This window comes from Sphingobacterium paucimobilis HER1398, from assembly GCF_000416985.1.
GTDB lineage: Bacteria > Bacteroidota > Bacteroidia > Sphingobacteriales > Sphingobacteriaceae > Sphingobacterium > Sphingobacterium paucimobilis.
The window spans coordinates 461,373-555,338 of record NZ_ATDL01000004.1; the positions used below are offsets into that span (position 1 = coordinate 461,373).

70 protein-coding genes, 1 rRNA gene and 1 pseudogene (1 of these 72 cut by a window edge) are annotated in these 93,966 nt (G+C 39.4%); 47 read left to right on the top strand and 25 right to left on the bottom strand.

Annotated elements, in window-relative coordinates; translation table 11 throughout:
* Positions 1 to 268, bottom strand: the start of a protein-coding gene (locus tag M472_RS27485) for an RNA polymerase sigma factor (RefSeq protein WP_021069054.1). It extends 329 nt beyond the left edge of the window; only the first 268 of its 597 coding nucleotides appear in the window; the start codon lies at positions 266 to 268; its stop codon lies off the left edge, out of view.
* A 170-nt stretch (positions 269 to 438) separates the two neighbouring features.
* Here M472_RS27485 and M472_RS27490 point away from each other — a divergent pair, with 170 nt between their 5' ends.
* The 12 genes and pseudogenes from M472_RS27490 (at position 439) to argH (ending at position 20,448) form a co-directional block, all read left to right on the top strand.
* Positions 439 to 1,578, top strand: a complete 1,140-nt coding sequence (locus M472_RS27490; protein ID WP_021069055.1) for a FecR family protein — start codon at positions 439 to 441, stop codon at positions 1,576 to 1,578.
* A gap of 193 nt (positions 1,579 to 1,771) precedes the next feature.
* Positions 1,772 to 5,152 (top strand): TonB-dependent receptor, encoded by a 3,381-nt coding sequence (locus tag M472_RS27495; protein ID WP_021069056.1) that lies wholly within the window; start codon positions 1,772 to 1,774, stop codon positions 5,150 to 5,152.
* A gap of 12 nt (positions 5,153 to 5,164) precedes the next feature.
* Complete coding sequence (locus M472_RS27500; protein WP_021069057.1) at positions 5,165 to 6,997, top strand: RagB/SusD family nutrient uptake outer membrane protein; 1,833 nt, start codon at positions 5,165 to 5,167, stop codon at positions 6,995 to 6,997.
* A 12-nt stretch (positions 6,998 to 7,009) separates the two neighbouring features.
* Complete coding sequence (locus M472_RS27505; protein WP_081643086.1) at positions 7,010 to 7,969, top strand: DUF5017 domain-containing protein; 960 nt, start codon at positions 7,010 to 7,012, stop codon at positions 7,967 to 7,969.
* Positions 7,970 to 7,976: 7 nt separating this feature from the next.
* The gene (locus M472_RS27510) at positions 7,977 to 9,419 is read left to right on the top strand and encodes a sialate O-acetylesterase (protein ID WP_021069059.1); all 1,443 of its coding nucleotides are present in this window, start codon (positions 7,977 to 7,979) and stop codon (positions 9,417 to 9,419) included.
* A 2-nt stretch (positions 9,420 to 9,421) separates the two neighbouring features.
* Positions 9,422 to 11,422, top strand: coding sequence for an SUMF1/EgtB/PvdO family nonheme iron enzyme (locus M472_RS27515; RefSeq protein WP_021069060.1), 2,001 nt, complete (start codon positions 9,422 to 9,424; stop codon positions 11,420 to 11,422).
* Between the two features lie 25 nt (positions 11,423 to 11,447).
* Positions 11,448 to 12,536 carry a hypothetical protein gene (locus M472_RS27520; RefSeq protein WP_021069061.1) on the top strand — a complete coding sequence of 363 codons (1,089 nt, stop codon included), beginning with the start codon at positions 11,448 to 11,450 and terminating at the stop codon, positions 12,534 to 12,536.
* Between the two features lie 12 nt (positions 12,537 to 12,548).
* Complete coding sequence (locus M472_RS27525; protein ID WP_021069062.1) at positions 12,549 to 14,921, top strand: alpha-glucuronidase family glycosyl hydrolase; 2,373 nt, start codon at positions 12,549 to 12,551, stop codon at positions 14,919 to 14,921.
* 172 nt (positions 14,922 to 15,093) lie between these two features.
* Positions 15,094 to 16,482 (top strand): FISUMP domain-containing protein, encoded by a 1,389-nt coding sequence (locus M472_RS27530; protein WP_021069063.1) that lies wholly within the window; start codon positions 15,094 to 15,096, stop codon positions 16,480 to 16,482.
* Positions 16,483 to 16,545: 63 nt separating this feature from the next.
* A pseudogene (locus M472_RS27535) lies at positions 16,546 to 17,654 on the top strand (SGNH/GDSL hydrolase family protein).
* Positions 17,655 to 17,667: 13 nt separating this feature from the next.
* A complete protein-coding gene (locus M472_RS27540) occupies positions 17,668 to 18,951 on the top strand; it encodes an exo-alpha-sialidase (protein WP_021069066.1) in 1,284 nt (427 codons plus the stop codon).
* Between the two features lie 165 nt (positions 18,952 to 19,116).
* Positions 19,117 to 20,448, top strand: a complete 1,332-nt coding sequence (gene argH / locus M472_RS27545; protein WP_021069067.1) for an argininosuccinate lyase — start codon at positions 19,117 to 19,119, stop codon at positions 20,446 to 20,448.
* A 781-nt stretch (positions 20,449 to 21,229) separates the two neighbouring features.
* Here argH and M472_RS27555 read toward each other — a convergent pair.
* Both M472_RS27555 and M472_RS27560 read right to left on the bottom strand, forming a co-directional pair.
* Positions 21,230 to 21,721 carry a dihydrofolate reductase gene (locus tag M472_RS27555; protein ID WP_021069069.1) on the bottom strand — a complete coding sequence of 164 codons (492 nt, stop codon included), beginning with the start codon at positions 21,719 to 21,721 and terminating at the stop codon, positions 21,230 to 21,232.
* 53 nt (positions 21,722 to 21,774) lie between these two features.
* A complete protein-coding gene (locus M472_RS27560) occupies positions 21,775 to 22,596 on the bottom strand; it encodes a thymidylate synthase (protein WP_021069070.1) in 822 nt (273 codons plus the stop codon).
* A 197-nt stretch (positions 22,597 to 22,793) separates the two neighbouring features.
* Between M472_RS27560 and mtaB the strand changes: the two genes are divergently transcribed.
* The gene (gene mtaB, locus M472_RS27565) at positions 22,794 to 24,113 is read left to right on the top strand and encodes a tRNA (N(6)-L-threonylcarbamoyladenosine(37)-C(2))-methylthiotransferase MtaB (RefSeq protein ID WP_021069071.1); all 1,320 of its coding nucleotides are present in this window, start codon (positions 22,794 to 22,796) and stop codon (positions 24,111 to 24,113) included.
* Between the two features lie 44 nt (positions 24,114 to 24,157).
* Here mtaB and M472_RS27570 read toward each other — a convergent pair whose 3' ends face one another.
* The 4 genes from M472_RS27570 to tyrS form a co-directional block, all read right to left on the bottom strand.
* Positions 24,158 to 26,419, bottom strand: a complete 2,262-nt coding sequence (locus M472_RS27570; protein WP_021069072.1) for an inorganic phosphate transporter — start codon at positions 26,417 to 26,419, stop codon at positions 24,158 to 24,160.
* Positions 26,420 to 26,506: 87 nt separating this feature from the next.
* The gene (locus M472_RS27575; RefSeq protein ID WP_021069073.1) at positions 26,507 to 27,253 is read right to left on the bottom strand and encodes a GDSL-type esterase/lipase family protein; all 747 of its coding nucleotides are present in this window, start codon (positions 27,251 to 27,253) and stop codon (positions 26,507 to 26,509) included.
* A gap of 165 nt (positions 27,254 to 27,418) precedes the next feature.
* Positions 27,419 to 28,606, bottom strand: coding sequence for an aspartate aminotransferase family protein (locus tag M472_RS27580; RefSeq protein ID WP_021069074.1), 1,188 nt, complete (start codon positions 28,604 to 28,606; stop codon positions 27,419 to 27,421).
* A 114-nt stretch (positions 28,607 to 28,720) separates the two neighbouring features.
* On the bottom strand, positions 28,721 to 30,004 hold the full coding sequence (gene tyrS, locus M472_RS27585) for a tyrosine--tRNA ligase (RefSeq protein WP_021069075.1): 1,284 nt from the start codon (positions 30,002 to 30,004) through the stop codon (positions 28,721 to 28,723).
* An 86-nt stretch (positions 30,005 to 30,090) separates the two neighbouring features.
* Between tyrS and M472_RS27590 the strand changes: the two genes are divergently transcribed.
* Positions 30,091 to 30,765, top strand: coding sequence for a hypothetical protein (locus M472_RS27590; protein WP_021069076.1), 675 nt, complete (start codon positions 30,091 to 30,093; stop codon positions 30,763 to 30,765).
* A 46-nt stretch (positions 30,766 to 30,811) separates the two neighbouring features.
* A complete protein-coding gene (locus M472_RS27595) occupies positions 30,812 to 32,512 on the top strand; it encodes an amino acid permease (RefSeq protein ID WP_021069077.1) in 1,701 nt (566 codons plus the stop codon).
* Between the two features lie 47 nt (positions 32,513 to 32,559).
* On the opposite strand, the gene M472_RS27600 is transcribed toward M472_RS27595, so the two are convergent.
* Positions 32,560 to 34,503 (bottom strand): KUP/HAK/KT family potassium transporter, encoded by a 1,944-nt coding sequence (locus tag M472_RS27600; RefSeq protein ID WP_021069078.1) that lies wholly within the window; start codon positions 34,501 to 34,503, stop codon positions 32,560 to 32,562.
* Between the two features lie 217 nt (positions 34,504 to 34,720).
* On the opposite strand from M472_RS27600, the gene M472_RS0122400 reads away from it, so the two are divergent.
* Positions 34,721 to 35,137, top strand: coding sequence for a T9SS type A sorting domain-containing protein (locus M472_RS0122400; protein ID WP_081643089.1), 417 nt, complete (start codon positions 34,721 to 34,723; stop codon positions 35,135 to 35,137).
* A 37-nt stretch (positions 35,138 to 35,174) separates the two neighbouring features.
* On the opposite strand, the gene M472_RS27605 is transcribed toward M472_RS0122400, so the two are convergent.
* The 4 genes from M472_RS27605 to M472_RS27620 all read right to left on the bottom strand — a co-directional run bounded on the left by M472_RS27605 (position 35,175) and on the right by M472_RS27620 (position 44,332).
* Positions 35,175 to 35,666 (bottom strand): retropepsin-like aspartic protease, encoded by a 492-nt coding sequence (locus M472_RS27605; protein ID WP_021069080.1) that lies wholly within the window; start codon positions 35,664 to 35,666, stop codon positions 35,175 to 35,177.
* 30 nt (positions 35,667 to 35,696) lie between these two features.
* Complete coding sequence (locus M472_RS27610) at positions 35,697 to 36,635, bottom strand: malate dehydrogenase (protein ID WP_021069081.1); 939 nt, start codon at positions 36,633 to 36,635, stop codon at positions 35,697 to 35,699.
* Between the two features lie 106 nt (positions 36,636 to 36,741).
* Positions 36,742 to 39,078 (bottom strand): translocation and assembly module lipoprotein TamL, encoded by a 2,337-nt coding sequence (tamL, locus tag M472_RS27615; protein ID WP_021069082.1) that lies wholly within the window; start codon positions 39,076 to 39,078, stop codon positions 36,742 to 36,744.
* Positions 39,044 to 44,332 (bottom strand): translocation/assembly module TamB, encoded by a 5,289-nt coding sequence (locus M472_RS27620; RefSeq protein ID WP_022829271.1) that lies wholly within the window; start codon positions 44,330 to 44,332, stop codon positions 39,044 to 39,046. Before M472_RS27620 ends, tamL begins: the two co-directional genes overlap by 35 nt.
* Positions 44,333 to 44,562: 230 nt before the next feature.
* On the opposite strand from M472_RS27620, the gene M472_RS27625 reads away from it, so the two are divergent.
* The 4 genes from M472_RS27625 (at position 44,563) to M472_RS27640 (ending at position 47,543) form a co-directional block, all read left to right on the top strand.
* On the top strand, positions 44,563 to 45,234 hold the full coding sequence (locus M472_RS27625) for a response regulator transcription factor (protein ID WP_021069084.1): 672 nt from the start codon (positions 44,563 to 44,565) through the stop codon (positions 45,232 to 45,234).
* The gene (locus tag M472_RS27630; protein ID WP_021069085.1) at positions 45,234 to 46,526 is read left to right on the top strand and encodes a sensor histidine kinase; all 1,293 of its coding nucleotides are present in this window, start codon (positions 45,234 to 45,236) and stop codon (positions 46,524 to 46,526) included. The genes M472_RS27625 and M472_RS27630 overlap by 1 nt, the downstream gene beginning before the upstream one ends.
* Positions 46,527 to 46,621: 95 nt before the next feature.
* The gene (locus M472_RS27635; protein ID WP_158499873.1) at positions 46,622 to 47,056 is read left to right on the top strand and encodes a PepSY-like domain-containing protein; all 435 of its coding nucleotides are present in this window, start codon (positions 46,622 to 46,624) and stop codon (positions 47,054 to 47,056) included.
* Between the two features lie 34 nt (positions 47,057 to 47,090).
* Positions 47,091 to 47,543, top strand: a complete 453-nt coding sequence (locus M472_RS27640; protein WP_021069087.1) for a PepSY-like domain-containing protein — start codon at positions 47,091 to 47,093, stop codon at positions 47,541 to 47,543.
* 38 nt (positions 47,544 to 47,581) lie between these two features.
* Here M472_RS27640 and M472_RS44365 read toward each other — a convergent pair whose 3' ends face one another.
* Positions 47,582 to 49,075 (bottom strand): TlpA disulfide reductase family protein, encoded by a 1,494-nt coding sequence (locus M472_RS44365; protein WP_021069088.1) that lies wholly within the window; start codon positions 49,073 to 49,075, stop codon positions 47,582 to 47,584.
* Positions 49,076 to 49,144: 69 nt separating this feature from the next.
* A complete protein-coding gene (locus M472_RS27645; protein WP_021069089.1) occupies positions 49,145 to 50,203 on the bottom strand; it encodes an aldose epimerase family protein in 1,059 nt (352 codons plus the stop codon).
* 200 nt (positions 50,204 to 50,403) lie between these two features.
* Between M472_RS27645 and M472_RS27650 the strand changes: the two genes are divergently transcribed.
* The 9 genes from M472_RS27650 (at position 50,404) to M472_RS27695 (ending at position 61,639) form a co-directional block, all read left to right on the top strand.
* Positions 50,404 to 51,750: a deoxyguanosinetriphosphate triphosphohydrolase gene (locus M472_RS27650; protein ID WP_021069090.1), complete on the top strand. Its 1,347-nt coding sequence runs from the start codon at positions 50,404 to 50,406 to the stop codon at positions 51,748 to 51,750.
* 29 nt (positions 51,751 to 51,779) lie between these two features.
* Positions 51,780 to 53,891, top strand: coding sequence for a type IA DNA topoisomerase (locus tag M472_RS27655; RefSeq protein WP_021069091.1), 2,112 nt, complete (start codon positions 51,780 to 51,782; stop codon positions 53,889 to 53,891).
* Between the two features lie 125 nt (positions 53,892 to 54,016).
* Entirely contained in the window at positions 54,017 to 55,000 is a 984-nt protein-coding gene (locus M472_RS27660) for a hypothetical protein (protein ID WP_021069092.1), read from the top strand.
* 87 nt (positions 55,001 to 55,087) lie between these two features.
* A complete protein-coding gene (locus M472_RS27665; protein WP_021069093.1) occupies positions 55,088 to 55,522 on the top strand; it encodes an energy transducer TonB in 435 nt (144 codons plus the stop codon).
* Between the two features lie 6 nt (positions 55,523 to 55,528).
* Positions 55,529 to 56,323: a suppressor of fused domain protein gene (locus M472_RS27670; RefSeq protein ID WP_021069094.1), complete on the top strand. Its 795-nt coding sequence runs from the start codon at positions 55,529 to 55,531 to the stop codon at positions 56,321 to 56,323.
* 401 nt (positions 56,324 to 56,724) lie between these two features.
* The gene (locus tag M472_RS27680) at positions 56,725 to 57,540 is read left to right on the top strand and encodes a hypothetical protein (protein WP_021069096.1); all 816 of its coding nucleotides are present in this window, start codon (positions 56,725 to 56,727) and stop codon (positions 57,538 to 57,540) included.
* A gap of 7 nt (positions 57,541 to 57,547) precedes the next feature.
* Positions 57,548 to 58,318, top strand: coding sequence for a methyltransferase domain-containing protein (locus M472_RS27685; RefSeq protein WP_021069097.1), 771 nt, complete (start codon positions 57,548 to 57,550; stop codon positions 58,316 to 58,318).
* A 4-nt stretch (positions 58,319 to 58,322) separates the two neighbouring features.
* The gene (locus M472_RS27690; protein WP_021069098.1) at positions 58,323 to 60,470 is read left to right on the top strand and encodes a sensor histidine kinase; all 2,148 of its coding nucleotides are present in this window, start codon (positions 58,323 to 58,325) and stop codon (positions 60,468 to 60,470) included.
* Positions 60,471 to 60,553: 83 nt separating this feature from the next.
* Positions 60,554 to 61,639, top strand: coding sequence for a sensor histidine kinase (locus M472_RS27695; protein ID WP_021069099.1), 1,086 nt, complete (start codon positions 60,554 to 60,556; stop codon positions 61,637 to 61,639).
* Between the two features lie 42 nt (positions 61,640 to 61,681).
* Here the strand turns inward: M472_RS27695 and M472_RS27700 are convergent, their stop codons facing one another.
* From M472_RS27700 to M472_RS27720, 5 genes are all read right to left on the bottom strand, one after another.
* Positions 61,682 to 62,149: a response regulator gene (locus M472_RS27700; RefSeq protein WP_021069100.1), complete on the bottom strand. Its 468-nt coding sequence runs from the start codon at positions 62,147 to 62,149 to the stop codon at positions 61,682 to 61,684.
* A 215-nt stretch (positions 62,150 to 62,364) separates the two neighbouring features.
* Complete coding sequence (locus M472_RS27705) at positions 62,365 to 63,138, bottom strand: succinate dehydrogenase/fumarate reductase iron-sulfur subunit (RefSeq protein ID WP_031301390.1); 774 nt, start codon at positions 63,136 to 63,138, stop codon at positions 62,365 to 62,367.
* Between the two features lie 72 nt (positions 63,139 to 63,210).
* On the bottom strand, positions 63,211 to 65,145 hold the full coding sequence (locus M472_RS27710) for a fumarate reductase/succinate dehydrogenase flavoprotein subunit (protein WP_021069102.1): 1,935 nt from the start codon (positions 65,143 to 65,145) through the stop codon (positions 63,211 to 63,213).
* Between the two features lie 30 nt (positions 65,146 to 65,175).
* Positions 65,176 to 65,955 carry a succinate dehydrogenase cytochrome b subunit gene (locus M472_RS27715; protein WP_021069103.1) on the bottom strand — a complete coding sequence of 260 codons (780 nt, stop codon included), beginning with the start codon at positions 65,953 to 65,955 and terminating at the stop codon, positions 65,176 to 65,178.
* Between the two features lie 300 nt (positions 65,956 to 66,255).
* Positions 66,256 to 66,843, bottom strand: coding sequence for a porin family protein (locus tag M472_RS27720; RefSeq protein ID WP_022829272.1), 588 nt, complete (start codon positions 66,841 to 66,843; stop codon positions 66,256 to 66,258).
* 101 nt (positions 66,844 to 66,944) lie between these two features.
* On the opposite strand from M472_RS27720, the gene M472_RS27725 reads away from it, so the two are divergent.
* The 6 genes from M472_RS27725 to pruA all read left to right on the top strand — a co-directional run bounded on the left by M472_RS27725 (position 66,945) and on the right by pruA (position 71,494).
* The gene (locus tag M472_RS27725) at positions 66,945 to 67,160 is read left to right on the top strand and encodes a hypothetical protein (protein ID WP_021069106.1); all 216 of its coding nucleotides are present in this window, start codon (positions 66,945 to 66,947) and stop codon (positions 67,158 to 67,160) included.
* Entirely contained in the window at positions 67,161 to 67,508 is a 348-nt protein-coding gene (locus M472_RS27730) for a tRNA-binding protein (protein ID WP_021069107.1), read from the top strand. It begins immediately after the preceding gene.
* Position 67,509: 1 nt separating this feature from the next.
* Positions 67,510 to 67,980 (top strand): nucleoside deaminase, encoded by a 471-nt coding sequence (locus M472_RS27735; RefSeq protein WP_021069108.1) that lies wholly within the window; start codon positions 67,510 to 67,512, stop codon positions 67,978 to 67,980.
* Between the two features lie 90 nt (positions 67,981 to 68,070).
* The gene (locus M472_RS27740; protein WP_021069109.1) at positions 68,071 to 68,679 is read left to right on the top strand and encodes a superoxide dismutase; all 609 of its coding nucleotides are present in this window, start codon (positions 68,071 to 68,073) and stop codon (positions 68,677 to 68,679) included.
* A 100-nt stretch (positions 68,680 to 68,779) separates the two neighbouring features.
* Complete coding sequence (locus M472_RS27745) at positions 68,780 to 69,649, top strand: helix-turn-helix domain-containing protein (protein WP_022829273.1); 870 nt, start codon at positions 68,780 to 68,782, stop codon at positions 69,647 to 69,649.
* A 207-nt stretch (positions 69,650 to 69,856) separates the two neighbouring features.
* Complete coding sequence (pruA, locus tag M472_RS27750) at positions 69,857 to 71,494, top strand: L-glutamate gamma-semialdehyde dehydrogenase (protein WP_021069111.1); 1,638 nt, start codon at positions 69,857 to 69,859, stop codon at positions 71,492 to 71,494.
* 162 nt (positions 71,495 to 71,656) lie between these two features.
* Here the strand turns inward: pruA and recA are convergent, their stop codons facing one another.
* The 4 genes from recA to M472_RS27770 all read right to left on the bottom strand — a co-directional run bounded on the left by recA (position 71,657) and on the right by M472_RS27770 (position 75,411).
* Positions 71,657 to 72,679 carry a recombinase RecA gene (gene recA / locus M472_RS27755; RefSeq protein WP_021069112.1) on the bottom strand — a complete coding sequence of 341 codons (1,023 nt, stop codon included), beginning with the start codon at positions 72,677 to 72,679 and terminating at the stop codon, positions 71,657 to 71,659.
* Between the two features lie 105 nt (positions 72,680 to 72,784).
* The gene (nth, locus tag M472_RS27760) at positions 72,785 to 73,456 is read right to left on the bottom strand and encodes an endonuclease III (RefSeq protein WP_021069113.1); all 672 of its coding nucleotides are present in this window, start codon (positions 73,454 to 73,456) and stop codon (positions 72,785 to 72,787) included.
* 69 nt (positions 73,457 to 73,525) lie between these two features.
* Entirely contained in the window at positions 73,526 to 73,711 is a 186-nt protein-coding gene (locus tag M472_RS27765) for a hypothetical protein (RefSeq protein ID WP_021069114.1), read from the bottom strand.
* A gap of 74 nt (positions 73,712 to 73,785) precedes the next feature.
* The gene (locus M472_RS27770) at positions 73,786 to 75,411 is read right to left on the bottom strand and encodes a S8 family peptidase (protein WP_021069115.1); all 1,626 of its coding nucleotides are present in this window, start codon (positions 75,409 to 75,411) and stop codon (positions 73,786 to 73,788) included.
* Between the two features lie 141 nt (positions 75,412 to 75,552).
* Here M472_RS27770 and M472_RS27775 point away from each other — a divergent pair, with 141 nt between their 5' ends.
* The gene (locus M472_RS27775; protein ID WP_031301394.1) at positions 75,553 to 77,709 is read left to right on the top strand and encodes a S9 family peptidase; all 2,157 of its coding nucleotides are present in this window, start codon (positions 75,553 to 75,555) and stop codon (positions 77,707 to 77,709) included.
* Positions 77,710 to 77,782: 73 nt separating this feature from the next.
* Here M472_RS27775 and M472_RS27780 read toward each other — a convergent pair whose 3' ends face one another.
* A complete protein-coding gene (locus tag M472_RS27780; protein WP_021069117.1) occupies positions 77,783 to 78,031 on the bottom strand; it encodes a hypothetical protein in 249 nt (82 codons plus the stop codon).
* 525 nt (positions 78,032 to 78,556) lie between these two features.
* Here M472_RS27780 and M472_RS27785 point away from each other — a divergent pair.
* The 3 genes from M472_RS27785 (at position 78,557) to argC (ending at position 81,646) form a co-directional block, all read left to right on the top strand.
* Entirely contained in the window at positions 78,557 to 79,273 is a 717-nt protein-coding gene (locus M472_RS27785; RefSeq protein ID WP_021069118.1) for a GNAT family N-acetyltransferase, read from the top strand.
* A gap of 79 nt (positions 79,274 to 79,352) precedes the next feature.
* Positions 79,353 to 80,540 carry an argininosuccinate synthase gene (gene argG, locus M472_RS27790; protein WP_021069119.1) on the top strand — a complete coding sequence of 396 codons (1,188 nt, stop codon included), beginning with the start codon at positions 79,353 to 79,355 and terminating at the stop codon, positions 80,538 to 80,540.
* 86 nt (positions 80,541 to 80,626) lie between these two features.
* On the top strand, positions 80,627 to 81,646 hold the full coding sequence (argC, locus tag M472_RS27795; protein ID WP_021069120.1) for an N-acetyl-gamma-glutamyl-phosphate reductase: 1,020 nt from the start codon (positions 80,627 to 80,629) through the stop codon (positions 81,644 to 81,646).
* A gap of 128 nt (positions 81,647 to 81,774) precedes the next feature.
* Here the strand turns inward: argC and M472_RS27800 are convergent, their stop codons facing one another.
* The gene (locus tag M472_RS27800; RefSeq protein WP_021069121.1) at positions 81,775 to 84,318 is read right to left on the bottom strand and encodes an ATP-dependent Clp protease ATP-binding subunit; all 2,544 of its coding nucleotides are present in this window, start codon (positions 84,316 to 84,318) and stop codon (positions 81,775 to 81,777) included.
* A 257-nt stretch (positions 84,319 to 84,575) separates the two neighbouring features.
* On the opposite strand from M472_RS27800, the gene ettA reads away from it, so the two are divergent.
* From ettA to M472_RS27835, 8 genes are all read left to right on the top strand, one after another.
* Positions 84,576 to 86,258 (top strand): energy-dependent translational throttle protein EttA, encoded by a 1,683-nt coding sequence (gene ettA / locus M472_RS27805; RefSeq protein ID WP_022829274.1) that lies wholly within the window; start codon positions 84,576 to 84,578, stop codon positions 86,256 to 86,258.
* A gap of 1 nt (position 86,259) precedes the next feature.
* The gene (locus tag M472_RS27810; protein WP_021069123.1) at positions 86,260 to 87,450 is read left to right on the top strand and encodes a PAS domain-containing sensor histidine kinase; all 1,191 of its coding nucleotides are present in this window, start codon (positions 86,260 to 86,262) and stop codon (positions 87,448 to 87,450) included.
* A 15-nt stretch (positions 87,451 to 87,465) separates the two neighbouring features.
* Complete coding sequence (locus tag M472_RS27815; protein WP_021069124.1) at positions 87,466 to 88,527, top strand: response regulator; 1,062 nt, start codon at positions 87,466 to 87,468, stop codon at positions 88,525 to 88,527.
* Positions 88,528 to 88,677: 150 nt separating this feature from the next.
* Positions 88,678 to 89,106 carry a Rossmann-fold NAD(P)-binding domain-containing protein gene (locus tag M472_RS27820; RefSeq protein ID WP_031301396.1) on the top strand — a complete coding sequence of 143 codons (429 nt, stop codon included), beginning with the start codon at positions 88,678 to 88,680 and terminating at the stop codon, positions 89,104 to 89,106.
* 2 nt (positions 89,107 to 89,108) lie between these two features.
* Positions 89,109 to 90,467 carry an oxygen-independent coproporphyrinogen III oxidase gene (gene hemN / locus M472_RS27825; RefSeq protein ID WP_021069126.1) on the top strand — a complete coding sequence of 453 codons (1,359 nt, stop codon included), beginning with the start codon at positions 89,109 to 89,111 and terminating at the stop codon, positions 90,465 to 90,467.
* Between the two features lie 6 nt (positions 90,468 to 90,473).
* The gene (locus M472_RS27830; protein ID WP_021069127.1) at positions 90,474 to 92,867 is read left to right on the top strand and encodes a heavy metal translocating P-type ATPase; all 2,394 of its coding nucleotides are present in this window, start codon (positions 90,474 to 90,476) and stop codon (positions 92,865 to 92,867) included.
* A gap of 10 nt (positions 92,868 to 92,877) precedes the next feature.
* Entirely contained in the window at positions 92,878 to 93,051 is a 174-nt protein-coding gene (gene ccoS / locus M472_RS0122410; RefSeq protein WP_037458011.1) for a cbb3-type cytochrome oxidase assembly protein CcoS, read from the top strand.
* Between the two features lie 839 nt (positions 93,052 to 93,890).
* Positions 93,891 to 93,966: ribosomal RNA gene (locus M472_RS27835) — 16S ribosomal RNA — on the top strand; the annotation flags it as partial.

Below are 93,966 nucleotides of genomic sequence, written 5' to 3' on the forward strand. Positions count from 1 at the left end.
GAGCTTTAAGAACTTTGAAGATATGATATCGCGCAGTGACGTGGATATAATCTGCAAAGCTTTCTATCTTAAGGTGTTTTCTCCTTCGCCATAATACGACAAAAACATCATGAACGATTGTTTCAGCCGAATCAGCATGCTTTAAATAATATTCAGCCGTTTTAAAAAGCTTATGCCAGTATCGGTTGTAGAGTACAGCAAAAGCTTTCGAATCATCCTGCTCTACAGCATGCCATAATTCTTGATCGGTTACTTTGCTTTTGTACATGGGGCTACGGTGTCATTGGCTCGGTTGCTAAATTAATAAAAATCTGTCGATTTACTATTCAAATAAGTCACGGTAACGATTTTTCGATTTTTTTTAAAAAAATAATATTTCTATGTGTGTTGACGGCTGGAGATACCCTCTTTAATATTATAGACGTAACCTAAATTATAATGACACCTGAAGAATACATAGATCTGTATCAAAAATATATCGCTGGAGAATCTACCGAGGATGAAAGGAACGCGCTCTTTGCCTATAAAGATAGCTTTCAGATGCAAGATTCTACCTCGTTGGCGGATCAAAAGAAACTAAGGGGAAAGATTTATAAAAATATCCTTCATACGCTGTCCAGTACACGGACAGTAACACGGATACCTTGGTGGGGTAGATATGCGGCCACTGTAGCTTTAATACTATCAATAGGAATATACTTCTACGTACGTGATACAGACAAAGGACAACCTGTAGCTGTCTTACAAGGCAAATCCGAATCGATGACACCAGGTTTAATCGATTCGAGCACAGTGACCCTCACGTTGTCCAATGGTGCGGCGGTAGCGTTGGATGGTGCTGACAATGGACTCCTTTCTGCAAATGGGGTTACGGGGATAAAAAAACTAAATCAGAATGAGATCCAATATGATGAATCTAAAAATATTGCATTTGGGGTCCCTGCTACGAATAAGCTTTATGTCCCTAAAGGAGGGCAATATAGACTGACACTTGCGGATGGGACCAAAGTGTGGCTGAATGCCAATTCAACACTTAGCTATCCCTTAGCATTCAAAGGGTTGAATAGAACCGTAGAACTTTCTGGCGAGGCTTATTTTGAAGTAGCTAAAAATGAGAAAATGCCTTTTGTGGTCACAACGAAATCTGCAACAGTACAAGTGTTAGGAACACATTTCAATATTTCGGCTTATAGTGATGATAATGTTGAAAAGACAACGCTTATTGAAGGCCTTGTAAAAGTACTTCGTAATGATAAAGAGCTGATACTAAGTCCAGGCGAACAGAGTGTCGTACGTCATGGGCAATCTGATATTCTCCTCAAAAAGGTAGACATTCGTCAGGCTTTAGCCTGGAAAGATGGTCTTTTTGTTTTCAAGGATAATACATTGGACGAGGTTATGAAGCAGATAGCACGATGGTATGATATGGAGGTGGAATATAGGGGAACCCCAAAAGAGAATCTGATCGGCGGACTTTATTCAAAATCAAAGGGGCTTGATGAATTGCTAAAAGGTCTTGAACTGACCGGCGTCTATAAATTTAAGATAGAGGGAAGGAGGATAATTGTTATGGACTAAGTATGGACATAATAGTTTCCTGAAAAGAAGTCCCGAAAACGTTTGCACCGTCTTCGGGAATAAAAATCAGGACTAATTAAAGATCATCTTGTATAATCAGTTATAAATTAAACCTAACATTCAAATGTATAAAAAAAGTACTGCATTTCGCTGCAGGAGGTATACACATTTTCATATTAAAATATTTCGTTTTATGAGATTACTGACCATTATGGTGATGGCGGCTGTTATGCATGTTAATGCAGGCATTATGGCTCAAGGTATTGATCTTCAATACAAAAATGTGAGCTTAGAAGAAGCCTTCATCCAATTGCAAAAGCGTAGTGGCTATGACTTTCTTTATAGTGCACAATTGCTTAAAAAGGCAAACCCAGTCACTATCGCTGTCAAGAATGCCAGCATCACTGATATAATGGACCAGTTGATGGCCAACCAGCCCTTGACATACGTCATTAATCGAAAAACGATATCGATCAAGTCGAAGCCTCAGCAGTCTACCATAGCTATAACCGGTAAAGTGACTGATGAGAAAAACGAGCCGTTGACTGGAGTCACTGTTCAGATAAAGGGGAAATCAAACAGTGTGGTTACCAATAGTCGAGGGCTTTATGAGGTTAAAGTGGAAGGACAGAATGCCGTTCTGGTCTTTAGTTATTTGGGCTATACATTGCAAGAGAAACCTGTGGGAGCCAATAAAATAATCAACGTACAGCTTGTTCAGGAGCCTTCTAAGCTCAACGAGGTGGTGGTCATCGGTTATGGCGAACAAAGCCGCCGCGATCTGACAGGGGCAGTAGGCGAAGTGCCTCCTGAAGCTATGTTGCAAGCTCCTGTAATCTCTTTTACAGAAGCACTGGCAGGGCGAGTTGCCGGTGTCTCTGTATCAGCTATTGATGGGCAACCGGGAGGAGATCCTAATATTGTCATTAGGGGAACCAACTCCATAACACAAAGTAATGCTCCACTGTATGTTATCGATGGCTTTCCAATTGAAGATTTCAATGCGGCATCCCTTAACATGGAAGATATCAAAACCTTCAACGTGTTGAAAGATGCGTCGGCAACAGCCATTTATGGATCAAGAGGTGCCAACGGTGTTATTGTTATAGAGACAAAGAAAGGCTTGGAAGGGAAACCTGTCATTGAGTTTGGTACTTCAATAGGTATGGCAAATGTGACTAAGAAAATGGAAATGATGGATTCCTATGACTTTGTTAAATATCAGTTGGACCTTAATCCCACTGCAGCGGCAAGTTCCTATTTAAGGGAGAAAACACTAGAAAACTATCGTAGTATCAAAGGCGTCGACTGGCAAGATCAGATTTTTAAGAGGTCTCTTATCCAAAGTTATAGCCTTGCTGTCCGAGGAGGAAACAAGGATACAAAATACGCAATCTCGGGATCTGTTTTTAAGCAACCAGGTGTAGTCCTGAGCACAGGTGCCGATAGATACCAATTACGCGTTAATATCGATCAGAATTTAAGTAAGAAGATACAGCTTACACTAAACAGTAACCTGGCTTATAACCGTAATTATGGTTCGCTAATAGCAGCAGGCGATGGAGGTACTACCTCTTCCTTTCTTCTCTTCCGTACCTGGGGCTTCAGACCCATAACAGGCAACGGGCTAAATCTGTTAGATGAGGTGAGCGATCCTGAAAATATTTCAGGGGCGGATGTCCGTCTTAATCCATACATAACAAGTAAGAATGATTATACGCGCCGTAATACACCTTCAGTGATTACTAATCTAGGCTTAAAGTATAACCTCATGCGTGGGTTACAATTGAAAGCAATGGGAACCGTAAAATATACCCAGGAGAAGCAACATATTTTCTTTAATTCGATGACAACACAGGGATCTCCTTTGAATCCAAATAACAGTTATGGAGTCAATGGTTCTGTTCGTAATTCAGACTCTTTTACATGGGATGGGCAGATAACGTTAAATTATAACCGTAATCTAAGTGGGGGACATAAGTTAGGATTTATGGGAGGAGGCTCTTTGCAGCAACGTATGTTTGAGCAGTATGGCTATACTGGTTTTAATCTTTTGTATGAACAATTGGTTATGTCAGGATTGGATACAGGCGATTTGAACAATGCATTAGCATTACAGACTGATCATAGTTTAGCATCCTTTTTTGGCCGTTTCAACTACGGTTACAAATCAAAATATCTTGCCACTGTAACCTTCCGCGCGGATGGCTCTTCGAAGTTTCCCAACCATAGGTGGGGATATTTTCCATCGGCAGCACTCGCATGGAATATACATGAAGAAGACTTTTTAAAGGATGTGGATGCGATTACTTCTTTCAAATTGAGAGGAAGCTATGGAGCCACAGGTAATAACAGAGTAGATGATTTTGCTGCCTATTCTCAGATGTCTGTTGCCGTGCCACGCGAAAATCCTTCTTATTCCTTTAATAATGGTGCACCTGGTCGGGGATTAGTGTCCACAGTATTAGGTAATAACTTTTTGAAATGGGAAACAACATGGCAGACAGATATTGGGTTTGATATTTCGGCTTTTAATGACCGAGTAGGTTTAACGGTAGATTATTACAAAAAAGATACCCGCGATCTGTTATTGCAAGCAGAGGCTCCCAGAACTATGGGATTCCCGTCCATTATGAAAAACGTAGGTCGGGTGCAAAATAGTGGTATTGAAGTCACGCTTAATACGATCAATATAAAAAAGAAAGACTTCGATTGGAATACCAGCTTTAATATCACATTCAATAAAAATAAAGTTGTTGAATTAGTCGATGGGACCAAAAACATGTTTACCAATGTTAGTTTTTTTGCAGACTACAATGCGACCAACCTATACGTAGCTACCATTGGTAAACCGATCGGCTTATTTTATGGGTATGTATTCGATGGGGTATACCAATACAGTGATTTCGAAAATACAGCACCCGGCGTATATGTGTTAAAGGCAGATGTGCCGAGTAACGCATCACAGGCGGACCGGATCAATATTCAACCAGGGGACATTAAATATAGAGACCTAAATGGCGATGGGGTTGTCAATGACAACGACGTAACAATTATTGGTAATGGTACCCCTATACATGTGGGCGGTATCAACAATAGTTTTAGGTACAAGAACATTGATCTTAGTTTTTTGATGCAATGGTCTTATGGTGGCGATGTGTATAACGCAAATAGACTTTTGTTTGATGGCAACGCGATTGGCGGGAAGGATTTGAACCAGTATGCGAGTTATAGCCAACGATGGACTCCAGAAAACAACTCCAATACCTATTATCGGGCAGGAGGTCAGGGACCGGGAGGCCGGTACTCGTCGCGCGTCATCGAAGATGGCTCCTATATCCGTCTTAAAACAGTTTCATTGGGGTATAATCTGTCCAAAAATCTGACCGATAAGTTAGGAATAAGCAGTTTACGTCTTAATGTTTCTGCCCAGAATCTACTGACGTGGACCAAATATTCCGGGATGGATCCAGAGGTTTCAACAAGAGGGAAGAATCCGCTTACACCAGGCTTTGATTATTCAGCTTATCCAATAGCAAGAACCATTGTTTTTGGATTGAATCTTAATCTTTAATAGTTGCAAAAAATGAGAAAAAAGATAGTATTATACAGTTTAATGTTGTTCACGACGCTGACAGGTTGCGATAAATTCCTGAGTACCGAACCTAAGGATTTTGTAGCACCAGAGACGGCTTTCAATACAAAGGAAGCAATACAGCAAGGTCTTAACGGAGTCTATTCTGTGCTCGGGCAGGACAAGTTGTACGGCATGAATATGATTATTTACCTTGGATTAGATGCAGATGATGGCCATCAGGCCCAAGTTTCTCAATTGACACGTTCAGGGCCACATATCTATAATTTTTCAGCTACAGATACCTACGTTTTTTATTTCTGGGAATGGCTTTATAAAGGAATTACAAGAGCAAATGTATTGTTAAAATACGTGAACAGTAACACCGAAATTGAAGAGTCTTTTAGAAACTCCATTAGAGGAGAGGCTTTAACTTTACGCGCTTATTATTACTTCCTTTTGACAACCTACTTTGGCGATGTGCCTTTGATGACAGAACCATCAGAGGACCCCATTATGACTTCTATTGATAGGACAGATTCCAGAAAAGTATATGAGCAGATTATAGCCGATTTGACAGCCGCTGAAAGCTTAGTCCTTGATATCCGTGATATAGGATTTGGAGGCCGTATTAGTAAATCCGCTGTACGTGCACTTGCTTCACGGGTGTGTTTGCATTGGGCGGGTTTTCCGTTGAAAGATGAGAGCAAGTATGTCGATGCTAGGAATTGGGCATTAAAGGTAATTAATGATGCAGAAGCTGGGCATGCGCTGAATCCATCTTATTCTGATGTATTTATCAAATTGGCAAAAGACCAATACGATATTAAGGAGAATATCTGGGAGGTCGAATTTTACGGTACTTCGGCATCAACCTTTGATGAAACTGGATATTTGGGAAGATATATTGGCCCTAACTCTGCGGTAGGATCATCTATTGGAAGATGTCAGGGCTTGATATTGACTAGTGGTGTGTTGCGGGATAAATACCCCATAGATGATGCCGAGGACTCGCGCAAGTCTTGGAACATAGCCAATTTTACTTATAATAATGATGGAACCAAAAATATGCTCACTAGTGTAGGTTATCTAAATTGGTTCCAGCGGCATGTAGGAAAATATAGACGTGAATATTGGCCGCACCCTGAATCCAATGCTACTTCCATAAATTATCCACTCATTCGTTACTCTGATGTGCTTCTTATGTTTGCTGAAGCTGAAAACGCAATTAATGGACCAAGTGAAGATGCGGTGGAAGCAGTTAATAAGGTTAGACAAAGGGCACAAAGTTCAGGTGTGAAAGCGTTTCAGATTACCAATCCGGGGACAGGTTATACTTCGGCTCCCACAGTGACTTTTACAGGTGGAGGTGGAAGCGGTGTGTCAGTCAAGGCGACGGTTAATGGAGGTTCTGTGACTGGGTTTACATTTACTGCAGATCCTGTTTTAGGCTTAACGAATGGCACAGGATACACCTCTGCACCAGCGGTTTCTATACAAGGTGGTGGTGGAACAGGGGCGCAGGTGCAGGCCATATTGTATAACAAATCAGAAGCTAATGTTCCTAATACCGCAATCGCGTCCAAAGAAACATTTTTAGCATTTATTCAGGATGAACGGTCCCGTGAGCTTTGCTTCGAGGGGCTTCGGCGCAATGATTTGCTACGTTGGGGAATATTCTACGAAAAGATGCATGGCGTATACAACTTGCTTTTACAGAATGCACCTACAGCTTGGTTTTTACCAAACTATGGAAATGTTGTTGATGAAAAGCATGATATATGGCCTATTCCAAGCTCGGAGATTGCAAGAAACCCACAGTTAACTCAAAACAAACATTGGTAAAACGTAGATAACATGAATATAAATAAATATATCTTTTTCGGATTAAGCGTGTGTCTTAGCGTGTTTTCTTCGTGTAAGAGATTAGAAATGGAGATTGAAAAACCTTCTTTTGAAGTTGAGGTTATTCAGGATGAGTATAATGCAGGTGAACCAGTATTGTTTAAAATAGCTTCTACAGCAGATTATATTAATTTTTACTCGGGGGAGTTATTCTCTGATTATGCACATAAAGAAGGGAGAGTTGCTGAACCTGGCTGGGAAAATATAGTGTCTTTCGATAGTCAGATTACGGCAGGAAGTCAAAAAGACCAGCTTTCTGTCCTCGTATCAAGCGATTTTAATGGGGATTATAATTTTGATAATATCAAGAGTACAGCTTGGACTGACGTTACGGACTGGTTTGCATTAGCAACTGGAAATAGTATTATTTCTTCAGGAGCGCAGAGCCTATATCCCTTATCGAAGGATGGTAGGCCTCTGTATTTTGCTTTTCGCTATGTTACAAAATTTCAAAGTATCAATGGTAATGCTAGCAGGTGGGTTGTTTCCAACTTTAAAGTTCAGAACAAGAGTGTCGATGCCGGTGATTTAGAAATCATCAATACAAACAATGCCGGCTTTAGACTAGTAGACCCCTTTGCGCTGACTCATGTACCTTCGCGGACTACCGTTTCCAAAAGCCAGATTTCTATGCAGGGTAATTTCTATGGACCGGATGATAATGGCGTGAAACAGGTTGAAGATATCGAGACAGAACATTGGGTGGTATCCAAGCCCTTTACTTTAGGAGAACCTTTTCAATTAGGACCTGATAAACCAATATCGATCAAGAACTATGCAACGGCTCCTGTAAAAGAATACAGCTATACTTTTGAGAATCCTGGAACATATTATGTGACTTTCGTGGCATCCAACCAAAGCCAGGATAACAAGCAGGAAATTGTACGGACATTGAAAGTTGTGGTAAAATAGATAACATATGAAGAAACTATTATTATTTAATCTTTTGTTGGTTATAGTAACAGCAAATATTTCTATTGGTTATTCTAAAGTCAAGCTCCCTCGCCTAGTGGGAGATGGAATGGTGTTGCAGCGTAATGTTAAGATTCCTATATGGGGATGGGCTGATTCTCTGGAGATTGTTGAAGTGAGTTTTAAGGGTAAAAAGTATAAAACCCAGGCTGATCAGAGCAAACGTTGGTCGATTCAATTGGAGTCTGCAGAAGCAGGAGGCCCTTATCAGATGACTGTAAAGGGGATTGACAGTGAGTATACTATTAGCGATATCTACATCGGTGACGTTTGGTTGTGCTCAGGACAGTCTAATATGAATTGGAGGATGAAGCAAATCGAGCCAGCATATTCTCTGCAACCAGAAGATAACTTTACTGCGATCAGACATATAGAAGTAGGGCGTAAAGGAACTAATACCCCTGAAGACGACATCTTATCTATAGGCTGGCGCAAAGCAACGCCCGAACAGTTGCCCGCTTATTCGGCTGTAGCTTATTTTTTCGCAAAGGAACTGCACCAAAAGCTCAATGTTCCCATCGGTTTGATCTCAGCTAGTTGGGGAGGTGCCACAGCAGAGTCCTGGGCGAGTCAGGAGGCATTAACCGAATTTCCCCATTATTTAGCGCGCTTTGACAGTATACAGGATCCGGAGAAAGTAAAAGTGCTTACAGCGAAGAAAGAACTCCAGGTACACCATGAACCCATTATGTTATATAATGGAATGATAGCTCCCGTTGTCAATTATGGGATGAAGGGCGTAATCTGGTACCAAGGTGAGTCAAATGTCAGTAAAGCAGAAGAATATAAACACCTTATGCCTGCATTGGTAGAAAATTGGCGCAAAAAAATCGGACAGGGAAATATCCCCTTTTTGTTTGTCCAATTGGCCAATTATAAGGCATACAATCCAAAAATGGTAAAAAGTGAGTGGGCCGAATTGAGAGATGCACAATTGAACAATTGGAAGACTATTCCCAACTCAGGAATGGCCGTTGCTATAGATGTTGGTGAAGCTAAAGATATACATCCCAAAAACAAATGGACTGTGGGACAAAGGTTAGCATTATCAGCACAATATATCGCCTACGGCAATAAGCAAGTAGTTTACTCAGGGCCGATTTATAAGGAGCTAAAAATTGTTGGAAATAAGGCTAGATTATCTTTTGATCATTTAGGATCAGGCCTTTCGACGCGTAATAATGAGGCTTTATCTGGATTTTATATCGCTGGAGCCGATGGCAACTTTGTACCAGCGACTGCCGTAATTGTAAAGGATAAAGTAGAAGTCTCAAGCACAGAGGTCTCAAGTCCTGTTAGCGTAAGATATGCTTGGCAGGACAATCCGGAAACGAGTAATCTTATTAATAAGGAGGGACTACCGGCTTCACCGTTTAAAACAGATCGTTAGTTATGGGAAAGAATAAATTAATGAAGCTGTTATTTGGTATTGTTTTAATTTTCCATTCGGGGCAATTTGTATATGCACAGCATGTCAATTCCATCGGTTTGGAAATGGTCGATATCAGCCCAGGATATTTTTTGATGGGGAGTGCCGGTTACGGTAAGGACTATGACGAATCGCCTGCCCATAAGGTACAACTGACGGGGGCGTTTCGTATAGCAGCTACCGAAATCACGAACAAGCAGTACGAGACCTTTCAAGCTTCGCATCGGGCTTTACGGGGTAAAAATGGTTTTTCTAATGAGGATGATGAAGCTGTTATCTATGTGAGTTACCACGATGCGGTTGCTTTTTGCGAGTGGCTGTCTAAGAAAGAAGGTAAGAACTACCGCCTTCCGACAGAGGCGGAATGGGAGTATGTATGCAGAGCTGGTACCATGAGCCCTTATGCAATAGGCGATCGGGTACTGCCGAAAGCAATGGAAAAAAATCAAGTGGTAAGTTGGGACCCGAAGGTTGTTTCTCTCCGTGTTAAGCAATCTGCACCCAATCAGTGGGGGATATACGATATGCATGGCAATGTAGAAGAATGGTGTCTAGATCATTATGGCGCTTATAGTGATAATGTGGCATTAGATCCCGGGGGCTATAAAGAGGGCATATATCGTGTCACACGGGGGGGAAGTCATAATACACCTGTTGAATTTCTTCGTTCAGCAAATAGGAGTGCACTTATACCTGAAGATAGAACGATGTTTACGGGATTCCGAGTGGTAGAAGTGAGGACAGATACTAAGCTTACCTTTCAAGAAAGTCAGAGCGTGAATACGCCGAGCAATGCTCCAAAGAAGAATTGGAGTATAATGCAGAAGCCGGTCTTTGAGGAGCCTATCTCTTTTGTGAAAACAGATTCATTAGGTATACAAAAAGGACTGTTTTATCATAACCACTGCCCAGCGGTCACCTGGACACCAAATGGTGATCTATTAGTTGTTTGGTTTTCTACAGATGATGAAAAGGGACGCGAAATGACAGTCCTGTCAAGCAGATTGAAGGAAGGTACTACTAGTTGGACCTCACCGTCTCTATTTTTTAATGTGCCGGATAGGAACATGACAGGCTCTTCCCTTTTTTATGACCAGGAAGCAGACGTGATTTATCATACGAATGGTGTCGAAGCCGCAGGGACATGGAAGAATTTAGCTCTTGTACTTCGGGAGAGCAGGGATAACGGTTTTACATGGACAAGTCCCGTTTTTGTAAATCCTGAGCATGAGGTCGGCAATCAGGTTATCGCTGGAATGTTTAAGACAGCCAAAGGTTATCTAGTACAGGTCTGTGACGCGACGCCAACGGTACGGGGAGGGTCTATTTTACATATCTCCAAAGACAAGGGTAAGACCTGGTCTTCATCGGATAAAAATCGAGATCTAATTCCTCAATACAGCGAGCATGGAACAGGGAATAAAATCGCTGGTATCCATGCAGGAGTTGTTGAGTTGAAAGATGGGAGACTACTGGCATTAGGACGCGATGACAATATCAAGAAGGACGGTAAGAACTATATGCCGATGAGTATCTCGGATGATCTTGGCGGGACTTGGAGATATGCCGCGAGCGAGTTTCCTCCTATATCAAGCGGACAACGCTTAATTCTTAAAAGGTTGAATGAAGGAGCACTATTGCTGATTTCATTTACAGATGGCAGAATTGACGTAGAACATCGACAGGGAATGCCGTTTATGGGGCCGGAAGGAAGCTATATCGGTTACGGAATGTATGCGGCAGTATCCTACGATGAAGGGAAGACATGGCCTATCAAGAAGCTCATAACCGATGGTAAAGAACGTTACCTCTATGGTGGAGCATTTACGGGACATTTTAAGATGGATCAATATCATGCAGAACCTAAGGGCTACCTCGCGTTGACACAGACACCGGATAATATTATCCATCTCTTTAGTAGTGCGTTGCACTACCGTTTTAACTTACAATGGCTAACAAAATAATTAAATCTAATAAACCCAAATTATCATGAAAAAATGTTTTTTAACGACTCTAGGAATCGCTTCAGCGATACTTGTTTCAACTAATATAGTTTTAGCACAAGCAAAGAAAATCACCCAGGGCAACTTGGTAATATATAGGATTGGAGATGCCAATTCCAGTGGTGATATCAATAGTGATAAAGCCTGTCCGATTTACCTGGACGAATATAAGCTTTCAGTTGATAAAGCTGATCTGGTACAATCTATCGCATTACCTTCAGACAAAAGCGGTGCAAATAGACGAATTACAGCTATCGGAAGAGACATCCTTTCGGGATGGATCAGTCTTTCTGATAACGGAAAGTATATCGTGGTGCCGGGTTATGATGCCCCACTAGGGGAGACTGTTGTCAATAAGTCATCGGCAGTAGTGAATAGAGTTGTTGCTCTTGTCGATATTGATGGCAAAGTGAATTCTGAAACTACGGCAAACAATCCATTTAGCGAAAATGCATACCGTAGCGCGGCTTCTATAGATGGGACAGATGTATGGATGTCCGGGGGAGGTGTCGCAGGAAATGGAGGCCTTTTCCATTTGACTAAGGGAACTAATCAAGGTACACACATAGGAGGAATGAGTATTCGGCAGATTCGATTTTATGCAGGCGATTTGTTCATGGGGGACGGGGCACGTCTCTACCGTGTCAGTGCGAAAAATAGTACAACTCCGGGAACTAAGTTTGCGAATATAACAGGAGATCCCCGCTTTAAAAATGGGACGGGTTTCATAATCGTTAACCTGGCCGGGAAAGACCAGCCGGCAAAGAATGTCGCTTATGTAATGACATTTCAGGAAGGGATATTTAAGTATTCGCAGGTAGGTAATAAGTGGGTTTTCAATGGTGAGTATACTGACTTGAAAAATCTGACCGGTGTCGAGGCTAAAGAAGAAAATGGCAAAGCTAAGCTATTTATAATCTCAAGCGCCAATACGCGAGGTGGAGATGGTGTTTTGTATGAGATAGCGGACATGTCTGGTCATAATGAAGATATTAATATGGGAGCATCCAAGGTGTTGGCAAAGTCCAATACAGGACAGACGTTTAGAAGTCTCGTATGGGCACCTAGTAATTAACCAAAGGTGCATATGAAAAATTGGAGAAAGATAGTTGTGCTCTTTCTAGGAATTTTAGGCACAATTGTTCGTAGCCATGGACAAGAGCCCTCCTATACGGGAATAGACATTGTTGTTCTTGATAATCAGGATGCCTTAATTCAGCAAAGTGCAACAGTACTTTCTGAAGAGATTGCAAAAAGGTCCACTGTAGCTATTCGGATGGTGTCGAAGCCTGAGTCATTCAAGAAGGGAGTGCTAACGATTTTTGTCGGTACAGAAAAATCGGCAAAAGCAAGAGTAGAAGGAAGCAACCACGAATTAGATGCTTTACCAAAGATCGGTAAAGACGGCTTTAAGGTAAAAAAAAACGACAAGCGAAATACATTACTTATTATCGGACATGATAGTAGAGGCTGTCTATATGGTGTGGGGCATGTACTTCGTAAGATACAGATGAAGGATAAGAATGTCGATTTAGCTTTGTTAAAGGCGATTTCGTCTACTCCCAGCAAACCGATACGTTCTCAAGGGCTGCACATCCATAAAAAAGGAGTAAACGAACCTTGGGGGATAGCTTACTTTGAGCAGTATGTTCGTGATCTGGCTTTATTTGGTATGAATGTCGTGCAGCTTTCTACAGATATCACAGCATCACAGATAGCGGCAAGCAAAAAATACGGTATGGAAGTCTGGCTGTACGATCCATGCGATAACAACAACAAAGCAAATGGTTACTATACGACAGAGGAGGGATTGAAATTGCAACTGGAACGTAGAAGAGAACGTTTGCGTAAACTGCCTCATGTTGATGCGATATTTGTTCCTGGGGGAGATCCCGGGACCCTGAAGCCAGCGGAGTATTTTGGCTACCTTGACGTTCTGAAAGGATTGTTGAATGAAATACAGCCTAAAGCAAAAATCTGGGTGTCGATGCAATCTTTTCATATGACACAGGAATGGGTAGATACTTTTGTCCATAAAACCAATGAGAGAAAGGAATGGCTGGGTGGTTTTATTTTTGCGCCTTGGGGCAAGGTACCGATGTCCGAAATGCGTTCATATCTGCATCCTTCAGTCCAGATGGTAACTCTACCGGATATTTGTCATCCGATGAACTCACAGTATCCAGTTCTTAATCTGGATATGGCTTTTGCTATGACTTATGGAAGATCCAGTATTAATCCGTTGCCCGCCATGCAAAAGCACATCCATAATCTGTACAGCGATTTAAACGCAGGAAGTATCACTTATTCCGAAGCAAATTATGATGATTTGAATAAGTTTATTTGGAGCGACCAGGAATGGGATGCCTCTACAGATGTACGGGTGACATTACAAGATTACGCACGGTTATTCCTAGGTATACAAGATGTAGATCTATTTGTAAGGGGGGTAGAAGGCTTAGAAAAGAACTTTGATGGTCCACTTATAACTAATTCGTCGACTATTAGTCAGACCCTGAAGCTTTGGCAGGATCTGGAGAAAACAGTAGGTAAAGGAACGTTGGATAATCCAAGATTTCAAATGCTCTTGTTCAAGGCATATTATGATATGTATCAGAGTGTAAGGCTGGTCTATGAAACAGAGTCGGAAGCCCTGGCCCTGGGCGAACTAACTAAAAATAAAGCGCTTGGAATCGAGACCGTAATCAGTAATGCAAAGCGTTTTCTCCATAGACGTAATGTGGATGAATTATTTAACAGTTATAAAAATAAGTGTCATCAAATCTATAGCGCCAATGCTAAAACAGGAACGTTGAATATTGGAGATAATTATCGGTGGCTTATGGAAATTCAGCCCATGTCGAGTTCTCGAAATATTGATTTTCCATTAAATAATAAGGAATGGCTACTGGATCAATTCAGTAAAATTGAAAGTATGTCGTCCGAAATAGAGCAAAGGGAGGCATTGGGTAAAATTGTAAACCGTACCTCCGTCGGCAGTCAGGAGTATTATGATAATCTAGGCTCTCCGGAATCATTAATGCGAATTCAGGGTTTAGAAAATTGGGCTACCGATCCGGGCACTCTTAAAACGCCGCGTGTTTACTTTGGAAGTACGGAAGCTAAAATACCATTGGCCCAAAGACGCCAAATTTCGGGTTTATACGACACACCGGTCACTGTTAGGTACGATAACCTGGACAAAGGTAGTTCCTATATTATTCGTATAGCTTATGGAGGTGTGTTCAAGAACCAGAAAATCCAATTGGTAGTGGATGGACACACGTTGCACGACTACCAGGTCCCAGACAAATCACGTATATACGAGTTTGAAATTCCGAAAAAGCTAACATTAGATGGGGGGATCAACCTCACATGGAAAGCAGAGGAAGGACAGACGATATCTCAGATAGCCGAAGTTTGGATTCTGAAAAAAAAGGATACAGTACTACAAGTATGAAATAAGATAAACTCACAAATAGCGTATCCATGAAATAGTAACCGATTCGCCGGCTGGCGGATCACCAAGTAATTATTTACATATGAAATATCCATGTAGTACAGGCTGCACAAAGACGAGTGAAAATACTTTGGATATTCCATATGGCCGTTAAAAGACAAATTATTTACATATGAATATGAGAGTAAAAACAAGAATATGTAGTTATGCTATTTTAGGTGTACTGCTCTGCTTTTTTTATGCGTGTAAAAAAGACAAGGATGTCGATTTAGTCGCTAAAGAAGGACAATCGCTAGAACAAATAGTCTATGCTGATGATATACAAGGGACAGATGAAGTGTTCTTTGCAACAACGGGGGAATGGACCTCTAGTATTGCGCAGACTTCTGATTCGAATGAGCCAAATTGGATTTCTACCTCTTCAGACCATGGTATTGAAGGAAGCCATATCGTGCGGATAGATTTGAAACGCAATCGTACCGGGCAACGTCGGTCCGCAGTTATTACATTCTCGAGTGGTAATTCTAAGTTGCTTGTGCGTGTCACTCAAGAAGCGACTTTGGAAAATGGAGAATTTCCTCAGGATGGGCCTGATATCGTTGTGGATGATGAAACATTACTGAGTCAAACCATTGAAGGTAATATAGAAAATGCCCTTCCTGTTACTTTTACCACGAGCGATTCGTGGAATGCGAGAGTGGAGGATGCTGATTTTACAGGTGTTCCGAGTTGGATCCGTCTTTCTCGTTACGAGGCAGGGAAGGGAACGCATACCTTGCAGTTTATGTTGCAGCAAAATATTTCTGAGGAAGAACGTTTGGCATTAGTGACTATACAGAGTGGTGATTCTGAAATTCGGATTGTGATTACACAGAAAGGAGCAGAACCAACAACAGGTACCGTCACCGACGTGGAAGGGAATAGCTATCCAACTAAGCGTTTTGGGAATCGATGGTGGATGTTAAAAAACTTACAGACGACCAGATATAAAGATAATATCGCTATTGCGAATGCAAGTACTAATGCGGGATGGAATGCCATCACCTTTGAGGCTATTGGTGGATATAGCACACGGATCAACACACCGTTTATATACTACACATTTGGTGTGGTCAATACAGGGAGGTTATGTCCTGAAGGGTGGCGTGTTCCAACAGAAAGTGATTTAATAGAGCTGTTCGACTATGTGAAGACTACGTATGGAGGTGGTACGAGCTTTCTAAAAGAACTGGCTGATAATAACAGTGGAATCGCAGATAATTGGACGGGCAGTAGTACTGTTGGCGCTATCGGTAATAACGCCGTTGCAACAAATAATGCGAGTGGGTTTAGTATGGCAGCAGTACGGCATCGTAATGCAGGTACCGCAGGCGGAGGTGACGGTGCATTTTCCGGTAGTGGTCAATATGCAGGTCTATGGACAGCAACATCTAGTTCTGCTAATAATGCCCGGGTTTTTATCCTGCATTATTCCTACCATAAAGGTACTACTAATTATTTACAGGGAGCTTCTAAATCGACAGGGTATTCGTGTCGTTGCGTTAGGGATTCTTCGAAGTAGATAAGTCATTTTATCCCTATACTATTTATGATGTAGTATAGGGATAGCAAAACATAGAATATGATGAATAAACAGTTTTTTATTTTACTTTATAGTTTTTCTTGTTGGGTTTCCCTACTGAATGCGCAGGAATATCCAAACTTTCGATGGATTGATTTTCAGGCTGACAAAACTGTCGTTGTACAAGGGCAGGGGTGGGGAAATGACGTAGTAAATAGGTTCGATCGGTTTCCCGGAATTTATAAGGATTCCGTAAGGCAGGACGTATGGAGGCTTTCCAGAAACTCTTCCGGGATTTATGTTGATTTTACAACCAATAGTGATAGCCTTGTGCTGGAGTATAAATACGGAGGCAAAGAATCCTTGAAGAATATGTCTTCGATAGGCGTGTCAGGAATGGATATGTATGCCAAGATGGGCTCGGGTAGATGGATTTGGGTGAAAGGAAAATATGTTTCCTTTGAAAAGGATAAGATGCAGTTGCTATTTGATGGTTTAGGTAATGATAAGGTGTTGTTTTATCGTTTGTACTTCCCTTTGTATAATACTATCTCTGATTTCCAATTTGGAATTAGGCGTAATGCGAATATCATATGGAAGTCTAATCCCGAAGCGCCGATTATTATTTATGGAACTTCAATCGCCCAAGGGGCCTCTGCATCCCGGGCTGGACTGTCGTGGAGCGCTATTCTGGGCCGAGAGACTCGTAGTCCCATTATTAATCTTGGATTCTCCGGAAATGGAAGGCTGGAGAAAGAGTTGGTTGATCTGATTGCGAAAAAAAAGCTTCAATCTATATTATTGATTGTTTACCAAATCTTGTCGCATTTAAAGATGAAGATGTTTATCAACGACTGGTATATGCATTGAATAGGCTAAGAATGGAAAATCCCACCACTCCAATAATCTTTACCGAGCATGCTATCGCAACAATTGAATTGGTCAATGATGCATCGCAAACAGATTATGTGCGGGTAAACCGTAATTTTAACAGATTTATAAAGGACCAGGTAGAAGGTAAAGATAGTAATGTCTACGTTTTGAAAGCAGAAGAGATTAATTTAGGCGTTAATAGTACTATCGATGGGGTTCATCCTTCCGATCTAGGTATGACACAATATGCAGAGGCCTATCTGCGATTAATAAACAGGATTACTGCACTAAAAAAATAACCAACCTATAAACATGAATATACTAAAAAGCTTAATAGACGGTAAACATAGAGAAGGAAGGCGGAAATTTATCCGGCAGATTGTTCTTTCCTCATTTGCACTGACATCTGGCCGTGCCTTAATGTCGTGTACTAAAGGAGGCAATGAGGATGAAGAGACCTTTATACCTGAACCAACACCTGTTGAAACGGATCCTCAGGTGAGTATCAGCAATGGGTTATTTAACCAAAGTAAAAAGGATAATTTAGGGTTGCAGTATTTGGATGGCACAGAGCAGATTATGGTGTTCCGTCCTGATCAGCCGTTGGATATGAAGTTTAATAACCATCCGCAGCTTGTGGAGTTCAAGGGTAAGTTGTACGCGACATGGGTGGGGCATCCCTTACATGAAACGAGCGAAATCTCTTATGTGTACTACAGTTACTCGTCCAACGGGACGACCTGGGAAAAACCGATACAGGTTGGACCTGCGAATAGAGCAAGTGGAGGCTGGCTTACAGACGGGAATCAGTTGCACTGTCTATTGATTGCTGGAGATAAAGCTAATAAAACATCAATTACAGAGTATTGCTCTTCTACTGACGGGATAGCTTGGACAGAGCCAAAAGTATTGATCCGGAACGCTGCCCCTAGTGAGAGCGCGAGAAGACTGCCTAATGGGCGTTATATTATGATATGCCATGGTTTGGGTACAGATGCTTTTAAAGAGGTTCGGGGAACGCGGATTATGTATTCTGATTCGAAGGATGGACTTTCTGATTGGAAGCAAGCTCTATTACCAGACTTGCGTGATTATAATGTCAATAGCAATGAAAAAGTTGCACGCGCTGTCGAGGCTAGTTTTTTTGGACGATTGGAAGGAGAGCTGGTTATACTTTTTCGGGATTTGTATTTTGATGCGGCACCACGTACATGGAAATTGTTGGCCGCGGTAAGTCAGGATAATGGGGCGACATGGTCGAAACCGACGTTGACTAATATCCCTGATTCAGATTCCATGCAATGTGCTGGAAATCTCAGTGCTTCTGTCTCCTATTTTGTCAATAACCCAGTCCCTACGAGAAGACGTGTTCCCTTGACGGTTACATTAAGTAAAAACGGTAAGCTATTTAACAAGTCATTTTTGCTACGCGATGTTCCGCAACCAAGACGCTATGATGGAATAAGTAAAACTGAGGGCTATAGCTATCCAGGAAGCTTCGTCTGGAAAGGCTATTTGTATGTCGCCTACGCTACAAATAAAGAAGACGTTGAGATTACACGGATTGCAGTAGATAAACTGATTGCTCAAGTTTAGGTGCTGAGATTGTGCTTATTGGCGTCGTAAAGAGACACTGTTCTGAATGTAAAGGAATATCGCTAGGTTTGTAGTCTGGCTAAATGATAAGAAGAATAGCTGTTTTTTACTACTTACTTGCGAAAATGTGTTATTTTTACGACACTTTAAGATAACTTGAATTGAATGAAAATTTGGCAAAAAAATATAGATGTAGATTCCTTTGTCGAATCTTTTACTGTAGGTAACGATCGCGAAATGGATCTGCAACTTGCAGAAGCTGATGTTTTGGGATCTTTGGCGCATACGCGTATGCTACATAGTATCGATCTGATGACTATGGAAGACCTTAACGCAGTGCAGCAAGAGCTTAAACATATTTATAAAGAGATACAGAATGGTGCCTTTGTGATAGAAGAGTGTGTAGAGGATGTCCATTCACAAGTCGAAATGATATTGACACAGCGAGTGGGGGAGGCAGGGAAAAAGATACATTCGGGACGCTCCCGTAATGACCAGGTATTGGTCGATCTCAAGCTTTATTTTCGCTCTGAGATACAACGTGTATTCAGTAATACAGAGCTTCTTTTTAAGCAACTTTTACACTTAAGCGAGCAACATAAAAATGTCTTGATGCCGGGGTATACGCATTTGCAAATAGCGATGCCATCTTCTTTTGGGCTTTGGTTTGGAGCTTATGCAGAGAGTTTGGTCGATGATCTGCATCTGTTGAAGGCTGCCTGGACTGTGAGTAATAAGAACCCTTTAGGTTCAGCCGCAGGCTATGGTTCTTCTTTTCCGCTGAATCGAACGATGACAACGGAGCTATTGGGGTTTGAAGACCTTAATTATAATGTCGTATATGCACAGATGGGAAGAGGTAAGACTGAGCGTATCGTCGCACAGGCGATGAGTTCTATAGCCGCTACGCTGGCCAAATTTGCCATGGATGTGACGTTGTACATTAATCAAAATTTTGGGTTTATTTCTTTTCCTGCGCATTTGACTACAGGGTCTAGTATTATGCCACACAAAAAAAACCCCGATGTATTCGAACTCATTCGGTCTCGATGTAATAAGATACAAGCTTTGCCCAACGAGATCGCTATGATGACTACGAACCTGCCAATGGGATATCATCGGGATCTACAGCTGTTAAAGGAAAATTTGTTCCCAGCTTTTCAATCCTTGAATGATTGCTTGGAAATAGCAACCTTTATGTTGGAACATATCTCGATAAAGGAAAATATACTGGACGATCCAAAATATGACTACTTATTCAGTGTAGAAGTTGTTAATAACGAAGTGCTACAAGGTGTACCATTCCGTGAAGCGTATAAGAATATTGGGCTCGCTATTGAAGAGGGGACATTCAAGCCTGAAAAAAAGGTACAGCATACACACGAAGGCAGTATTGGTAATCCGTGCAACGATCATATTAAGCGGATGTTTGAAGAGGTCAAAGCGCAGTTTGGTTTTGAAAAGGTCGAAAAGGCACTGAATGATTTACTGAAATAGAATTTTGAACTAAATATAACAATCCCTGTCTGAGCAATCGGATGGGGATTTTTTGTGTCACAGAAGAGTTTTGTTTATTTTAATATATGTTAAAATGTTTTATGTTCAGCGCTTTGTGTTTTTTGGTATTTGCGTTGTGATATCATCAGTAATGTATTTATTACCTAAAAAAGTGCTAAAAAGTGATTGGTTCTTCGGAATCAGTGATCTCTTCTTCCAAAAATGTGACTATTGTTTAGCTCTTAGTGATTTGTTGCTGATGAAGAGTATTCACTTTATTGCATCGATTGATCACATGTTGATGAGTTGTACCTACCCTTTGGTGGAAAGTAAACACATAGTCTGATAAAGTTATCACTATTGTGTGCCAAGGGGCTCATGTTTGTTATTAATTGATTTCTTTTTGCTAAAGACTAGTTCCTTATAGCAGAATGGTGGTCACCAGTTGGTAGAATGCAAGTCCTCAACACTAGGGAGTGACTACATTTTCCTAAAAAGTATTTATCTGTTATTATCAAGTGACTGCTATTCCATAACAAGTAGTAATTGTGTCCTAAGAAGTGTTCACTTTTTTTGAAAATGTGAACACATGTTAGCTTATTGTGGTTACTCTTCATAAACGTACATACAGATCGTACGAAATTGTGTTCACCTATAGTCAATAGGTGAACACTCGTCGCTGAAAGGTAATCACTAGTCAGTGAGGAGTCTTCTCCAATCAGCGGGAAGTGATCACTGAAAGTGCGGGACTGTTCACTTTTTTCGACAGATATTTGTCGTTTTATTTCCTTTGCCATACCTCAAAGGTATAGTCGTAAACATGCTTTTCATCCTTATTATGTTTTTCCTGACTAATGAGTTCCCATTCAGTGGAAGGAAGCTCTGGAAAAAATGCATCTCCATCAATAGTCGCATGAACCCGGGTCAGTAATACACGTTGGGCAAGAGGAAGTACCTGTTGATAGATATTTGCTCCACCGATAATGAATATTTCTCGTTCATCACGGCAGTAGGTGAGGACATCTTGTAGGCTATTTGCAACGTCTATCTCTGGATTGTTGTATTGCTGATCTCTAGTCAATACAATATTTCGACGTTCGGGTAGTGGCTTTCCAATGGATTCAAATGTCTTACGTCCCATTATTACAGAATGGCCAAGAGTTGTCTTTTTGAAGTATTTAAAATCGTTGGGTAGGTGCCAAGGCATTTGATTGTTTTTACCTATAGCATTATTTTCTGCAGCGGCAACGATTAGTGTTATTTTGGTACTCACGAAGTAAAAATTAAAAAGTAAAAATTAAAAAAGTCTACACTTCGAAATATTCACTATACCGCTACTGGAGCTTTGATATGTGGATGGAACTCATAGTCCACTAATTCGAAGTCTTCGAATTTGAAATCAAAAATGTCTTTAACTTCGGGATTGATCTTCATTTGTGGTAGTGCTTTTGGTTCTCTCGACAATTGTAATTCGGTCTGCTCGAAGTGATTGCTGTAGATATGTGCGTCACCCAAGGTGTGGACGAAGTCTGCCACCTCCATATCACAGACCTGTGCAACCATCATGGTTAACAGGGCATAAGAAGCGATATTGAAAGGTACACCTAGGAAAATATCAGCACTCCTTTGGTACAGTTGACAGGAGAGTTGCGGTTTTAATAGTCCTTTCTCTGGTTGTGCTGGTGCTACGTTAAACTGGAAGAAGGCATGACATGGCGGAAGAGCCATACTGCCGATTTCAGCCACATTCCAAGCTGATACAATGATGCGGCGGGAGTCAGGTGTATTTTTAAGTTGTTGGATGATTTGCGCAATCTGGTCGATATGCCCACCGTCTGGAGTAGGCCAAGAACGCCATTGGGAACCGTACACTGGGCCTAAATTGCCATTTTCATCAGCCCATTCATCCCATATGCTTACGCCATTCTCTTTGAGGTACTGGATATTGGTCTCGCCTTTCAAGAACCAGATCAGTTCGTGGATGATAGAGCGAAGGTGTAGTTTTTTCGTCGTTACTAAAGGGAAGCCTTCTTTTAAATTGAAACGCATCTGATAGCCAAAAACACCACGTGTACCTGTCCCTGTTCTGTCTGTTTTGTCGACGCCCTCTGTATATACGTGTTGGAGTAAATCTAGATATTGTTTCATTTTTTTATCTTTTTTTGAACTGCCCTAAGGCAGATAATAATGATTTTTAGGAATATCCAAAGCTAAGGAAATTACAGCTAATGTTGAAATCCTTTAATTTATTACTGTCATTGCCATCTCATTTCTGCAATCTATTAATCGAAATATAAAATCTGAAATATCATATCTATAAAAATGTGTATTTTTGCAAAATTATCATGAATAAGAAAGTCGCTTTTTACACACTGGGATGTAAGCTGAATTTTTCAGAAACTTCCTCTATAGGTCGTATTTTTAAGAATGCGGGTTATGAAACTACACCTTTTAACTCACAGGCAGATGTGTATGTCATCAATACTTGCTCTGTGACGGATCATGCAGATAAGAAGTGTCGTAAGGTGGTGAAGGAAGCGCTTAAACATTCACCTAATGCTTATATTACGATCGTAGGTTGCTATGCACAATTGAAACCCAAGGAAATTTCGGAAATCCCTGGTGTGGATATGGTATTAGGTGCGGCGGAGAAATTTAATATTATTGAACATATTAATGATTTGACCAAGCAGGAAAAAGCTATTATTCATAACGCTCCTATAGACGAGACGAATCAGTTTGTATCTGCCTTCTCTATTGGCGATCGTACACGTACTTTCTTGAAAGTACAGGATGGCTGTGACTATTCCTGCACTTTTTGTACGATACCATTGGCCCGTGGCGCTTCCCGTTCTGGTAAAATAGAAGATATCGTGAAGCAGGCGGAAGAAATAGCATCTTCAGGAGTGAAGGAAATCGTATTGACGGGGGTGAATATAGGGGATTTTGGAATCCGTGATGGTAAGCGTCAAGATAAGTTTTTGGATCTGGTAAAAGCACTGGATGAAGTGGAAGGAATTGACCGTATACGTATTTCGTCTATAGAGCCGAATCTATTGGCCAATGAGGTGATTGAGTTTGTCGCTCAGTCGAAGCGTTTTGTGCCTCATTTTCACATGCCCCTGCAATCTGGTAGCAATAAGATATTAGCGAAGATGCGTAGACGTTATAAACGTGAATTATATGCGGAGCGGGTCGCGAAGATCAAAGCATTGATGCCCAATTGCTGTATTGGGGTAGATGTCATTGTGGGATTTCCGGGGGAGACAAGAGAAGATTTTATAGATACTTATAATTTCTTGAACGAGATGGATGTTTCTTATTTACATGTCTTCACCTATTCGGAGCGGGAAAATACCATAGCTGCGCAAATGGAAGGTGCGGTACCTGGGGCACAGCGTTCAGATCGTAGCAAGATGCTCCATATCCTATCAGAAAAGAAACGTCGTGCTTTTTATGAGGAAAACCTTACGGCAATGGGAGAGGTGCTATTTGAATCTGATATTAAAGATGGTTATATGCATGGTTTTTCTAAGAATTATGTAAAGGTACGTACGGAATATGACCCACTTTTAGTGAATGAAATCGTGCCGGTAAGGTTTGTTTCTATTTCGGAGAATGGAGAAGTTGATATTGAAGAGTTGCCCGAAATACTGACACATTAAATAAGAAAAGAAAAAAGCCCGCTAATGCGGGCTTTTTTCTTTTCTTATTTGATTTTCTTGTTATCTATTTTAAACTCTTCAAATTCCTTGTTCAGTCGAAGTAGTTTGAAGGTCGAACTAATAAGCTCATTGGTCTCCAATAATATCGAGAAATACAGTTTTGCATTTTTTGGACTGTTTTCAGTCGTACGGATATGATCAATCTGTTTGTCTACAAGATTGTTAATCACTTTTTGAAGTTGATCCCGCTGCTTCATTGTATTGTCAATTTTTAAGAATTCACGTCTCTTGTACATATTGTATACTTCGGCATACCAATTGCCCAATTCGTCAGCTACCAAGCGAAGGTCATTGCCTTGATAGTCTTTCAGTGACTTATGGTTGTTATCGACATGGTTATGTGCATTCGTGGCAATGACATAAAGGTTTTCGACAATATCTTGCAGATATCCTAAAGACATAATATAGAAGCGGCTACCCTTGGCCGAAGAATCATCTAAATTACGTATAAAACTATATAGGTTATCATTGGTAGAATCTAAATCTCTTAAGAACTTTTTTATAAGCTTTTTGTTCATAGATAGAGATGTTAGGTCATTTTTAATCAGACTGTCGACTATCTCTTTGTAGAAAATATTGGATTTTGCGAATACTTCACTTATTTGGTTTGAGCTAGCTTCTGTTACTTGTTGTAAGGTATGTATGTCTTCTTTGGCTAGTTTTAATTTCTTTTTGGCTTGTTCAGCAACTTTTTTCTTGTGGCTTTTCGCATTGAAAACCAATAGGATTGCCAAAAAGACAAGAGCACCTACAAACGTAATTATACCCCCTATCTTTAAAAGGTACGCTATTACAAATGCTCCAGCAAAGGCGCAGGCTGCAGTAAAGAACCAGCCTCCAATAACATGAAAAACTCCTGATACACGATAGACTGCACTCTCGCGATCCCAAGCACGGTCAGCAAAAGCAGTACCCATGGCAACCATAAAGGTTACGTAGGTAGTGGACAATGGAAGTTTCATAGAAGTTCCCAGCGCAATAAGACTACTGGCAACCATAAGGTTGACCGAAGCGCGTACCATATCAAACATAGGCTCGTCTGGCGTTTTCTTTTTTGTCGTCCGCTCATTTTCAAAAGAACGGTCTAAGCGTGCTTGGAGAGCCCTCGGCATTAAGAAACCTATGGCGTTCCCGATGCTGAGAAAACCACGTACGATCCATCTGGATAGCGTATTGGGTTGGAATTTTTCGGTGCTGGCATCTTGGCTAGTAAGACTCATTTCGGTTTCGATAACTGTTTTAGCCTTTTTGGATGTCCATAGTGTAATGATCATAATGGCTCCAGAGATAAATAATATCCAGACTGGAGCTACGATATCAGCCGAACCGAGTTCGTCCATCATATAGGTCTCAGGATTGCCGCCGGATGCTTGGAAAAAGCCAATAGCCTGTATCGCTGCGACCGGAACACCAATAAAGTTAACCAGGTCATTGCCTGCAAAAGAAAGTGCTAGTGCAAATGTACCTATACCAATAATGACTTTAAGGATGTTTATCTTTAGATGGGTCAATATGAAGCTGAAGGCGGTAAATAGGACAAAACTGCCTAATATCAGTAACAGCTCATGTGTATTGATCCAATCCTTGGTGGCTTTATCAATGAATGTAACACTTTTTAGTCCCTTAATGATAATAAAATAACTAATGGCTGCAAGAGCTACCCCGCCAAAGAATACACCAAAGGATTTCATTTTTCGTTCGAATTGAAATGTAAATATCAAACGAGAAACATATTGAACTGCCATACCAACGGTAAAGGATAATATAACAGACAATAATATACTAATGACAATTTCTGAAGCCTTTTCAGTATTGATATATTGAGATAGGCTAGACCAATCTCCTGTGGTCGTGGCTATTTTATATAGGCCAAGGCATACTGCACCCCCGAGTAGTTCGAATACGATGGATACTGTTGTGGAGGTGGGTAAACCAAAATAATTGAAGATATCCAATAAGATGATATCTGTAATCATCACAGCTAGGAATATGATCAACACATCATTGAAACTGAACATACTGGGGATGTAAATCCCGCTTCGTGCAATTTCCATCATACCACTGGAGAATACAGCTCCACATAGTATACCAGCACTTGCTAGGATCATGATCAGCCGAAAGGGAATGGCCTTTGATCCTATAGCTGAATTTAAGAAGTTAACAGCATCATTGCTCACTCCAACCATCAGGTCGATAATACCCAAGGTAATAAGTGTGATAATAACTAAATATAAATAATTGTCCATAGTTTTATTTTTGCAAAACTATGAACAAAAAGTCAAGTATATATTAAGTTAATGTTAAGTGTTGTATTTTATTTCTTTAATTGCTTTTTACTTAAAACAATTTACCCAATTCGTGGCCATTAGGTCGGCCCCTGCAGGTGTGGTGTGTATACCGTCTGTTGTCCAGTGATTTCCGGAAGCACGCTGGCAGGCTTTGTCAAAAATATTCTGATAGGGCAACAGTATAGCTTTGTATTCTTTAGCTATATCACGGGCTGCCTGTTGATACATAGCAAAATCTGGAAACCAGCTGTCGTCTACGTATTTTACATTTTTTACAGCAAAGGGTTCTGCGAGGATTAACTTGACTTGGGGCAGCTTCTCCAAGGTGGAATCCAATAGCTTTTGGTACTGCTGTTTATACAATTGGACCGATCCCGTATATTTACCATCTCGTTTGTGCCAATAATCGTTAACGCCAATAAGGATACTCAAGATAGAGGGGGCTATGTCGATACAGTCTGCCTGCCAGCGATCTTGCAATTGGGGGACTTTATGACCGCTGATGCCTCTATTGTATATCTTGATGTTTTTTTCTGCATATTTATTCAGCATTGCACTTGCAGCAAGCATAGCATAGCCTCTTCCCAAAGCTTGGGTATTGTTGGGTAAATGATTATCTCTGTTGCGGCCATTATCAGTAATAGAGTCGCCTTGAAATAGAATAATGTCATTTTGCTTGATCTCAAGCTTTTTCTTGACAATAAGCGTTTCCGCCTTTGAATCGTAAGTTCCGAGTGCAGTCGCTCCTAAAGCTAATATAGAGCTTTTTATAAATGTTCTTCTGTTGTTCATGTATTGTATAGGTTTAAGTAATATGAAGTTACAAAAAAGTATACAATTAACAGTGTGCACACGGCAAAAAATCACTGTTTTGAAAAACTCCCTATGAGCTGCAGCGTCTTCTCAACCTTAGCGGAGAGAACTATGATTAAATAGGAGATATGTCGTGCACTTTTTTTAACAGAACTTGTCGAGTGCCTGACGAATAATAGCACATGCTTCACATATTTCTTCTGTGGAGATAGTGAGTGGAGGAGCTATACGCAATGCTGTTTCACAATGAAGGTACCAATCGATCATTACTCCGTTTTCAGCACAGTATTTACTGATATTGTAGACTTGATCAAAATTGTCAATCTGTAGGCACATCATAAGGCCAAGTCCTCGTATTTCCTTTACTTGGGGATGGTTTAGTTTTTCTCGGAATAGAGCTGCCTTTTCAGCTACTCCGTCGATTAGTTTTTCTTCCAAGATAGTTTCGAGAGATGCTAAGGCTGCAGCACAGCTAACGGGATGACCTCCAAAAGTAGTGATATGGCCGAGCATAGGGTTAGACTTGATAACGTCCATTATTTCTTTAGAAGCGACAAATGCACCTAATGGCATACCACCACCTATACCCTTGGCGAGCATCAATATATCGGGAATGATACCGAAATGTTCGAAGGCAAATAGTGAGCCTGTGCGACCAAAGCCTGTCTGTATTTCGTCGAAAATCAATAATGTCCCAGTGTCGGTGCATTTTTGACGTAACGCCTGCATGTAGGCTACGTCCGGGACGCGTACACCGGCTTCGCCTTGTATGGCTTCGACAATTACTGCTGCTGTAGCAGTCGTAATATGAGACAGGTCTTTTTGATCATTGAACGTGATGAAGTCAATCTCCGGCAATAATGGAGCGTATGCTTCCTGATAGGCGGGATTGCCAATCAAACTCAGTGCACCTTGGGTACTGCCATGGTAGGCTTTTTTTGCGGCAATGATCTGTCTACGACCTGTGAATTTTTTGGCTATCTTCATGGAGCCTTCTACAGCTTCGGCTCCTGAATTGGTCAGGTAGACAGATTGAAAGAAAGGAGGAAGTTGTTCGAGTAGTTTGGTTGCAAATTGAACTTGGGGCGCCTGCACAAACTCGCCATATACAGTTACATGCATGTATTTTTCTAATTGTTCTTTTATGGCGGCGATAACCCTGGGGTGGCGGTGTCCGATATTGCTTACGTTAAATCCTGAAACCAGGTCTAGGTATTTTTGCCCTTGTGGACCGTATAAATAAGAACCTTCAGCTCTCTCGACCTCTATCAGGCGAGGACTTTCTGATGTTTGAGCCGTGTTTTTTAAGAATAACTCTCTATTACTGATCATAGTCAAAAGTAAGAAGTAAAATTTAAGAAGTCAAACGAAGATGTGGGGGAGCAGGGCAAAAAAGCAGGCCACCTTGGTGAGAAGTGGCCTGTTTGACTTTTATTGCTTATGATATTACTCGGCAGTAATCAAAAAGTAGTTCTTTTTACCTTTCTGGACTACCAGGTATTTGCCATTTATTAACTGTTCTGCGGTTATCGTTTGTTCGATATCATTAAGCTTTTCCTTATTTAAGGATACACCACCACCAGTCAGCATCTTTTTGGCCTCGCCTTTGGAAGCGAATACCGAAGCTTTAACTGCTAGAATATCTAAAATATTAACTCCTTCTGCAAGTTCAGCTTTGCTAATGGTGAATTGTGGTACTCCATCGAATACATCTAATACAGCATCATGGTCTAGATTGGCTAAAAATTCTAATGAACCATTGCCAAATAAGAAGTCCGAAGTTTTTACTGCTGTCTCGTAGGCCTCAAGAGAGTGTGTACGGATTGTAATATCTTTCGCCAAAGCTTTCTGTACAGTACGTAGGTGTGGAGCAACATCATGCTCTGCAATGATAGCATCCAATTCTTCCTTACTTTTAAGGGTAAAGATCTTGATCCAGCTTTTTGCATCGTCGTCTGTCGCATTTAACCAGAACTGATAATATTTGAACGGAGATGTTTTCTTCGGATCCAACCATACTGCTCCGGATTCCGTTTTACCAAACTTCTGTCCATCTGCTTTTTTAATCAACTGTGTGGTTACAGCAAATGCGGTTCCTTGGTCTTGACGTCTGATCATTTCTGATCCTGTAACGATATTTCCCCATTGGTCAGAACCGCCCATTTGTACTTTACAATTGTGATGTTTCCAAAGATAATAGAAATCATACCCTTGAATTAATTGATAAGTAAACTCGGTGAATGATAAACCGTTATCACCTTCTAAGCGTTTCTTTACCGAATCTTTGGACATCATGTAGTTGACCGTAATCAACTTACCCACATCACGAATAAAATCCAAAAACTTGAAATCTTTAAACCAGTCGTAGTTGTTGACCATCTTGGCGTCGGTTTCTCCATCGCCAAAATTTAAAAACTTAGCTAACTGATTTTTTAGTGAAGCAACATTATGATTCAGTGTGGCTTCATCTAAAAGATTTCGTTCTGCCGACTTAAAAGAAGGATCTCCAATCATCCCTGTAGCACCTCCGACGAGAGCCACTGGTTTGTGTCCGGCATTTTGAAAATGGATCAATGTCATGATTTGGGTTAAATGACCAACATGTAAAGAATCGCCAGTCGGATCAAAGCCGATATACCCAGATACTTTCTCTCTGGCAAGTAAATCTTCGGTACCAGGCATGATATCTTGAAGCATGCCTCTCCAACGTAATTCTTCTACAAAATTCATAACGATATGATTGTTTTTTTAATTATAAGATTGCAAAGATAAGATATTAAGCTGTATATTACGATAATTTAAGAGATACTCCTGCTGTGAATTTTTTATCGCACTACTATTTTGAACGTTATGCCATAGAGCCTGAGCAGGTTTTGGGTGGGCTTTTGCCAGACTTGCTTAAGAATGTAGATAAAAAATACTCTTTTCAAATTCATAAATATGATGATATCCTAAACACTACCCCGAAGGCACACGCCATAACGGAGGGATGGAGGCGTCATGTAGAAGTAGATCGTTTGTTCCATAATTCTGAGTTTTTTTATAAACATACGCATCAGTTGAGGCTAGCTATAGAAAAGGATATAGTTGATTTACCAATTAGGGCCTCTTTTCTTGCTCATATTGGATTGGAATTGCTTTTGGATCATGAGCTTATAGCGCATGATCTGCTCAATGTAGGCCGGCTGTACGACCATCTGGCTCACGTGGACAGAAAGGATGTATCATCTTACCTCCAACATTTGGGGAGGATAGATACTACACTTTTTTTTGATTTCTATGATCGCTTTCTAGCCTCAAGATATATCTTTGACTATGCGAAAGTGGAGAATCTGCCACACGCTCTGTTCAATATATGTAGACGGATCTGGAAGTTTGAAGTGACCGAATGGCATGTCCGAAGATTAGGAGAAAGCTTGGAAGAATACAGAGAGACGCAACTACAGGGATTTTTTGATATATATAGTTACCTTAGTCAACAATTAGAATAAAAAAGAACTTTCTCAGTTCCTCGATTTAACTTTTAAACTTAAAAATATGAAAAACCAACTTTTCAGAAAGAAAAGTGTTGATCAAATACTAATCGACTCGCATACACATGGCTCTGGTCTAGCTAAGATTTTAGGTGTCCGTGATTTAGTTTCTTTAGGTATCGCAGCCATAGTAGGTGCTGGTATCTTCAGCACGATTGGTCTTGCAGCGTATAATGGCGGGCCTGCTGTATCTCTTTTATTTGTTTTTGTTGCTTTTGCTTGTGTCTTTACTGCATTGTCCTATGCGCAGTTTGCAAGTACGGTTCCTGTATCGGGTTCTGCGTATACCTATGCTTATGTCGCTTTTGGAGAGTTGTTCGCATGGATCATTGGTTGGGCCTTGGTCTTGGAGTATGCGGTGTCGAATATGGTGGTTGCCATTTCTTGGTCACAGTATTTTGTTTCGATGTGTGAAGGATTTGGAATCTATATCCCCAAATGGTTGACCATGGCACCTGGTTACGCTATCGAAGCACACGAAAAGATGTTACAGGTTGGAGCAGACAAGTTGACGGGAATAGATAGAATAGCTTTAGAAGCCTATAATACAGCACCTAAGCTTGGAGATCTGCCGATCGTTTTCGATTTGCCTGCAGGGTTAATTACCGTTTTGGTGACATGGCTGGTCTATATCGGTATTAAGGAATCTCAACGGGCTAGTAATATTATGGTAATGATCAAGATAGGGATAATTATTGCAGTGATATTAGGGGGAGCTTTTTTTATAAAGCCTGAGAACTGGACGCCATTTGCTCCCAATGGAATGGGAGGGGTATTAAGTGGTATCGCTGCGGTATTCTTTGCATTTATTGGATTTGACTCTATTTCTACTACGGCAGAAGAGTGTAAAAACCCGCAAAGGGACTTGCCCAAAGCAATGATCTATTGTTTAATAATATGTGCGGTGTTATATGTTCTTATCACTTTGGTGCTTACAGGTATGGTCAATTATACGGATCTAAATGTTAAGGATCCTTTGGCGTATGTATTCCAGTATGTGGGATTTGATCATATGGCAGGAATTATATCAGTGACTTCTGTCATTGCTATAACGAGTGCATTACTTGTTTTTCAATTGGCGCAACCCCGTATATGGATGACCATGAGTAGAGATGGGTTGTTATGGAAGAAGTTTGCGACTATCCATCCAAAGTATAAAACTCCCTCTTTTGCGACTTTGGTGACCGGCGTGGTTGTCGCGGTGCCAGCTCTATTTTTCAAAATGGACTTTTTTGTTGATCTTACTTCTGTAGGGACATTTTTTGCCTTTATCTTAGTCTGTGGTGGTGTGCTCTATATGGATAAGACGGGGCTTTCTAAAAAATCTAAATTTAAAGTGCCCTATATCAACGGAAAATATCTGGTTGGTATTGGGTTTATTGTTGCTGTCGCGTTGATGTTTGTCTACGGGCAGGACAGTCTTCGGGAGTGGCAAACATTGGGAACGAAAGATGTAATCATACACAAGTCGTTAGTAGTGGTGTTTTGGGGAACGTGGTTGGTTTTAAGTATTTTGAGCTTTAAACAGAGTTTTTCCTTGTTGCCTGTTACTGGTATTTTGGTTAATCTCTATCTGATGAGTGAATTAGGAGCTAGCAATTGGATTATCTTTGTTATTTGGCTAGCGATAGGGTTGTTAATTTACTTTATGTACGGCTATAAGCATTCGAAGTTGAATAAGGATTCTGTTAGTAAAGAATTATAAAGTAAATAGGCCACGTAGCAATCGCTACATGGCCTATCTACTTCATACTATTTTAATCTTCTTAACTTTATATTTTCGGTATTGGGTATGTTAAGAGGTACGCGCTCTAATGTTACAAAACTGCTGTCTAGACCAAACCCCTTTTCTTCGCTCAAACTAAAGTGCTTGAGGATTTTGTAGATCTCCATGATAATGCGGTCTCCCCAGCTCAGATCGCTAGTTCTAGAAAAGACTTTCTCGAGTACGACGAAATTAAAATCACCAGTTATTTTGTGTTCTTTTAGCGTTTCATATTGACTTGTGATATCGATTTCACCTTTATTGACCATGTCTTCAACAACTTTTCTGAAAAGTAAACTTATTTTTTGTTCTTCTCTGAAACCAAGTTTGAAATCGATCCGGATCAGTTTGCCTGGAATGAGCTGCTTCACGGTATAGTCTCTAGCGTGTGGAGTGTCCATTACATCCACATGGACTAACCAATACACGTCTGCTCTTTTTGGCTTTTTATTGATGAGAGAGTAGATTATTTTTGTTTCTATTTCTTCCACATTGTTAGCACTGGTAAGATATACTAATTGAGAGGCAAAAGTGGGGACAGATTTGTCTTCACTAAGTTTAGATAGGATCGGATAATATTTTTTGATGTCGTCAAATCTTACAAATCTATTTTTTATTTTCCGAGCATTGTACCAAGCAAACATGACCGTGAATATACTACAGGCCAAAATAAGCGTTAACCATCCACCATGAGCTATTTTGACACCATTACCCATCAAAAAACCAATCTCAATGGTGAAATATACAGAGGCAAATAGTATAATCCATATTTTATTAATACGTTTTCTCATCATAAAAAAGATGACCAATATCGTTGTAGATAGGAAAGTAAGATTGATTGCTAATCCATAAGCAGCCTCCATATTGCTTGATTTTTGAAAAATGGCGATGACCAACATACAGCCCATAAACAAGATGAGGTTGATGGATGGAACATAGAGCTGTCCCTTTTGATCACTGGGATATCTAATGGTCACTTTGGGCCAGATGTTAAGCCTTACAGCTTCAGAAATCAACGTATAAGACCCTGAAATCATAGCCTGGCTAGCAATGACTGCGGCTATGGTCGCAATAGTGATACCGTAGATTAAAAACCAATCTGGCATAATCGAATAAAAAGGATTCCGTTCCCCTAAGACAGATCCCTCATGCATAATAAGCCAGGCTCCTTGTCCAAAATAATTAAGTATTAGACTGAGCTTGACAAAAATCCAACTAACTCGAATATTTGATTTGCCACAATGCCCCATATCCGAATATAATGCCTCTGCCCCTGTGGTACAGAGAAAGATCGCTCCGAGGATGAATAGCGCATCTGGGTAGTGTATGATGGTCTCAAGTGCGTAGTAAGGGTTTAGTGCCATGATGACTTCGGGTGCATAGTGTATATAGGATAGCCCCAGCACACCAATTGTACTAAACCAAACTAACATGAGTGGACCGAATACGCGACCAACAATTGAGGTTCCGAATCGTTGGATAAGGAAGAGAAGAGAAATAATTAGCACCACTACTGGCACTGTTGGAAAGGAGGGGTTGTGGATTGCTAATCCCTCTATTGCTGTAGATATAGTGATTGCAGGGGTAATCATACCGTCGGCCAATAACGTCGAGGCCCCAATAATAGCAGGTATGATGAGCCATTTTGCTTTTCTACGGACGAGCGAGTATAGGGATAATATTCCCCCCTCTCCTTTATTGTCTGCATTTAATGTGATTAAGACATACTTGATCGTGGTCTGTAGTGTCAGCGTCCAAAAAACACAGGAAATACTCCCGATAACTAGATTCTTGTCAATGGTCCCTTGATTAAAAATAGCCTTAAAGACGTAGAGTGGGGATGTGCCGATATCGCCAAATATAATGCCTAAGGAGATGAGTAGGCCGCCCATACTAAGGCGATTCAGTGTGTGTTTATGGTCTGAGCCCATAGGTGTTTTTACAGTGTTACTTTTAAAATATGGTGCCAATATAGAGCAAAATACTGATGTAACGAATTTTCTTGTTAAAAATTGTTAAAAGCCAGAAAAAAAAGTAAAAATGATGCCTAGCTAGGTCTAAAAAAACTAACTTTGTATTAGGAAGTGTGATTCAGATTATTTAGATTTGACTAAACCATTTCCAATTACTCATTGTCTAAATTAAATAATGCAAATAAAGATTCATACATACGTTAAAATAATATGCACAGGTTTACTGATGTTGGCCTCGGTGTATGTTGCCCATGCATATGGGAGCAACGTAAGACATGGAGCTTATAATAATGTGTTTTCTATAGAATCTAAGGATCAAGGCAGTGAAAAGGTAATTACGAACGTAAAAGTGATGTACAACCCGGTTGCTGAGCAGATAAGTACATCGTTTAAGTTGACAAAGCAAAACAATGTTTCCATTAAACTGATGGATGCTTTGGGAAATGAAGTGCTTAATTTATCCAATTCTCCTCTTGATGCAGGAACTCATAATCTTTCTTTCGAGACTGGGGGCAAAGTGTCTGCTGGTTTTTATTTTGTAAGAGTTAGTTCTGGTACAGAAACCGTTGTAAAACGGGTGTCAATCCGCTAAAACATTAGTGTTCCGTATATATACCTTTAATCTGATTTTAGGGTTTGATAAAATTGGATTTAGGAGATGTTTTTTTGCGGTTTAGAGTAAGTGTCTTTTTTTTGTAGTTTATTATTCCCCCATAGTTTAATAGAATATCTCCCCCTAACACGCCTACTATAGGAGGTAATTGCATCTGACTATAAGCATAATTGATAGTTGATAAGTCTAAAATGGCGACTTCTAGCGGTTTTGAGATCCAATCTTGGATGTTGAATTGGAGAATAGTTGTTTCACTTCTCATTTCATTCGTACCCAAACCCGTTGATAAAAGGTCTGAAGTGATGAAGGAGGTTTCCGGAATTCCGGATTCTAACAACATGCTCTTGTCGAAGACCGTTTTGCTAGCCCCCGTGTCTACAACCATTTTGTGAACTGCACCAGATATATTTACTTCTATAAGTATGTGAAAGCCTTCTTCCTCCAATTGGAGGAGCTCTAAAGGAATAATATGCATGTATATGTTTTCTGCCAGCAACGTTATATACATTGCTGACGTTAATAGAGAGTGAAAATGAGCTTAAATAATGTTATTGTCTTTGAGTACGGTATTCATATTACGTACGGCCTCGCTGCTAGCTTTAAAAGAAACTTGTTCTTCTTCTGAAAGTATTAACGGTACGATTCTATCCCAGCCATTTTTGTTGATGATAACAGGTACTCCTATATTAATATCCTTTTCCCCCATTTCTCCTTCAAGATATACAGATGCGGTGAAGAGTTTATTTTCATTCAGCACAATACTTTTGACCATAGCTGCGGTCGCTGCTCCTGGAGCATACCAAGCCGAAGTACCTATCAGTGCCGTTAATGTGGCTCCACCGACCATAGTTTTCTTGACGATGTCTGCTTGTTCTTCTTCTGACAAGAATTGTGTTACAGGGATGCTGTTCCAGGTTGCTTTTTGTATCAATGGAATCATGGTGGTATCGCCATGCCCACCTATGACAATAGCATTTAAATCAGAAGGAGAGGCATTCAGTTTGGTTGCTAACTGAAATTTAAAACGGGCTGAGTCTAATGCTCCTCCCATACCGATTATTCTATTTTTAGGAAGACCACTTGATTTTAAGGCTAGATAGGTCATTGTATCCATCGGGTTTGAAACCACAAGGATAATGATTTCAGGAGAATGTTTTACTAGGTTTTCTACAACAGACTTTACAATGTTAGCATTTGTTCCAATTAGTTCTTCTCGAGTCATACCTGGTTTACGGGGGATACCTGAAGTGATGACAGCGACACTGCTCCCTGCTGTTTGTAGATAATCATTGGTAACACCTTTTATTTTTGTATCAAAGCCAAGTAGTGCTGCTGTCTGCATCATGTCTTGTGCTTTGCCTTCGGCGACGCCTTCTTTTATATCTAATAGTACAACCTCTTCCGCAAAATTGGCTCTTGCAATATTATCAGCTGTAGTGGCTCCTACGGCTCCGGCTCCTATGATCGTTATCTTCATTGGTTTTCAAGTTTAGCGTATGTGTAATAATTAAATTTACTTAATATTACTTGTTTAAAAAAGAATTTGATTCAAAAAATGCATTATGAAGGGTAATGACAATAACTTAAAAAGGATATCCAATTGCTAGGTTGAAGATCAGGTTATCTCTTCTCCATTTGGAACTTTTTAGATCGATGTCTTTAAATACCCAACGATCTCCCTTGGGAAGATAGGGAATTCTAAATGGCATAGCAAAATCTGTACGTATGATCAAAAAGTCAAAATCAAAACGAAGACCAGCACCGCCACCAACAGCAAGTTCAGTTATGAAATCCTTGGATAGCTGTCCGCCCGGCTTATTACTATCTGGCCTTTGTAGCCAAACATTCCCAGCATCTACGAAAGCAGCCCAGTGGACAAAACCAGCAAGCTTGGAACGGTATTCTGTATTCAATTCCAACTTGTAATCTCCTGTTTGGTCGGCAAAAAAGTTATTGGCTCCTATGTTTTCAGGGGCGGATGAACCTGGACCAACAGCTCTAGCCCGGAAGGCTCGTAATCCATTTGGACCACCGCTATAATATTGCTTGAGGTAAGGGAGAGAATAAGAGTTGCCATAGGAATAACTGGTCCCTATCATCAGTCGGGATGCCAATTGGGCATCTTTGCCCAATTTCATATAATGTCTGAAATCACCTTCAATACGTACAAATTGGCTATAGACTGTACCAAACAGGGTACGGGTTTCATCTTTTTTATAGCTTGCTCCTTGAATCAATCCGAGCACGTTCCCAGAAAGATTAACTCCTCCTTTAAAATAAAAAGTATGCTTCAAGTTTTGATCCATGGAGTTGGTAAATGTATAGGTATAGTTAGGGCCAAAGGAAAATTGGGGGTCTACAATACGTTTTAAAGTAGGTACTGTATCCATTTGAGCTTGATAATCATCCGATATATTCCGCGGTTGTACATATATGATTTCTGCTAATGTAAGATCATGTTGTTTTTGATCATTTTCTTTCCACATGTAACCATAACTCAGAGTAGAAGAGTTAAGGACATATGCTGTCCGCCTATTCAAAAATTCGTATCCTAGTTTTAGGTAGGTTTTGGGAATGAATCGTTTTGAAGGTGCCCATTTGTAGGGGGATAACAAACGAGGCCATGTGATGGCCATTTCAGCTCCATATCTATAGTACGCCGAATTTAAATTGACTTTTCCTCCTGTCTGAGTTTCATATCCACCGAAGACGTTAAGAGTAACTGTTTCGGCTCCTTTAAATGCGTTGCGTAGGGTCCATGTGACATTAGCTTCGGATCCATTGTATACCGTAGCTGTCTTTCCTAAAATTTCGAATCTCAACGATTTTTTAGGAAGCGGCGTAAGGTAGTAGTAGACATCCAAGGTATTGGCAGAATCAGGGCTGTTTTCAAAATTGTTTTTAACGAATTTAAAGGTATTCAGATTGACCAAATGATTGATGGTCTGATTGTGATCATGCCTGTTGTATAGTTCGCCTTTTTCAAAGAAAATATGATTGGCCAAAACTTTCTTTCGAAAAGTATTCTGTGGGTCTATAAAATAGATACCATTATTAAAAGCCTCCATATTCCTAGAACTTCTACGTGTATACCCTTGTGAGCCTAGTGTATAGTTGGGATAGACGTAGATGTTGCCTATATGTTGTGGCTCTTTGGCTTGTTTTGTAGTTTCGGGCTTTATTGTTACATACATGTCTACCTTATGGTTTCCAATCGTGCTGTCTACCTCAACTAAGATGTTGTCCGGATTGAAATAATAGTAACCTTTATTTTTAAGAAGATTGTCAATTCGTTCGCGTTCACTGATAATGACATCAAGATTATAATTCGCTCCTTTCTTTAGTAAAGAACCTTCTTTGACGGAAAGTATATCGTGGCCGATATGAGAGAGGGAGTCTATACTATAACGAAGCGAATTGATTCGATATATCTTACGTGGTATCGCCGTGTAGAGCACGCTGGCATACCTTCCTTTTATAATAGTATCCGAGCTGACAGATGCATTAAAGAAACCTATATTTTCCATACGGTTGCGTAGCAAATTTTCATTGTATTCGCGATTAACGTCACTTAGTAAAACTGGAGCTTCACCTTGCTTTTTTAAAAAATTTCGGATAAGGTTTTTGCTAGTATCATAACCACCTCCCATATTCCAGAATAATAGTTTCCATGGTACACCTAAAGCTTTCTTATTGGGTTTTGGTAAAAGAAGAGCCTCTAAGCGTTCTTCAAAGGCTAGTTTTCGTTGCGGGTTAATGGCTGTGTCTAGTTTTAAATCGACTTTACCACCGGTATATAGTTTTTCGCCTTCGGCAATGTACTTGGTAGAATTACAAGAAAACAATAGGGTAATAAATAATATCGATAAGATTGCTAATGTGATTTTACTGCGCATATTGTTTCCTTTCCTCTTCTTCATTACGGATTGCAGATAATGATTTTGAGCTTTCTGCATCTTTGTTGGTGGTGTCTTTCTTGTTTTGCAGAGAATCTTGGGTTCTCTGCAGCTGTTCTTTTTCTTCCCGTTCTTGCATACGCCTGCGGAATTCAGGACTATGTAGCATTAGACTGTCTTTGATGACTGCGCGTACACTATCGCGATATATAGAATCGGTTTCCATTCTATCTACATTAAACCTTTTTCTAAAACTATTGTTGTCGGAATTATAATATTGCTCAAGTGCTTTTGAACTCATAAAGAGTTCCCTGAATCGGTTATAGCTCATATTGATAATAAAGCCGATACCTGTTTCTACGAATTGACCTTGAAGCGTAGCTTGGTATTGGTTTTTGCGATATACCCTAGCAAAATAGCGCCCATCTTTCGATAACTGGTAGTCTATAGAGATATCTCCCGCTATATTATTCGGTTTTTCGCCCGGACGGGTATTACCTTCCACCTCAAAGTTTGATCCGACAGTGATTTTTAATCTGTCGTCAAAGAGCATTTTGGATATTCCTACCGCAAGGTCCGTACGGTTTTGACCGGAACCGGTGAGGTAATCCTGCTCAGACTGTAGATTGAAATCCAGTTCGACGCCTTTTATCAAATCAGAAGCAAGGTTATTCAGTTGGCCAGATAGGAATGAACTCACGGAGCTACGGGCTATACCTTCTACGCCGCCACCACCTGAGAGACTTTCGAATGGATTGGATGACATAAAACGTCCCATAATAATTAAAGAGAATACTTGTTTGTTTAATTCGGCAGGGTCATCACGTAAAGAAGCAAGACCGATGTTTACTTTGGAAACAACATCCTGAGACACGATCGCATTGTTTTCATCCAAATCAATATCAAATCGGATATCTGGTTTGAAGAGTTCGCCCGATAAAATCAGCTTGACATTGAAAGGTACCCGTTGTTTGTACAGATTCTGGCTCTCTGTACCAATTTGGTTGCTGACAAGCTCTAGTGTAGGGAAGCGCCCCTTGTAAACTGCGGTAATGTCCATCCGCGCATCTAAAGGGTCTCCATTCCAAGTGATGGTACTTCCTTTTTCAAAATCGAACTCTTTCTTAATAGGTCCAAAGTTGAAGGAATAGTTTCCTTTCTCAACGGTAAATGTGCCAGACATGGTTATCTTTTCACTGGCGTCGATGGCGGTATTCAATTCGGCAATCCCTTGGATGTTTAAGGCATCTTGGGAACCTTCGTCTATGATGACTTTAAATTTAGCCTCCCGATCTGTACTAAGATTGAGGGCGAGATCCATACCAGACAATTTAGTAGCAGTAGTCATGGAATCTAGTCTCGCAAATATGTTGGCTTTTGCCGTGTCACTTTTATCTACAAATTTGACTACCCCGTCACGCTCTGCAATTCCAGGATTCTCATTTGGAACGATAAAAACAAAGTCTGTGTTCTCATTTGCTTTTACATCACCATCGATAACAGGTTTATTCAAGTCACCAGATATGCGAATATTTGAGGTAATGTTCAATTTACCATAGAACAGGTCATTGTCCTCCCTTGTGGAGTTGACCGCTGCAAAGTTTTTGGTGGTTAGATTAAGGTTGAAATCAAAATCCGCATAGTTCTTTGTTAATATGCTACCGTTTAACTTGGCTTGGTTGCCACGGAGATCGTTTAATGCGAACTGTTTGAAGACGATTCCCTGATTGTTGAAGGTGATTTTTTGGTTGTCCATCAACAAATCTGCATTTAGCATGGATACATTCATGCGTGCCTTGTTAAAGGTCAGGTCACCCGATATCTTTGGTGCGTCAAAATTGCCCCCGATCTGAAGAAGACCATTAAGGTCACCCTCGCTATTTTTTAGATAGCCCATACTGAAGGCTTCTATTGTTTTTATTTTTAAGGGTTTCAATTCCAGGGAAGCATTAAAGCTAGCTTCTCCGGTTGGAGGTGCTAGATATTCCCCTAGTAGCTGTACATCGTTTCCGTTTTCTGTGATCTTAACATCAGCAGAATAGGTGTTTTCTTTGAGGTTATCTACTTTCACCAAGATATTACCAACTGTATCTTGTCCAAAATAGAATTTTTTAATTTCCAGATCGGATACAAATACTGGGTTGCTGGATAAACGGGAGACTGTAGCCGCACCATTGATGCCCCCTCCAAAGTTAAGTATGTCAGATTCGAGCATACTAGAGAAAGTCTCTATCCTAAAATTGTTGAAGGTGAGGTCTATAGGGGAGTTGAATGTGCTGTCTTGGGATTGTATGCTGAAATCTTGTCCTTTGTAACTGAGTTTAAAATCTTGGGCACGGATACCGTCTTTACCAAAGCTAAGCTGATTGCTTGGGTTGATATTCCACTTGTCGTAATTTAGCATGAGGCCATCTTCGAATAGACTAAGCATATAATTACTCTCATCTACACTCATTTTTGCGCCAAGGTGGTAACGGTCTTTTTGTGCTTTATCTTTTATCCAGAGTCCGAAATCCAAATTGTTCTCAATGATTTTACCACTGAGGACGGTATTGTTCAATTCAATATTATTAACTTTGATTTTGTTGATTAATGTAGAGTAGTACATCGTACTATCTACCGTGATGATGTCTAAGCCCACGTCTTTGACTTCAATACCATCGTATATGAGGGTAGGGGCTATCAACTTAGCCATTATACTCTTTTGTTGGCTATTGAAGGTACCATCGAGAGAAATGTCATCCATTCTTTCGAGACCAGGTAAAAAGTCCCTTAGGAATCTGGAGTTATTCAATGTAGCTGAAAATTCGAAATTCTGATTCTCATACTTAAAAGGAGTAGGAGGCTCGTTTTTTGGATTGTAGTATATTCTTGCAACATCCTGTAGCGAGGCCGCTAGCTCAGTCAGTTTGTATTTTCCAACCAAGTGGGCATTTAGAAATTCGGACTTGAGGACTAATGCGTTTCGGTTGGTATCGGCAAGAGCGGTCACCGATATGGTATCTAGCGCATAGCGAGAGTCATTATAGGCAATAGAAGAATGGGAGACAATTAAATCTCCGTTTAAGTGGTTGATATCAGCTGTCGTTAAATCTAGGTTTACCTTGCCATGATAACGGAAGTCATCCTTCATTAGCTTTAGGTTTTTGAGATTGACGGAGTCGATCATCAATTCGGCTTTTACCGCGGGATAGGCGCCGCGCATATCTGCCGACATATCCAGATTAAATTTCACATTGGGGTCAATGGAATTGATATTGCCAGCGATATCTCCATTTTGCGCGGTTAAATCGAGTAATATGTCATGGTATTGATAGCCCATGGCATCTAAGCGATTGACTGTTCCGTTCATCGATGCACGCATTGTCTTGGGGTTGAGGCCCTGACCTTTTACTTGTGCATCTATGGATACTATTCCCAATGTAGAATCTTGGTCGAGTATATGTCCAATGTTGAAATCAGAAATGGACAAGGTCGCATCGTAGGTGGTGTCTCTTCCTGCCATGTTGAGGTAACCATTGACGGTCGCATTTCCTTTTTCGGTGAGTAAGCTCATGTTGGTGTCAAAACCTTTCATGCCGCCTTTAAACGAACCGGATAAAGATATAGAATTCGGGAACTGAAAAGCCATGTCTTTAGGAAGCATAGACTTTGCAATAAGTCTGTCCAGATCTTTTTTGCTTGTTGTTAGTTTTTTAAGATTGAGGTTTACAAAAAGCTTGTCCGTATCGGGCAGGCCTTTGATATCTGCGCTCGCAATAATATTGGTGTTGTCGAGCGTGCGGAAGTTGAGCGAAGGAATATGAAGATCATTGAGCTTGCCGACTACATGTCCATCGAGAAAGAAGCGTTTGGTCAAGAGTGGCTTCATAACATCCATTTGCTCGAGGTCTGGGACAAAGAAGCGGATGTCGGACATATCGATCTGCGTTTTTTTGACTTTAGCGTCGATAGATAAAAGTCCTGGGTTCTTAGCTACGGCATCGAGCGAAGGGTAAGTAATCTTAAAATAATCCCGTATAATGGTGTTCGGAGTCTCTGCAAGTAGATTCTCTATGGTCGCACCGGTATTGGTGTAAGTGAAGTCTGCTTTCAACTTCTTGAGGTAAAAACCAGAATGGTCTTTTGCTGTTAGGTTCAGTAATGAACCACTTATCGAATCTGCCGAATAATGAAGCTGATCCAATGCACCCGCTAAATCTTTTATTTTGATGTTGAAATAGTCAAACCCCTTCATTCGAGCTTGGTTGTCATCCCGAAATGCAAAATTTGTTTTGTCAATAACAACTTTATCGGTCGATACGACCCAGTTTATGCTACTGCTATCGGAGCTGGTACTTGTCTTTTTTGGCGCTTTTCCAAAGGTGACATAAGAGTCTGATTGGTCTAGTATCAGTTCGCGGAGACGTACCACTTCTTTATTAAGGTCGATTACGTCCACATTGGCGGATAGGTTCTTAACATCAAACTTGGTATCCATCGCAGCGGAAACGTCTTGATACCGCACAAAAATGTCTTTCAACTTGATGAATTCGGTGCCGATATTAGGAAGTAGGGCTGTACTATTGGTACTGCTATCGGTGATGCCGAAATCTTCGGGCTTAGGTTTTGTGTTTTCTGTGCTAGGCGCCCATTGCTTGACGTAGGCGGTGAGTCCCTCTAAGTTGATCTTTGGCATGTCGAATGTCATGTTGTCTTTCAGATCAAATGTTTTGATACGGGTGTCAAAATGATTTAGCCAAATGTCTGCTGAGGTACCGATCATATCGTCTTTGTAAGCAAATCGTATACGGTCGAAGTTTACCTTGTCAATATTGAACAGAAGGGCTGAGGCGGTATCAGGTGCTGTAGGGGTGCTTTCTTTTTCGGAAGTGAATGCTTTGAGTATATAGTCAAAGTTAAAGCTACCATCTGGCGCCGAACGTGTAATCTTGGCGGTAATCCCTTCTAGATCTATTTCTTGGATCTCAATAGTGTTTTTCAATATTTTTAACATATTGATGTCTACCATTAATTTCTCTCCAGAAAGGAGGGTGTCCTGGCTTTGGTCTTCAAAATAAATATTTTCCAGGACTAGTTTTTTAGGAAAAGTAATGTTGACATAACCAATGTTCACCGGTGTGCCTATTTTGGTTTCTAGGTAATGCGCTACCTTGCCCGCGATGTAATTCTGAACAGATGGTAGACGAATTAAGAATATAACCAATAGGACTAAGGCGATTACGGAGCCAAAAATCCATAAAAAAATGCGTAATAAAACGCGTGTAAATTTATTCAAACCAATGATGTGTATTAATTACCTAGCCTCTAATAATAACGTAAAAATAAGGTAAATGTTTACTAAAATGTAATTTTTATGGTCGAAACTCGATAAAAGAGGAACTGCTGTTGAGAATTCCTAAATGTTTCCGAATTGTGGTGCCATTATTGTATTGTCAGCGGGGCTTAGAGGCCGATTTATCAATAGAGGTTTGGGGAGCAAAAAATATAGTTATCTTTAATAGGGATATGAAAGTACTTATAATTGAAGACGAAGTAGAATTACTTCGGGGTATTCAGGATTTTCTAGAACGGGAGCATTTTCTTGTTGAAAGTGCCGATAACTACGAGCAGGGTATGGATAAAATATTGAATTATCCATACGATATTGTGCTGTTGGATATCATGCTGCCTGGCGGGAATGGATTGGATTTGTTGCGGTTGTTGAAAGAGAAGAATGTAAATCAATCCGTACTGATACTGTCGGCGAAAGACTCTGTCGATGATAAGGTGTTGGGATTGGAGATCGGTGCTGACGATTATCTGGCGAAGCCTTTTCACTTTGCGGAGCTTTTGGCTCGGATCAAATCTATTGTACGTCGAAATGCGCAGCATGGGGATACTGTTATTCAGTATCAAAATGTATCGCTGGATATGGATAATCGTATCGTCAAGGTAGATGGGGAGGAATTACAACTCAATCGTAAGGAGTTTGATGTGCTTTATTATTTTTTGTTAAGGCCAAATAAGCTATTGGAAAAAACAACGCTGGCGGAAACGGTATGGGGAGATCATGCAGACCAAGCGGATAATCTTGATTTTATTTATTCTCAAATTAAGAACCTACGTAAGAAACTTAAAGATGCCAAAGCAACATTGGATATACAAGCGGTGTACGGCGTGGGTTACAAATTAGTGTGATGGCAGCAGTTTCTGTAAAGTACTATACCAATCGATTTATTGTCATTACCATACTCATTGTGATGGCGGTATGGGCATTGCTCTTCTATGCCATATTAATGGATGAAGTGTATGATAATATCGATGATGGGCTGAAAAATCAAAAAATTGAAATTATCAGGGAGGCTTATAATAGTCCCGAAATTTTAGAAAATACAACAGAATTTGGGATCAATCAATTCCGGATTCTGCCTGTAGAACACGCTGCAGAGAATCTGGATAAGAATCGGTTTTCGAAGGAATTTATCTATATGCCTTATGATGATGAAGATGAGCCTTATCGGGTACTACGGACGGGCTTCTACAGTAAGGAAGGTAAGCCTTATTCGCTGGAGATACGGACTTCGACGGTAGAGGAGGATGATTACCTGATTAATTTAGCAATCTCGCTGGCGGTATTGTATGTTGTGATCATATTGAGTATTCTTCTTATTAATCATCTGGTTCTGAGTCGGGCTTGGAAGCCTTTTAGACAGACGTTGGATAATTTAAGCCGTTATAGATTTGGAGATACTTCGAGTTTTGAGACGGTGCCTACAAAGGTGAAAGAGTTTGAGGAGCTAAATAAAGAAGTCAAGCATATGATCGATCGGAATGAGGCGGTTTTTGAAGCTCAAAAGCGGTTTTTAGAAAATGCCTCACACGAATTGCAAACTCCTCTGGCCATAACAATCAATAGACTGGAACTGTTGATGGATGATGCTACGCTGACGGAATCGCAATTGGTGCAGCTGTCGGAAGCGAAGGGAGCGTTGCATAGGATGGTAGGTTTGAATCGGTCGTTGCTTATGTTGTCGCGAATTGATAATAACCAATATGTGGCTAGTGATTTGGTGAATTTTAGCACCTTAATCAAATCTTTGGTGGATGATCTGGAGGATATCGCTTCTTTTAGGGATGTGAAATTTGTGTTTCAGGAAGAGGTAAAGGAGTTTTATGTTAATTTTAATAGGGACCTAGCGCATATACTATTATCAAATCTGCTACGCAATGCCATTAAATATAATACTGCGGGAGGAGATGTGCTGGTGACGATACGTGAACATGAAATCGAAATAGCAAATGATAGCGACTCTGGAGCTCTCAATCCAGATTATATCTTTGAGCGATTTTACAAAGGGAGTCAGGACAATCATTCCAATGGATTGGGATTATCTATTGTAAGGTCGATCCTGGAGCGGCAACATCAGATTAAGCTACACTATAGGTACGAATCGGGGAGACATTCCTTTGTTCTTGAAAAAATTTCGTGATTTTTTTCAAAACATCTTCCAATTCCCAATTGTTTCCCAAATTGGAATCGAACTTTGAGTTATAAATCAAATAAAGAAATAAGAAGATGAAAACAATGATGAAATCCTTTATGACTGTAACACTATTAGTGATGGCAGTTGTTGCTGTAGCGCAAGAAAAAATAATCACATTTACGCAATTACCAAAGAAGGCACAAGTCTTTGTGACGACTTATTATGCGGCAGATCAAGTGACCTTGGTGAAAGAGGAGAGTGAATTTCTGGCAGGTAAAAGTTATGAAGTAAAATTGAAAGACGGTGTGAAGTTGGAATTCGATTCTAAAGGAGAATGGACAGAGGTGGATGCTGAACTAAAGGCGGTTCCTTTGAAAATAGTACCTGCGTCTATTTTAGAATATGTGAAAAAGAGTTTTCCGAACAATGAAATCGTTCAGATCTCCCGTAAATCCCGTAAGTACGAAGTGGAACTAACGAATGGTGTAGATCTTGAATTTAATAAGAAGGGACAATTTGTCCGTATCGATGATTAATGCCCTGTAGACGGGTAATCTGTAATATAAAAATATGATGAAAAAGTTAATATTGAAATTGACGCTTTTAATGGCGGTTGCATTTGCTGTGGTATCGTGTGATAAAGAGGAAACTATTGAGGTGGATAATCTGCCTACAGCTGCAAATACATTTTTAAATGATCATTTTAAAGAGGCAAAGATACTTTCTGTAACTCGGGAAAAGGAGCCGTTGTCTGGGACGGAGTATCAGGTGCTGCTGAATAATCGAATAGAAGTGAAGTTCGATAAAAATGGGAACTGGACAGAGGTGGAAGCACTGGATAATACGGTAGCTATACCTACTTCATTCGTGTTGGCACCTATCGTAGGCTATGTGAAAGAAAACTATCCTAAAGATGGTATCAATAGTATAGATAAAGAAAAACATGGATTTGATGTGGAGTTGACCAATGCGTTGGACCTGGAGTTCGATGCTACTGGTAAGTTTATTCGAATCGATCCTTAATCAAAGAAAAATGGGACTCAAATCTGAGTCCCATTTTTTTAGCCTTTTCGTGCCAATTCGATCTTTGTCTCCATCTCGTTGACTACTTTGTCAACATCGGCAGAACCGCCAGAAGATTCAAAACGGATAAATCCTTCTTTATCAATCACTACTTTGTGTGGTATACCCTTCACGCCATAGGCTGTAGTAGTCGCCTTGGTACGATCTTTCATTTCATCAAACAGTACGTGGAAGGAGTAGTTGTTTTTGGTCATGAACTCGTTTACCAAATCTTTATAGTTTTCTTCACGCTGCCAAGTGTCAATAAACAAGAACTCAACATCTTTGTCGCTTTTGTATTTGTTGACAGCAGCCTGCATGCCAGGGAAGGACATTACACAAGGTCCGCACCAAGTCGCCCAAAAGTCTAGAACAACAACTTTTCCTTTGTAATCAGATAAAGAAACTGTTTTTCCATCTCTGTTTACTAAAGTGAACTGAGGAGCTTCTTTTTTAATCATTTCTGATTTGTATTTAGAAACCATAGCTTCTTTTGCTTTTGCTTCGATAGATGCAAAATACAAGTCAAAATTTGCTTTATTGTTGTTTAGCTTATTGTACAACGGTTGCATTTCTTTAACGATGTCTGCATTTTTACCGTTTTTAACAACAAAGTTTTCTAGGGAAAGGAAAGCATCTAGTTCTTTTCCTTGTTTTGCGTAAGCTTTCGCCAATGTAATGGTATTGGTCGGAGAGCTCGCTGCGTATGGAGAAGATTTTATAAAATCATTCATCACAGTTACAGCTTTCTCTGCATTGCCTTTTTCAACTAGGGCCTGTGCATAAGAAGGGGCTATAGAACCATAAGCTCTACCTGCACCGCTATTTTTGATTTTAGGATCGCTTGATTTAGAAGCTTCTAGTGAGCTTGCATAGATCTCTTCTAAAATAGGAAGGGCTGCATCGTAATTATTGTCTTTGATAAGGCCTGCTGTAACTCGGCTCGCGTATGCGGCGTAGTTAGTGCTGGATTTAAGCTGGGTGATATAGCTTTGTGCTTTAGCCGCATTATTTGCTTTAAAATAAAGGGATGCTAAAGAAGCCGCTGCTTGATCATAGATACCTCTGTCTTTTTCATCAAATGAAGCTGCAGGGAATTGTTTCAACCATGCGGTATATCCTTTTTCAACGACTTCTGCAGAAGCATTCTCGTCGCCGAATACTTTTTCGTAAGCTTCGGAACGTGCTTGAAGTCCTTTAGGGAATTTTTTTAAGATTGTTTTGTTGATTGCTTCAGCTTTATCAGCTTGCTCTAGGGCTCCGTATACTCTAGCTGCCATAGATACAAAACTTTCGTTTTTGCTTTGAGACATTGCTAAAGCTTCTTTTCCTAACTCTACTTTAGAAGCGTCATCGCCTTTTTGAAACAATTCGTTTAAATGTTTCATCAAATCTTCTAGCTTGACATCCTTCTGCTTAGCCATCTGGGCCTGCACAGATGTGAACGCCATTCCTGCACTTAGCAGGGCAATTGAAAAAATCTTTTTATTCATCAGTCTATAATTTTTTTCAAATATAGTCTGAAATGTACTTGTTCAGCCTTTGTAAGTAATTTATTACAGCTATTTCTTGATGCTGAATTTGTAAATGATGGTTTGTTTTAACTCTTCTCCAGGGTTTAGAATGACCGTAGGGAAGTGTGGTTGATTGGGACTATCTGGATAGTGTTGAGCCTCAAAACAGAAACCACCATGTTTGAGATAACGATTTCCAGATTTACCTTGGTCATCAGCAAGAAAGTTTCCGGTGTATAGGTGGATACTAGGCTGATCGGTGAATACTTCTAAGAGTATTCCACTTTCCTCTGAATAGGCTGCCGCAGCAGGGCTGCTTATGGGGGATTCGTTGACGAACCCATGGTCGTAACCCGTTGCGTAGTGTATTTGGTCTACTGGAGTATTAATACCTTGTGCGATCTTCTTTGCTTCCCTGAAGTCGAATGCTGTGTCTTCTACAGGTAGTAATTCGCCTGTCGGAATCTGTTTGTCATTGATAGGGATAAAATGAGTAGAGGGAATTTCAATGAAATGATTAAGGATGTCGCCATTGCCTTCTCCGTTCAGATTGAAATAAGCGTGGTTGGTGAGATTGACTACGGTCGTTTTATCGGTGGTAGCCCTAAAATGAATTTTTATCTCGTTTTCATTGGTAAGCTCATAGCTGACGCAGGTATTTAACGTTCCTGGAAAACCTTCCTCTCCATCGGGAGATACGTAGTAAAAATCGACTTGTTTTTTTAAACTAACCTGTCTGTCCCATACTTTGCGGTGAAACCCCTCGGGGCCACCATGAAGTGAGTTTTCAGCGTTGTTCTGTACTAATGGGAAGGAGGCCTCTCCAAGGTAGAAATGTCCAGCAGCGATTCGGTTGGCAAAACGTCCGATTGTGGCTCCATGATATTGCTCCTGAGCGTTCCGATAGGCATCAATGCTGTCAAATCCTAAAACAACATCTACTAAGTCTCCATGTCTATTGGGTACCAAAACGCTCACCAAACGTGCTCCGTAATCACTCAATGCAATCTGCATGCCCGCACGATTAGCTAACGTCAATAAATGCGTGTTTTTGTTATTTAAACAACTTTCAAAAGCTTTGGTGTCGGGAAGTGTATAGATTGTCATGATTCGAAATTATTTCTATAAAAATAGCAAATATTTAGTTATATCGGAAGTAAAAAGGTATTCCTATAGGTTGTCTTAGGAGAAGTTTCTGCTTTAGACTGTTAGGAAGAGGGAGGGGAAGTTGTACGGTGATTTTTCCAGTTGGAGTTGGTGAATGCAAAGCATTTTATATAAGTTTGCCATGCAAATCCAAAATATTGATGAACTGGAAACAACTGTTGTCTGCAAAGAGATGGGGCTATGAAGATCGTGTCCCAAATGAGCAATTTGACGCAAGATCTGAGTTTCAACGGGATTACGACCGTTTGATTTTTTCTTCTCCATTCCGCCGGTTGCAGAATAAAACGCAAGTGTTTCCACTGCCTGGTGCTGTGTTTGTTCATAATAGGTTGACGCATAGTTTGGAGGTCGCTTCTGTGGGACGGTCTTTGGGACGTCTGTTTTATAATCTAATGAAAAAACAGCACTCTAATATTGATGAGGAGGTCCCTTATTTGCAAGAGGTAGGTAATATTATATCTGCCGCCTGTCTATCGCATGATTTGGGTAATCCGGCTTTTGGCCATTCTGGAGAAGCTGCAATTTCATCATTTTTTACGCAGGGAGTAGGACAGAAGTATCAGGAGCATGTCTCTGCCAAGCAATGGGCTGATTTGACTCATTTTGAGGGTAACGCGAATGCGTTACGTATACTCACACATGCTTTCAATGGTAAGGATGAAAAAGGCTATGCATTGACGTATGCGACTTTGGCGTCTATTGTGAAATATCCATGTGCCGCTATAGATGGACATGTAAAGGGCAATCATCACCGTAAAAAGTATGGTTTCTTTGAAGGAGAAAAACAGGCATTTGAAAAAATAGCTGCGGAACTGGGACTTAAGAAGGATCCTACAAATCCGCAGGGTTATTTGAGACATCCTCTAGTATATCTTGTCGAAGCGGCAGATGATATCTGTTATAATATTATTGATCTGGAAGATGCTCATCATCTCAAGATCTTGTCTTATAAAGAAGTCGAAGAACTGCTGTTGCCACTTTGTGGGGGGGAAGAATTACGTAGTCGACTGGATGGATTGAATGACACGGGAAGCCGTGTGGAGTTATTGCGCGCGAAAGCTATTAATACACTGATTAACGGTTGTGCCGAGGTTTTTGCTAATAATCAAGATAAATTCCTTTCGGGCACGTTTGAAAGTTCACTGATTGACGCACTCTCTCCTGAGATTGTAGCACAAATGAAGAAAATTGAAAAGATATCTGTGGTGGAAATCTATAATGCTTCAGCTGTTGTACAAATTGAAATTGCAGGTTATAAGGTGATGAACGCCCTGTTGGAGGAGTTTGTGCCAGCTTATCTAAAGACGAATAAAACGATGTTTGATCGCAAGATTGTCGCGATGATTCCAGCGCAATTTCATACCGATAAAGAGGATGCGTATGCTAAAATTCGTGCAGTATTGGATTTTGTATCCGGAATGACGGATGTATATGCGGTGGATCTATATCGGAAAATAAAAGGAATCTCAATAGCATCTTTGGATTAGGTGATGGAGGTTATGAAAGTGATAAGAAAATGAAGGTAGTTATAGCGGAAAAACCCTCGGTAGCGAGAGATTTGGCCCGGGTGATGGGAGCAAAAGAAGTGAAAGATGGCTATATCGCTGGGAACGGCTATGCTTTTACCTATGCCTTCGGCCATTTGGTGCAATTGTGTACGCCACAGGCTTATGGTTTTCATAATTGGTCGGTATCGAATCTGCCGATTATTCCAAATCGATTTGATCTCGAAGTGAAGAAGGTAAGGAAGGATGGGAAACAGATTGATGATGGAGGGGCTCTAAAACAGATCCATATTATCAAAGGGCTATTGGAGCAAGCGGATGAAATCATCGTGGCGACGGATGCTGGACGCGAAGGAGAACTTATTTTTAGGAATATCTATTATTTCTTAGGCTCGAAAGTGCCATTTAAAAGGTTGTGGATTTCTTCGCAAACGGATAAAGCTATCAAAGAAGGGTTCGCGAATTTGAAGGAGGGTCAGGAGTATGATAGTCTGTATCAATCGGCCCGATCCCGGTCGGAATCGGATTGGCTAATTGGTATCAATGCTACACAAGCAATAACACTAGCGGCAGGCAATAAAGGTTTGCTTTCGTTGGGTAGGGTGCAGACGCCCACCTTGGCTATGATATGCTCGCGTTACCTCGAAAATAAAGATTTCAAGCCACAGGCATTTTATAAGATACAGGCAGGATTTGAAAAAGATAGCATCTCTTTTAAAGCGACTTCGGAAAAGATCGAAAAAAAGGAGGTTGCAGAAGAGACGGTTGCAAAACTGAATATTGGAACGCAGGCCAAAGTCGTCAAGGTAGAGGCAAAAGAAACGAAAGAACAACCTCCGCTCTTGTTCGATTTGACTTCACTGCAACAGGATGCCAACAAAAAGTATGGCTACTCTGCGGATCAAACGTTGAGCCTGGCACAGACATTATATGAAAAGAAGGTAATTACCTATCCAAGGACAGGTTCGCGGTATATCGGTGAGGATGTTTTCGAACAGGTGGAAGCATTATTTCGACATTTGGCAGATACTGCGGAAGAGGGGATAGCGGCAATATCTCGCAACTTGATAGGTGCTAAGTTGAACAAACGCTCTGTCGACGATAAAAAGGTGACGGATCACCATGCGCTATTGGTTACAGACGAAAAACCGGGACCAATGCTCAAAGAGCAGCAGAATATCTACAATATGATTGCAAAACGTATGGTAGAGAGTTTCTCGGAAGTTTGTTTAAAAGATATTACAACTGTAACAATCGATGCTGAAGGGGTAGAGCTTATCGCTAAAGGTACGGTAATACGACAATACGGTTGGCGCCTGTCTGCGGATCAGATAGAAATACCTGATGATGACAAGAATACGGATGAGCAGGATAACGAAAATGCACAACTCCCTAAGCTGACTGCAGAAGAGCTATTGGAGATACTCTCGTTGGAGCTTTCCGAGCGCTTTACGAAAGCAAAACCTATTCATACGGAAGCGTCCCTGCTGAAGGCTATGGAGACTTCGGGCAAGGAGATAGAGGACGAAGAGATGAGGCAGGCTATGAAAGATTGTGGACTGGGAACACCGGCTACACGTGCCGCCACGATAGAGACATTATTCCAACGTGATTATATCAAACGGGATAAGAAGAAACTTATTCCTACAGAGAAAGGCCTCGCAGTGTATAATCTGGTCAAGGATAGGTCTATCGCAAAGGTAACTTTGACCGGTAAATGGGAGCAGAAGCTGGAGGAGATGCGCGAAAATAAGGTGTCTTATGAGGTGTTTATGAAGCATATCAAAGACTACACGGCGAAAATCACAAAGGAGTTGCTGCAACTTCGTATCTCTATAGCACAAGAGGAGATAAAGCCTCAGCAAAAGGGAAAGATAAAATGTCCGAAGTGTCAACCCGGAAATATACACCTCTATGACAAGGTGGCGCAGTGTGATCACTACGCTAGGGGCTGTGACTTCAAAATATGGAGGACATTGAATGGTGTATTTCTTGAAGAGAAAGAAATGAAAAGCTTGCTCGAAAAAGGAAAGACTTCTGTGCTGAAAGGGGTGAAGACTAAGGAAGGACAGATTGTGGACGCACCTTTAGTCTTTGAGGATTTTAAGGTTAATGTTGGCTAATACCCGTTGTTCGTCTTGATTCGATCCGGAGTATTAAGAATACTCTTGAATGGAACGTCAAAATACGGTCAATCCTCAACGATTCCGATAGATTGAAAATGTAAAACTTTACCTTTGCCCGTATTATGGCGACAAAACTGTATAATCCCTTCGTAGATTTTAAATTCGATAACAGGACTTGCTTTTTGACTGGAGTGACTTTGGACTCTGAAGAAGAACGTATCCAAGTTTTTCCGGTATGGATGATGCGTTCTTTTGATTTGGAGGACAAGCCTTTTAAGTTGCTGGATGAAAGCATGATTACTTATAAAAAGTTGCAGCTCCCCTGTTCAATAGCTGCTGCTGCAAAGATTGAGGAGGTGGAGACTGCAGTGGAGACGGCCATGAAAACAGGGTATAATGCGGTGAATGCATTGGATCAAATTACATTATTCCATTGGGTATCTAAGATATTGTATGGTGTTGTGTTTAATGAGATTCAGGTTGGAATAAAACAAGCTGTACGGACTGGAGAAGAAATGAATTTTTCGCAGGCACTGGTGCATAAGTTTAGAAACTTACATGCTATGATGCAGTCTCTCTGTGTACCGATGGAGTTTGAACACCGTAATCCTTTCACTATTCAAGTATTCCCTGTGGATAGTACGGAAGATACATTTCTGTACCGTGATGAAATCAATACGTTGATTTTCTCATTGCGGATGAAGGATTTTGCGATTATCGCTACGCTGCAGGATAATGGTACTAATGCTATTTATCATGAGGATATTTTGGCGAAAGTAGCGGATAAAAAGTTGCACCCAATTCAGTTTGAAGAAATCTGTGCACGTTACTTTTATTCGGCTTATCTGTTTAATCGTTTGCCGGAGTATACCTATATGGAGACGCCTAAAGCTGTCTTTGTGGAGCCTATGCCTTTAAATGACTGGACCTTGAAGCCCATATTTGATAATTGGACAGTGAAGACTTATGGGCAGGTGTTGGAAAATTTTTGGAAGCCTTGGGGATACCTTCTTTTTGAAATAATAAAAGATCCTGAAAATCCGATGTCATTTTTGACTGGTGAAAACGGAGAGTTTAAGACGGTAGATGATTTGCCTAAAGCTTAGGGGATTCGGTATGATTTTTGTTTATTTTTGATTTATGGAGACTTTCTGAAAGTCTCTTTTTAAATGTAAATCGCAAAGGGTATAGGTATGAAAGTAAGGTATGTGATGCTGCTGGTCGTGATGTTGCTGTCATCCGCTGTAAAGGCTCTAGAGAAATCGCCTGGGAAACAGGATACGATTATAGCACCACAGGTCGATGTGGCGCCACAGTTTAAAGGGGGAGTGACTGCCTGGAACCGTTTTCTGCAAAATCGAATGAATATCAACGAGTTGGTTGGGTCAATGGATAGTACAGCCTATGTTACTTACGGTACCCGCCAGACTGCTATTTTAGAATTTACGGTATGCGAAGACGGGGAGGTATGTGATGTTGTAGTTCTTAATAGGGATAAGATAAGCCCAATTTTTGAAAAGGAGGTTTTGCGTGTGATGAGCCGATCTCCAAAATGGGAGGCTGCCACTAAAGATGGGAAACCTGTCCGTACCAAATTTAAACAGACTATTATGGCTATACTTGATTAATAAATTATGTCTTTCTGGAATAAAGTGAAAAAAATCATTTCGTCAGGTTCTGAGTTAAAGAACAGTGAAGAACAAGAAAGTGTTAATGAAATAACGTCAGGAGGCTCTAGGGTATACCGTTATGATGATAAGGAGCAGGATTCTAAAGAACTTCAATTTCCTGAGGTAACCTGTGTATATTTAGAAGAGATTGAAGAACATCTTTCCAAATATATCGGGGAGCCTGATATGGTATTTCACGAGATTATTTCTGATTTAGTACACATAGACGTACATTGGATAAAACCTTCGAATACGTATCCTTATAATATATTGGTGACCTCGGGAATGAGCGATTTTCCAATGACAGTACCTGCTGAAATCGAGGAAGCCGTAGAATATGAAAGAGCTGAATTGATGATTGTTCTACCAGCAGATTGGAAAATAGGAGACGAGGAGTTTAAAGATGATAACAATTATTGGCCAGTTTATTTTCTCAAAATGTTAGCCAGATTCCCACACCAGTATAAAACCTGGTTGGGCTACGGACATACCATTCCCAACGGTATGGATGCAGAGCCGATTGCTGATACTGGTTTTGGTTGCATGCTGCTGTTGCCTCCTTTTTTATCTTTCGAGGACGATTTTTTATGCCTGGAAGCTAAAGATGGTAATATTATTAATTTTTATTCGGTCATTCCAATATTTGCAAATGAAATGGAGTATAAATTGGAGATGGGAACAGAAGCTCTGTTGGATAAATTCGATGAATTTGGGATAACGGAATTGATAGATGTAGACCGGTCAAACGTGATTTCCTAAATTAATACGACATTATTTATTTTTGCTTTTTGGGGCATATACTTTTCTTGTGTCCTTTTTTTTTGAAGACTTTTCAAGTTGTTTGTTATAGAACCAAATCATAACGGAAGGGCCTAGAACCGGTACGGTCAGAGCTATGAAAGTTAGAATAAGCTGTCCACCGGTTGCATTTTTTAATTTAAAGAGCCTAAATAGCATGATGCCTGTGAGGGCCATATGGATTAATAGTACAATATTTACTAATGTCGCCTTGTCTATTTGCATGGGTGAAAGATATTTTGCCCAAAAATAGTTAAGAAGTTTGGAAAGTCAATCTTTTTGAAAAATCTTTACCACATGATGATTCATTTAGTTTTTATTGATTAGTTTTGTGTTCAATCGAATAACATATAACCGTTCCTGTGGCATTAGTATTTAAAGATGGACGTCCTGTTGTTAGGCTAAGAGCATTTCGCGCTATTGATGACCCTCGGACTTGCGAGCGTTTTATAGAGGGGCATGCACATGTCTTAACGGCAATAGGCGTAAAAAAAGTAACCTCATCCAAGAATGATTGGATGTATAATCCTGCGGCTTTTGTTTTAATTGTGGAATCGTTGGATGGAGAGAATGTCTACGGCGGCGCCCGTATTCACGTTGCTGGAGGAACACAACCTCTGCCTATTGAGGAAGCGACGGGTAATATGGATCCTAAGATATTTGATCTCGTCTGGGATTATGCACAAGATGGAACAGGGGAAGGTTGTGGGCTTTGGAATTCACGGGAAATAGCGGGGTATGGAATTGGCAGTATTTTCTTAACAAGAGCCGCTATCGCTATAGCTCCGAGAATTGGAATAAAGTCAATGTTTGCGTTGTGCGCTCCTTATACTATCAACTTGACGAAAAGTGTCGGTTATCGACAGGAAACTAGTGTGGGAAATAACGGTACATTTTATTATCCTAAATTAGATCTTCTAGCAACCACTATGATACTTGATGATGTTGAAGCGTTAGATATTGCTTCAGAAGAGGATAGAGGTGCTATAATGGCACTGCGAGCCAATCAAAATTGTACAAGAATTGAGGTGTTACGATCGAAAGAGATTGAGATACAATATCAACTTGATTTGGCAGAAATGAGAGGTTGGGACCTGAAGGAAGTAATTCGAGGGATGCAAAAAAGGACTCCTTCGAAAGTAGAACTATTTGACGAGAATAACCTAAATATATTTTAAAATAAATATGTCTGAAAAGCATTACGATATCAACTATCTGACTGATACTATCAAAATTCTTGGTCAATTAAAGAAAAAGTCTTATGAGTATTTTAGTTCCCTTCCATCTGGCAGTACGATTGCTGACCTAGGATGTGGAACGGGCCAGGATGTTCTAAATATGGCAACAACGTTAGAAGAACATGAGTTTAGATTTATAGGGGTAGATCATGATCCAAATATGATTAAAGCAAATGAAGAACAAGCTAGAGCTTTTTCTAATGTTAGCTTTTTGGAGTCTGATGTGTTTGATGTTCCTTTTTTAGAAGGGACATTAGGAGGGATACGAATGGAGAGATTGGTACAGCATGTATCTCAGCCTTTTGAACTTTTAGAGAAACTGTATAGATCTTTACATAGAGAGGGGGTTGTCGTTATCATGGAGTCAGATTGGAAGAGTCTTTCCTTTTACAATGGTAATTTAGATGTAGCGGATAAATTGTGTGATTTTTTAGTGTCAAAAAAAGTAAAGAATGGAAGAGCTGCCCAATCGCTAATTAACTACCTGGAAGCTACTGGCTATAGAAACCTTAAACTAGATGTTTTTCCATTTGTTTTGAAGAGTTATAGTGATGCTTGTACTTATCTATGGATAGATAAAATACTTGATGAGATGCTAATGTTAGAGCTAATTAGTAAAAAAGAGCACAGTGAATTTATAGAGTCGCAGATACAAGCTGATAGGTTGGGATTCTTTTCATGCACAATGAGCATAGTAATAGTGGCAGGCGCCAAATAATACCATGAGATTGCAATTTATACTATTTGCTTTAATTTTTCCCATTTGTGCATTTAGTCAAGTTAAACTTGGTAATGGTACTGATGTAGTAAAGCCGAACTCTAGTTTAAAAATATTAAAGCTAGACCGGGAGGTTGACTCGAACGAAGTACTTCAGTTGAAAGATCAGTTTTTCCAAAGCTCAGACTTTATACCAAATCTAGGTCTAAGTAAGTTTAATGTGTGGCTCTCGCTTATTGTCGAAAACAACGGAAGATCTAGTAGCTATTTGTTAGATATTGCGTACCCGTTGCTTGACGAAGTAGAGTTGTATGAGTTAGATTCTACAGGCCAATTGGTTACTATAGCGCAGCTAGGAGGCAATAAAAATTTTGAGGAAAGAAAATATCAGCATGCAAATTATATATTTGATCTAGATATTGAACCTAGTGAGAGAAAAGAGCTTTTTCTTCGCGTAAAAAGCTCGGAGCAAATAATATTGCCATTATCAATTGCTACACCCGTATCCATCTGGGAAAAACTATTAGAGGACAATATCCTTGTTGGATTATATTTGGGCGTAGTAATTATTATGAGTATTTATAATTTATTCCTTTTTATATCCGTTAGAGACTATTCATATTTTTTCTATGTAATATATGTGCTTTTTTTAGGCTTGACCCAATTAGGAATTGTTGGCTTTAATTTTCAATATCTTTGGCCAGGATATCCTGAATGGGAAAGGGTTAGTATCATATTTTTTGCCTGTATTAGCAGTATTGCTGTCTTGTTTTTTACAAGTAACTTTCTCAACGTAAAAAGGAATGCTCCATTAGCCAGATGGTTGTTATTTGGATTGCTGTTCCTTTTTCTATTTAGCTTTGTATGTACCGCATTCGGTTATGTGCAATTTGGATTTCAGATAATGCAGACTGCAACCACATTGGAAAGCATTGTTCTGTTTGTCCTTTCATTGTGGGTGTTGCAAAAAGGTTATCAACCTGCGAAATATTTTTTTGCAGCGTGGGCGGTGTTGCTTATTGGAGCTTTAATTTTCCTTTTCAAGGATTACGGGATATTGCCTTATAACTTATTTACGAGCAATTCATTTAGGTTTGCTTCGATTGTAGAAATGGCTTTACTATCTTTTGCTTTGGCTGCTCGAATTAATATTCTCAAACAACAAAAAGAAGAATCTCAATCAAGGGAACTCGCAATTTCACAGGAAAACGAGCGTTTAATAAGAGAGCAAAATATTGTTTTGGAACAAAAGGTTAATGAGCGTACTCGAGAACTGACCCAATCAAATGAGTCTCTGCAGACTACCTTAACACATCTTAAAGATACACAGTCTCAACTAGTTGAAGCGGAGAAGATGGCTTCTTTAGGACAGCTCACGGCGGGAGTAGCACATGAAATCAATAACCCTATCAATTTTGTAACTTCAAATGTTGCTCCACTTAAAAGAGATATTAAGATGGTCTGGGACACGTTAGACGAAATTGAACGTATTGCTTTTTCTGAAGATCTCTCTGTAAAACAAAAACAAGAACAGATTCAAGCTTATAAAGAGGAGTTGGACATTGATTATTTAAAAGAAGAAGTTGATTTCCTATTAAAAGGTATGCACGATGGGGCGAGCCGAACCGCAGAAATTGTGAAGAGTCTCCGCATCTTTTCGCGTGTGGATGAGGATACACTTAAATACGCAGATATTAATGAAGGGTTGGAATCTACTTTAGTCATATTGGGTAGCATAATAAATGAGGGGATGGAAGTTCAGAAAATATACGGTGATATTCCAGAAATAGAGTGTTACGCAGGTAAATTGAACCAAGTCTTTTTAAATATATTGACCAATGCTATTTATGCTATTGATAAAAAATTTGGTCGTAATTTTGGAGGAATTCTTAAAATACAAACAAGTATCTATGAAGATCCGTCTTTTATATCTATTCTAATTTCAGACAACGGTATCGGTATTCCTAGTCATATTAAGGAAAAAATATTCGAACCCTTTTTTACAACAAAAGATGTGGGAGAAGGTACAGGACTGGGGATGTCTATAGCCTATAATACTATTGCTAAGCACGAAGGGAGGATTGTTGTTGAATCAGAAGAGGGGCAAGGAACCATTTTTAATCTAATAATTCCGATTAAACAAGATAGTTAGGAAAAGAGAAGGAATTAAATAGCCTAAAATTCCGTAACTTTGTTTTAGAAGTTATTTGGTTATTATATTTTGTTGCCAAATTTATGAAAGAGGTTCCAGAGATATTATATATAGATGATGAAGTGAATAATCTAATTGGTTTCAAAGCCAATTTTAGATATCATTATCTGGTTCATACTGCTTCTAATACTTCTGAAGCTAGAGAGATATTACGAAATCATCCCGATATCCGAGTTATTTTTTGTGACCAGCGAATGCCAGGTGAGTTGGGCGTAGATTTTCTACATACTATTAGGACAGAGTTTCCTAGACCAATCCGTATTTTGTTAACTGCATATGCCGATATGGAGACTGTTGTTGATGCGGTAAATAAGGGGCATATCTTTCGATTTGTTCGTAAGCCATGGCAACAAGAGGAGATTGTTTCATCTATTGAAGAGGCTAATAAATTTTATATAGCTACTTCAATGTTAGACATTCGAAACGAGGAGCTACAGAAGGCCTATCATGAACTGGATAAATTTGCTTATAGTGTAAGTCACGACCTACGTGAACCACTGACCGGTATTCTCACAGCTATTAAACTAGCAGCGGGGTTTGATGAAATTGAGCGTGTACGTGAAATCTTAGGATTGATGGAAGGTTCTCTAATGCGATTAGATGCTTATATTAATAGCTTACGCGATTATTTCCTGTTACGTCGTGGTGAGTTAGAGCTTTCTGATATTGATTTTAACAAGCTTTTCGATAATATTGTTCAATTTTATAAGATGTACACCAAGAATAATCAGGTTGCTTTAAACGTGAATATTGAACAATTAGAAAGTTTTAAGAGTGATCATGCCGTGTTGGAACTTGTTTTACACAACTTATTGTCCAATGCCTTTAAATATCAGAGAAAAGATAGCGATCAAAAAGAAGTTAATCTTTCCGTTGTAGTTAGAGACGATACTGCTACGATAGAGGTTAGAGATACTGGAGTTGGAATTCCGCCGCAGTATATTAAAGATATATTTAGATTATTCTTCAGAGCTAGTAATGAAGCTGAAGGGATGGGATTTGGTCTTTACAATGTTCAAAATGCATTAGCTAAACTGCAAGGTACAATTTCGGTTACTTCAGAATTGGGGCATGGTACAACTTTTAAAGTCGTTATTCCCAATAAATAGAATATAGCTTTTAACAGGTGTAATATAATTGCTATTAGAGAACTACGAAAGGAGTTTTTGACGAAGTAAAAATTCTAGTTGTTCGTTAGATACCTCTAGTTTAGAATAGGTGTCTAATATATCTTTACGTTCTGCATAAACTTCATACGCCCGTCTTATCGTTTCATCTAATTCTGTTTCGCTCCAAGGTTTGCTTAGATAATGGTATATTTTTCCTTTGTTGACAGCATCAACTACTGCTCCCATGTCCGCATAGCCGGTTAATAAGATACGCATAGGATCTGGATTTATTTTTATAATTTCCTCCAATAGCGCAACTCCAGTCATTTCAGGCATTCGTTGATCAGTGATAATAATATCTATATGGTTTTTCTTTACGATATCAATAGCTGCAGCTCCATTAATAGCTGTAAGTACTTTATATCTTAGGCGAAAAGTAGCCTTAAAGGAAATTAGATTGTTTTCCTCATCATCCACGTACAATACTGTAATCTTGTCTTTGTTATCCATAATTCTATACTTCACCCCGTCTAGATAAGAGAAATCTTAAGTATACAAAGTAAAGAAAAGTATAGTAATAATCAAATAGTACCTGCTCGTTTTTATTTAATTATTGAGTGAAAAAAGTTTTTTCTAAATCTGTAATTGGTGAGAAACAGGAGGTAGTTGATAAATAACAAGGAGAGAGGGGGTCTCCTTGTTATTTATATCAATATCAGAATGAACTAGTTATGAACATCTTCTTGTCTAAAGATCTTCGCACCTAAATATTCTCTGTTTAATCTAGCTATGTTCGTTAGTTTTATGCCAACCGGACATTCTGCTTCACAAGCTCCTGTATTTGTACAGTTACCAAATCCTTCAGCATCCATTTGGTCTACCATCGCCTGAGCACGCTCGTAGCGCTCCGTTTGTCCTTGTGGTAACAAGGCAAATTGAGATACTTTGGCAGAGACAAATAACATCGCAGAAGCATTTTTACATGCCGCTACACAAGCCCCACAACCGATACAAGTCGCTGATTCAAAAGCTTCGTCGGCAATACGTTTTGGAATAGGAATGACGTTGGCGTCAGGTACTCCTCCGGTATTGACATTGACGTAACCTCCAGCTTGTTGGATACGGTCAAATGCTGTACGGTCTACCGCTAAATCTTTTAATACGGGGAATGCAGCAGCTCTCCAAGGCTCGATGACGATAGTCTGTCCATCATGAAAGCTACGCATGTGCAATTGACAAGTTGTAGTACCTTCCATAGGGCCATGAGGACGACCATTGATTACCAACGAACACATCCCACAGATACCTTCGCGACAGTCGTGATCAAAATATATAGGGTCTTCACCTTTGCGGGTAAGATCATCATTGACAATGTCTAACATTTCTAAGAAAGACATGTCATCAGCGATGTCTTTGGCTTGGATGGTTACAAATTGTCCTTTTGCTTTATCATTTTTTTGACGCCAAACCTTCAGCGTTAAATTCATGTGATTACTCATATCTGTATAGTATTGAGTACTGTGTATTGAGTATTGAGACATTGCGCATATCCCGATACGCTATACGCAATACTATTTATAACTTCTTTGTGTTAACTTAACGTTTTCAAATACCAGTTCTTCTTTGTGAAGGATCTCAGGTTGATTTTCGCCAGTGTATTCCCAAGCTGAAACGTAAGTGAAGTTCTCATCATCACGTTTAGCTTCGCCTTCTTCTGTTTGTGACTCCAAGCGGAAGTGACCTCCACAGGATTCGCTACGGTTTAAAGCGTCATCCACCATTAATTCTCCAAGTTCGATAAAGTCAGCAACACGACCTGCTTTTTCTAAAGACATATTCAACTCTTCATTCTGTCCTAACACGGATGCATTGGACCAGAATTCTTTTTTAAGTTCCTGAATCATGCCTTTTGCTTTCGTAAGACCTTCAGCTGTACGGGCCATACCACAGTATTCCCACATGATATGTCCAAGTTCTTTGTGGATATCATCTACGGTTTTAGAACCGCGTAAAGCCAATAATTTGTTGATGTTATCTTCTACCTCTTTACGAGTTTGCTCAAAAGCAGGGTGATTTTTGTCTACAGGATTGAAGTTTCCAAGGCCAGCCAAATAATCTCCAACAGTGTAAGGGATTACAAAGTAACCATCAGAAAGTCCTTGCATTAATGCAGAAGCACCTAGACGGTTAGCTCCGTGGTCAGAGAAGTTAGCCTCTCCTAATGCATATAATCCAGGTACTGTAGTCATCAAGTTGTAATCAACCCATACGCCACCCATAGTGTAGTGAACAGCTGGATAGATACGCATCGGTTGTTTGTATGGGTTTTCGTCTGTAATCTTATGATACATATCGAAAAGGTTACCATACTTAGCACGTACGCTATCTTCTCCTAGGCGAGCAATTGCGTCTTTGAAGTCTAAGTAAACAGCGAAGCCTGTCTTTCCTACACCACGACCATCATCTACAGCTTCTTTTGCGTTACGAGAAGCTACGTCACGAGGTACCAAGTTACCGAAAGAAGGATATTTACGCTCTAAGAAGTAATCTCTGTCGTCTTCTTTGATATCTACAGGTTTCAATTCACCTTTACGTACTCGTTCTGCCATTTCTTGTGTTTTTGGAACCCAAACTCGGCCGTCGTTACGTAAAGATTCTGACATTAAAGTCAGTTTTGATTGGTGATCCCCAGTTACAGGAATACAAGTAGGGTGAATCTGTGTGTAACATGGGTTGGCAAAGAAGGCTCCACGTTTGTGTGCTCTCCATGCTGCTGTTACGTTACAGCCCATTGCATTTGTAGATAAGAAGAATACGTTTCCGTAACCACCTGTACATAAAAGGACGGCATGGCCTTCATGTGATTCTATTTTACCCGTTACCATATCGCGGGTAATTACGCCTCTTGCATGACCATCAATCTTCACGATATCTAGCATTTCGTGACGTGTATAGGATTGAACTTTTCCTTTTTGAATCTGACGGTTCAAGGCAGAGTATGCTCCTAATAATAGTTGTTGCCCTGTCTGACCACGTGCGTAGAATGTACGTGATACCTGAGCACCACCAAATGAACGGTTGTCTAAAAGACCACCATATTCGCGTGCGAAAGGAACACCTTGAGCCACACACTGATCAATAATGTTTACAGAAACTTCCGCTAAACGGTATACGTTTGCTTCGCGTGCACGGTAGTCTCCACCTTTGATCGTATCATAGAATAAACGGAAAACGGAGTCACCATCATTTTGATAGTTCTTTGCAGAGTTGATCCCCCCTTGTGCAGCAATAGAGTGAGCACGACGTGGAGAATCCTGGTAACAAAATGTTTTAACATTATAACCCAGCTCAGCTAATGAAGCTGCAGCAGAGGCGCCTGCTAAACCTGTACCAACAACGATAATTGTGAATTTACGTTTGTTAGCTGGGTTTACCAGTTTCATATTGAACTTATGTTTTGACCATTTTTCGGCCAATGGGCCTGCTGGTACTTTTGAATCTAACATAATCTTATACTATTTATTCGATGTTACAAACTATTTAAAATAGAAATATAAAGGCATTGCCGCAAAAGCTAGAGGAATTAATATTCCAAATACCCAAATTCCAAGTCCTTTAATAAATCCGATGTATCTTCTGTGATTGAAACCTAACGTTTGAAACGCGGATTGGAACCCGTGAATCAAATGGAAAGCCAAAGCTGCCATAGCGATCACGTAGAATAATACGATAAAAGGATTCTGGAATGTATATGCTACTTGTTTGTATAAATCTTTTGTTTGAACAGTCTCAATACCATTATTTACGAAAGTCTTATAACCGTCGTAGTTGCTAGGTAACACATCAGAAGCAATAATTTCGCGGTTGCCTGTAGCTAGTTCCGTATTGTACTCTACATACGGGGTAGTCCCAAATTTATACTGGAACCAAAAGTTCTGCATGTGTGTTGCTAAGAAAACTAGGATTACTGTTCCTAGAATACCCATATTTCTGGAGTTCCACTTACTGTTTACGTTGCCGCTGCCTTGGTTGTAACTGACTGGTCTAGCAGATTTGTTCTTTAATGTTAAAGTCAAAGCATAAATCGCATGGATGATAACAGAAGCGTAAAGTAAGTAGGAAACTACTTTAATAGGGGCGAAATGCGTCATGAAGTACGCATAATTGTTGAATGCATAGCCTTCATCATTCTTAAATAACTGTAAGTTACCTATCAGGTGAACTACTAAGAACGAACATAAAAATAGTCCGGTTAAGCTCATGATGAGTTTCTTTCCCAGTGAAGAAGTCAATAGTGGCTTTGATTTACTACTCATTATCTTTTTTTTATAGATTATAATATCGCAAAAATATCTAAATCATTTATAAAAATGACTTTAAATCCACGAAATAGCTTTAATTTAGAATTGTTCTAAATTTTTTTTTGGTTTTGTATTTTATCAAGAATGATTGTTTTTAGAAAAAACACCTATTTATCGGCTAACAATAATGTAGCAGTATGATAGCTGTAGATTTAAATCAAATGATGGTATATAATCAGAATATTAAAAAAGGTCAGGATATTTTATTTATCCTGACCTCTCAACGTTATGGGGCGTGAAAAAAACCCTAATTGCTTAGATTTTAAACAAGCGATATCCCAAGCCTATACTCCACATGTTGATTTTTTGAGCTTCACTGCTTCCTTTGGCCATATCGTTTAGACCTAATTCGTAACGAAGATCTACTCTTAAACTAGACACGTCTACTCCGGCGCCAAACGCCCATGATGTAGAGCTTTTTTTGTATTCCGAGAATTTCAATGCATTCGTTAATTTGTCACCATTGTCATTAGTGATAAATGAGAATACTGGACCTGTCTGTATCCTAGCGCCGATGGGACCTAGACCAAATCGCTTGCCCAACAAAACTGGAATGTCGACACTCGTGAACTTAAGGTCATCAACATTGTCTTTGTTGATTTTTACGTTTTTTCCCGTGATGTATATTTCTGGTTGCACGTGAAATCCTAATACACCGATACGAGAGTAAAGACCGGCTTGATAACCTGCTTTGCTGTCGGAATCAAAGTAAGTGTTGTTTTTTAACTTAGAATAGTTCAATGCGCCTTTAAGTCCGATTTCAAAACTAGGTAGAACCTGGGCTTGTGTCATTGAAGAGCCCCCTAAGAACAAAAGTAATGCTGGTAAAATTTTTTTCATCATTGATTTATTTATGTAGCTTTGTTTAAATAGAATTTAACACATGTTTTTAGTGTTGTTTGTTTACAGATTGTGTAAATATATGCAATTTTAATACCACAATTATGAGCATTCTCAAAATTAAACAAGAAGATTGGCAGGTTGCCAAGATCAAATTGAGCCGAAAATATAATCATCTTACAGAAGATGATCTGCATTATGTAGAAGGAGAGGAGGAACAGTTAATTGATCGTTTAGCTAAGCGACTAAAACGTACGACGGATTATGTCGTGTTTACTATTGGTAAACAAATGGAAGATTTAACAAGTAATAGATTATAAATGACAGAGAGTACAGAAATAAGTTGGTCTGATTTTGAAAAAGTGGATTTGAGAGTGGGAACTATTTTAGAAGTTAATGATTTTCCGGAGGCTATAAGACCAGCTTATCAATTGTTTATTGATTTTGGCCCTGAAATTGGGCAACGTAAATCTAGCGCTCAGATTACCAAATTATATACAAAAGAAGATTTGATAGGGAGACAGATTATTGCTGTTGTAAACTTTCCACGCAAACAGATTGGTAAATTTATGTCGGAATGTTTGGTGACCGGACTGTCTGATGAGAATGGCGATATCGTATTGACTTCAGTAGAGCGCAAATTGCCAAATGGGGCGAGATTGATTTAGTATGCAGGTTTATAATTTCGAAGGAGCACTCACTAGGGAACAGGAGGATGAGTTCTACATGAAAGAAGCATTAAAGTTAGCGGAGCAGGCTTTTAAAGAAGATGAAATACCTATAGGTGCTGTGATCGTTGCTCAAAATAGGATTATCGGAAAAGGGTATAATCTTACAGAACGATTAAATGATGTAACGGCGCATGCCGAGATGCAGGCATTTACTGCAGCAGCGAATTTTCTTGGGGGAAAATATCTTAAAGACTGTACGTTGTATGTTACTGTAGAGCCTTGTGTGATGTGTGCAGGAGCTTCCTATTGGACACAGCTGTCAAGAATCGTTTATGGGACCATAGATGAGAAGAGAGGTTACTCCACAGTAGCCGCGAATATTCTTCATCCTAAAACGATCATCATTGGAGGAGTACTTGAGGGTGAATGTGCACGATTGATGAAGAGTTTTTTCGTTTCCAAGCGATAAAATGGCATTATTATGAAACATTAGCTAAAGTGTTTTGTTATATTCGTGTTATTAAATAATAACTTGATAATTTAATTAAAATAAGTAACTATGGCATTTGAATTAGAAGCGTTACCATACGCAAATGACGCATTGGAACCCCATATTGATAAAGAGACAATGGAGATTCACCATGATCGCCATCACCAAGCATATGTTGATAATTTAAATAAGGCTATTGCTGGAACTGATGCGGATAGTGCGTCTTTGGAAGATATTTTAAAAAATGTGAGTAAATATTCTCCCGCTGTTCGTAACAATGGTGGAGGGCACTTTAATCACAAATTATTTTGGTCTGTTTTAGGTGCTAACGCAGGTGGTGAGCCAACTGGAGAATTGGCTGATGCAATTAAGGAAGCATTCGGGTCATTTGATGAGTTAAAGAAAAAGTTGCAGGAAGCAGGAGCTACACGTTTTGGTTCAGGCTGGTCTTGGTTGATTGTTGGCACTGACGGTAAGTTAGCTGTGACTTCAACCCCTAATCAAGATAATCCATTGATGGATGTAGCCGAAGTGAAAGGTACTCCTATTTTTGGAATTGATGTTTGGGAGCACGCATATTATTTAAAATATCAAAATAAGCGTCCGGCATATCTAGATGCGATTTTCAATGTTGTGAATTGGGATGCTGTTGCTAAGAACTATGCTGCTGCAAAGTAATCACAGATAATAAATAGTTGAAAAGGCGACATGGGGAATCCATTGTCGCCTTTTTAATCTAACGGTAAATAGAAGAAAATAGGGGATATAGATCGAGCTTATGAAACCGATTCAGTTTACAGTCTCTGTGTACGGTGAGGGGGTCTTTGCGGTAATGGAGGATAAGAAAGAGAATTTTTATAATTATTATCATAGGCATGACGAGGCGCAGATTACCTATATTTTAAAAGGTAAGGGTACCATTATGGTCGGTAATATCATGCAATCTTTTCAGTCCGGTGATATCTTTGTCTTGAAGCCAAACGAGCCACATATGTTCGATCGAGAGATGGAAGATGAGGAAGAAATTGGGGATATACACGCTATTCACATATTTGTGAATCTAGAACGTATGAAACGACTTTATCATATTCCTGATTTTGAGATTGTTAAAGAATATTTGCTTGAGTTGGATACAAGTAAAATGGTAGATAGGGCTCTTTCTGAATCAATGATGCATTATTTTACCAATTTAATGGTGAAGACGTCTATGCCTCGTTTTACAGAGTTTCTTTCCCTACTTTATAGTTTGGCGATTCATCGTGGAGATGCTTCTTCACTTTATTCGGGGGTCAGAAGTGTGACTTACTCTGATAAGGATGGTGCTCGTATCAGTCAGGTTTATAAGTATACATTTGATCACTATAATGAGGATATTACAGTAGATCAAGTCGCTTCTATTATACACATGACTCCAACTTCATTTTGTAAGTTCTTTAAAAAGCATACCACTAAAACTTATATAAGTTTCTTAAACGAGGTTAGAATAGAAAAGGCTTGCCAGATTTTGATAGATAATAAATCGGAGCATATTGCAGAAGCCGCTTTCCAGGCTGGATTTAATAATGTCGTTCATTTTAATCGCGTTTTTAAGGCAATTACAAAGATGTCACCACGGAAGTATCTCGCTCAACATAGCGTGGATATGTAACGGAAATTGTTTTTGAAATAATACGTTGAATAGTTTATGTTTATTTTATGTGGTTGTGTTGTAGGTTTTTGGGTCTTGTTTTACGAGGTTGTAATATTGACGATAGATGTTTGTTTAGGCAAAATATGTTAACTTATGGATAATTCACGATTATAATATGAGTGGTATATTTTGTTATTTTACATAGATTAAATAAAACAGAAAATTATGTTAAAAGGATTTTTTAATGTTCCGGCTCCAATAAATGAACCGGTATATTCATATGCTCCAGGTACTAAAGAAAGAGCTGCGCTTCGTGACGCCATTCAAGAGGCTAGAGCACAGGTGGTAGATGTTCCTATGTATATAGGTGGAAAGGAAGTCCACACGGACAAAAAAGTCAAGATGACTCCTCCACACGATCATAAACATGTTTTAGGATATTACTCACAAGGGAGTAAAGAACATATTAAAGAGGCCATCGATGCTGCTTTGACAGCAAAAGAAGGTTGGGAAAACCTTCCTTGGGAACAACGTGCTGCTATATTTTTAAAGGCAGCGGAGTTGATTTCTACTAAGTACCGCTATAAATTGAATGCAGCTACAATGCTAGGGCAGTCTAAAAATCCATATCAAGCAGAGATTGATTCTGCTTGTGAAATCGTGGATTTTTTACGTTTCAATGTAAAGTATATGTCCGAGATTTATCAACAACAACCGCCTGCTAATAGCAAAGGAGTGTGGAACCGTGTGGAGCAACGTCCGTTAGAGGGGTTTGTGTTTGCTTTAACGCCATTTAACTTTACCGCAATTGCTGGCAATTTGCCTACTTCTGTTGCTATGATGGGTAACGTGGTGGTATGGAAACCTTCGAATACGCAGATATACTCTGCAAACGTATTGATGCAGATTTTTAAAGAAGCGGGTCTTCCTGATGGAGTGATTAATCTGGTATATGTTTCTGGTCCTGATGCTGGAGATGTTATTTTCAAACACCCTGATTTTGCAGGCATACACTTTACAGGTTCTACTGGAGTTTTTCAAGATATCTGGAAGACTATCGGAGAGAATATTCATGTATACAAGACGTACCCACGTATTGTAGGTGAAACTGGAGGTAAAGATTTTATTGTAGCACACCCTTCTGCCGATTTGGATGTATTGAATACAGCTTTAGTTCGCGGGGCATTCGAGTTCCAAGGTCAGAAATGTTCAGCAGCATCTAGAGCGTACATTCCACAATCTATTTGGAATGACTTGAAGGTAAAGATGGAGAAGGATATCAATTCTTTCAAAATAGGGGGAACCGAAGATTTTAGTAATTTTATCAATGCTGTGATTGACGAAAAGTCATTTGATAAAATCGCAAGCTATATTGATAGAGCGAAAGCTTCTCCTGATGCAGAGGTTATCATTGGTGGAACTTACGATAAGTCTGAAGGCTACTTTATAAGCCCAACGGTTATTCTAGCGAAAACACCAGATTACGAAACGCTATCGGAAGAGTTGTTCGGGCCTGTATTGACTATTTATGTCTATGAGGATGATAAGTGGTCTGAGATGTTAAAGTTGGTAGACAATACTTCTATCTATGCATTGACTGGTGCTATCATTTCTCAAGACCGTTATGCTATTGATGAGGCAACGTATGCTTTGCGCAATGCTGCTGGTAACTTCTATATCAATGACAAATGTACAGGTGCTGTAGTTGGTCAGCAACCATTTGGAGGAGCTAGGGGGTCTGGTACAAACGATAAGGCGGGGTCAATGATTAATCTGTTGCGCTGGGTATCTCCACGTACAATTAAGGAGACCTTTACTCCAGATACAGATTATAGATATCCATTTTTATCAGAAGAATTATAATAGTTAGACTGTTTATAAAATGAAAAGCACGGTTACTGACCGTGCTTTTTTATTCGACCGTTTGGTGTTTTTAATTGGGTTTATATATATTTAGTTCTGTACCATTAAAAAAGGCTTTTTCACTAGTGAAAAAGCCTTGCTTATATTATCTTATTTTTCAGTTTATTCTTCTATTGCTGCGGATTGATCTAAAGCTTCACCGGTAACTTCTGCTCTGATTTTTGTTTCTAACTCATCCATTAAATCAGGATTATCTAATAGTAGATTCTTTACAGCATCACGTCCTTGACCTAATTTGGTTTCTCCATAGCTAAACCAAGATCCCGATTTTTTAATGATATTATATTCTACACCTAGATCGATAATTTCGCCAACTTTAGAAATGCCTTCACCGAACATGATGTCGAACTCCGCTATACGGAAAGGAGGAGCTACTTTGTTTTTTACGATTTTTACTTTAACACGGTTTCCAGACACTTCGTCTGAGTCTTTGATCTGAGATGTGCGACGAATATCCAAACGAACTGACGCATAGAATTTTAATGCATTACCACCGGTCGTAGTTTCAGGGTTTCCAAACATAACACCTATTTTTTCTCGTAACTGATTAATGAAAATACAGCAACAGTTTGTCTTGGATATGGTTCCGGTTAGTTTACGAAGGGCTTGTGACATAAGTCGTGCCTGTAACCCCATTTTGGACTCTCCCATTTCTCCTTCTATCTCGCCTTTGGGTACTAAGGCTGCCACAGAGTCAATGACGATTACATCGATTGCACCAGAGCGAATAAGATTGTCTGCAATTTCTAAGGCTTGTTCGCCATTGTCAGGTTGTGAAATGAGTAAGTTCTCTACGTCAACCCCTAATTTTTGAGCATAATATTTATCAAAAGCATGTTCAGCATCAATAATAGCAGCAATTCCACCTTTTTTTTGAGCTTCTGCCACAATGTGAGTAGCTAAAGTTGTTTTACCGGACGATTCAGGACCATATATTTCAATGATACGGCCTTTGGGAACACCCCCGATACCTAGAGCGATATCAAGGCCCAATGAACCTGTAGATATAGACTCAATTGGTTCTACTGCGGAATCACCCAACTTCATGATGGTGCCTTTGCCGTAAGATTTTTCTAACTTATCTAAGGTAAGCTGTAAAGCTTTTAATTTATCTGCGTTGCTCATGTTTTTAGTATTATTAAGTCAAATATATAATCTTTAGATTTTAAAACCAAATTTTTTGCTAAAATAATTAGTCGTTAAGGCGTCTCGTAAAGGTAATCACCTTTTTTAGTTATTGGAAGTGCTGTTGATAAGTTGTGCTTTCTTTGTTTTTTCAAAATATTTACAGAAGTAGGTAATCGGGCATTGATCGCATTTAGGTGTCCTAGCCAAACAAATATACCTTCCATGTAAAATCAGCCAGTGATGCGCTACTGCAATAGTTTCTTCAGGTAGATATTTTACTAATTGTTTTTCTACTGCTAAAGGCGTAGTGGCATTGCTGGTTAATCCCAATCTATTGCTTACTCTAAAAACATGCGTGTCAACAGCCATGGAAGGATTGTTATATACAACAGATGAAATCACATTGGCTGTTTTTCTACCTACTCCAGGTAATTTTATAAGATCTTCGATTTTTTCCGGAACTATTCCATCAAAGTCACCTATTAGCATTTGTGCCATTCCTACCAAATGTTTGGCCTTATTGTTTGGATAGCTTACTGAACGTATATAAGTGAATACTTCTTCTGGCGAACTTGCTGCAAGAGATTCTGCTTCTGGGAAACGCTTAAACAGAGCCGGTGTTACTTGATTGATTCGCTTGTCTGTGCACTGAGCCGAAAGAATAACTGCAACTAAGAGCTCAAAAGGATTACTATATTCGAGTTCAGTCTGAGCATCAGGGTTATGTTTTGAGAAATACTCTACAAAGGCTTTGTAACGGTCTTTTTTTAACATAAACAAAGATACTCATTTATAGGGGAGTCTTAAAACAAGAAAGTCTCTAAACTTTTAGAGACTTTCCTGTTATTTGCTTACAAGTGATTTAGAGTAGGAAAGAATGCTATCTATAACATTTTGTGTGGGTTCCTTCGCCAAACTTTGAATTCCAAGCTTAATGTTTGCTTCAAAGGCAGCGTCAGTTTCTGTAATAGATTCTTTTAATTCACTTTCGTAAGCTTCTTCATAAATTGTAGTAGAATTTTCGATCATAAGCCTCTTATTTATTGTTGTTTAGTAGTAGAACGCAAAATAAGAATTATTATTATAGAAAATTTAACATTTTTTTACTTTTTATTGGCAATGTATTTGTTTGCCTCAACAATAGCGTTATAAGCATTTACAATTCCCCCACTTACCGAAATTTCATCTAGGTATACTTTTTTACTTGCCCCTTCCTGCTTTACTTTGACTTTTTGGTCTACCTTTGTTACCGATTTAAGGATGACTTCTTTCACTTCGGTAGCGCTGAGCTGTGGATAGTAAGAGCGAATAATTGCTGCAAGACCCGAAACTACAGGAGCTGCCATACTCGTTCCTTGTTGTTCTTTGTATTCGTTTTCGGGCATAGTTGAATTGATGGCAACTCCAGGTGCGAATACATCGACAGATTTGTAGCCATAATTAGAGAAATCAGCCAAAAGATCTCCATCCATTTTCCAGGAGGTGGCTCCAACAGTAATCCAACCTTTGGCTTCTCCCGTTATTGCATTCAGACTATCGGTATAATACTTGGTAGGATAATTTGGTGAAATATCAATATTCTTGCCATCATTGCCTGCAGCATGTACTAAAAGAACATCTTTTTCCATTGCGTATCTAACGGCGTCATCTACTGCTTTTTTATTATAATAATATCCTTTTCCAAAGCTCATGTTGATGATTTTGGCACCGTTGTCAACAGCATATCTAATTCCATTGGCTATATCTTTATCTCTTTCGTCTCCATTAGGTACAGCTCGTATAGACATGATTTCGACATTGTCGGCTACTCCATTAATACCTATATTGTTGTTTCGCTTAGCACCTATTATTCCAGCCACGTGTGTACCGTGGTCTGCATCAGGTCCCTTGACATCAGGATTACCATAGTGACGTTCGCTAGCGTCATCATAATTGTCTCCAACTATAGATCTTGAATCATACTCTTTGTTGAGATGATACTTTACTTGAGCACCGTAGTAATCTGTTGCTTCTTTAATATCCTTGTAGAATTTCTCGAAACCACTAGACTCGACTTCTTTTTTAGCAATTCGGATGGCAAGCTTTTGTTGGTCATTTTCAACTTTAAAGTTATCTAAGTCCTCTTTTTTGATATCTTTAGGCTCTTTTCCAATAGTCTTAATAATCTTTTCGATGCTCTGTTGGAGACGTCCATAATTTAAGTCTCCAAATTGCGCCTCGTCCATTTTTGTCGTGTAGTCCGATATCATTTTTTGATATGCTACGAATTCTCTTCGCTCTGTCTCGGAAAGTCGGGTAGTAGGTAATACAGAGATGTATTTGGGTTCAAACTTGCGGATTAATCTGGTTACTTCAAGATTGTCATAGTTGACATTTTCTCCGTTTGCGTTTCCAAGAAAATTCCATCCGTATTTGTCATCTATATAACCGTTACCATCATCGTCTTTTCCATTTTTGTTGCTTTCTTTTTTATTAATCCATAGAACTTCTTTTAGGTCTTCATGATTCACGTCGACGCCCCCGTCAATGACAGCAACGATGACAGGAGTAGACTTACGTCCCTTCAATAATTCGTAAGCTTTCTCGGTACTGATGCCCATAATGCCATCTGATTTGTAATCAAGATTATACCAGTTTGCAGGAGCTTTATCTTTCTTATCTTGAGAAAAGCCTGAATAAGGAAGTATGCTTATTCCCAATAAAGCGATAAATAGTTTTGTGTTACGCATAATTTAATTTTTGTTTCAACTGCAAATATAATGCTAGCTATGCTGTCAAAATAGTTAAATGTATGTAAAATAGGTATTGTAACTTAATAATTGCAGAGATTTTGTATTTTTAAAACCGTTTACAGTTTAAAACTTAGGCATATGAGAAGAAAAATAGGTGTTTATATAATAATATTAAGTATGATAACAGGTTCATGTGGATCTCAAGAGGAGAAAGTTAAAAACGTTAGTTGGCCTGATATTCAAGCACCGGTGGCAACAATTAAGCCTTATACAAGAGTTGTTCATGGGGATACGGTAGTCGATAACTACTACTGGTTGAATGATTATTTTAAAAAAGGGCCAGACTCGACATCTGTAATAAAATATTTGGAAGAGGAGAATGCCTATACAACAGCTATGTTGAAAAGCACGGAGCCTTTGCAGATGAAGTTATACAATGAGATGAAAGCACGGGTCAAGGAGAAAGATGAATCTGTGCCGTATCTAGAAAATGGCTACTATTATTATCGACGCACGGACGAGGGAAGGCAGTATTTTAAATTTTGTCGTAAGAAAGGTGGATTGGACGGAGCCGAGGAAGTTCTACTGGATGTGGATGAAATGGCAAAAGGAATGGCCTATTATGCGGTATCGGGACTAGAAATAAGTCCGGACAATAGATACCTTGCTTATGGTGTGGATACGGTGTCTCGGCGTGAGTATGTAATTTATATCAAGGACCTTCAGACAGGTGAAGTCATGAAGGATCGCATTACGCAAACGACAGGAGCGGGCGTCTGGGCAGCAGATAGTAAGACGCTATTTTACACACATAAGAACCCAGTAACATTATTGTCGGAAAAAATCAAAAAGCATGTATTGGGGACAAGTAATGTAGTAGATGTAGAGGTGTATCATGAACAGGATAATACGAATTATATCGGGGTTAGTAAGTCCAAAAATGGAAATTATATATTTATAGAATCGGAGGGAACACTAAGTTCGGAGGTGAGATACCTGCCTGCAGAGCAGCCCAACGAAACCTTTCGTGTATTCCAAAAGCGACAAAACGATGTGCTGTATAGTGTAGCAGCGTTGGATGATCGTTTTTTGGTAACGACGAATAAAGATGCCCAAAACTTTAGGGTGATGAGTTGTGGATTGGATGCGACAACTCAGGATAATTGGATAGATTTTATACCTCACCGTGGGGATGTACTGATTGAGGGCGTGGACGAATTTAAGGATTTCTTGGTCGTATCCGAACGTAAAAATGGATTGACCAATCTGACCATACACGACCTCAAGAATAACACCTCTTACCCATTGGATTTCGGAGAGGCAACTTACACCGTGCGGCCTAGTGTAAATGTCGAATATAATACGGATGTGTTTCGTTATGGTTATACCTCGTTGGTAACACCGGTTTCTACATTTGAATATAATATGCGCTCAAAGGAAAAAAGCCTACTTAAACAACAAGAGGTATTGGGAGGGTATAATATGGATGAATATCTGACTGAACGTACTTTCGCGAAAGTGAGAGATGGGGTACTGGTGCCGATATCATTGGTTTATAAAAAAGGAACAAAGAAAGATGGTTCCGCTCCGCTTCACCTATATGCATATGGTTCTTATGGTGCATCTATGGATCCTTCATTTAGCAGTGCACGTTTGTCACTGTTGAATAGGGGATTTATTTATGCAATAGCTCATATTCGCGGGGGAGAAGAGATGGGACGGCAATGGTATGAAGATGGTAAACTTCAAAAGAAGAAAAATACATTTACAGACTTTATCGATTGTGGCAAATATTTAATTGAGAATAAGTATACCAGTAAAGGGCATCTCTATGCTGAGGGAGGAAGTGCAGGTGGGTTGTTGATGGGAGCAATAGTAAACATGGCTCCTGATCTATGGAATGGTGTGATTGCAGCAGTTCCTTTTGTCGATGTGGTAACTACGATGCTCGATGAATCTATTCCTTTAACGACTAATGAGTATGATGAGTGGGGGAATCCAAATGAGATTGAAGCATATACTTATATGAAGTCATACTCACCTTACGAAAATATAGAACAAAAGGAATACCCTAATCTTTTAGTAACTACAGGGTTGCATGATAGTCAGGTTCAATATTTTGAGCCTGCTAAATGGGTTGCCAAATTAAGGGCTCTAAAGAAAGGGAATCAGGTGGTCTTGCTTAAAACAGATATGGATTTCGGTCATGGTGGTGCATCAGGAAGATTTGATTATCTTAAAGATCAAGCGTTAGAATATGCCTTTCTTTTAAAACTAGAAGGAATATCAGATTAATCTTTCCAAAAAGGGCATTAATGAGACATCTTTGATGCCCTTTTTATGTTTAAAAATATTAACAGGTTTTATGTTACTTTGTTTTTAGTGAATCTAAGTGGTTATCAACCTCTTGTTCCCTGGCATCAATCTGATGTTGTCGATAATTCTCGATTGCATTTTTGCTGGCTTTTTGCGAAACATAAATACCTAAAATAGCAATCAGTGTAACTATTGAAATTCCCCAAGCGTATTTTCGTTTGTCTTGCTTTACTAACCAATACATTACAAATACATAAGGAACCGCAAATAAAACGTAGAAAATAATACTTGGGCCTACCATAACAAATTTAATTATGTTGTAGCTGCAAAAGTACAGTATTTGAGAGGAGAAGTCAAATGGAATCAAATCTTTGACTTATTTAAACTATTTATTTTTTAATTTGTTTTTTAAACATTTCAACGATTGTGAAGTCTTATTGATAGTTTTTTTTGTGATTTAGAGGTTAAATGAAATTTTTCAAAAAAAAACTATTATATTTTTGCAGAAAAGAAAAAAATAATTCTTTATTTTGCGCTGTCATATATAGGAAATATACAGATTTAGGATTAGATGTATTGTGAGAAAAGACATATTTACAGCATTGGACAGACTTTTAATAAGTTTGTTGTTAAGCTTATGTCTTGTTTTAGCACCTTGAACTGTCCAATTCTGCGATTCCGACGACCTATTCTGCCTCGAGCTTGATATACGAGAGGCAGACAAATTCTATCCTTACTAATTCATTTAGCTCAATGAATTACTCAATCCTTAGTTATTACTTTTAGCGCGCATTTAGCGTATTAATTTTCAGGTCGACATCTTAAGATGATAATTTCAGATTTTGTAATTATTCCCGCCACAGCAAAACATGTAACATATGCTGTGCAAATTTGTGATGAAATGTTTGAGTCAGCAAAGGCCCGTGGAACAGGTATAGCTCGTCGTAAACCCGAATATGTAGCTCAAAAAATGGTGGAAGGAAAAGCTGTAATAGCTTTGCATCGAGATGGGAGATGGGCTGGTTTTTGTTATATTGAAACATGGAGCCATGGCGATTATGTTGCCAATTCTGGACTTATTGTTAATCCTGAATTTAGGAAATTCGGTCTGGCTAAAGCTATTAAAAAGAGAGTCTTCGAGCTCTCTAGAGAAAAATACCCACATTCAAAGATCTTTGGATTAACAACAGGTCTTGCTGTGATGAAAATTAATTCTGATTTGGGATATGAACCTGTTACTTACTCGGAATTGACACAAGATGAAGAGTTTTGGAAAGGTTGTCAAAGTTGCATAAATTACGATATATTGATGAGTAAAGATCGTAAAAACTGTATGTGTACAGCGATGCTTTGGAATCCTGTTGAGAAAGAGAAAGAGCTGAAAGAAAAAATACAACGTAAGGCAGAGGCGAAAGAACGGTTAGAACGTATATCAAAGAAACAGTCGTTACTAAAACGTATAGAAGCGAGATTGTGGAAAGCTACTCGGAAATCCGTTGCTATGCTATTTTCTGGCTGGAGAAAACCAGCAAAAGAATTTTAACCCTAACATATACTCACACCACCCAAGATGATCAAGATTCTTTGTGGTGGTATACTAAATGAATAAATAACTTATACGAATGAAAAAAGTAGTATTAGCGTTCAGTGGAGGTTTAGATACCTCATTTTGTTGTATCTATCTTGCTAAAGATTTAGGATTGGAGGTTCACTCTGTGGTGGTAAACACAGGTGGATTTTCTGCCGAGGAAATTGAAAATATTGAGATACGCGCCTATGAATTGGGCGTTAAGTCTCATACTACTATTGACGAAACTACCGATTATTATCAAGATACTATCAAATATCTTATTTTTGGAAATGTATTAAAGAATGCAACTTACCCATTGTCAGTGTCTGCTGAGCGTGTGTGTCAAGCTACCGCAATTGCAAACTATGCTAATAAGATTGGTGCGTCTTGTATAGCTCATGGGTCTACAGGAGCAGGTAATGACCAGGTACGTTTTGATATGATTTTTAACACACTAGTCCCTGGTGTGGAGATTATTACCCCAATTCGAGATTTGAAACTTTCGCGTGAGGCCGAAATAGAATATTTAGCTCAACATGGTTTTCCCTATAGTGCTGAGAAGGCTAAGTACTCTATTAACAAAGGGTTGTGGGGAACTTCGGTAGGTGGTGCAGAGACACTTACATCTAATCAATATCTGCCAGATTCAGCTTGGCCTACGCCAGTTACAGCTACTGATCCTCAAACAATAAGTATTGATTTTGAGAAAGGTGAGCCTATCGGTCTTAATGGAAATAAGATAGGGGCAGTTGCTGTCATTCAGCAGCTTCAGGAATTAGCGCAACCTTATGGAATAGGAAGGGATATACATGTGGGGGATACGATCATTGGTATCAAGGGACGGGTAGGTTTTGAAGCAGCTGGGCCTATTATTTTGGTGAAAGCACATCATACGTTAGAAAAACATACATTAACAAAATGGCAGTTGGCTTGGAAAGATCAAATAACAGGCTTTTACGGTAACTGGATGCACGAGGGGCAGATGCATGACCCTGTGATGCGTGACATTGAGGCATTTTTGACTTCCTCTCAAGAAACAGTCACTGGTCGGGTTATAGTAGAGTTACACCCTTATCGGTTTATTGTCGTTGGAATTGAATCAAAACATGATCTAATGAACAATGAGTTTGGAAGTTATGGAGAAATGAATGAAGGCTATACAGGAGATGACGTAAAAGGGTTCTCTAAGATATTTGGCAATCAAACCAATATTTGGCATAAAGTAAATAATAAAGGATAGACTATCCTTCCGCTATGTTGAAATTAATTGAAGTAGGAGACACCTATTAACTGTCGTGTTCATTTTTACGTCACAAAGATTATGTTATGGAAAAGATTAAAGTTGGTATAATTGGTTCTGCTGGATACACAGGAGGGGAACTGTTGAGAGTATTGGTATATCATCCCTATATTGAAATTGTATTTGCTAATAGTATTTCGAATGCAGGAAGGAAGGTTTATGAAGTCCATAACGACCTTTTGGGAGATACGGATATAGACTTTACGTCCGATTTCCATTCCAACATAGACGTTCTTTTTTTATGTGTAGGCCATGGTGATGCGCGTAAGTTTTTAGAAAATAATGAAGTTGAATCTCACGTCAGAATTATTGATTTGTCCCAAGATTACCGTTTAGGTGCAAATAGGGGGTTTAAGGATAATAAATTTATCTACGGGTTACCTGAGTTGAATAGAGAAGATATTCAATCAGCGCATTATGTGGCTAATCCAGGTTGTTTCGCTACAAATATACAATTAGCACTATTGCCTTTGGCATCTGCAGGCTTATTGCCTGAGCAGATTCATGTGACAGCTACAACGGGGTCTACAGGTGCTGGCCAAAAACCAACAATGACATCTCATTTTTCATGGAGAAGTAGTAATCTCTCTGCTTACAAGTCATTTGAACATCAACATCTGCAGGAGATAGCAGAATCGTTAAACCAGTTACAGAAAGGTTTTTTGGTAGACTCAGAAAGATCACTTATGGACAAGGCTGCTGAACGCATCAATTTTGTGCCGCTTAGAGGTGCTTTTCCTCGTGGAATTTTTTCGAGTATCTATATCGACTCTAACTTGAAGGAGGAAGAGGCCTATCGGCTTTATACATCTTATTATGCTGTGCATCCTTTTACCATTGTTTCACGTGTCAATATAGATCTAAAGCAGGTTGTCAATACTAACAAGAGCATAATTCATATAAAAAAGCACGGTGATAAATTATTGGTTTTAAATGCCACAGATAATTTATTGAAGGGGGCTTCAGGACAGGCTGTTCAGAATATGAACCTCATGTTTGGTCTAGACGAACGAACCGGACTTAATCTCAAACCCCAAGGGTTTTAAAGATAGCTGTTACCGAAAAAAAATGACAATCGTATGGAATCATAACAGATGCGGTTTGTACGAGGATATATTATAGAAAAAGGCTATATCAATATTGATATAGCCTTTTTCTATAATTAAGACTAAGATTACTTCTCGTTCTCTTCACTGATGTCGGAAGAAACCGAACTGTCGCCAGAGTTGTGTCCTCTGACTACAATCTCTTTTTTGTCCTCATCCAAATCGACCATTATTACAGCGTTTGCTTTTAGTTCGCCTTTTAAGATTTCTTCAGCAATTGGATCTTCCAAGTATTTTTGAATAGCTCTCTTAAGCGGACGGGCTCCAAAGTTGGTGTCATATCCTTTTTCAGCGATGAACTCTTTAGCCTTTTCTGTCAAATCGATAGAATGCCCAAGTGCTTCAATACGACCAAATAACGATCTCAGCTCGATATCGATGATCTTGAAGATATTTTCTTTTGTTAAAGAATTGAAAACAATAACATCATCAATACGATTTAAGAATTCAGGTGCAAAAGCACGCTTTAACGCAGTCTCTATGACTCCCCTTGAGTGTGCATCGGCCTGGTTTTCTTTGGCTGCAGTTGTAAAGCCAACCCCCTGGCCAAACTCTTTTAACTGACGAACACCAATATTTGATGTCATGATAATGATAGTGTTTCTGAAGTCCACTTTGCGACCAAGACTATCTGTAAGCTGGCCTTCATCCAGAACTTGGAGCAAAAGGTTGAAAACATCAGGATGTGCTTTCTCGATTTCATCCAATAGTACTACAGAATAAGGTTTACGACGAACTTTTTCAGTCAGTTGTCCACCTTCTTCATACCCCACATATCCCGGAGGGGCTCCTACTAGTCTAGAAACCGCAAATTTTTCCATGTATTCGCTCATATCGACCTGAATCAAAGAATCTTCGGAATCAAACATGAAGCGTGCTAATTCTTTTGCTAGTTCTGTCTTACCTACTCCCGTAGGGCCTAAGAAAATAAAAGAACCGATAGGTTTCCGAGGGTCTTTTAATCCAGCTCGTGTACGTTGTATAGCCTTTACTAGCTTTTGTACAGCATCGTCTTGACCAATAATCCGACCTTTCATAGATTCCCCCATGTTGAGAAGCTTTTGGCTATCTGTTTGACTTACACGTTGTACAGGAATACCAGTCATCATGGAGACAACCTCTGCAACATTGTCCTCAGTAACAGTATATCGTTTGCTTTTTGTCTCAGTTTCCCAGGCAGCTTTTTCTTTGTCGAGTTCTTCAAGCAGTTTTTTCTCTGTATCTCTTAGTTTAGCTGCTTCTTCGTATTTTTGAGAACGGACAACTTTGTTCTTTTCTACTTTGACTTCCTCTATCTTCTCTTCAATATCAATGATGGATTGAGGAACATGGATGTTGGTAAGATGTACCCTTGAGCCTGCCTCATCCAAGGCATCAATAGCCTTGTCAGGAAGAAAACGATCTGTGATATAGCGTGTTGTCAAGGTTACACAAGCTTCGATTGCTTCTGGCGTATAATTGACATTGTGATGCTCTTCATATTTATCTTTGATCCGGTTCAAAATTTCAATAGTCTCGTCATGAGAAGCAGGTTCGATCATCACCTTTTGGAAACGTCGATCTAGTGCTCCATCTTTTTCAATAAATTGTCTGTATTCATCGAGTGTCGTTGCCCCAATACATTGAATTTCACCACGTGCTAAAGCAGGTTTGAACATATTAGAAGCATCTAAAGACCCAGAGGCACCTCCTGCTCCTACAATGGTATGAATCTCGTCTATAAAAAGAATCACATCAGGAGACTTTTCAAGTTCGTTCATAACAGCTTTCATCCGTTCTTCGAACTGGCCGCGGTATTTAGTGCCTGCTACTAGAGAAGCTAAATCTAAAGTAACGACACGTTTATTGAACAGTACACGTGAAACTTTACGTTGTACAATACGTAGAGCTAATCCTTCGGCTATAGCAGATTTACCAACACCAGGTTCTCCTATTAAGATAGGGTTGTTTTTTTTACGACGAGAAAGTATCTGCGAAACTCGCTCAATCTCTTTCTCTCTACCTACAATTGGATCAAGCTTTCCATCTTCTGCTGCACGTGTTAAATCCCGTCCAAAATTATCCAGAACTGGAGTTTTTGATTTAATATCAGAAACTTTCTTAGGTGCTGAGAAGTTGTCCTCTTCCGCGTAGTCGTCATCAGGTGTCGATGAGCCTGAAGCTTCATCCGTAATGGTCGCTTTATTCTGTTCTACTTCATTCTTGAATAAATCATACGTCACATTATACTGTTGTAAAATCTGTGAAGCAATGTTGTCCTCATCACGTAGAATAGCTAATAATAAGTGTTCAGTTCCAATAATGTCACTTTTGAAAATTTTGGCTTCCAAATAGGTTATTTTCAAAACCTTTTCAGCCTGCTTGGTTAGAGGGACAGATCCAACTGGTGCTCGGGATACTGATGAGCCTTTTACTGCATCTTCAATAGACTGTCGGATTGAACCTGTGTCTACTAATAGATTTCTAAGGATTTTTATAGCCACCCCATCACCTTCTCGAATAAGTCCAAGTAAGAGATGCTCTGTACCAATATAATCGTGACGTAGACGTAATGCTTCTTCGCGACTATAAGATATCACATCTTTGACTCTTGGTGAGAATTTTGCTTCCATGTAATTACCTTTCTTTCTTTATGTGAACTAAGTTAGAACTTTATAAATGTATGAAATAAATGTAAATCCCAACTTATTATTTTCTATAAATTATCAACAATCAAGCCATATGATAATATAGTCAAAATGGCAGGTCTCGCTGATAATTATTATAACGGGTTGATAGTGTGCTTAGCTACAAGTGTTTCACAATTAGTGCTGAATTTGGTATCTTTGGACGATATAAAAAATAAAACAAAAGTTTAGGTCAAAATAATATGTCTGACGAGAAAATAATTTTTTCAATGGCGGGAGTAAATAAAATATATCCCCCACAAAAGCAGGTTTTGAAGAATATTTATCTTTCATTTTTCTATGGAGCCAAGATTGGAGTAATAGGATTAAATGGATCTGGTAAATCATCACTTTTAAAAATTATTGCCGGATTAGATAAATCCTATCAAGGAGAGGTAGTCTTCTCTCCAGGCTATTCCGTTGGCTATTTAGCGCAGGAGCCCGAGTTGGACTTAGATAAAACTGTAAAAGAGATCGTTGAAGAAGGAGTGGCTGAAATTACTGCCGTTCTAAAGGAATATGAAGATATAAATGAACGATTTGGTCTGCCTGAAGTTTATGAAAATCCAGACGAGATGGATAAGCTTTTGGCGAGGCAGGGAGAATTGCAAGACAAAATTGATGCAACTAATGCTTGGGAGTTAGATTCCAAGCTAGAGCGTGCGATGGATGCGCTTCGCTGTCCAGAGCCTGATGCTAAGATTGTCAATTTGTCAGGAGGAGAGCGTCGTAGAGTTGCTCTTTGTCGTTTGTTATTGCAGGAACCGGACGTTTTGTTGCTGGATGAACCTACCAATCACTTGGATGCAGAATCTATAGATTGGTTAGAACAGCATCTTCAACATTATAAAGGCACAGTAATTGCCGTAACTCACGATAGGTATTTCTTGGATAATGTTGCGGGTTGGATTTTGGAACTCGATCGGGGTGAAGGGATTCCCTGGAAAGGTAACTACTCCTCATGGTTAGATCAGAAAGCAAAACGCCTTGCACAAGAAGAAAAACAGGAAACCAAACGACAAAAAACGTTGGAACGTGAACTGGAATGGGTACGAATGGCTCCAAAAGCGAGACATGCGAAATCAAAAGCACGTTTACATAATTATGATAAGCTAGCTTCTGAAGAAACCAAAGAAAGAGAAGAAAAATTGGAGCTGTTTATTCCTCCTGGACCTCGCCTAGGGAATGTTGTTATTGAAGCAGATAATATTTCAAAAACATATGGAGACCGGATCTTGTTTGAGAATCTTAGTTTTTCGTTGCCTCCTGCAGGTATTGTAGGAATTATAGGACCGAACGGTGCAGGTAAGACTACATTATTCCGTTTGATAACAGGTCAGGAAGCTCCGGATACGGGAACATTCAAGGTCGGAGAGACTGTTGTGTTAGGTTATGTGGACCAATTGCATAACGATTTGGATCCAGAAAAGTCAGTTTGGGAGAATATTACTGAAGGAAATGATAATATTATGCTAGGAAACCGCTCAACAAATTCTCGAGCATACGTTTCCAAATTTAACTTCAATGGAGCGGATCAACAGAAAAAAGTTGGCGTATTATCCGGTGGTGAACGTAATCGGGTACACCTAGCCATAACGTTGAAGAAGGCGTCTAACGTACTGTTACTTGATGAGCCGACCAATGATATCGATGTGAATACGTTGAGAGCTTTGGAAGAAGGACTGGAAAATTTTGGAGGCTGTGCCGTAGTGATTTCGCACGATAGGTGGTTCTTAGATCGTATTTGTACACATATATTAGCCTTTGAAGGAGATTCACAAGTGTATTTCTATGAGGGTAACTATTCTGAATACGAGGAAAATAGGAAGAAACGCTTGGGGGATATTGGTCCTCAGCGTATTAAGTACAAGAAATTAGTTAAGTAATATGAGCTTAGAGTCTGCAAGGTTATTAGAAGCAATCATCGATACAGCAATAGATGGCATTATTACTATTGATAATAAAGGTCTAGTAGAGTCCATTAATCCTGCAGCACTGACATTATTTGGCTATGCAGCTCAGGAAGTGATAGGTAATAATATTTCCATGTTAATGCCTGAACCTGACCAAAGTAGACACGATAGTTATATTTCGAACTATAAAGAGACCGGACGCAAAAAAATAATTGGAATAGGTCGAGAAGTAAGAGGGAAAAAGAAAGATGGGACAACGTTTCCTTTCCGATTGGCGGTAAGTGAAGTTTTTTATAAAGACAAAAGCATCTTTACGGGGTTTGTACATGATCTAACAAAGGAGAAAAAAGCAGAAGATGAACTTTTGAAACATACATTAGAGCTAGAAGAAGTTGTTCGGCATAGAACGAAGGATTTGATTTCCCTAGTCTCTGAATTGGAAAAGGCAAAGGCGGACGTGAGTAACTCCTTAGAAAAGGAAAAAGAATTGAATCAATTGAAGTCTAGGTTTGTTTCGATGGCTTCGCACGAGTTCAGAACGCCTCTAAGTTCTGTGCAACTCTCGGCTTCACTGATTGATCGATATATTGAGCGGCCAGATTTCGAAGCTGTTATGAAGCACACTAATCGCATAAAAGGATCTGTGCAATTACTCAATAATATTCTAAATGATTTCTTGTCTTTAGAAAAATTGGAAGCCGGGGTTGTTGTGGTTAATAAGCAGAATATCAATCTGGTACATCTTGGAGAAGAGATATCTGGAGAAATGCAGCTCATTTGTAAGAAAAATCAACATATTGTTTATCAACATACTGGTGACCAAGCAGAATTTTTGCTAGATGCTCACTTGCTAAAAAATAGCATTATAAATTTAGTGTCTAATGCTATTAAGTATTCTGGGGAGGATACGTTTATCGAATTCTCTACAGAGATCACAGAGGAAACATGTACGATTGTGGTTAAGGACAATGGAATCGGAATTCCTGTAGAAGATCAGAAAAATTTGTTTGAACCTTTTTTTAGAGCACATAATACCGGAAGTATTCCTGGTACTGGATTAGGCCTTAATATTGTAAGAAGATATGTCAGCCTTATGGATGGAAAGCTCGAGTATTGGTCTGCGATTAATCAAGGAGCTTTATTCCGAATGGTATTCAATCGTTAAGCTAAATAAGTATAAATGAAGAAAAGGACGATTTTAATTATTGAAGATAATTTAGAGATTAGAGAAGGTAGTGCTGAAATTTTAGAACTTACTGGAGAGTATGAGGTGATTACGGCTGAGAATGGAATGATTGGTGTAGAATTGGCAACTAAACATCATCCGGATCTGATTCTTTGCGATATTATGATGCCCGAGTTGGATGGATATGGTGTGCTTTATATGTTGGGGAAGCAGGACACGACGATGCATATTCCTTTTATTTTTATAACAGCCAAATCTGAGCGTGTAGATATGCGTAAAGCGATGGAGATGGGAGCGGATGATTATATTGTTAAACCATTCGACGACATAGAGTTATTGAATGCTATAGAAAGTCGACTTCGAAAAAAAGATAGTTTAGATTTAGCGGCAGGAAATGGACGGTTTTTAAAACTTGAGGAAGAAGAACAGAACTACCTCTTGGAAAGCTTAGTCAAAGATGCCCGAGTTAAGGTGTTTAAAAAGAAACAGTTGATTTATGGCACAGATGATTCTCCGCTATATATTTATTATGTTGTAAAGGGAAAAGTGCGCAGTTTTCTTAATTATCAAGATGGTCGGGAGTTATCTACTGATATCCATGGGGACGGACACTTTTTTGGTTACGAATCCATTTTAATGAATGAAAATTATACAGAAAGTACAGCTTCACTAGAAGATTCGGAAATAGCGATGATTACGCGTGACAGTTTTTTTGAGTTGATTTACCGAAAGCCTGGCATTGCTAGTAAATTTATTCGCATGTTGTCAGGGGATATCAAGGAGAAGGAGGAGCAGATGTTGGGCTTTGCGTATGACACGGTTCGCAAACGAGTTGCTAGTGCACTTATTCAGATTGCGGTCAAAAGTAAGGAGAATAAAGATGACGATGAAGTGTTAATTCGGATCTCGAGAGAAGATCTCGCGGCATTTGCAGGTACGGCAAATGAAACAATAAGTAGAATATTGGCAGAACTCAAAGAGGAGGGGGTAATAACCAAAGAAAAGACAGCGATTCGAATACACTCGATAAAAGAATTAAAGAAAATAAAACAGTAACAGCGGCTATTAGAACAGATAGCCGCTGTTCTTTTTTAATAAGTGATAAGAATCATTTATTTGTCTGACGATTCACATTCGTAATATGCAGACTTACTGTTAGATTTGAATTATTATACCATAAATGAATCAATGATTAGTGTTGCATCTATGAGGGTTGTTGCATATAATATAAAGGAGTTTGAGAAAGAGTTGCTGGCTAAAGCAAATGCTAAGGTTCACGATCTTACTCTGATTTCGAACGGACTCAGCTTTAGTACGATTCATTATGCCAAGGGTAAAGAGGTTATTATTATTTCTGATGAAGATCAATTGGACAGGCCATTGTTAGAAGCGCTCTGGCAGATTGGAGTTAGAAAAATAATAACACGCTCGATGACTTTAAATCATATTGATATACATTATGCATCGACCTTAAAGATGCATATAGCCAATACTCCCTCCAAGGACCCATCTCCTGAAAGTATAGCGATGCAGACTATTGTAAATCTTCATAATTGGGGTAATAATAAATGCCTGGGAAATGCATGTCATTGCTCTTTTGACTGTGAAAACAAAAAACATCTATTAAACAAATAACTATGCAAGCGGATCCGAATGTACTGATTTCAAAATATAATGTAGCGGCACCTCGGTATACGAGTTACCCAACGGTCCCGTTTTGGGAAAATGAGAAGTTTACACAAGCTGATTGGGAGTTTCGAGTAAAAGACAGGTATCAAAATTCGAAAGATAGAGGTGTCAGTCTATATATTCATCTTCCCTATTGCGAAAGCTTATGTACCTATTGTGGGTGTAATACACGTATTACTAAAAATCATAAAGTTGAAGATCCGTATATCACTTCATTGCTTGCTGAATGGAAGATGTATACAGACTTATTGAATGAGGAGAAACTCAAAATTAGCGAAATACATTTAGGCGGTGGTACTCCCACATTCTTTACGCCTCAGAACTTGCAACGTCTGATAGGAGGGATTCTTGAGGGAAACGAAAAAACTGCTGATGCGTCTTTTTCCTTTGAAGCTCATCCTGCAAATACGACAGAAGAACATTTAGTAACCTTGTATGATTTAGGGTTTAAAAGGTTAAGTTTAGGTATTCAGGATTTTGATGATAAAGTTCAGGCTATTATTAACAGGCATCAAACTATCGAGGATGTTGAACATATTATGGACCAAGCTCGATCTATCGGCTATGAATCCATTAATTTCGATTTGATTTATGGATTGCCTCTGCAGACAAGGGATTCTGTTCGAAAGACAGTAGAGATATCGTTAAAGATGTCACCAGATCGTATATCTTTCTATAGTTATGCGCATGTACCATGGATAAAACCCGGACAAAGAAAGTTTACGGAACATGATTTGCCTGAAGGAGAGGAGAAATTGGCTTTATATAAGTTGGGTAAGACTATGATTCAAGAGGCCGGTTATAGGGATGTCGGAATGGATCACTTTGCAAAGATCGATGATGCTCTTTTCCTTGCAGCTCAAAATGGAACATTGCATCGCAACTTTATGGGATATGCAGATCGATACACACCACTGATGATCGGGTTGGGCGTTTCTTCTATTAGTGATGCTTGGACTGCATTCGCACAAAATGTCAAGACGGTTGAAGAATATCATGCTAAAATTCAGGCAGGAGAATTGCCTGTTTTTAAGGGACATTTGTTACACGAAGAAGATCTCATTATACGGGAATACATATTGGATATGATGTGTAAAGGAAAAGTGGTGTTAAAAGGAAATAAAATAGATAGTAAGATTATCGAGAGATTGGTATCTTTAGTAGATGATGACTTGATTGGGGTTGAAGGAAATGAAATAAATATATCAGAGATCGGAAAGTCGTTTCTGAGAAATGTATGTATGGCTTTTGACGAAAGGTTGCAAAAGACAAAAGAAAGAGATAATTTGTTTAGTCAAGCGATTTAATTTTTTATGGCAGAGCAAAGTGGTTTGATTACCAAGACCAAATGTTATCACTGTGGGGATGCGGTTGAGCAGACTCCCTATATATTGAAAGATCATCAATTTTGTTGCTTAGGTTGTCAGACCGTCTATCAGATCCTCAATGAGAATAATCTACAAAGCTATTATCGATATAATAGTCATCCAGGCAAATCTCAAAAGAATCAGAAAGAGGATTTGGAATATCTCGATGAGCCTAACATAGTCGCCAAATTAGTTGACTATCAAGATGACAATATTTCTGTTATTACTTTTTATGTGCCCGCTATTCATTGTAGCTCGTGTATCTGGTTATTGGAAAATTTGTTTAAGCTGAATCCTTCGGTGAAATCTTCCAAAGTAGATTTCATGAAAAAACAAGCGAGTATCACCTTTGATAGGCAAGAGATGTCGTTAAAGGGACTGGTGCAGCTACTTCATAATATTGGTTATGATCCTAAAATCACCTTACAGGATGTCATCAAAGAAGGGAAAAAAATAAATCAAAGTGGATTAATCGGAAAGGTTACAGTGGCGGGGTTCTGTTTTGGGAATTCTATGATGATTAGTTTTCCGGAGTATTTTGGGATGGCTGAGTTTGAACGTGAATATGCCGCTTTCTTCGGATACATGAACTTAGCATTTGGTCTTCCTGTTTTACTGTATAGTGCTTCCGATTATTTTCGTTCAGCATGGTATAGTCTCAAACAAAGACGACTGAATCTGGATGTGCCATTGGCATTAGGGATTTTTGTGCTTTTTTTTCGGTCTGCCTTGGAGATTTTGACCCAGACTGGACCTGGTTTTATTGATACACTATGTAGCCTTGTATTCTTCATACTGATAGGTAAATGGGTGCAGGAGAGGACGTATTACCATATTTCTTTTGAAAGAGATTATAGATCTTATTTCCCTGTCGCCGTAACATTGTTAGAGGAAGAGCAGGAAAGACCCATGCAGATTGCTGATCTAAAGATAGGACAACGGATTTTAGTCCGTAATAACGAGATTATTCCTGCGGATTCTATCTTATTAAAGGGAGAAGCTTTGGTCGATTTTAGTTTTGTGACGGGTGAGAGTAAGCCTGTTGAGAAAACTTTGGGCGAAGTAGTATATGCTGGTGGTAGACAAACCGGAGGCGCTATCGAATTGGAGGTGGTGAAGGCCGTTTCTCAGAGTTATCTTACCAAATTATGGAATAATGAAAGCCTGAAGTCGTATGAACGGAAGTTTGAAACATTTGTAGGTGTCATAAGTAAATACTTTACCGTTGGATTGGTTTCCATAGCTTTATTGGCAGCTTTGTTTTGGATAATCGGAAGTTCTCCAGATCGGGCATGGGCTGCATTTACTGCTGTTCTTATTATAGCATGTCCGTGTGCTTTGGCACTAAGCTCACCGTTTACATTGAGTGCGGCGTTGAGTATTTTTGATAAAAATAAAATGTACATCAAAAATACCTCGGCCATAGAGCAGATGGCTGCGATTGATACCATTGTGTTTGATAAAACAGGTACAATTTCATCTCCGAGTGCGTCTACTATGTTTTTTGAAGGAAGTTTGACCGAACTGGAAAAAGATTTGGTCTACTCTGTTTGCAGAAATTCAAATCATCCCTTGAGCCGAGAAATCATCAAATGGTTGGGGGGGCGTCGTGTGTTGTCAATAAGTGACTATGAAGAGATTATTGGTAAAGGGCAGTCTGCTTGTTATTTAGATTATGATGTTAAGATAGGAAGTGCTTTGTTTACAAACTCCAAGCACTCTGATTTAGAAGGATCGGTTGTTTATGTTGTAATCAATGACCTTGTGAAGGGAGTTTTTACATTAGAACAGTCTTGGAGGCAGGGATTGGCTGCGGTTATTGGACAATTGAAAACGGATTACAACTTGCATCTCATATCCGGCGATAACGAAAGAAGGGCTGATGCTTTACGTATGATTTTTCCGTCAAGTGCTATTCTTTTGTTTAATCAGGATCCTAATGATAAATTATTAAAGATAGATGCTTGGCAAGGAGAAGGACAGCATGTATGTATGTTGGGAGATGGATTAAATGATGCTGGAGCTTTACGTAAAGCTGATCTTGGCATAGCGGTGTCCGATGATATAAATAACTTTTCACCGGGATGTGACGCTATTTTAGATGGCGTATCATTTGAAAAGCTACCAAGTTTTTTTGCCTTTAGTAAAGATGCGGTCAAGGTAATTAAAATGAGTTTTGTAATTTCGCTGTTATATAATATAGTGGGAATAAGCTTTGCTGTTCAGGGAACGATGTCACCACTTTTTGCAGCTATATTAATGCCTATAAGTACAGTTACTATTATTTCTTTTACCAGTCTTATGACAAGATGGTATGGGAAAAAGAGAAAACTTATTTAAATTTAAAACTATGTCAATCATTTTTTTCTTAATCGGATGCAGTGTTTTGATAGCCTTGTTTTTCTTATGCGCTTTCTTCTGGGCGAATAAGACTGGGCAAAATGATGATACATATACCCCCTCTGTACGCATTCTTTTTGATGATGAGGTTAAAGCTGATAGCGAAACGGAAGAAAAGAAGTGATAACTTCGGATTGTACCCTGTATTTTTTATTGTCGGTTCTCTTTTAGCTTGTTTGTTTTTTTAACAACAGGATAAGGTATACTATTTCTGTTAACGGGGGGGATTATACTGGTTCTGCCTGTTTTTGATCAGATGTTGTTTAGCTGTCTTTTTTTTAGGGGTTTTCCGGAGATGTAATAGAGGTTTTATAGAGGGTTCATAGAGGTAAACCACTATAAAAGCTCTGTTATGCCAGGCTTAAATCCCTGCTGATCCTGCCCAATGATAGGAACAGTATGCCTTTTGTGCATTCCATGGTGCCTGTGTGCTTTCTTTTTTCAATTTTATTGTTCGCTGTTCCAGCGTTTTATGCTGTCTGCTGTAAAATAGTTTGTCCGATGTCTTTGAAATATGGTTCCAAAGTTCCTATCTTTGCACCACTCCGCGAGGGAGGGACGGTTCGTTCGGAACGATGACATAGGGTAGGCAGCTTGGTTTTTTTTCGGTTTTATCCGACAGGTCCAGTGCTCTCAGATCTTCTCCGGAAATTATTTTAAAATAAAATTTGGAGGTTAGAAAAAGATTCCTACCTTTGCAGTCCCAACGGAAACGAAGGGCGGTCTCCGCAAGGGAGTCCGGAAAAAAAATGACAGGTCACATCTTCGGGTGTCGATTATAAAAGCAGAAGCGCGAAGCGGATGCGATAAAGTTCTTTAAGGAAATGATCATGTAACGTAACGAGTAGTGTTGAGAAACAACGAAAGTTAAAAAAACTCAACCTGACGATCATAGAATCAGAAATTATTTAAATAAGGACAATTCTATTTTTCATAAATAGTCTTGATCTCACACTTCATTTTACTATGGAGAGTTTGATCCTGGCTCAGGATGAACGCTAGCGGCAGGCCTAATACATGCAAGTCGAACGGGATCCAT

Bases quoted from the DNA above. Each gene is read 5' to 3' on its own strand.
- M472_RS27490 (WP_021069055.1), top strand. From the start codon at position 439: ATGACACCTGAAGAATACATAGATCTGTATCAAAAATATATCGCTGGA.
- M472_RS27495 (WP_021069056.1), top strand. From the start codon at position 1,772: ATGAGATTACTGACCATTATGGTGATGGCGGCTGTTATGCATGTTAAT.
- M472_RS27500 (WP_021069057.1), top strand. From the start codon at position 5,165: ATGAGAAAAAAGATAGTATTATACAGTTTAATGTTGTTCACGACGCTG.
- M472_RS27505 (WP_081643086.1), top strand. From the start codon at position 7,010: ATGAATATAAATAAATATATCTTTTTCGGATTAAGCGTGTGTCTTAGC.
- M472_RS27510 (WP_021069059.1), top strand. From the start codon at position 7,977: ATGAAGAAACTATTATTATTTAATCTTTTGTTGGTTATAGTAACAGCA.
- M472_RS27515 (WP_021069060.1), top strand. From the start codon at position 9,422: ATGGGAAAGAATAAATTAATGAAGCTGTTATTTGGTATTGTTTTAATT.
- M472_RS27520 (WP_021069061.1), top strand. From the start codon at position 11,448: ATGAAAAAATGTTTTTTAACGACTCTAGGAATCGCTTCAGCGATACTT.
- M472_RS27525 (WP_021069062.1), top strand. From the start codon at position 12,549: ATGAAAAATTGGAGAAAGATAGTTGTGCTCTTTCTAGGAATTTTAGGC.
- M472_RS27530 (WP_021069063.1), top strand. From the start codon at position 15,094: ATGAATATGAGAGTAAAAACAAGAATATGTAGTTATGCTATTTTAGGT.
- M472_RS27540 (WP_021069066.1), top strand. From the start codon at position 17,668: ATGAATATACTAAAAAGCTTAATAGACGGTAAACATAGAGAAGGAAGG.
- argH (WP_021069067.1), top strand. From the start codon at position 19,117: ATGAAAATTTGGCAAAAAAATATAGATGTAGATTCCTTTGTCGAATCT.
- M472_RS27560 (WP_021069070.1), bottom strand. From the start codon at position 22,596: ATGAAACAATATCTAGATTTACTCCAACACGTATATACAGAGGGCGTC.
- mtaB (WP_021069071.1), top strand. From the start codon at position 22,794: ATGAATAAGAAAGTCGCTTTTTACACACTGGGATGTAAGCTGAATTTT.
- M472_RS27570 (WP_021069072.1), bottom strand. From the start codon at position 26,419: ATGGACAATTATTTATATTTAGTTATTATCACACTTATTACCTTGGGT.
- M472_RS27575 (WP_021069073.1), bottom strand. From the start codon at position 27,253: ATGAACAACAGAAGAACATTTATAAAAAGCTCTATATTAGCTTTAGGA.
- M472_RS27580 (WP_021069074.1), bottom strand. From the start codon at position 28,606: ATGATCAGTAATAGAGAGTTATTCTTAAAAAACACGGCTCAAACATCA.
- tyrS (WP_021069075.1), bottom strand. From the start codon at position 30,004: ATGAATTTTGTAGAAGAATTACGTTGGAGAGGCATGCTTCAAGATATC.
- M472_RS27595 (WP_021069077.1), top strand. From the start codon at position 30,812: ATGAAAAACCAACTTTTCAGAAAGAAAAGTGTTGATCAAATACTAATC.
- M472_RS27600 (WP_021069078.1), bottom strand. From the start codon at position 34,503: ATGGGCTCAGACCATAAACACACACTGAATCGCCTTAGTATGGGCGGC.
- M472_RS0122400 (WP_081643089.1), top strand. From the start codon at position 34,721: ATGCAAATAAAGATTCATACATACGTTAAAATAATATGCACAGGTTTA.
- M472_RS27605 (WP_021069080.1), bottom strand. From the start codon at position 35,666: ATGTATATAACGTTGCTGGCAGAAAACATATACATGCATATTATTCCT.
- M472_RS27610 (WP_021069081.1), bottom strand. From the start codon at position 36,635: ATGAAGATAACGATCATAGGAGCCGGAGCCGTAGGAGCCACTACAGCT.
- tamL (WP_021069082.1), bottom strand. From the start codon at position 39,078: ATGAAGAAGAGGAAAGGAAACAATATGCGCAGTAAAATCACATTAGCA.
- M472_RS27625 (WP_021069084.1), top strand. From the start codon at position 44,563: ATGAAAGTACTTATAATTGAAGACGAAGTAGAATTACTTCGGGGTATT.
- M472_RS27630 (WP_021069085.1), top strand. From the start codon at position 45,234: ATGGCAGCAGTTTCTGTAAAGTACTATACCAATCGATTTATTGTCATT.
- M472_RS27635 (WP_158499873.1), top strand. From the start codon at position 46,622: ATGATGAAATCCTTTATGACTGTAACACTATTAGTGATGGCAGTTGTT.
- M472_RS27640 (WP_021069087.1), top strand. From the start codon at position 47,091: ATGATGAAAAAGTTAATATTGAAATTGACGCTTTTAATGGCGGTTGCA.
- M472_RS44365 (WP_021069088.1), bottom strand. From the start codon at position 49,075: ATGAATAAAAAGATTTTTTCAATTGCCCTGCTAAGTGCAGGAATGGCG.
- M472_RS27645 (WP_021069089.1), bottom strand. From the start codon at position 50,203: ATGACAATCTATACACTTCCCGACACCAAAGCTTTTGAAAGTTGTTTA.
- M472_RS27650 (WP_021069090.1), top strand. From the start codon at position 50,404: ATGAACTGGAAACAACTGTTGTCTGCAAAGAGATGGGGCTATGAAGAT.
- M472_RS27655 (WP_021069091.1), top strand. From the start codon at position 51,780: ATGAAGGTAGTTATAGCGGAAAAACCCTCGGTAGCGAGAGATTTGGCC.
- M472_RS27660 (WP_021069092.1), top strand. From the start codon at position 54,017: ATGGCGACAAAACTGTATAATCCCTTCGTAGATTTTAAATTCGATAAC.
- M472_RS27665 (WP_021069093.1), top strand. From the start codon at position 55,088: ATGAAAGTAAGGTATGTGATGCTGCTGGTCGTGATGTTGCTGTCATCC.
- M472_RS27670 (WP_021069094.1), top strand. From the start codon at position 55,529: ATGTCTTTCTGGAATAAAGTGAAAAAAATCATTTCGTCAGGTTCTGAG.
- M472_RS27685 (WP_021069097.1), top strand. From the start codon at position 57,548: ATGTCTGAAAAGCATTACGATATCAACTATCTGACTGATACTATCAAA.
- M472_RS27690 (WP_021069098.1), top strand. From the start codon at position 58,323: ATGAGATTGCAATTTATACTATTTGCTTTAATTTTTCCCATTTGTGCA.
- M472_RS27695 (WP_021069099.1), top strand. From the start codon at position 60,554: ATGAAAGAGGTTCCAGAGATATTATATATAGATGATGAAGTGAATAAT.
- M472_RS27700 (WP_021069100.1), bottom strand. From the start codon at position 62,149: ATGGATAACAAAGACAAGATTACAGTATTGTACGTGGATGATGAGGAA.
- M472_RS27705 (WP_031301390.1), bottom strand. From the start codon at position 63,138: ATGAGTAATCACATGAATTTAACGCTGAAGGTTTGGCGTCAAAAAAAT.
- M472_RS27710 (WP_021069102.1), bottom strand. From the start codon at position 65,145: ATGTTAGATTCAAAAGTACCAGCAGGCCCATTGGCCGAAAAATGGTCA.
- M472_RS27715 (WP_021069103.1), bottom strand. From the start codon at position 65,955: ATGAGTAGTAAATCAAAGCCACTATTGACTTCTTCACTGGGAAAGAAA.
- M472_RS27720 (WP_022829272.1), bottom strand. From the start codon at position 66,843: ATGATGAAAAAAATTTTACCAGCATTACTTTTGTTCTTAGGGGGCTCT.
- M472_RS27725 (WP_021069106.1), top strand. From the start codon at position 66,945: ATGAGCATTCTCAAAATTAAACAAGAAGATTGGCAGGTTGCCAAGATC.
- M472_RS27730 (WP_021069107.1), top strand. From the start codon at position 67,161: ATGACAGAGAGTACAGAAATAAGTTGGTCTGATTTTGAAAAAGTGGAT.
- M472_RS27735 (WP_021069108.1), top strand. From the start codon at position 67,510: ATGCAGGTTTATAATTTCGAAGGAGCACTCACTAGGGAACAGGAGGAT.
- M472_RS27740 (WP_021069109.1), top strand. From the start codon at position 68,071: ATGGCATTTGAATTAGAAGCGTTACCATACGCAAATGACGCATTGGAA.
- M472_RS27745 (WP_022829273.1), top strand. From the start codon at position 68,780: ATGAAACCGATTCAGTTTACAGTCTCTGTGTACGGTGAGGGGGTCTTT.
- pruA (WP_021069111.1), top strand. From the start codon at position 69,857: ATGTTAAAAGGATTTTTTAATGTTCCGGCTCCAATAAATGAACCGGTA.
- recA (WP_021069112.1), bottom strand. From the start codon at position 72,679: ATGAGCAACGCAGATAAATTAAAAGCTTTACAGCTTACCTTAGATAAG.
- nth (WP_021069113.1), bottom strand. From the start codon at position 73,456: ATGTTAAAAAAAGACCGTTACAAAGCCTTTGTAGAGTATTTCTCAAAA.
- M472_RS27765 (WP_021069114.1), bottom strand. From the start codon at position 73,711: ATGATCGAAAATTCTACTACAATTTATGAAGAAGCTTACGAAAGTGAA.
- M472_RS27770 (WP_021069115.1), bottom strand. From the start codon at position 75,411: ATGCGTAACACAAAACTATTTATCGCTTTATTGGGAATAAGCATACTT.
- M472_RS27775 (WP_031301394.1), top strand. From the start codon at position 75,553: ATGAGAAGAAAAATAGGTGTTTATATAATAATATTAAGTATGATAACA.
- M472_RS27780 (WP_021069117.1), bottom strand. From the start codon at position 78,031: ATGGTAGGCCCAAGTATTATTTTCTACGTTTTATTTGCGGTTCCTTAT.
- M472_RS27785 (WP_021069118.1), top strand. From the start codon at position 78,557: ATGATAATTTCAGATTTTGTAATTATTCCCGCCACAGCAAAACATGTA.
- argG (WP_021069119.1), top strand. From the start codon at position 79,353: ATGAAAAAAGTAGTATTAGCGTTCAGTGGAGGTTTAGATACCTCATTT.
- argC (WP_021069120.1), top strand. From the start codon at position 80,627: ATGGAAAAGATTAAAGTTGGTATAATTGGTTCTGCTGGATACACAGGA.
- M472_RS27800 (WP_021069121.1), bottom strand. From the start codon at position 84,318: ATGGAAGCAAAATTCTCACCAAGAGTCAAAGATGTGATATCTTATAGT.
- ettA (WP_022829274.1), top strand. From the start codon at position 84,576: ATGTCTGACGAGAAAATAATTTTTTCAATGGCGGGAGTAAATAAAATA.
- M472_RS27810 (WP_021069123.1), top strand. From the start codon at position 86,260: ATGAGCTTAGAGTCTGCAAGGTTATTAGAAGCAATCATCGATACAGCA.
- M472_RS27815 (WP_021069124.1), top strand. From the start codon at position 87,466: ATGAAGAAAAGGACGATTTTAATTATTGAAGATAATTTAGAGATTAGA.
- M472_RS27820 (WP_031301396.1), top strand. From the start codon at position 88,678: ATGAGGGTTGTTGCATATAATATAAAGGAGTTTGAGAAAGAGTTGCTG.
- hemN (WP_021069126.1), top strand. From the start codon at position 89,109: ATGCAAGCGGATCCGAATGTACTGATTTCAAAATATAATGTAGCGGCA.
- M472_RS27830 (WP_021069127.1), top strand. From the start codon at position 90,474: ATGGCAGAGCAAAGTGGTTTGATTACCAAGACCAAATGTTATCACTGT.
- ccoS (WP_037458011.1), top strand. From the start codon at position 92,878: ATGTCAATCATTTTTTTCTTAATCGGATGCAGTGTTTTGATAGCCTTG.